This is a genomic window from Methylocaldum sp. MU1018, assembly GCF_053646775.1.
The window spans coordinates 1,872,347-1,987,689 of record NZ_CM132195.1 but is presented as its reverse complement, the minus strand read 5'-3'; the positions used below and the strand labels follow the sequence as shown (position 1 = coordinate 1,987,689).

The following is a 115,343-nucleotide window of genomic DNA, read 5'->3' as shown; positions in this document are numbered from 1 at the left end:
CAGCGGGCGGCCGTCATCCGGTTTCAGCCGCGCGCTTAGCGCCGCAAACTCATCGCCGATACCGGGCGTTTTCTCGCTCATCGGTGGCACACGTAACAATCGGTCAGTTTGCCGACCCGGATCCGGTACTCGCGCACCAGTTCCCGGCCCTGAGCCAACTGATCTTTGGGCGGCGTCCAGTCGGGATCGAACACGCGCTCCCGCGGCCGGACGTATTTCTCGGGCGCGCGGTGGCAATCGAGACACCAGGACATGAACAGCGTCGCGGCTTGCCGGGTGAGCGGCATCCGTCCGATCGGCCCGTGGCAGGTGGTGCAGCCGATGCCGTGGCTGACGTGAATGCCGTGGTTGAAATAGACGAAGTCGGGGAGATCGTAGACTCGGGTCCAGCGCAGAGGCTTGCCGGTCCGCCAGCTTTCCCGCACCGGTTCCAGCACGGCGGCGTTGGTCCATAGTCGGGAGTGGCAGGTCATGCAGGTTTCCGTGGGCGGGATGCCGGCGAAGGACGAGCGCTCCACCGCGGTATGGCAATAGCGGCAGTCGAGCCCGAGGCCGCTGACGTGATGCTCGTGGCTGAAGGGCACGGGCTGGCGCGGAATGTCGCCGACCCCGGTCGAATAGGGCGAGCGGACCAGGGCGAAACCGATGCCGAAAGGCAAAACCACGAGAAGAAGCAGCCCTGACAGAGCGATCCTTGCAAAGCTGTTGGCTCTCGGTCGGAAGATTTGACCCACAAGCGCGCAACTCCGTTTACGGCTGAGTATCCGGACGGTCGATGACGAACGAATCGGCCAAAGCTTCCCGGGAAGCCGTTCAAGAACGCCGCGACCCCATTCGAGACCGGGGCGAATGGGCAATTCGTGCCGATCCTGTCGAAGCCTGAACGGGGCAGATTTTTCGAGGTGCCCTCCAGATATTCAAATAGTGCATCATGGAAATCCGGCGCACTATAAGTAATATTCTCGATGCCGGGAGCGAAACGCCGGGACCTCGATATTTCCCTTTGCAGCAAAACTTCCCTATGCGCATTCGAAAACGCCCCGAAACCGTGCGGACCCCAGCCGATTTCCTCGGTCAATCCCTCCCGGAACTCTTTTCCCGGCTGAATGCGAGCCGGGCCGGGCTGGAACGGGCCGAAGCGGAACGGCGATTGAAGCGGCATGGGCCGAATGCGCTGAGGAACCATGCCTGTCGACGGGCGGTCGCGGCTTTCCTGAGCCGGTTCCAGAACCCCTTGGTGTTGCTGCTGATCGCCGCCGCCGCGGTTTCGGCCTTCGTTCACGAGGAAACCAGCTTCGTCATCATTTGCGTGATGGTGCTGGCCAGCGTCACCCTGGACTTCGTTCAGGAATATCGCGCCGGCCGTGCGGCGGAACGGCTTCGGGATTCGATTTCGAACACCGCCCGGGCGATCCGGGACGGCACTCCGACCGATGTTCCGGTTGCGGCCGTGGTGCCGGGCGACGTCGTGCTTTTGTCGGCCGGCGACCGGGTGCCCGCCGACGGCTGGGTTCTGGAGGCGCGCGATTTTTTCGTCGGCCAGGCGCAACTCACGGGAGAGCCCTATCCGGTCGAGAAGAGCGCCGGAGAGTCGCCGGCCGGGAGCGATCCGGAGTCGGCCGTACATGCGGTGTTCATGGGGTCTTCGGTCATCAGCGGCACGGCGCGCGTTCTGGTCTGCCGCACCGGGATGGCGACCTTTCTCGGCCGGATCGCGGAATCGCTCGACCGGAAGCCGCCGCCCACGGCTTTCGAATACGGCACGCGCCAGTTCGGGCTGCTGCTGATGCGCATCACCTTTCTGCTGGTGCTGTTCGTCCTCTTCGTCAATACGTTTTTCCATCGGCCCTGGCTCGACACCTTCCTGTTCGCCATCGCGCTGGCCGTGGGGCTGACGCCCGAGTTACTGCCCATGGTGGTGTCGGTGACTCTGTCCCGCGGCGCCCTGCGCATGGCGGACAAGAAAGTGATCGTGAAGCGGCTGGCCGCCATCCATGACCTCGGCAGCATGGACGTTCTGTGCACGGACAAGACAGGCACCTTGACCGAGGCGCGCATACGGCTCGAAAAACACCTGGATGCCGAGGGGCGCGACAGCCGCCGGGTGTTGGAGCTGGCCTATATCAACAGTCATTTCGAAACCGGCCTGAGAAGTCCCCTGGACGAGGCGATTCTGCGCCACGGGGAGATCGATGTCCGCGGCTGGATCAAGATCGACGAAGTGCCTTTCGACTTCGAGCGGCGCCGGGTCTCGGTGCTGGTCGACGACGGCGTGCGGCGGCTGATCGTGGTCAAGGGCGCACCCGAAGACATTCTGAATCTGTCTACCACCTTCCTATTCAACGATCACGGAACCGTCCAGGCTCTGGACGGGGCCGCCCGCAGTCGGGTCGCGGAGCGGTTCGCCGGACTGAGTAAGCAAGGATTTCGCGTGCTGGGCATCGCCTTTCGGGAAGTGGACAAAAGCCACCGGCACGCCATGGTGGACGACGAGAGCGAACTGGTGTTCGCCGGTTTTGCCGCGTTTCTCGATCCGCCCAAGCCCGGCGCGGGAGAAGCCCTGGCACGGCTGGTGCAAAGCGGCGTCGAGGTGAAAATCGTCAGCGGCGACAACGAGTGGGTCACCCAGCATCTCTGCCATGAACTCGGCATACCGATAAAAGGCGTGCTGATGGGAGCCGAGATCGCCATAATGGACGATCACGCCCTGGCAGCGGCGGTCGAAAAGAACAATCTGTTCTGCCGGGTGACGCCGAACCAGAAGACCCGGATCATCCTGGCCCTCAAGCAGCGCGGGCGGGTGGTGGGGTTTCTCGGCGACGGCATCAACGACGCGCCGTCGCTGCACATGGCGGACGTCAGCGTTTCCGTGGACAGCGCCGTGGACGTGGCCAAGGAAGCCGCCGACATGATCCTGCTGGAACAGGACCTCAGGGTGCTGCACGACGGCGTGCTGGAAGGGCGGCGCACCTTCGGCAACATCATGAAGTACATCATGATGGGCACCAGCTCCAACTTCGGCAATATGTTCAGCATGGCCGGCGCTTCCGTGTGGCTGCCGTTCCTGCCGATGCTGCCGACCCAGATTTTGCTTAACAACTTTCTCTACGATGCCTCGGAAGTGCCGATTCCGATGGACCAGGTGGACGAGGAGTTTCTGAAGGAACCGCGGCGCTGGGACATGGCGTTCATCCGCAATTTCATGCTGACGATCGGCCCGGTCAGCTCGCTGTTCGATTTTCTGACCTTCTATCTTCTGCTGGTCGTGTTCAAGGCCGACGAATCGCTGTTTCAAACCGGCTGGTTCGTCGAGTCGCTCGCAACCCAGGTGCTCGTCATCTTCGTTATCCGCACCCGGCGCAATCCGTTCCAAAGCCGCCCGCATCCCTGGCTGTTCATGACTTCGCTGGCGGTGGTCGCTATCGCCGCCGGGCTACCTTTCACGCCGCTGGGGCGTTATTTCGGATTCGCGGAGCCGCCTTTGGATTTGTTCGGAATTTTGGTGCTGATCGTGGCGGTTTATCTGGCGCTGGTCGAAGCGATCAAGCGATGGTTTTTCAGGCGGTACGATCGCGGGAGAAAGCCGCTGACCGGCTGACGGCAGCGGGATACTCCGCTCGGAATTCCGGTCTGAATCGTGACGGCAACACGCAGGAGGCGACGGTGGTTATAAGTTCACGCAAGACTCGTCGGGCGCGGATGATCAGCGCCATTCCGGGACGGCTGCGGATAAGAACCCGCCATGCCCGCCGTAATCCGGCGCTCCTGAGCCGGATAAAGGGCATTTTGGAAGCGAAACCGGACGTTTCCCGGATACACGTGAATCCGATCACGGGAAGTTTCACCGTCCATTACGATTCCGGCCGCTACGGCAAGGACGGAATCCTCAAGGCGCTTCAAGATCTCGACGTCATCGTGGAGGACGTGACGCACGCGCCTTCGGTCGCTCCGCCCAAGGCGACGTTGACGGTGAACGAAGCGATCGATGATTTAAATCTCCGCCTGAGCCGCTGGGCCGGGCTCCCGGTCGATCTTCGGACCGTGTTGCCGCTGGCGTTCGTCGGAGCGGGGTTCTGGTCGATATTTCGGAACGGGCTCATGCTCGAAAAAGCGCCGGGCTGGCTGCTGCTCTGGCTGGGTTTCGACCTGTTCGTCAAAACCCGGCCGCACGACGCGGCGCAACGGAAATCGGTATCGCCCGTCAAGCCGGGTCAGAGCGGGGAGCCGTCGGCTCGTTCCGCCTAGAGCATTTCCCTGGGAACTCTAGCGGTGGTTTTGAGGTGTGAGGAGAATACGAGTCGCTTGCGGAGTTGCCGCGATGAAGGCGTATTCGATGGATCTGAGAGTTCGGGTGCTGGCGGATAGCGAAGAGGGACCGAGTACGACCGAGATCGCACGGAAACAGCGGGTCAGCGCGTCCTGGGTCCGGCGGTTGAAACAGCGCCGTCCGAATCCAGGCGAACAGCGCTTCGGTCGGCGGGTCAGGCGCGCCGCAACCGTTTTCGCACATCGCTTTCCAACTGCCGCCATTGCCCGCCGTTCAGCCATTTTTCGCACCAGTGCGTCAATTGCGCCGGGTTGGAGCTCATGATCCGGTATTCCTGTTTGGCCTGTTCCGGACCTTCCGTCGGCCACCACGAAAGGGTGTCGAATTGCCGTTGGATATGGGCCCTGACCGCTTCGAACGTATCCGCGTCGATTTGAATGTGGCGTATCGTCATTATGAGTCTCCCGTAACGTGCGGCTCCGCCTGCTTTGACGTCCGATCTCAAATAAAATTTACTTCAAGCTTATCGTTTTTCGCGGCCGTCAATCGACTCGGGAGGTAATACATGAAAGCGATGCAGTACACCGGCTACGGCGATCCTTCGAAGCTGCGAATGGCCGAAGCGCCCCGGCCGAAACCGTCGCCCGATCAGTTGCTCGTCAAGGTGGCCGCCAGTTCGGTCAATCCGATCGACTGGAAGCTGCATAACGGCAGTCTGCGCTTTCTCGTGCCGGTGCGGTTTCCGTCGATACCCGGCCTGGATCTCGCCGGCGAAGTCGTGGAGGCCGGCGCGAACGTCGGCCGATTCCGGCCGGGCGATCGGGTGATGGCTTGTTTGTCCGTTCGAAATGGCGGATCGGCTGCCGAGTTCGCCGTGGTTGACGAACGATCGGCCGCGCCGATTCCCAAGGAAATGAACGAGCGTGAAGCCGCAGCCTTGCCGCTCGCCGGAATGACCGCCTTGCAGGCGCTGCGCGATCTCGGCCGTCTTCAGAGCGGCTATCGGGTGCTCATCGTCGGCGCTTCGGGCGGCGTCGGACACTATGCCGTGCAAATCGCCAAGGCGCTCGGGGCGCATGTCTCCGCGGTCTGTAGCGGCGCCAACGTTTCCCGGGTGCGCGAACTCGGCGCGGATGAGGCGATCGACTATACCCGGACCGCGGAATTTGGTCCCGCGGGCTCTTTCGATTTGATTTTCGATGCCGTGGTTTCGGAGTCGTTCGGCCGTTATTGGAACTTGCTGAAACCCGACGGCATTTATGTGTCCACTCTGCCCAAGATCGGCCTGATGATCCGATCGTTGCTGCTCGGGCTTTTCTCGAAAAAGCGGATCAAGACCGTGATGCTCAAGCCCAACGGGGAAGACTTGAGGTTCCTGGGCGCGCTGGTCGAGCAGGGGCGGTTGCGTTCCGTCATCGACAGCGTGTTCCCGCTGTCGCAGCTAAGCCTCGCGCATGCTCGAAGCCAATCGGGCCATGCCCGGGGAAAAATCGTCATCGACCATCGCGACACACCCGCCTGATCGCCGCGGGAATTCTCGGGGAGAACATCGTACAATGGTCTTTTGACCAACCCTTGCCCACAGACCTATGCGCATCGACCTAGACGGCAACATGGAATTGACTGCGGAAGAGAACCAGGAGCTCATGGATCAATTGGATATACCCGAGAGCGAATACGACGACCCGCCGGTCGAAATCGAGTGCATCGGCGTGGAGAACGAGGTCGCCACCTTCAAGGCCACCAACACCAAGACGGGGAAATCCGTTCAAATGGTGTTCGACTTGATGAACGAGGAAGATTAGGTCCGCTTCCTTTCCGCGGTTCGATCGCGGGCTAGAGCACTCGCGTTGACGGCAGTCCGTGCGGAATGTGTGTGGTCGTGGGGAGGCGACTGAAGTCGCCCCTACAAAAGTCCCTGCGTCCGGTATTGAAAACGCTCTAAAACCCGCTCCCGCAAGCCGATAACCCCATCCGGCAATCGCTCTCGGGCGGCGATGCCCGATCCGGAAATAGCCTAACGGCCCAAGCATTCCAGAATCTTTCGTTCGATCGCTTGGCGGGAGATACCGTAGCGGTCTAGCAGTTCTTCCATCGTTCCCGACCGGGGCTCCCGCGCAACGGCGAGATGATGTATCGGAACCGATGAATTCAAGGCTGCCGCGACGGCGTCGCCGAGTCCTCCGTCGCGCCAATGGTCTTCCACGACCACGACGCCGCCGGTTTCGTGCGCCGCCCGCTCCAGGGTCGCGACGTCGAGCGGCTTGACTGAATAGGCGTCGACGACCCGCACCGCGATTCCCCGTTGCTTCAGGCTGTCGTAGGCGGCGAGCGCCTCGTGTACGGTAATCCCGGCCGCCACTACCGTGAATTCGTCGTGTTCGCCCGAACGCAAGACCTTGCTGCCGCCGACCGGAAAGGCTTCGTCGCCGGAATAGATGACCGGGGTTGCCGGCCGGGTGGTGCGGAGATAGACGATGCCCGGCGTGTTTACCGCCCGTTCGGTGAGGCGTTCGGCGCTGACGGCGTCGCTTGGATAGAGCACGGTGCTGTCGGCCAGGGCCCGGAACATGGCCAAATCCTCCAGCCCCATCTGCGAAGGGCCGTCCTCGCCGACCGACACGCCGGCATGGCTGCCGCAGAAAACGAGGTGCGGCGGACGGCTGTGGCCGGCCATGCGGATGAAGTCGTAAGCTCGCGAGAGAAAACAGGCGAAAGTGGCGGCCACCGGAATCTTGCCGGAGACGGCCAGGCCGAGCGCGGTTCCGGTCATGTTCTGTTCGGCGATGTAGCCTTGGAAAAAGCGCTTGGGATAGGTCCTGGCGAAATATTCGGTGTACGTCGAGTTGTTCACGTCGCCGTCGAGCACCACGAGTCCCGGCATGAACCCGCCGAGCTTCTTGAGGGCATCGCCGAATCCCTTGCGCGTCGCGACTTTTTCGCCCGGCTCATAGCCGACCTCGAGGGGCGGCGCCGGTTCGGGCTCGGGGCGCCGGATCTCGGACAGCCGGCGCGGCTCGACGGTCATGTGAAAATCGGTTTCGCCCAGCTCCTTGAGGGCCCGCTCCGACTGCTCCCGATCCAGCGCCTTGCCGTGCCAGCCGTGGGCGCCCTCCAGGAAGGAAACGCCCCGGCCTTTTTCGGTCTGGGCGATGATCGCCGTCGGGCCGCCTTTCCGGGCGCGATAGAGCGCATCGAGAATGGCTTCCATGTCGTGGCCGTCGATTTCGATGGTCGCCCATCCAAACGACTGAAACCGGCGGGCGAACACGCTCGTGTGATGGTCGTAAGGTGCGGGCGCGGATTGTCCCAGGCCGTTGACGTCGACGATCGCGACCAGGTTCGACAGCTTGTTGAGGGAGGCGAACTGCGCGGCTTCCCATACCGAGCCTTCGGAGCATTCGCCATCCCCCAGGAGGCAGTAGACCCGAGCGGGGATGCCGTCGAGCCGGTCGGCCAGCGCGATCCCATTGGCGGCGGACAGCCCCTGTCCCAGAGAACCGGTCGCCACTTTGACCCAGGGGTTGTTCGGGGTCGGATGTCCCTCGAAGACGCTGTCGATCTTGCGCAGCGAATTGAGGTTCTCGCGACTCGCGCCGGCTTCGTGCAGGGCGGCCCACAAGACCGGCGCCGCGTGGCCTTTGGACAGAACGAACGAATCGACGTTGCGGGCTTTCGGGTCCTTGGGATCCCAGCGCATTTCGTGGAAGAAGAGGGCGGCGACGATATCGGCGCAGGACAGGCTCGACGTCGGATGTCCCGATCCCGCCTCGGTCGTCATGGTAATGATTTCCCGCCGCAGTTGGCGCGCCACTTCCCGTAATGGGGCGATGCCGCGCCGGTTCGAATATTTCTGGCACTTGTCCGCCAGGCTGTCCAGCAGGGCATCGTACGGCTCGATGAATTTCTGAACGCCTTCGTTTTCGAGCTGGGCGGCAACCAGGCCGAAATCGATTCCGAGCTTCGCCAGATCGTCCATCACTCGGCGGGACCCGTCCAGATCTTCCTCGATCGTGTCGCGCACCGCGCCGTGGTCGGCAAACGCCTTGATGGTCGCTTCCGGCATGGTGTTGACCGTGTGCGGTCCGATCAGCGGCTCCACGTACATCACGTCGGAATAATCCGGATTTTTCGTGCCGGTGCTCGCCCAGAGCATGCGCTGCATGTGCGCGCCCTTGTCTTCCAGGGCTTTCCAGCGGGCGCTCTCGACGATCCGCTTGAAGCTCCGGTAAGCCAGCTTAGCGTTGGCTACGGCCGTTTTCCCCAGCAGTCTTCTCGGGTCCGGCTGAAGGTCTTTCGCAATCTCGGAGGTGATCCGTTGGTTTAAAAGCCGGTCCACCAATACGTCGATCCGGCTCAGAAAAAAGCTGGCTACGGAAGCGACGTTTTCCAGCGGCAGGCCCGCCTCGCGCCGCCGTTCGAGCGCTCGGAGGTAGGCCTCGGCGACGGCTTCGTAGCGCTCGACGGAAAAGAGCAGGGTGATGTTGACGTTGATGCCCTCGAACAGCAGCTGTTCGATCGCCGGCAGGCCGGCGAGGGTGCCCGGAATTTTGATGAACAGATTGGGGCGGTCGACAGTTCGCGCCAAACGCCGCGCCCGTTCGATCGAAGCCTCCGTGTAATGGGCGATGTGCGGAGACACCTCGAGGCTGGCGTAGCCGTCCCGTCCGCCCGTTTCGTCGTACACCGGACGCAGGATGTCGCAGGCGTTTCGGAGGTCGGTGGTCACCAGGGCTTCGTAGATCTCGTGAACGCCGGGGCAGGCGGGATGACTTCCGACGATGTCTTCGATTTGCCGGTCGTAATCGCCGGTCCCGGCGATGGCTTTCTGAAAAGTCTGCGGGTTCGAGGTCAGCCCGCGCAATCCTTCCCGGCGGACGCGGCATTCGAGTTCGCCGCTCGAAATCATGCGCCGCGTGAGATCGTCGATCCAATAGCTTTGGCCGTGCTCGGCCAATTTGAAGAGGCTGTCCATCGCATTCTCCTGGGGAAATCCAATCGAGATCGTCCGCCGGGCTCGACCCGAAGGGTCTCTCCGGCTAAAGCCGTCCCTTGAAATCCCGGGGGTCGATCGGCCCTGGCCGGGCGATCAGTTCGCGGGCCGCGTCGACCCGTTCCCATACGTTCCATAACAGCACGCCTCTGACCCGGCCGTCACGCAGGTAATAGACGACGCCTTTCCGGTTAGGTTCCGACCAATCGGCTACCGTTTCCAGGCGGGAGTCCGTCTCTCCGACCGCTTCGTATCCCAGATCGAACAGGTCGGAGTAGAAAAACGGAAGGTGATGGTAAGGTTCGCTTTCGCCGGCCATGTTGAGACCGGCGCGCTTGCCCATGCTGTTGGCGTTGTCTTCGTGCTCGACCCGCAACCGCCTGTCCAGAGCCGGATTGTAGAAATTGGCGATGTCCCCGGCCGCATAGACGTCCGGCGAGCGCGCTTGCAGGAACTCGTTCACCACGATGCCGTTGTCCACCGCGAGCCCGGCGCTTTCGGCAAGCCCGGTGTTCGGCGCCAGGCCGATTCCGGCCACCACGGCATCCGCCGGAATCGCTCTCTCGCCGGCCGTTTTCGCATCGCGGACGGTCAGGACGAAGCCGGTTTCCGCCCGTTGAAGATCGGTGACCTGTTGTCCGGGCAATACCTCGACGCCCTGCTGCCGGTAGTAATCGTTCAAGAATAGGCTGAGATCCCGAGGGAACAGTCGCGCACCTATCCCTTCGTCGGGAAAGACCATGACTACTTCTTTGCCGTTCATCGCCAAAGCCGCGGCGATTTCGGAGCCGATGAATCCGCCGCCGATGACGGCAAAACGCTGTTTGTCCCGGCTCAGCGCGTGAAGCCGCTGATAGTCGTCCAGGGTGCGGAAATAAATGACGTCGTCTCCGCCGAACGGGAGGCGCCGCGGAGTGCCGCCCGTCGCCAGCAACAATTTATCGAAGGTGTAGGAGGCGCCTTTATCGTCATCGAGGCGTTTGGCCGCCAAATCCAGAGCGGTGGCGGTCCGGCCGAGGTGCAGATCGACATTCCGTTCCGAGGTTTTTCGCCAGATGCGGTCAACGGGTTTTCCCTTCCAGAGTCCCTTGGAGAGAGGAGGGCGGTCGTAGGGAGGGTGCGCTTCCGCGCCGATCAATCCCACCGTACCATGCGTATCGATCTCGCGAATGCCGCGGATCGCGGCGTCTGCCGTCATTCCGCCGCCGATGATGAGGTAATTGTAGTGTGGCATATCGGTTTTTCTCCCGGAGCATTGAGACAAATCGTTGTCCTGCGCCACCCTGATCCGTTTCGGACCCTGGGCTCGAACGGATTATGCCATGCCGGATGAGGGCGAACGACGGCTCTGCGCTAGACGAGTCTGGCCCGAAGCTTGATTTCAGCGCCGCCGAGAAGTTGCGAGACCGGGCAGTTGCGTTTCGCCTCGTCGGCGAAGGATTGGAACGTTGCCGGGTCTATCCCGGGAACTTCGCCTTCGGTCTCCAGCTCTATCGTGGTTATTTTGAATCCTTCGCCCACTTTTTCGAGATGCACTTTCGTCGCGGTCGAGATGCGACGGGGCGCGTGTCCCGATTGCGCCAGGCCGTGCGCCAGCGCCATGGAGAAACATCCTGCGTGAGCCGCACCGATGAGTTCTTCGGGATTTGTGCCCTGTCCCTCCTGGAACCTGGAGGCGAACGAATAATTTCCGGCGAAGGCGCCGCTGCCCAGCCGCAGGGTTCCTTTGCCTTGCGGGAGATTGCCTTCCCATTCCGCCGATGCGCTCCGTACCGACATGTGATCCTCCTGCCGGGCTTGCCTTAGGATATGAGACTGATCTCCGGAAAGAGAGTTGCACGGCGCCGGAGCCGGGCCGTTCCTTCGACAACGCGGCATTCCTGTGCCAAGATATCGAACCCGACGAAGCTGCGCTTTATCTGCCGACCCTTGCTTGTAAGACCTGCCGACTTTTCCGGCCACTTGTCGAAAATGCCTTGTTTCCTGCTGCCGTTCAGGCTTCGGCGCAGGCGTTTCCCCTGCGGGAACCGACTCGGACGGCCGGCCTGCGCGCGCGGAATGCCGCCGTTTTCAACCTATCTTCCCGTCGCGACACCATGCCGGCCGTCACTGCCTTCAACGATTTAGAGAACCTCTGCGCCTGCCACGAATGCGATCTTCTGCAACGCAAAGTCCCGCTCGCGCCGGGGCAAAGCGCGCGCTGCCGCCGCTGCGGCGCGCTGCTGTACCGTTCACCCGGCGACACGCTCGATCGGACATTGGCTTTCGGCATCGCGGCATTCATTTTGTTTTGCGTCGCCAATCTGTTTCCCATTCTCAGTCTCGCCATTCAGGGCAAGCACACCGAAGCGACTCTGCTGGGCGCGGTGCTCGAATTGCAGAAGCAGGGCATGGGCGTGATGGCCGGGCTGGTTCTGTTCACCACGATCATCGTGCCGGCCATGGAACTGTCGGGCTTGCTGTACGTGTTACTGCCGCTGAAGTTCAATAGAAAGCTGCGCGGTCAGGCCGCCGTTTTCAGGCTGATTCAGGCGCTGCGCCCGTGGGGCATGGTGGAAGTCTTCATGCTGGGGGTCCTCGTCTCCTTGGCCAAACTCGCCCATATGGCAAGCATTCACCCGGGCTGGTCGCTGTGGCTGTTCGGCACTTTTATTTTCGCCATGGCGGGAACCGTGGCCTCGCTGGACAGCGAAGAGATTTGGACGCGGCTGGGGCGCCGCCATTCCGCTGCCGCGCCGCGACGTTCCGGGGCGGGTCACTTGAGCTGTCATGCCTGCGGACTGCTCTCTTTTCGCTCGGCGGAGGGCGCGGAGCAACACTGCCCGCGGTGCGGCAGCGCGCTCCACGCCAGAAAGCCGAACAGCGTCAGCCGGTGCTGGGCCCTCCTGATCGCCGCCTTGATTTTATATGTTCCGGCCAACGTGTTGCCGGTCATGTCCACCTCGTCGATCGTCGGGGCTCAGGCCGACACGATCATGAGCGGGATCGTGTATCTGTGGCTGTCGGGATCGTGGCCGCTGGCGCTGCTGGTGTTCTTTGCCAGCGTCATGGTGCCGCTGCTGAAGCTCATGGCGCTGACTTTGCTCTTGACGACGGTGCAGGCCCGGTCGCGCTGGCGGCCGCTGGACCGTACCCGGTTGTATCGGCTGACCGAAAAGGTCGGGCGCTGGTCGATGGTGGACATTTTTGTCGTCACCATGCTGGTGGCTCTGCTGGACGTGCGCCCGCTCGCCGCGGTCGAAGCCGGCCCGGGCGCGATTGCCTTCGGCGCCGTCGTGGTGCTCACCATGATCGCCGCCATGAGTTTCGACCCGCGTCTGATATGGGATCCCATTCAAGAAAATGTCCATGCAAAACAACGATTGGAAAAATAAGCCGAATCCAGCCCCGAACGCTTCCTTGCCGGAGGCGTCCGTGGCGCCGCCGAGCCGCTTCGCTTTTTCGGTGGTCTGGGTGATACCGCTGGTTGCGGCGTTGATCGGCGCCTGGCTGGCCTGGAAAGCCATCTCGGAACGAGGCCCCGTGATCACGCTGGTTTTCAAGAGCGCCGAAGGCCTGGAGCCGGGCAAAACGCCCGTCAAGTATCGGGACGTCGAGGTCGGCAAAGTCGCCGACGTCGCGCTGAGCGAGGATAGGGCCAGCGTCATCGTCAGCGTCGAGATGCGAGACGGAACCGAGAGCTGGCTGGTCGACGATACCCGGTTCTGGATCGTGCGTCCGCGCGTGGTCGCCGGCAATATTTCGGGTTTGAGTACGTTGCTTTCCGGTTCCTACATCGGCATGGACGTGGGCGGTTCCAGCGAGCGGAAATACGAGTTTCACGGTCTGGACGTACCGCCGATCCTGACCTCCGATCTGCAAGGCCGTCGCTTCGTCCTCAAGGGCGAGGATTTGGGCTCGCTGGACGTGGGATCGCCCATCTATTTCAGGCACATCGCCGTGGGCAAGGTGTTGGGATTCGAAATGGATCCCGCGGGAACCGGCGTGACCCTGCAAGTGTTCGTGGAAACGCCCTACGACCGCTTCGTGACCGGCGGCACCCGTTTTTGGCACGCCAGCGGCGTCGATCTGACGCTCGACGCCAACGGCGTCAAGCTCGATACGGAATCGTTGATGACCATCATGCTCGGCGGGGTCGCATTTTCCTCGTCGCCCGGCAACGAAAAACCCGAGCCGGCCGCGGAGAACGCGGCATTCACGCTCTATGCCAACCGGACCGCGGCCTTTGCGCCGCCCAAAACCGAGCGACGCACGATGGTTCTTTATTTCGACGAATCGATACGCGGGCTTTCGGTTGGCGCGCCGCTCGATTTCAGAGGCTTGCCCGCCGGGGAGGTCACCGGAATCCGCGGCGAATGGGACGCGCGGGACCACCGCTTCCGCATCGCCGTCGACGTCGGCCTGAGCTGGGGCGGGATCATACGAAACCGAAATGGCGAGCGCATCGCCACCTCGCGCGAGGCCGTGGAGAAACAACTGAGCCGGATGGTAGAGAAAGGACTTCGCGCCCAATTGCGCACCGGAAATCTGATCGCGGGACAGCTCTATGTCGCGCTCGATTTTTTCCCGTCCGCATCGCCGGCGCATCTGGACTGGACCCAGAATCCGCCTGAATTTCCGACCATGCCGGGCACCTTGCAGTCGCTGTCGGATAGCGCCGAGCACATCGTGAAAAAGCTGGACAAACTGCCGCTCGACCAGATCGTCGCCGAGCTGCGGCAAACCATGAATTCTCTGAACCAGACGCTGCGCAGCATGGAGCGACTGACCTCCAATCTGAACCGCGAGCTGGTGCCGGAGATGAAAACTACGATCATCGACGCCAGGCGCACGCTGACCGAGGCGCAGAAAACGCTCGCTACGGACGGACCCCTGCATCACGGCGCGCGCGATGCGTTGAACGAGGTTTCGCGGGCGGCCCAGTCGCTGCGCGTGCTGATGGACTACCTGGAGCGCCACCCGGAATCACTCCTTATGGGTAAAGAGAAACAGCCATGATCCGTTTTCTATCGATGATCTTGTTGATCGGCCTGTGCACCGGGTGCGGAGGCTCCGCGCCGGCGCGATTCTACACGCTGATGCCGACGGACGATCCGGCTTCGGCACGCGGCACGGTCGGCGACGGCGCCGAAGTGATCGTGGTCGGGCCGGTGACGATCCCGGCCGCCCTGGATCAACCGCAGTGGGTCGTCACCAAGAGCGAGCACGAGGTCGAGGTTCTGGAGCAACACCGCTGGGCGGCGCCGTTGAAGGACGAAATCACCGGTGCATTGGCCGCTCGCCTCTCCCGCCTGCTCGGAAATGCGACGATAGCCGCTTACGCCCAATCGGCCTCGCTCGATCCGGACGTGCGGATTCAGGCGGACATTTCCCGCTTCGAACTCATCCCCGGAGACAGAGTCGTTCTCGATGCGCTGTGGACGATCAAAGCGAACGATGAAGGGGCTGCCCGCCACGGACATACCCGTCTGACGATCCCCGCGGCGGGGAAGGATTACGCCGGATTGGCGAGCGCCCAGAGCCGGGCGCTCGACGCGATGGCTCAGGATCTCGCCGCGGCTTTGCGGGTTCGGTGAGCCGGGGCGAAATCGCCGCGAGCGGAAAACACCGAAACCCCGACAAGAGCCGAGGCATTTGACGGAACATTATCGGCCGGATCCGACGATCCGGCCGGTGCCAAGAGTCCTGCGGAGCCGATCAGTTGCTGCGATTGCCATAGCCTCCGCCGCGTCTCGCGGCCGTCACGAAGGGGTTGGCGCTGCCGCTGCGCTCGCCTCTTTCTTGGGGCGGACGAGCCTCGTTCACGGTCAGACTGCGGCCGCTCACTTCCTTGCCGTTCAAGGCCGCGATCGCCGCCTGCGCTTCCTGCGCGCTGCCCATTTCCACGAATCCGAAGCCCTTGGAGCGCCCGGTTTCCCGATCCAGAATCACATGGGCCGAATATACCGTGCCATGTGCCGCGAAAATCTGGTGTAAATCTTCGTTTCCGAGACCGTAATTCAAATTGCCGACATACAATTTCCTGTTCACTAGATAACTCCTCGATACCCACTTTAATGAAGCGAAAGCGCCGAAAGTTAAAACAGACGCCTATTAATAGCGGTTTCAAATCCGCTCCTTGGCAGGATAAATAAACTATCTTTCCTGGGCTATTTCCATAAGTAATCGCCCATAGGCGACATAGTTCCGCGGATGTGGCAAGAGCCGAGCATCAAGGGGTATATCGGCAGCGCGACATATGCAAAGCCAACGTAACGCAAATACCCGGAATCGAGGGCGTGCGGGCTGCTCCGCGAATTTTTCGACCGAAACCGATAAGTCGTGCAACGGTTCGAATTCAACGGCCGTGGTCGGGCCGTGCCGATGCAGACCGTTCCGGATCGCTCCCCGCGGGCGAGCGCCGCTAGCCCATGCCGCTCCCGGCGAACCGGCGGATGAACCCCGAAGGACACCTCGAAAAACCGTGCACTTCGAGGCGCTCCGGGAGGAAAGGTTTTATTCGAGCTCGCAAAATGCGATCGTCCGTCAGGCAATATCGAGCCGGGTTTCTTGTTCCAGATGAGCGCCCCGGACGGTCTGCCCGGACAGCAGTGCCTGTTTGATTCCGTTTTTATCGACATGAACGACGCTTTCCTCGCGCTTGAATATCTCGGGAATGGCCGATTCGTCGTCGACAATCACCTTGGGCGGATTCTGCTTGATTTTGATAATGAATTGAGGACTTCTGATTTCGCGTATATCGGTACGCTCCATTTGAACCTTGAGATATTGGCGCAATCCCGCCGCGCGGTTTTCCAGGGCTTTTCGCCGCCGGCTCATCCGCTCCTCGGCTTGACGAATCAGTTCCGCCTCGCCCTCCATGTGCAGGAGGGCGGCGGCGACGTTCCATGCCTTGATGGAGATCTCGCCCGACAGCGCTTCCAATGTGTCGCTCACCACATCCGGCGGCAGATCCGGATTCGCGAGGCTCTCCAGGGCATCCTGATATTGCTCGGCTATCTCGTAAAGCTTCGTTTCCACGCCGATCACCTCTTTTCGCCCGATGCCTGCCCGGCCCACTCCTCCAGCTTTTTGACGAGCCTGTCGTAGATCTCCGGCGTCAACTCGTCGAAAGCCTTCAGTTTGTTCTTGCTCGCGGTTTTAACCCAACGCAGCACCCGGTCGCGGTCCAGTCCGAGTTCCTTGATCCGCGCCTCCAGTTGCTCGAGTTGGGTCAGCGAAAGACCGCTGAACCGATAGCCCCGGCCGGGGATTTCGGGAGACGGCGTCGGCTCGGCCGGAGCCCGCTCGCCGACTTCCTCCTTGAGATCGCCCGCCGCTTGCGGCTTCGAACTGGGCCCCAGGTGCATATCTTCCAAATCCTGGGTAAACACTTCGCTGAGCCCGGCCATGCGTAGGGTCGCATCGATGTGCGCGGACTTTCCCGCCATCTTGAGGGCCTTGTTCAGGTCGCCGTAATCCTGCTGCACGCTACGCGCGCCGATGCCTTCGGCGACCGTCCGCTCCTGGCTGTCGCGCAGTTCGCAACGCAAAATGATCGTGCCGAGGCGCTGCCCCGACAGTGCGGCCTGCTCGTACGCGGTGAGATTCGGATAATGCACCGTGACTCCGAGCATGCCGCAAATCTTCTCGGCGCCGGGTTTGAACAGGCTGGGCTTGCTCCAATGGCTGTTGATCGGACACAAGCGCGCTTCGCCGCGCTTGGCAAAGGCGCATTTTTCCCGATTGAAAAGATGGATGCGTCCATAGTCCGTGCCTTCCACCAAGGCTTCGCGTATCCAGTTGAGTATCGCCGCGCGATTGTGCTTGCGCCGCTCCAGTCCGGCCTCGAACACGTCGTTCGGCAAATCCAGGGGGGAAACGCCCGCCGCTTCGATCTTTGCGGTTTTCCGTGCGACTTTCCGCGACGGCTCGGCTTTCTCTGCCGCCGGCTTTGCGGCGCCCGCGAGAGGCTTGTCATCGTGTTCGAGATAGGCTGCGGGCGGCAGGGCGGTCGCCGGGCGCTCAGCGATGTTTTCGCGTTCTTTCACGTGGGTCATAACTAGGTCAACTCCTGGCGTACAGATAACCTTTCGTACATCGTTCTCCGCAAGCGGTCGCCTGCTTCCGAGGTGCTATGGCTTTTGTACTGCTCGTCTTAGGAATAGAAAGTAAAAGGAGCCGGAATATCCGGGCTGGAGAGATTATTTAGGGTGTTTCGGGAGGTTGACGGTACGGCACGTCGTCGGATCGTCGGGTGCGAGTTGGGTTGATGAATGGCTCCGGAAGACGCTCCCCCGATTGCGCTCAGTCGATCGCCGGCAGCGGAGCGTCGACGGACCGGGGTCTTGAAGGCCGGCGAGCGGCGGTGATGCCGTCGTAGCCGGAGACTGCGGCTTGTTTTTGGGCTAGAAATGACAAGGCGGTGATCTTCGCGTGACGTGTACGATAAACAATCAATTCTCCATGTAAGGCATTAAACAATTTTTTGCGCATTAAGTTCCCTGAAAAGCTGTAAAAAATTTTAAAATACAAAGAGTTGCCGCAATTAGACCGGTTCGGCGAGAACGTGTTCGCGCCGAACCGGAATGCCGTTTCCCGGGGGCGCGAAGACTCGCCTTGACACCCCGAAAAACGCCGGCCATGAGAGAATGGCATCCCTGATCTTCGGGCTTTGCCGCGGGAGAGCGCGAAGCCGGGCCCGGCCGATTGAGCGAGTATGAAAGGATAAAAACCGGACAGAGTATGGATCGAGAATTTTTTACATTGCAGGCAGCTTCGCGTGTTTGACGAAAAACGGTTTTTTATCGAAATTTTGCTTGATTAAAAACAGATCGATCGAATACTTACAAAAAGTATAAAAGGCGAAATAATGGATGGCGACAGATACAAAAAATCGACCCTGTTCCGGAAATGGTTAATCCTCTCATTTTGCATCGGCATGGCGCTGGCCTTACCGCTTCGAGCGCAGAACGATTCGAATGGCGGCGCGTCGGAAACTTTGACGGTCGGCGTTGCAGGTACGCCGCCTTTTGTAGCGGTTAATACCTTTGATAGGGGTATTTCAACCGAAATATGGAGGCTTCTGGCTTCGCGGTTAGGATGGGAATATCGGCTGAAACAATATGAAGACGTTCCGGAAGCTTTGCAGGCACTTCAGGCCGGCGAGATCGACGTGGTGGTGGGGCCTGTCAGCATCACATCGGATAGAGCGGAGCGGGTGAAGTTTACACAACCTTACTATCAATCTAGTTTATCTATTTTATCGCGTACCGACGGGCTGTCTTTGTGGAACCGAATCAGCCCGTTTTTCAGCAAACGTTTTTTTATTGCCCTGTTTGTTTTCTTGCTCATACTCGGCGGCGTGGGAACGCTTCTTTGGATAGCGGAACGGGAAAGGAATTCCGAGCAATTCCCGCATGACCCGATCAGAGGCATTGCCAACGGCATGTGGTGCGCTATCGTTACCATGTCCACCACCGGTTATGGAGACAAAGCGCCGGCTACTTTATGGGGCCGTATTATTGCGGGTTCTTGGATGGTGGTCTCCATTATTTTTGCGACTACCATGGTGGCCGGTATAGCCAGCACGCTTACGCTGACCGGGATGAATGCCACCGTTATTGCCACGGCCGATGCGCTAAAAGGTAAAAAGGTGGCCGTGGTATCGGGTTCGCCTGCAGAGGTATTCGTGAAGAATTACGGCGGAATCAATGTGGGTATCGATTCCCTGCAAGAAGGTTACGATCTGTTGAAAAGTAAAAAAGCGGACGCGGTTGTATACGATCGTCCGCAAATACTATTTTTTTTAAAACAGCGCTATGACGATGAAAGCGTGGCCGTCTCAACGGCGGAATATATCCGTCAAGGATACGGATTTGCGTTACCGCTGAATACTACATTGCTACACTCGCTGAATGTAACGCTGTTGTCTTTGAAAGAATCCGGCAGTGTGGAAAGAATCGCCGACGAGTGGCTAGGCGCTGGAGAATGAAATCGGGGTTTTCGATTCGTGGGGCATTGGAGTTGTAGCGGGCGACTCAAGTTGCCCGCTACGCCCGTATTGAAAACGCGCTAGAAATTCACCCTGGATTCGCCATGTCATCGTTCGGCCGGGCATGTTTTAAAAACTTCCACGATGGACGGTTCGGGGGTGCGGCAAATCGCTTTTGTTCTTGAATTTCGACGGCATTGAATGGAGGAGGAATGACGGGAGCGCTTGAAGATTACGTTAATACGCCGGATACCGCATACCGCTGGCGGCATGTGTCGGAAGCCGTAGAGTCGTGGGGAACGCTTATCCGCCTGGAGTTGATATCCCAGAAATGGCATGGCGAGACGTGGAATCACGGCCTGGTCATCGTTCGGCCCCGTGAACTCCGGAATCCCAAGACGGCTTTTTTTCTGATCACCCACGATGGCGCCATCGGCATCGATCTGTTGAAAACGGTTGCCGAACGAGCCGGCGGCGTGGCGGCGGCCATTACCGGCATTCCCAATCAGCCGCTGTACGGACGTAGCGAGGATGCGCTCGTCGCCTACACCTTCGATCGGTATGCGGCGACCAACGACAAAACCTGGCCGTTGCTGTTTCCCATGGTGAAGAGCGCGGTCCGCGGCATGGACGCGATTCAGGCATTCTCGCGCCGGACGTTGAATCTCGGCATCGAGAAATTTCTGGTTTCCGGGGCATCCAAACGGGGTTGGACGACCTGGCTGACGGCGGCCGTCGATCGGCGGGTACAAGCCATCGCGCCGATGGTGTTCGATATGTTGAACATCAAAATCCAACTGCAATGGACCGAGAGGGTCTACGGTCGGCAAAGCGAGTATATCCGCGATTACACCGATTTAGGCCTGCATCGGGCACTCGACGATAATATCTCCATGCAGCGCTTGCGCGTTTGGGTGGATCCCTACGCGTATCGGGCGCTTTACACGATGCCGAAGCTGCTGCTGCTGGGCACCAACGATCCTTACTGGACGGTCGACTCGCTACGTCATTATTGGCACGACTTGCCCGAGCCCAAATTGCTGTTCCAAGCGCCGAACGCCGGTCACGGCGCGGGCAATACCCCGGAAGCCAGGCAAACGCTCGCCGCCTTTTTCGAATTGGTCGCCGAAAATCGCCCGCTGCCCAGATTGGCATGGACGCACACACAAGGCGATAACGAAACGATACGCGTGGAAACCGACAGCGCACCCGCGGCGATACGTCTTTGGACCGCCGAATCTTCGGATCGCGATTTTCGTAACGATGTTTGGTCGAGCCGCAGCCTCGATCTCGATCCGGAGAGAAATGGCGCCACCATTTCCGTACGCGCGCCCCGCGACAGATATCGCGCGTATCTGGTCGAAATCGATTTGCGCTCTCCGAGCGGCCATCCTTATCAGCTTTCGACCGAAGCATGGGTCGTTCCGGAGCTCGCGCGGATCGAGTGATTGTCGCTCAATCCCGACGCGCGGGAGGCGAGACGGTCTTGCCGTCATACGCCGATCCGGCGCAGCGCGGCCCGCGCTTCGTCCGGCCATGTGTGGCCCGATTTTTGCTTAAAGCATGGCGCATATGGTTGCAAGGGGGAAAGGTTCAATTCATGCGTGCTTTCATTTTGAAATCGGTTTCGGCAATACTGCTCGTCGCGTTCAGCGGTTCTTCCGTAGCTTCGGGCGGGCACGGACCCAAGCGCAAACATCACAAGCATCGGCACCATCACAGCGACGTTCGTCATGCTCCGGCGGAACGGCCGCGCTTGCCCAATCTGCCGGCACCGCCTCCGTTGCCGAAGCTGCCGCTTTTGCCGGGAAGATAAATCGCTCCATCCATACCGGCGGGCGGCAGACGGAACGGCTCGACGATCGTTCGGACGACCGCCTGGCATGGAAAAACGATGACCGTGACGTCGCCCGCGCTGTCCCCGTGCTCCGTTCCGTAACGGGGAAACCTCGTCCCGGAACATTCCGCTTGTCCAAGATATGGAGACGTTATAAAGTAACATATGGAATCATATCGCTCGAGGTCCAACTGATGAATGGCAGGACACCGCCCCACCGAGACGAGCATACGGCGCCCACTCACGATCACCGTGGTTGCGTCGACAGGGCGCTACGCGTGGCGGAACAGCTATGCGCCCAGCGCGAAGTTCGGTTGACGCCGATTCGTCGCAAAGTGCTCGAACTGATCTGGGAAAGCCACCGAGCGGTCAAGGCTTACGATCTGCTCGACAGGATCAAGCCGTTCGAGCAGGCCGCAAAGCCCGCGACGGTTTACCGGGCTCTGGAATTCCTGATGGAGCAGAGTCTGATCCATCGCGTGGAAAGCCTCAATGCGTTCGTCGGTTGCAACTGTTCCGAGCGGCGGCACGAGCAATTGCTGCTGATCTGCGAGCATTGCGGGAACGTCGAGGAGAGGCCGGGAGCCGGCGTGATGGCGGCGGTGGCGAGCGAAGTAGAACTGGCGGGATTCACCCTCCACCGGAAAGCCATCGAGATTCACGGCTTGTGCGCTCATTGCGCGCGCCATAGAGCCAGCGCCTGAGTCGCGAGTCGGGCCGCACTCGATGCCCGCCGCATGCGGCGGATTTTATATCCAATATGTGACGATATAACATTTAAACAAATATCATTCATGTACAAGCGAGTGGGCGTATTGATGGTCTCGGCCGCATCCCTGGCATCGCAGGCCTCGGCCGAGGAGGAGCCCGCCAAGGAATTGGAGTCGGTCTTGATCACCGCGCCGGCCCCTGAACCGGCGGAGGCGTCGGCGCGTCCTTTCAACGCCTTGACGGGCGATGAACTGATGCGGAAAGTCGGCAATACCTTGGGCGAAACCTTGAACCAGGAACTCGGGATGACCAGTTCATCCTTCGGTGCCGGCGTCGGTCAGCCGGTCATCCGTGGGCAAAGCGGTCCCCGCGTGAGGGTCATGCAGGACAGTCTGGGCATTCAGGATTTGTCCACGCTGAGCCCCGATCACGCCAATGCCGTCGAGCCGATTCTCGCCGAGCGCATCGAAGTGCTGCGGGGACCTCAAACCCTCTTGTACGGCAGCGGGATCATCGGCGGCTTCGTCAACGTCATCGACAACCGGATTCCGGACCGGCTTCCGGAAAAGATCGTCACGGGCGCGGCGGAACAGCGCTACGACACCGTATCCGACGAAACCACGAGCGTTTTGCGGCTGGATGCGGGGCAGGGCTTCTTTGCCCTGCATCTGGACGGCTTCTACCGCGATCGGAACGATGTCGAAATTCCGGGCTTCGCCATTGACGAAAAGGCGGAAGCGGCCTCTTACGGCGAGGAAGGGCATGAGGAACCCGGCGCCAATACCAAAGGCTATATCGCCAACACCGACGCCAGGGCGCGAGGTGGCACGGTAGGTTTCTCGTTCGTCGGCGAACCGGGCTATTTCGGCTTCTCGGTCAACCGTCTTGAAAACGATTACGGCATTCCGCCCGGTGCGCATAGTCACGGACATGAACACGGCGAAGAATCCGGAGCGGACAAAATTCGGGTCGATATGGAGCAGTCGCGCTACGATTTCAAGAGCGAGCTTTACGATCCCGCGCCTTTCGCCGAGGCACTCAGGCTGCGCCTCGGTTATACCGATTACCGCCATGTCGAGCAGGAGAACGGCGTCGCCGGCACCGTGTTCAGCAACGAGGCGGTGGAAGGACGGATCGAACTGGCTCACAAGAGCATCGGCCCGTGGCGCGGAACGGTCGGCGCCCAGGTTCAGAGCAGCGAATTCTCTGCCGTGGGCGAGGAGGCCGTAGTGCCGAAATCCAATATTTCCTCCCACGGCTTTTTCGCCGTCGAGAACAGGCAATGGCGCGACGTGCTGTTCGAACTGGGATTGCGCGTCGAAGATCAGACCATCAGCCCGGACGGCATGAAGAGCCGCTCGCATACGCCGGTCAGCGCCTCGGGCTCGGCCGCATGGAACTTGCGCGAGGATACGGCGCTGACCTTTGCGGTGACTCGTTCGCAGCGGGCTCCCCAGGTTCAGGAGCTTTTCTCGAACGGCTTTCATGCGGCGACGCGGAGTTTCGAACTCGGCAATCCGGCGCTTTCGGAAGAGACGTCTTACAACCTCGATCTCGGATTCCGTTACAACCCGGGATGGGTCAGCGCCGAGGTCGATCTGTTTCACAGCTGGGTGAACGACTACATCTTTCAGCGCAATCCCGGTACGGTCTTCAACCGGGAAAACGAGCGCTTCGAGGCGGTCTGTTCCGAGCAGGACGCGTGCGTTCCGGTACTCGAGAGCACGCAACTGGACGCCACGTTCACGGGTTTCGAAGCGAGCCTGAAATTCCCGGTATTCGACCAGCCGTTCGGAAGACTCGACCTCACCCTGTTTTCCGACTACGTCCGCGGCCGGTTCGATCATGGCGGCGATGTCCCGCGATTACCGCCGCTCCGGTACGGTTTTCAGCTCGATTACGGATTCGAAAAACTTACCGCTTTTGCCCGGCTGATGAATGCCGAGGCGCAGGATAATCCGGGCGAGAACGAAACGAAGACGGGCGACTATCTGTCGTTCAATGTCGGCGCCGAATACCGGCTGGCGGCCGTCGACCGCGCGGAGATCATGGTATTCGTCAGAGGCAAGAATCTGCTCGATGAAACCATCCGCAATTCCACGTCTTACCTCCGCAATATCGCGCCCGAGCCCGGCCGCTCCGGCGAATTCGGAATACGCGTCAGTTTTTAGGGGCCGTCGCAGAAAACGGAAAAAACTGTACGCCAAGGGCAGGGGGTGTCAGGTTGAAGCCTTGACCACACGTCGGACATGTCAGAAAAGGCCGAAATCGACTCTACTCTGATACATCTAAGCGCGATCCAATCCGCGTGTGCTGCGTCGTCAGCTCAGCGTCCCACGGCTGTATCGCGTCTTGCATGGTGGTCTCCTCAGTCGATTACCATGCCTCGTTAGACCAACAACTGCGGCTGTAAGAGGGTTAATGGCCCGAACTCGACGCCAGCGCCTGTAAATCCCGTTCGAGCAATTCGGGGTCGCCCAGATTCAATTCGACCAGCCTTTTCAGCGCAGCAATGCTGTCGAGATCGATCAGGCGACACTCGAAGCCGGCTTTCCTTCCGCTACGGTGCGCCAGGGAAACGTCCATCAGGATGTGGACGGTTTCGTTCAGATTGACGTGGAGTTCGTAAATGTCTTCGGGATTGATGGTCGGGTCCGAATCGAACTCGATCAGACAGCCTTTGAGTGAAAGATCCAGAATCTTGCACGGAAAGCTTTCGTTTTCATAAGACAGCGTGGCCTGTGCGTCGTGCGCTACGCGGTGAAAATGACGTTTATCCGACGGCCTGATCCTGGGCATCGAGACGCTCCATCACTCTTCTTGAAAGAATTGCATCAGGGAATCGTTGACTTTGACGATGTCGCCGTCGTTCAGCAGAAAGGGCTGATCCGTTACCGGCCTGTCGTTGACCGTCAGCGTCGTGCCGTCCGCCAAGGGAGAAATAAAATATCCGTTCTTGCGCTTGGCGATGATGACCACGCCGGACCCTTCTTTGCCGAGACGGACCAATGCTTTCTTCAAAGGAATGACCAGCCCGATCTGGCGCCCGTTCAGCACCTGCAAGCTGCCGTTGAAAAATTTGGCGTCGGCATCCGTCCAGACGCCCCGATCCGGTTCGGAATCCGGTTCCCGCTCCGCTCGAAAGACTTCTTCCTTGGCATAGAAAATCACATGCTTGCCGATGGTGATGCGGTCGCCGTGATCGAGGACATGCTCGGCAACTTTTTTATCGTTGACGAAAACGGGGAAGCCGCTGTCGGTCTCTCGAATGAGATGTTGTTCGGAAGCGGATTCGATAACCGCGTGCTGGGGCGCAACGGCCAGGCTATCGATATGCAAGGCATTGGATGGGTCACGGCCGATGCCGGTCTCGCCCGGCCCGAGCGTGATGGCCTGGAGCGATTTGCCTTTGAACGTGAGCGTTAACTTGGCCATTGAAGAGCCCGCCTGATGACATAAAGCTTATTGTTGCTAAAAGTATACACGCTATTCCGCTGTCTCGTTTCCGCCACGGAACGATGACCGTCGGATTTTGCCTTCGAATAAAATGCCTTCGAATAAAAATAGCTCGTATTGCCGTATCCGGTTCCTGGAATTGCTGTCTTTCGTCATCGGATTGTCCTTCGGATTCAAAAAACTGCGGTTGACGACGATATTTTGACGGCTAAACTTTCCCCCCGTTCATTGTTGCATATCCACCATAACATCCGGTCGACCGACGCACCGGACAGTGCCATGCCGATAGAGAGCGAAAGTAGATGGGCTTGCGCCGAATTTTATTAGTCCAAAGCAATGGCATCTTATGTACGGAGCTGGGCGCCGTTTTGAGATTTCTGGATTGCGAGACCGTCGTGCGCGATCCGGATCATCTCGATGCGGAGTCGGAACCGGCATTCGATGTCGCCTTCGTCGGCGTGGACGGTAACGTCGAAAAGGTGTTGTTGCGGCTCGCGGAACTCTATAGGCAGGCGCCGCTCGTGTTGGTGATGGATAAAACCTCGGCCAGTCCCTTGCCGGCCGGGCTGGAAAACAGGGCCGCCGCCGTGCTGGCCTGGCCGACCAACTACGCCACGTTGAACGCCTGCCTCGAAAAGATCGGCCGGGGAGCGTCCGAGCCGGGGAGCGTCCGCCCGCCGGAACTGTTCCGCAGTTTGACGGGCGCCAGCGCGGCCGTCCAGCGTACCCGCAAGCTCATTCGGCAGGTCGCCCCGTCCGACGCGACGGTTCTGATTCTCGGCGAATCGGGCACCGGCAAAGAGGTGATCGCCCGCAATCTGCACTATTACTCGGCCCGCCGGAGCAAGCCTTTCGTGCCCATGAATTGCGGCGCCATACCCGGCGAACTCCTGGAAAGCGAGCTTTTCGGCCATGAGAAAGGCGCCTTCACCGGAGCGCTCAGCTCCCGCCAGGGGCGTTTCGAAATGGCCGAGGGCGGTACCCTGTTCTTGGATGAAATCGGCGATATGCCTTTATCGATGCAGGTGAAGCTTCTGCGAGTCTTGCAGGAGCGCTGCTTCGAGCGGGTCGGCAGCAACAAGACCATCCAGTGCGACGTGCGCATCGTCGCGGCGACCCATCGCAATCTGGAAGAGGAAATCAGCCGAAACCGGTTTCGGGAGGACCTTTACTATCGCCTCAACGTTTTTCCGATCGAGGTGCCGTCTTTGCGCGACCGACAGGAAGACGTACCGGCCCTGATCGACGATCTGACCGCCCGTCTTAAAGCCGAGAAGCGCGGAGAGTTGCGGCTGACCTCGGCAGCCCTCAGGGTATTGCAGAGATACCACTGGCCGGGCAACGTGCGGGAATTGGCCAACCTGATCGAGCGCCTGGCCATTTTGTATCCGAACGGCATCGTCGACGCGGCGGATCTGCCGGAAAAATTCCAACAATACGTCAAGCCGGAAGACGGCGTGCCGCGGCGCGACCCTTCGCCCGGAAACGCCGCCTCGGGCGAAACGCCCGGAATTCCGCGTTTACCGGGGGAAGGCCTGGACTTGCGCGAACATCTCAACAATCTGGAATGCGAATTGATCAAGCAGGCCCTGGACGAGTGCAACGGCGTCGTGGCTCATGCCGCCAATCTGCTCAGGATGCGGCGCACGACCTTGGTGGAAAAGCTGCGCAAATACGGCTTGCGCGGGGAAGAAACGACGATTATTTGACGGCCGCCCGAATCGGCGCCGTCTAAGTCGTTGTATTTTATGGCTCATAAAGTGGCACTTCGTTTGCTTGTTGCCGATCGGGTTCAACTTTACCGGATTCGGCGGTTCCTTTGGGCAATCAAGCTTTCGACAGTGCCAAGCGTTTGCAGGATGCCTTTCAGGTATTCAACGCGCTTTCCGAAAATCTCACCCGATCCTATCTCGACCTCGAGGCTCAAGTCGCCCGCCTCAACGAAGAACTCGCGGCCGCCCGCAGCGAACGGCTGAAGACGCTGGCGGAAAAGGAAATTCTGGCCAATCGTCTGCAATTGCTTTTGAAGACGCTGCCGGGCGGCGTGGTGGTGATCGACGAGCGCGGCCTGATCGCCGAACACAACCCGGTGGCCGGCCAGTTTCTCGGCGAGCCGTTGCTGGGAAGAATCTGGCGCGATGTCTTGGATTCCTTGCCGATCGTCGAGAATCCCCATCAACGGCTTCTGCCCGGCGGAAAAACGATCAGCCTGACGCTCAGCCCGCTCGGCGACGAACCAGGCCGGATCGCGCTCCTGACGGACGTCACGGAGATGCGTTCTCTTCAGGAATGGGCAGACCACCAGAGGCGTCTTTCGGCGCTGGGGGAAATGGTGGCGAGCCTCGCCCATCAGGTGCGTACGCCTCTCGCCACGGCGCTGCTGTACGCTTCCCATCTCGCGAAGCCCGATCTCGAGATCGGGCAGCGTGCCAAATTTGCGGCGAAACTGACCGAACGGCTGCATTACCTGGAACGTCAGGTCAACGACATGCTGACGTTCGCCCGGGTAGGCACTTTGGCCAAGGCGCAATTTTCGATCGGCCAGCTCCTGGCCAAGCTCGTCGAAACCTGCGAACCCTTGCTCCAGGGCAAATCGATACGTTTCACGGCGATCACCCGATGCGGCGACGACGACCTGCACGGCAACGGCGACGCGCTCCTGGGCGTATTGATCAATCTGGTCAACAACGCGGTGGACGCCCTGGCCGGAAGCGGCCGCGTGACGGTCGTCGCCGAGCAGCCCGAGCCCCGCCGCTTGGAAATCAGCGTGTCGGACGACGGTCCGGGCATTTCCGAAGATATCCGAGCGCGGATTTTCGAACCGTTTTTCACCACCCGGACCAATGGCACCGGACTCGGGCTGGCCATCGCCGAGTACGTGGTCAAGGCGCACCTCGGACGCATCTGGTGCGAGTCCTCGCCGGGCCGTGGCTCGACCTTTCGTATTCAATTGCCGTTAAGACCGGGCGGCACGCCTTTGCCGGCGGATCTTTCCGGCCGCGCCTGAGCATGGGAGAACACGATGCAGCAATCTGACATTTTGATCGTCGAAGACGACCCCGCCTTGTCGGAGGCGTTAACCGACACGTTGGAACTCGCCGGCTATCGGACGATGGCCGCCGGAGACGGCCGGGAGGCGCTCGACAGACTGGCGGAGTCGCCGGTGAGACTGGTAATCAGCGACGTGCAGATGCCCAACCTTCACGGGCTGAGCCTGCTCGAACGCATCAGGACGGATTATCCGGAAGTGCCGGTTCTTCTCATGACCGCCTACGGTACCATCGAAAATGCGGTTCAGGCCATGCAGGCCGGAGCCTGCGATTATCTGGTCAAGCCCTTCGCGGCGGAAGCGCTGGTCGAGCAGGTCTCGCGGCGGATTCTGCCGGAGCCTGGGAAGACCGACGGCCGGGTGGTGGAAAGCCCGGCCATGAAAAAGCTGTTCGGCCTGGCGGCCCGGGTCGCGAAATCCGACGCCACGGTCTTGATTCAGGGCGAGAGCGGAACCGGCAAGGAAGTTCTCGCCCGCTACATCCATCAGAGTTCCGCCCGATACAACGGTCCCTTCGTTGCCATCAACTGCGCCGCGATCCCCGAAAACATGCTCGAAGCGGAGCTGTTCGGTTACGAGAAAGGCGCTTATACCGGAGCGGCGCAGTTGATGCCCGGAAAACTGGAGATGGCGCAGGGCGGCACCGTGCTGCTCGACGAAATATCCGAGATGAATCTGGCCTTGCAGGCAAAACTGCTCAGAGTGCTTCAGGAACGCGAGGTCGAGCGCCTGGGCGGACGCAAGCCGCTCGCCCTGGATATCCGCGTGCTGGCGACGACCAACCGAAATTTGAAGGATTGGATCGGGCGCGGATTGTTCAGGGAAGACCTCTATTACCGGCTGAGCGTGTTTCCATTGACCATCCCGCCGTTGCGGGAGCGGAAAGAAGACATTCGCCCCCTGGCGGAAGCGTTTGTCCGGCGCCATTGGCGAAGCGGCAAACCATTGCCGCGCTTGAGCGAGGATGCCGCCGACCGCCTGTCGGCCTATTCGTGGCCGGGCAATGTGCGGGAATTGGACAATTTGATTCAGAGAGCCTTGATACTCCAGTCGGGCAACCGCATTGCGCCCGAAGATCTGGCATTCGAGGACGATATCCGCGGGCGTGACGGAATTCCGGCGACGGTCGATATCCCGCCGGCCGAGACCCTGGTGGACGGACTGAGGACCCTGGAGGAAAAGATCATTCTGGACACGCTCAAGGAACAAAACGGCAGCCGTAAATCGACGGCGGAACGGCTTGGGATCAGCGAACGCACGCTCCGCTACAAACTGGCCAAATTGCGCGAGGCCGGATATCCGGTTTCTGTCTGATATTGGCGCAAATCGTGCATTCATGGACGTAACGACAAAAAAACGGGCATAACCATGAGCGAGCTCGAAATCAATAAAGTTCTCGATCAGATGCGCATCATGCGGGATCAGGCCCGCAGCACCGCATTGCCGGCCGACAGCACGGTCGACTTCGGCACTTTGCTCAAGGATTCGATCGACAAGGTCAACGAAACCCAGCAACAAGCCAACAAATTGGCGGAAGCCTTCGAATCCGGCGAGACCGACGCCAGTCTGTCGGAAGTGATGATCTCGCTGCAGAAAGCCAATCTGTCGTTCCAGGCGATGGTCCAGGTCAGGAACAAGCTGGTAGAGGTTTACAAGGATGTCATGAATATGCCCATGTGATCCGGAACCGATACGGTAGCGCCCGATGGAACTCAGTCAAAGCGAAAACAAAACCCTAGTGCCGGGCGGACCGGCGCCGGCCGTCCGGGAGGACAAACTGCCGGCGGTGCTGCGGGGCTGGACGCGAATGCCGCGGGGCCGGCAAATCGGACTGATGGCCGCTCTGGCGCTCGCCGTCGCGACCGTAGTTGCCGTGCTGCTGTGGGCGCAAAAGACTGAATATGCGACCTTGTTTGCCAATCTGGAGGAGAAGGAAGGCGGCGAAATCGTCGAAGCGCTGCAAAAACTCAACATAGCGCACCAGATCCAGCCGGCTACCGGCGCCATCCTGGTGCCGGCCGACCAGGTGCACGCGGTGCGGTTGAAGCTTGCCGGCATGGGCTTGCCGCAGGAGAGCGGCACCGGTTTCGAACTGCTGGACAAGCAATCGGGTTTCGGAGCCAGCCAAATGGTGGAGGGCGCGCGCTACCAGCGCGCTTTGGAAGGGGAGATCGCGCGCTCGATCACGACCATTCGCCATGTCAAATCGGCCCGCGTCCATCTCGCCCTGCCCAAGGAATCGGTATTCGTCCGGCAGCCCAAAAAGCCGAGCGCGTCGGTCATGGTCGAATTGCATTCGGGACGCGGTCTGGAGCCGGGGCAGGTGGAGGCCATCGTCCATCTGGTTGCTTCCAGCGTGCCGCAACTGGAACCCGGACAAGTCACCGTGGTCGATCAGCGGGGACATCTGCTCAACGCCAAGGACAACGGCAACGACCTGTCTCTCAACGCCAAGCAATTCGACTACAAAAAGCAAGTCGAGGAGCATCTCATCGAGCGCATCGAAAACATCCTGAGCCCGGTGCTCGGGAGGGACGGACTGCGCACCCAGGTGACCGCGGACATCGATTTCACCGTCACCGAACGCACGCAGGAGGTGTACAACCCGGACTTGCCCGCGCTGCGCAGCGAACAGACCCGCGAGGAGCAAAACCAGGGCTCGGCGGTGCAGGGCGTGCCGGGAGCGTTGTCCAATCAGCCGCCGCCCGCCGGCGTCGCGCCGGAAACCACCGGTGCCGCGGCGCCCGGGCAACAGCTATCGGAACCGCCTCTCAACACCAGCAAGAGCGCCACGAGAAACTACGAACTGGACAAAACCGTCAGCCACTCCCGCCTCGGCACCGGAGTCGTGCGGCGCATCACTGCGGCGGTCGTGGTGGACTATCGGCACATTCCACAGGGCGATAACGGCGTGGCGCTTCAGCCCTATAGCGAAGAAGACCTGACCCGTTTCACCAATCTGGTGAAGGAAGCCGTGGGCTACGATGCCGCCCGAGGAGACCGGGTCACCGTCACCAACGCGCCGTTCCGGGCGGAGAGCGACAACCTGTCCGCCGCTCCCGTTTGGGAACAGAACTGGTTCTGGCCGGCGGTCAAGCAGACCGGGGCCGCCCTGGTCGTGCTCGCACTGATCCTGGGCGTGCTCAGACCGGCGGTGAAAGGTCTCGTCGGGCGCGGCGAATCGGCGAAAAGCGATATGGACGCCGCGGAATCGGGCGCGGCGAGCGAAGGCGTCCTGGCCGAATCCGGCGTTTCTCAGGAGGCGCCTCAAGTGGCCCAGGACGACGACATGTTGATGCTCGATGCGCCGGAAAGCCACGAAAAGCGCGTGGCGTTCGCACAGCGGGCCGTGGATCAAGATCCCAAGCGCGTCGCGCAGGTCATCAAGAACTGGATGAGCGGAAATGGCTGAAATAGGGGCGACGAAACTGGACGGGCCGCAGAGAGCCGCATTGTTCTTTCTGACGGTGGGCCAGGATCGGGCGGCGGAAGTGCTCAAGCACATGTCTCCCAAAGAGGTCCAGCAAATCGGCTCCGCCATGGCGGAGCTTCGGAACATCACGATGGATATGGTCGAGGACGTCCTCGGAAAATTTGTCGAAGACATCCGGAATCAGACCGCGCTGGGCGTCAATTCGGAAGAATATATCCGCAATCTGCTGACGCAGGCCCTGGGCGCCGACAAGGCCAGCAGCGTCTGCGACCGTATTCTGCTGGGCCGCAACAGCAAGGGCCTGGAACAGCTCAAGTGGATGGACCCTCGCGCCATCGCCGACTTGATCCGGCTCGAACATCCTCAAATCGTCGCGATCATCTTATCGCTGCTGGACAGCGACCAGGCCGCGGAAACCCTCAATTATCTCCCGGAACGGGTGCGGCCCGATCTCATCATGCGCATCGCCACGCTCACAGGAGTGCAACCGTCGGCGCTTCGGGAGCTCGACGACATCATGGAGAAGCAGTTGAGCGGCAACTCCAACGTAAAATCGTCGACGCTCGGCGGCATCGAGGCGGCGGCCAATATTCTCAACTTCATCGACAGCGGCGTCGAAAGCGCCATCATGGAGCAGATCGGCGAAGTCAATCCGGATCTCGGCCAGAAGATCCAGGACAAGATGTTCGTGTTCGACGATCTGGTCGACATCGATGACCGCGGTATCCAGACCTTGCTTCGCGAGGTGTCGACGGATTCGTTATTGCTGGCCCTGCGCGGCGCCGACGATACGCTGAAAGAAAAGATTTTCAGCAATATGTCGCGGCGGGCGGCGGAGATATTGCGCGACGATTTGGAAGCGGCCGCCCCGGCCCGTTTAAGCGATGTCGAGGCGGCGCAAAAAGACATCCTCGCCATCGCACGCCGCATGGCGGAGGCTGGCGAACTCTCGCTCGGCGGCAGCGATGAGCTCATTTAAAGGATTTTCCGCGGAGGAACTCGCTGCGCTTGCGCCGTGGACGCTGCCGGTCATGGGCGAGGCGGAGCCGGAGCCGCCCGCCGCTGCGGTCGAGGAGGAAACGGAATATCCCGCGATGCCCACGGCCGAAGAGATCGAGGCCATGCAGAAGCAAGCGTACGAAGAAGCTCGCGCCGCCGGCTATAAGGAAGGCCATAAGGAAGGCTCGGAGCAGGGATACCGGGATGGACGCGAAGAAGGTTACCGTCGGGGATATGAGGAGGGGCGCGCAAGCGCCGCGGTCTTGGCCGAACGCCTGCAGGCCTTGATCGACTGTCTGAGCGAGCCGCTCGCCCAAGTGGACGCTCGGGTCGAACAGGAACTGGTCGCTTTGTCGATTGCCATCGCGAAGCAACTCATTCGGCGAGAGCTGAAAACCGAACCGGGAGAGATCGTCGCCGTGGTGCGCCAGGCTACGGCGATCTTGCCCTCCGGCGCGCGCAAGATCAGTCTCCATCTTCACCCGGACGATGCGGAGCTGGTCCGGTCGACGCTCGCGCTGGACGAAGCGGGGCCGCGCTGGAGGATCGTTGAAGATCCGCTATTGACCCGAGGCGGTTGCCGGGTAACCACCGACACCTCGCACATCGACGCCACGGTCGAAAAGCGGCTCGCATCGGTGATCGCGCATCTGCTCGGCGGTGAGCGCGATGAGGATCGGACGTGATCGATTTCGCTCCGGCATCTAGGCTCAACGAATCCTGGGCAGCGAAATTGGCGGGTTACCGCGAGCGCCTGATCGAGCCCCCGGAACTGGTGGTGGAAGGCAAGCTGAGCCGGATGGTCGGTCTCACGCTCGAAGCCATCGGCTGCCGAGCCGCCGTCGGGGCCCGCTGCATCGTCAAGACGGCCCACGGAAAACAGGTGGAAGCCGAAGTGGTCGGCTTTGCCGGGGAGCGGATTTATTTGATGCCGACCGGCGATATTCAAGGTTTGGAGCCGGATTGCCGAGTCATACCGCTGACCCCAACGTCTTCCGTCCGAGTCGGATTCGGTTTGCTCGGGCGGGTGCTGGACGGAGCCGGCAAGCCCCTGGACGGGAGAGGGCTGCTCCAGACCGATTGTTCGATGCCGCTGACCGGCAGCGCGATCAATCCTTTGGCGCGGAAACCGATCCGCGAACCCTTGGATGTCGGGGTGCGCGCAATCAACGCCTTGCTCACCGTCGGACGAGGGCAGCGCCTCGGGCTGTTTGCGGGAACCGGCGTGGGCAAGAGCAATCTGCTCGGCATGATGACCAAATACACCAACGCCGACGTGGTGGTGGTAGGGCTGATCGGCGAACGCGGCCGGGAAGTCAACGAGTTCGTGCAAAAAATCTTGGGGGAAGAAGGGCGCGCCAAAGCCGTCGTCGTGGCGACGCCGGCGGATTACCCGCCTTTGATGCGACTTCACGGCGCCTTGCTGGCGACGAGCATCGCGGAGTTTTTCCGGAACCGCGGCCTCGATGTCCTGCTGCTGATGGATTCGCTGACCCGCTTCGCGCAAGCTCAACGCGAAATCGCCCTGGCCATCGACGAGCCGCCCGCCACCAAAGGCTATCCGCCCTCGGTATTCGCAAAACTGCCGCAACTCGTGGAGCGGGCGGGAAACGGGGACGACGGCGAAGGATCGATCACCGCCTTCTATACCGTGCTCGCCGAGGGCGACGATGCCAACGATCCCATCGCGGATGCGGCGCGCGGAATACTGGACGGCCATATCGTGCTGTCCCGAGCGTTGGCGGATTCGGGGCATTATCCCGCCATCGACATCGAGGCGTCGGTCAGCCGGGTCATGACGGACATCGCCGACGAGCGGCACGTGCAGCTTGCCAGGCGATTTAAACGCCTATACTCGATGTATCAGCAAAATCGTGATCTGATCAGTGTCGGCGCCTATCATAGAGGATCGGACCCGCGCATCGACGAGGCCATCGCCATGAATCCGGGCATCATGAATTTTCTGCAACAGGATCTGCATGAGGCGGTCGGGTTTGAACAAAGCCTCGATGATTTGGCAAAACTGATGGATGCGTCCTCGCCATGAGGTCCGGCATGCCGAAACGAGCGAACAGGACTTAAAGCATGAAACGATCGAAGCGCCTGGGCCCGGTTCTGGAACGCGTGGAATCCCAGGAAAAGGAAATGGCTCGCGTTCTGGGCGAAAGCCGGCGAAAGCTGGAGGGCGCGCAGCGGGGTCTCAACAGTCTCATGACGTTTCGAGACAATTATTCGGCCCAGTTCCAAAGGTCCGGCACCGAGGGATTCGGGACGCGCCGATTGATCGAGTACCGGATGTTTCTGGCTAAGATCAATACCGCCATCGCCGATCAGGAAAAGGCCGTGACGGCGGCGCAAGCCGAGTTGCAAAGCCGCCAGGCGGAATGGGAAGCGACGCGCAAGCGCAGTCTGGGCATCAGAAAAGCTTTCGAGAACATGCTTGCCGAAGAGAAGCGCCTGGAGGAAAAAAAAGAGCAAGCGGAACAGGACGAAAGGGCCGGCCGGCGCTCGAACGGCGCCAATGGCATCCTGACCGTATTCAGATGAGTACGCTTTGGCCGTTTTGGCATTCAGCTTGCTAAAAATGGTCGTGCGATTTCGGAATTCATACCATGAGTATTCGCAACTCGATGACCGCGGTATCGGCCGCCCCCGCTTCCATTCTCGAATTGGCGCAGCTTGCCCGCGGCGCCGCGCCGGACCAAGCGGATCCGGCCGCCTTTCTCGCCGCGCTGGTCAGGCAGTTTGAATCGATGAAAGACGCCGGCGGAGAGATTCCCGCCGCTTCGGCGGAGGAGGGCGCCCCACCCGAGGATGCGTTCCAGACGCTTCTTCATTATTCATCCAGCCTCGACGCGCTTTCCGGCACGGAAGCGCCGAACGGCAACGGCTTGCCGGAGGAGGACGCTTCATTGCCGGAAACCGCCCTGCCGAGCCGGGATGATTCGGAGTCGGAAAAGCTTGCGACGGATCCAGAACTGGCCGCACTCGCCGCCTATCTGGTTCCGCCGCCCCTAGCGCCGTCCGAATCGCCCGCTACGAGCGGCGAAGAGACGCCGATGCCGCAAATGTCCGCGGGAAACGCCTCGGCGTTCCTGCTTCGCCAGACGCCCGGACAAGACATGACGGGCGCGCCCGGCGATGTGGGTGTGGCGCGCGGAGAGCGGATGACATTTCCGCCCGATGCAGAAAGCGCTCCGTCCGGTGCAATATCTTCGGCAGTGGATGATTCGGACATGGCGTTGCCCCATGAGCTTGCCGCGGATCCGGTCGGCAAAGACTCGATCGAGCGCGGAGCCGGCGAAGAGCGGATCGGGCCGTTCGACGAAAAACTTGCGGTTGTGGCCAACGCGGGTTTTGCCGTGCCGGCGGCGCCGTCCGCGCCCGTGCCGCCGGGTTCCGCGATGGCCGTCCACGAATCGGTGCCGGATCTCAATCGGCCTTTAAATCAACCCGAATGGCAGGACGGTTTGGGCGACCGCATCATATGGATGGCCGATAAGAGCGTGCAGGCGGCCGAAATCCGGCTCAATCCGGCACACTTGGGGCCATTGGGTATTCGCATCCAAATGGATCAGGATCAGGCAGCCATTCATTTCTCGGCCCATCACGCTGCGGTGCGGGAAGCCATCGAGGCGGCGGTTCCCCGGCTGCGGGAAATGCTCGGCGCCCAGCAGATCACCCTGGTCGACATCCATGTGACGGCGCCGCCGGGGATGTCGAATGAATCCGGCGCATCGCCCGATTTCAGCCGGCAATCGCGTTTTGACGATCGGAGTCAGCCGTTTTCGAATCGGGCTTCGGAGAAAGCGGAAAGCGCTCTGACGGACTCGGGCCGATCCGCGGCGGCTAACGGATTGCTCAATGTGTATGTTTGAATGGGCTGGAGCCGTGCACCGACCGAGTTCATCCGGTTCGTAAAGCGGATTCGCCGCTCGCGCCAATCCGTTGACTTGTAAGGTAACGGGCAACCCATTACAATCCGCGGTTCCGGTTGGCGGCCGAGGCCGCCACTCCTTGCCTTACCGCATGTGCGGAAGGCTATTCAATCCATAAGGAGCAAATATGCGACATTATGAAATCGTTTTTATGGTCCATCCGGACCAAAGCGCGCAGGTTCCCGCCATGGTGGATCGTTACCGCACCATGATCGAATCCAGCGCCGGAAAAATCCACCGTCTGGAAGATTGGGGCCGCCGGCAATTGGCCTATCCGATCAATAAGATTCATAAAGCACACTATGTGCTGATGAACATCGAATGCGACCAACAGACTCTTGACGAACTGGAAAGTGGGTTCCGCTTCAACGATGCCGTGCTGCGCAGCTTGACGGTCCGTCGCGAAAAGGCGGTCACCGAGCCGTCGCCCATGGCGAAATCCGGCCAAATCGAATCCGAAGCGGAACGAAACGAAGAAACCGCGGCGAGCGCTTCCGAAGGAAGCAGCGACGAAGCGCCGTCGGATACCTAAGGCGGCGGGCGGCATAAAGCCGGATTCGTCTCCTACGGTTTCGATCCACATATTTAACCTCAGTCAAGAAACAGGTCTTTTATGGTTCGCCAATTCAAGCGTAAAAAATATTGCAGATTCACTGCCGAAGGCGTTAAAGAGATCGATTACAAAGATCTCGACGTGCTTAGAGAATATATCTCGGAAACCGGCAAGATCGTTCCGAGCCGCATTACCGGAACGAAAGGAAAATATCAAAGACAGCTCGCCACCGCGATCAAGCGGGCTCGTTTTCTGGCGCTGTTGCCGTATACCGACGCCCACAAATAAGCGGGCTGGGCGCCATCAGGGCGCGGTTGACGATGCGCGCATTGGCCACTTTTATCATGAGAGGAAGAGGGCAGGCCGTATTCGCGGTCTGCACGCTGACTCTCATGTCTTGGCTGATTCCGTTTCTTAGCCTTCTGGCGGCGGCAGCCGTGGGTCTCCCCACGCTGCGGAAAGGCGCCTACGAGGGCGGAGTGATAATGGCCGGATCTGCTGCGGTGCTGGGCGTCTTGGGCGGCCTCCTCGTCGGCGACGCGACCGATACGGTCGGCTACGGGCTCCTCCTTTGGGTTCCCGTATGGCTCACCGCGGTGATCCTCCGCGAATCGGGCCGGTTATCGACGGCGCTCGGTTTTGCATCGGCCATGGGCGTCCTCATGGTCGCGGGAGTCTACTGGCTTCACCCCGATCCGTCTTCCATTTGGATCGAGGGCCTGGAACGGTTCATCGAGCCTTTGGCGGACCGCGCTCCTCCGAACCTCAATACGGATCAGTTCTGGAGCGGCTTGTCGAAGACGGCCGCGCATTATATGACAGGAATCGTGTCGGCCAGTCTGATGCTCAGCCTGGTACTGAGCCTGTTGATTGCGCGCTGGTGGCAAGCCGCATTATTCAACCCGGGCGGATTCCGCCCGGAATTCGTGAGAGTTCGCATGCATGCGGCATTTCCCTATATGGGAATGCTGGCGCTGATTGTAGCCGTAGCGGCGAGCGGGGAGTTGGCGGAGTTCGCCTGGAATCTGAGTTTTCCGCTGTTCGCCTTATTCCTGTTGATCGGCTTTTCGGTGCTTCATGCGTTGCTGTCCAGGGATAAAGGGCGCAGTTTCTGGTTGATCGGAATTTATGTGGCGCTGTTATTCATTCCTTACGTGATCGTGCCGATTGCGTTAGTCGGGTTAAGTGACGTCTGGTTTGATTGGCGAGAACGGTTATCGCCTGGTTGAATCCGGATTGATGTTGTCATCATTTAGAAGAACGCTAAAACTATCGAGGCATTCGACGATGGATATTATCCTTTTAGAAAAGATTGTAGGTCTCGGGAATCTCGGCGACAAAGTCGCCGTCAGACCCGGTTACGGACGGAATTATTTGATTCCTCAGGGCAAAGCGGTCGCAGCCACTGCCGAAAAATTGGCTGAATTCGAGAAGAGGCGCGCCGAACTCGAAAAGAAGGCCGCCGAAGATTTGGCCGCAGCCCAGGCTCGAGCCGAGGCCATCGGCAAGCTTGCCGTAACGATCGCTCAGAAAGCGGGCGAAGAAGGGCGGTTGTACGGTTCCGTCGGCACCAAGGACATCGCCGAGGCAGTGACGGCTGCCGGCGTTAGCCTTCAGAAACACGAAGTCCGCTTGCCGTCTGGTCCTATCCGCCAAGCCGGCGATTACGAGATAGCCGTGCAATTGCACAGCGACGTGGTCGCCACGGTGACTCTCTCGGTCGTCCCCGAGTAATAACGCCGGGCCCGAGTCCACATGGTTGTCGAAACCATGTGGACAACCGCCTTCCGTCAGCCCAGTGAGGCTAATCTACTCAGCGCTGTTTTATTTCCTTACGCCGGCCATTCTCGGGCGCCTCTTCTGGCGGGGGCGCAAGCTGCCCGGTTATTCTCGACGCTGGCTCGAACGTCTGGCCATATACGATTCGGAGTCGGAACCCGGCGTCATCTGGTTTCATGCGGTTTCCGTCGGAGAAGCGGAAGCCGCGTTTCCTCTGGTTCGCGCCATCAAAGAGCGTTTTCCCGAACGGCCCGTACTCGTTACGGCAACGACGCCGACGGGTTCCGCTCGCATTCGGGACGTTTTGGGTAATACGGTAAAGCACGTCTATTTGCCTTACGACTTGCCCGATTGCGTGGACCGGTTCATCCGGCATTACCGTCCGGTACTCGCGGTAGTGCTGGAGACGGAAATCTGGCCGAATCTCTATCGCGGCTGCGGTAAGCGCGGCATACCCCTGGCTATCGTTAACGGCCGCCTTTCCGAAAAATCGGCGCGAGGCTATCTCAGGCTTCGTTCCCTGACGCGCGAAAGCCTCTCTCACATACGTCTGATCGCCGCCCAGACCTCGGAAGACGCGAAACGGTACGTGGCCATAGGCGCCAATCCAAAATCCGTCATCGTGGCCGGCAATATCAAATTCGACATAGAACTGCCGGCAGAAATGCAAGAGCGCGCCAGCGCTTTGCGCCGTGCGCTTTTCGGCACTCGTCCGATCCTTATCGCGGGCAGCACTCATCCCGGCGAGGAGAGCCAAATTCTCGCGGCTTTCGGCGCTCTTCAAAAACGGTTTCCGAAGTTGCTGTTGATACTGGCGCCACGCCATCCTCATCGCATCGGCGACATCATATCGGAATGCAAAACAGCGGGGTTGACTGTTCGGCTCAGAAGCGAAGAAAAGCCGTGCGAAAAGTCTATCGACGTTTTCTTGCTCGATACTTTGGGTGAATTGCGGTGTTTTTATGCCGCTTCGGACGTCGCTTTCGTCGGCGGCAGTCTGGTGCCGATCGGAGGCCATAATGTGCTGGAGCCGGCGGTCGCCGGATTGCCCGTTTTGTTTGGGCCGCACCACTTCAATTTTGTCGAGATCGGCTCCAAGCTCAAAGCGAGCGGTGGCGGAATCGAAGTGCAAAATGCCGAGGAGTTGGCCTTTTGGGTGGAGCGGCTACTCAACGACCGAGCGCTTCGTAACGAGATGGGCCGTAACGGGAAACGCTTCGTCTCGTCGAATCAGGGCGCCGTACGGCGGGCGCTCGAATTGCTCGGCTCGGTGATGGGCGGGCCATGAGTTTTATTCAGTCGACCTCAAGCGAGGTTGGGTGCCCGATGAAATAACCCTGCGCCATATCCACTCCCAATTCATCAAGGGCGATAAGGGTGGCTTCATTCTCCACACCCTCCGCGATGACCTCGATATCGTTCCCGTGAGCGAGAGTCGTGATGGCCGAGATGAAAGCCCGGTCCTGAGGATTATCGATTAAATTGGTGACATAACTCTTATCGATCTTGACGAATTTCACGGGCAAGTGCCTCAGATAGGAGAACGAGGCAAAACCCGCACCGAAATCGTCGATGGCGAAACGAAAGCCTAATGCCGCCAGTTCTTCCATGATTTCCTTTGCGGTTCCGAAATCGGCAATGGCAGCCGTTTCAGTGATCTCGAAGATCAATTGATCCGGTTTTAGCGTATTGTTTTTTAACGCCGTTTTCAGAGCAGCGGTCCAGTCGCGGTTGGTCAGGGCGGAGCCGGAGAGATTTACGTGAATGGCTCCCGACGGGGCCTGTTCAACGAATTCCGTCAATAAGCGTATGTTGGTTTCAACCGCATAGCGGTCGATTTCGTTAATCAGGCCGGTGAGTTGGGCGAATTCGAGAAACTCTTCCGGCGAAATCAGCGAACCGTCGGCCCGCTTGAGACGTATCAAAGATTCGAAAAAGCAGATTTTGCGCCCCTTGATGATGGCAATGGGCTGGTAATGAAATACCAGCCGGCGAGCCGCGAGCGCCTCCTGGATGGCCTGTTTCCACAGCGTCCGTTCGCTAATGCGTTGTTTGGATTGATCATCGTAAGAAAATAAATGAGCTCGGCCGCGGCCGCGATCTTTCGCCTGATACATGGCGAGATCGGCATTCGCCATCACCTCATCCATGACGGTTCCATGCTCGGGGATCATGGCGATACCGATGCTTGCCGAAATTCGGAAGATTTTTTGCTGAATTTTGAGCGGTTGCTCGGTGAGCCGCTGATTAAGCAGACTGGCGAACGCCAATGCGCCTTCCGCGGTTTGATTCGGCATTAGAATGGCGAATTCGTCGCCGCCCAATCTCGCGGCGATATCGGTTTTGCGCACGCGGTTTTTCAATTCCTGCGCTATTTTGCGGAGTAGCGCATCACCGGCAAGATGACCGCTGGTATCGTTGATATCCTTGAAGTGATCCAGATCGAACAGAAGAATGGCGGCTCCGGTATTGTTCTTGTCCGCTTCGCTAAATTGCCGCTCCAATTCCTGCTGAAAGCGGTGGCGATTGTACAATCCGGTCAGCGGATCGTGGTTTGCGAGCCAGATCATGCGGTTTTCCGCCTCGACTCTCTCCGTGACGTCGAGACCGACAGACAGGATGGAGATGCCTTCCGCGTTGTTTTCGTGGAGACGGGTATGTACCCAGACTACGAAACGGCGAGTCCCGTCCTTGCACAATAATTCCGCCTCGTGTTGTAGGCGCTTGTGCTGTCCTTTCCATAAGCCAAGCAGCGCGTTCTCCAGGTCGTCGCCGATTTTGCGCTCCAAGATCAAGGAGAGAAAATCCTTGCCGCTAAGATCGCTTTCGCTGTAACCCGTAATCTGAATGACGAATTCATTGGCGGTGAGTATTCGTCCCTGATTGGTTTGGGTCAAAATAATGACCTGTGCGGTATCCAAGAGACCTTGAACGAAATCGCGCTCGGCGGCGAGTTCGGTAGTCTTGTGCGTTATGGCCTGCGTTTGTTTCTCGAGCTGGAGGGACAAGGTCACGGCGGTTGCGCTGAGAATGGTGATTTCGTCGTTGAGTCCCGACGGCCGATGGGCGAGTCGTTGCCGAGCCTCCGTGTAGGCGCCTTTGGCCAACATCGGCAAAGTGTCCGCCAACCGGCGAAGTTGGCGGATAGGCAGGCGCATTAACAGAAGCAAAACCAATTCGGCGGTCAAAAGGCTTAGGCCGCTCAGCAGGATGCCGTCCCGGGTGGCTCTCCTAATGTGATTCACCTGGGTGGTGACGTCGCTGATCATCAAGACGAGACCTTCCGCCTGAAGCAAATCCTTCAGCGGCATGACATCGACTGCATAATACCGGCCTTTCCAGAGATGGATATCTTCGGTCGCGGTAATGGGGTTAGGAAAACGTTCGGACAAATACTGTAAAAATGGCGCCAAGAGATCCGAGTGAGTGAGGGCGGCAATCCGCATCGACCATTCAGGAATTGAGTGGACACTGCTTTCGGCGCCATTCGCGATCAGGATTCCCAAGTCCGAACCGGTCAATGAGCGATGTTCTACAACGAGTTGTGCGATGGATTGAGTGAGGCTGAACACGCCGACTACCCGTCCCTGGGATAAAACAGGCTGGTACGCGCTGAGATTGCAAAGCTGCTCGCACGACAATAAAGATAAGGGTTTCTCTTCCTTGAACACCTGCAAAACCGTAGCTTCCTCTTCCGGCCGCGGTATTTGAGACGGCGCGCTGACGCCCCATCGCCAGAATCGCTGCGCGTCATGCGAGAACAGTTCGAGGCGCTCAATATCCAGATCGTATTGAAAATTGTTGAAAACGTTGGCGGCTTGCTGCAAGCCCGCCGAATTTTCTCCGGTCAGGGCCGAGGCGAAATCGCCGACCGAAGCCAATAAGGAGCCGATTTGCTGCAAGCGAGACGTCGAGCGGTCCAGCAAGTCATGCACTTGCCTGCTCAGCAATCCTCTGTCGACCTGGCGCTGCTCCTGAAATTGGTACTCCAGATAGAAGTAATTCAAAATGGCAAAAGAGCTGCCAATGCCCACGATCATGATGCTGATAAACAGAAAACCTTTCCAGAAAAGGCTCAAGAAAGGCGCCCGCGGCTCCGAGTCAATACGGTTCATCCGCGGCGAACGAAGGGCACGATGCGATTTTTGCTTGGCGGTCAAATCGATGTTCGATCCGCCGAAAATTTTTCTGAGCGCCAAGATTTTGAACTGGATGTAAGGGCGGGCTTGTTTATTCTGAGGGCCATTTCAGTATAACGCATGTCGCGACAACCGATAGGCGCTGCGCTCAGTCGCAGACAGCGGACGCACACGAGGAGCGCAACCGGGGATGGCTAGGACTGAGCGGCCTCGGCTATACTCTCATCCAGCTAAGTGGTTTTTGTAGGGAAAGCGCATGAAGATTTCTGTTCAGGCTGTAGTGTTGTCCGGAGGGGCCGGCACGCGATTGTGGCCGTTTTCGCGGGAAGCTTATCCGAAGCAGTTTCTCTCGTTTATCGGGGACAAGAGTCTGTTTCAGGACACGGTTCATCGAATCCTCGGCATGGAGACGCCGGAGAGCCGCCTGGAGTTGTTGTCGCCTCTGGTAGTCTGCAACGAAATGCATCGTTTCATCGTGGCGGAACAGCTTAGGCAAATGGGAGTGGACGGGAGCGCCATTCTCCTGGAACCGATCGGGAAAAACACCGCCCCGGCAGTAACGCTTGCGGCTTTGCGTGCATTGGAGGAAGAGCACGATCCCGTCTTGGTGGTTTTGCCCTCGGATCACCACATCGGGAATATATCCGAATTCCGGGCGCGCATGTCGAAAGCGGTGGAATTGGCCGCGCAAGGCGCGATAGTGACCTTTGGCATAGTGGCTCGAAAGCCGGAAACGGGCTTCGGTTACATCCGCCGCGGATCGGAAACCGACGATGGCGTATTCGTTCTCGAAGGTTTCACCGAAAAACCCGACGCCCAAAACGGCCGCCGATTATCTGGCATCCGGCCGTTATTTCTGGAACAGCGGAATATTTGTCATGCGGGCCGGAATTTGGCTGGAACAAATCGGCCGGCATCGGCCCGCCATCCTCGATGCCTGCAGGGCGGCGCTATCCGCCAGCCAACACGACGGCGATTTCGTTCGCGTCGATAAAGACGCCTTTGCGCAATGTCCCAGCGACTCGATCGATTACGCCGTTATGGAAAAGCTGACCGCGGAAACGGAAAAAGGGCCTCGAGCCGCCGTATTGTCGCTGGACGTGGACTGGTCCGATCTTGGGTCGTGGCCTGCGCTAAGCGAAGTGAAACCGCGTGACGATTACGGTAACGTCTTGATTGGCGACGTTTTTCTCAAAGATACCAGGAATTCGTTGCTGTACTCGCAGAGTCGTTTTTTGGCGGCCGTGGGCATAGAGGACGTCGTAGTGATCGAAACCACGGATGCCGTTCTGGTGGCTCACAAAGATAGAGCTCAGGACGTCAAAGCGATCACGGAACATCTCAAGAAAGTCAACAGATCGGAGCACATGCTTCATGCGAAAGTTCATCGTCCCTGGGGCGACTATGAGTCGATCGATAACGGCTCACGCTACCAGGTCAAGCGCCTCACGATCAAACCGGGAGCGACGCTCTCGCTGCAAATGCACCACCACCGTGCGGAACATTGGATCGTGGTCAAAGGCACGGCGCGGGTGACCCGCGGCGAAGAGACCTTCCTTCTCACGGAAAACGAGTCCACTTATATCCCGCTGGGCATCCGGCATCGCCTTGAAAACCCAGGCACGATTCCTTTGGAAATTATCGAAGTACAATCCGGAAGTTATCTCGGCGAGGACGATATCGTTCGGTTCGAAGACCGATACCATCGCCTCGAATCCCAATAACTCACAGACTCTTAAAATTATTCACGTATGACGCTTCACTGCGGAATCGTGGGTTTGCCCAACGTAGGCAAATCCACCTTGTTTAATGCGCTGACAAAAGCCGCCATCGCGGCCGAAAACTATCCTTTTTGCACCATAGATCCGAATGTCGGAGTGGTTCCCGTACCGGACCCCCGTTTGGAGGCGCTGGCGGAGATTGTTAAGCCGGAGCGGGTCGTGCCGACGACGATCGAATTCGTCGATATCGCTGGCTTGGTGGCCGGCGCTTCCAAAGGGGAGGGGCTTGGAAATCAGTTTCTCGCGCATATCCGGGAAACCGATGCAATTGCCCATGTCGTCCGCTGCTTCGAAGACGAAGATGTCGTGCATGTAGCGGGGAAGGTCGATCCGATATCGGATATCGAAGTCATCAATACCGAACTCACTCTGGCCGATCTGGCTACGGTTGACAAGGCTTTGCAGCGTGTAGCGAAATCGGCGAAATCCGGAAATAAGGACGATTTGGCCAAAAAGCAGGTGATCGAAAAATTGCTGGAGCATCTCGATTCCGGCTATCCGGCCCGTTCTTTGCCGATCGACGGCGAAACCAAAGCATTAGTCAGAGATTTGCACCTTCTTACCATGAAGCCGACGATGTACATCGCCAACGTACGCGAGGACGGGTTCGACAATAATCCTTTCTTGGATCGGGTGCGCGCGTTTGCGGAAAAGGAGAGGGCAGTGGTCGTGCCGGTTTGTGCGGCTTTCGAAGCCGAAATTGCACAACTGGAAGATGATGAAAAAGAAGACTTTTTAATGGAAATGGGCTTGAAAGAACCCGGTCTGAACCGGGTTATCAGAGCCGGTTACCGATTGCTAAACCTGGCGACTTATTTTACCGCCGGAGTCAAGGAAGTGCGGGCTTGGACCATTCCGGTCGGAGCGACGGCCCCCCAGGCAGCAGGAGTCATTCACACGGATTTCGAACGTGGCTTCATTCGCGCCGAAGTGATCGCGTACGCTGATTTCATTGCATATCGAGGCGAACAAGGCGCCAAAGATGCCGGGAAATGGCGTCTCGAAGGAAAAGACTACGTCATGCAAGATGGTGATGTGGTTCACTTCCGTTTCAATGTTTGATACGGACGATCACCTCGCGGAAGTATGTCTCCTGATCGAGGCCATTGAGTCTGACCGTGCCGACCAGTCTGTAAATCGCGGCGGTTAGCTCACCTCGGCATCGGAACCAGCAAACGGTCAGTTCTCGCCGCCGAACGCAATAACATGCGCTCGGCGGCGTTGTCGTTTTCCAGACGGCCATCGTCTCAGTAGCGGATCAGCACCGTCCAAGTGGCCCCGGACATAGCGACCTGCATCAGCCTGATTAACGGCGAAATCTGAAGCAACTCGAGGCGCATTTCGTTGAGCGCACACCTCGCGCATCCACCAGCGCAAGTCTCGCCTGATCGCTTCGATTCGTCGAAACGGCCATAGACGGATGCTTGCAATGGCTCGTTCGGCGACCTCGAACTGCGACATCGGTAGAACTCGGATTTTCGTTTTCTTGTCATGGATGCACGCTCCTGAGTTGTCGAGCGTGCGAGATATGACGGTTTACGGTGGGTTTCGCCGTGAGTTAGATCACGGCGTTGCGTGGCGGGTTTTGGTATTTGAGCGCTTGCCATGTGGCCATGCCCAGAACCAAGCCAATAATCAAATAGCGCATAATGTATATTATGTTAAATTGAAAAAATGGGTGCGAATTATTCTTCATGGTTTGCTTAACCCAGGAAGATGAAATCATGCGGCGACAGCTTACCCCGTTCTTCATCCTGCGGTTTAACGCCGGTTACGGCGACGACCAAGAAGCACACGAACTGTGGATGGTCCAACAGTTCCGCGCGATCTGCACCGCATTCAAGGCATGCTATGTATCGAAACACGGAAAGCCATGAAAAAGTAAGTATCCCTCGGCAGCATCACAGGCTCAGTCGGTCCGAGCGCCTATCCTCCTGTTCCTGGTTGCTCGAAGCGGCGTCTCGCCCGCCCCACCGTCGATGCGAAATAACCTCGCGCCAAAAGTGCCGGTCCACGAAGTTTCTTTTTTGCTCATCGTATACTCGCCGAAAGGCAACTCAGCCGCGTGAATAAGCAGACGGGATTGAGCTTGTTTCACCGCTTCAGAGTGGTGTAGCTGGTGATCAGGTTGCGATAGTCGGGGATATGGCTCGAGAACAGCGCGCCTAGACCTTCGATGTCATTGCGCCAATCGCGTTGCAATTCGCAGGCGACCCCGAACCAAGTCATCAGTTGGGCCCCTGCCGCCGACATGCGATTCCACGCGGCATGCCGCGTGATTTCGTTGAAAGTGCCGGAGGCGTCTGTCACCACGAACACGTCATAACCTTCCTCCAGGGCCGACAAGGCCGGAAAAGCGACGCAGACCTCGGTGACCACGCCGGCGATGACGAGTTGCTTCTTGCCCGCGGCCTTGACTGCCTTGACGAAATTCTCGTTGTCCCAGGCGTTGATCTGCCCCGGTCGGGCGATGTACGGCGCATCCGGGAAGATTTCCTTCAATTCGGGCACGAGGGGACCATTGGGGCCATCCTCGAAGCTGGTGGTGAGAATGGTCGGCAGCTTGAAATATCTGGCCAGATTGGCTAAAGCCAGGACGTTGTTCTTGAACTTGTCGGGCTCGATGTCTCGAACGAGGGACAACAGTCCGGACTGGTGATCGACCAGCAGCACGGCGGCGTTGTTCTTGTCGAGACGAACGTAGGATTTGCTCATGATGAAGACTCCTTCTCTGGGGTTAAGCGGTGCCTAAGCACCGGCTGATGAATGTCTGGCCGCCGAAGGCAGCCGGACGGAAACTAGCTCGTTATTTGACCGAAGCGTCCGTTGTTGAAATCGGCGACAGCCTGTGCAACCTCCTGTCTGTTGTTCATCACGAACGGACCATAACCGACAATCGGCTCGTCGATGGGTTCACCGCTCAAGAGCAATACCACGGCGTCACTGTTAGCTTCGATGGAGAGGCTTCGGCCGGCCTGATCCAGCGCGGCCATCTGTGCATCGCGGACAACCGTGCTGCCGTTTACCGAGACGGTACCGCGCAGGACGATCAGTGCCGTACTCCATTTATCGGGTAATCGCAACTCGCTGATACTGTCTTGTGTCAGACGCACGTCCCAGACATGCATGGGCGAGAAGGTCCGGGCCGGGCCGACGCGGCCGTCATAGTCGCCCGCGATCACGCGCACCGTTCCGGCGCCGCCCGGCAGGACTGCGGACGGTATGTTCCGGTTGCGGATGGCTTGGTAGCCCGGCTCGGTCATCTTGTCCTTGGCCAGCAGATTCACCCATAACTGGACCATTTCCAGAACGCCGCCGGATTGCGTGAACGCCGGAGAATGGAACTCCTCATGCAGGATGCCGGCACCTGAGGTCATCCATTGAACGTCGCCGGGACCGATGATGCCACCTTGTCCCGCCGAGTCGCGGTGTGCCACCTCGCCTTTATAAACGATGGTGACGGTCTCGAAACCACGATGCGGATGCTGGCCTACGCCCCGCGGCTTGTCGGTGGGCGTGAAGTCGGCGGGTCCTGCATAGTCGAGCAGCAGAAAGGGACTGAGCTGCTTGCCGTGGCTCTGGTAGGAAAACAGAGAGCGCACCGGAAAGCCATTGCCCACCCAGTGGGGGCGTGGCGCGGTATAGACGCCGAGGATTCTTTTCATCTCGATCTCCTGATGTGTGATTGCGACGTGACGTTAAAAAGATACTTTCGAGACGATGATTCGTATAGTTTGCTAAATTGATCTTCATAGTTCTATTTTAAGAACGATAAAAGCCTACCCATGCAAGACCTGAATGACCTTTACTACTATGTCCAGGCAGTGGATCACGGCGGCTTCGCCCCGGCAGGCCGGGCGCTTGGCATGCCGAAGTCGAAACTCAGTCGCCGTATCGCCCTGCTGGAAGAACGGCTGGGCGTACGCCTGATCCAGCGATCGACACGCCACTTTGTCGTGACCGAAATCGGGCGCACCTATTACGAGCACTGCAAGGCCATGCTGGTGGAGGCCGAAGCGGCCCAGGAAGCGATCGAGGTGACGCGAGCGGAACCTCGTGGCATCGTCCGCATGACCTGCCCGGTCGCATTGCTGCATGCCCACGTCGGTGCGATGTTGGCTGAATTCATGGCCAACCATCCTCATGTGACGGTACACTTGGAAGCGACCAATCGCCGTGTCGATCTGCTTGGCGAGGCAGTCGATGCCGCCATTCGGGTTCGGCCGTCGCCGCTCCAGGACAGCGATCTCGTCATGCGCGTGCTTGCGGAGAGAAACCAATGTTTGGTTGCCAGCCCCGCTCTGATCGGGCGCCACTCTGTTCCGCAGACTCCAGCCGATTTGACGAACTGGCCCAGCCTGGGGTTGGGCGGTCCGCAGCAAGATCATGTCTGGAATCTGTTCGGACCCGGCGGGGCACGGGCCGCAGTCCACCATCGGCCGCGCTATGTCACCGGCGACATGATCGCCTTACGTAGCGCCGCTCTCGCTGGCGTAGGCGTCGTGCAATTGCCCGTGATGATGGTGCGCGATCAGTTGGTGGAGCATTCGCTGGTTCGGATAGTGCCCGATTGGGCGCCGCGTCGGGAGATCATCCATGCTGTGTTTCCATCCAGACGAGGCTTGCTGCCTGCCATACGGGCGCTGATCGATTTTCTGGCCGAGTGCTTTTCAGCACTCGATGAAGACTAGAAGGTCGATTCCGATGAATGAACGAAACGGCCCCGACAGACGCTCAATCAGAGTCGGGGCGTGGCGATGACAACTGAAGTGAAGGGCGTCCCGCCGAAGAGTCGATCCGGATAGTATCGGGGACGTTACGCTAGCTCGCCCCAATGATTCCGCGCTTGGCCAGAGCTTTCAGAATCACAGTACCGTGCTCGAATAAAGCTTGGGAGTCCCGATATCCGATTTCTCTCGCCACTCTCGACAGGCAGTCGACCGCGGGCATGGCGCTCTCTTCTTGAAGTATTTGGAGCAGTCGGTAGGTTACCGGATTGGTTTCCAAAAACTTCACGGCATCTTCGCGGTCCCGATATACGACCAGACAGGTCGGTTCTCCTGGCGGCTCGGTCGGTTGCTGTCCTGGACCGATCTTGTGCACCGGAAACCGGTAAGCCAAGGGCCAAGCAACCGCCGACAGGTAAATTGTTTGGTCCAGGGGATTCTCGAGCAAGCTTGCATTTTCCTGCGGCACTCCGCCTTCGGCGATGGCCAAGGCCAATTCGGTCCATTCGTAATGTGCGAGTTCCAGCAAATACGGAGGATCGTCAGAATGGCCGCCGCGTTCGTTTTGAAGATAATCGATAAATTCTTGAGTTATTTCGGCGAAGTATGGCGTTTTGCTTTGATGCTCGGCGTAGAAATCCTGCACTAATGCAAGCCATTGAGCCCGGCTGGAGATACTCTTGAGTACCGGAAAACCGCTGGCCAGAAAGTTCTCGATATTATTGAAAAACAGCTCGCGATAAATGCTCATCCGCCCGGCGTCGAGGCCAGGCGGCGGCGGGTTGTGATCGGGATTCCGAATGTATGCGGCAAACGCATATTGCACGCGCTGAAACAGCGGGATTTTTTCAGCCATAACGCCGGGCGGGTTGCGATGCAACCGCCTGAATAGCTTGAATTTGCCGAACTTCACGCAGAAGCTCGGACAAAGGGGGAATATTGAAGTCTCTTTCCAGAAGGGTTGGAAAAATCCCAAATTTTTTATAAGCCGTACTCAGTAGCTGCCAAACTGGGTCGATAACCGGCGCGCCGTGCGTGTCGACCAGAAAATCAGCCGCTTCGACGTAATGTCCCGCGACATGGGCATAAGCGATACGATGTGCTGGAATCGCACTCAAAAATGCTCCGGCATCGTAGCGATGATTGATGCTGTTGACGTAAATGTTGTTGATGTCCAGCAACAGATCGCAATCGGCTTCTTCCAATACCGCATTGAGGAAATCGATCTCATCCAGTTCCTTGCCGGGCGCGGCGTAATAGGAAATGTTTTCGACAGCTATCCGCCGTTCCAGAATCTCCTGAGTCCTAAGGATGCGGCCGGCTGTATATTTGATCGCTTCCTCGGTAAACGGGATTGGCATGAGGTCGTACAAATGACCGTCATCGCCGCAATAACTCAGATGTTCGCTATACAGGCGAATATGGTGTCGGTCGAGGAAAATTTTGAGCTCGCCAAGAAATTCTTCGTCAAGCGGCGCGGGTCCGCCCAGTGACAAGGATAATCCGTGACAGACGAAGGAAAATCGCTCGGTCAAGTCACGCAGCTGTTTTCCGAGTTTTCCGCCGATCCTCATCCAATTTTCCGGCGCGATTTCGTAAAAATCGACCGATTCCGGCGGATGCTCGGCGAGCGGGCCGATGAAAGCCCGCCTAAGACCGAGCCCGGCACCCCGAACGGCGTGATTTCTCATGGCCGGATTCAGGCAGCAAGAACGGATTTACGGTGTTTTCTGTTCCGTATCGGCGGGCGCGGCTTGGTCCGTTTTCATGCCTGCGCATTTGCCTTCCATAGCCTTTTTCTGCTGATCCGATTGTTGCTGCTTCATGGCGCCGCAATTCATTTCCGAAGACTTCGTCGTTTGTCCGCCGCATTTCCCTTCGCCGCACACCATTTCTTTTTGTTCTTTACCGGCCTCCGCCACTTGCACGTAGCCGTTCGCCAAATCTTTGATCGCGAAAGGATTTTCATCCGCATTGGCGACGGCGGATAAGGACGTTACAACGGCAGCCCCCATGACGGTCTTTATGACTTTTTTACTCATCATCTCTTAATTCCTCTCAATCGATTAATGCTATCGTGCGCCATGAGCGCCGAACAATTGGACCTAAGGATTCAACAAAGTTGCAGACTGCTCTCCAATGGCGGCAAGTGCTCACACGTTATTTCCATGACACATAGAACTTTGTTAACGCTGCTATTCTCACACAACAACCGAAAATTGTGCACTATCCGGTTCCGGGCACCACCTCTACATTCTGAAGCCCGGAGCGAAGAAAGCCGCGAAATCATGCCGGTTCTATCCCGGGTTCGGCTGATATGGCCAGCAACCGAGCATTGAGCTATTCTCTTGCTCCCGTAGGGGGTGAGCCGAAGCGGTCAGGCTCAAGACTTTCCCTGCCGATAGATATAGAACAAAGAATTCTGGGGTTCTTTATGATGTATTGCCGATATTGCGGAAAAGAGGTTAAAGATAAAGCAGTCGTTTGTACGGGATGCGGCCATCCCGTCGAAGGTATCGAAGGCAGGATGGCGGAAGGCGAATCGTGGAGTCTGCTGGTGATGGCCGGTTTGGTCGCGGGCACTTTATTCGTGCCTCCGGTGGGTCTCATTTTCGGAGTCATGGGCTTAATGGATGACGCGAAGAAGGTTCAAGGCGCGATTCTCACGACCACGGGATTTTTTATGACTCTCCTCATGACGGCCATCGTTCTCGGTTTGTAGCCGTCCTCCGAGACCGGTTGCGAAAACAGGCTGAAGCAGCCATTGCAGGGCTTCGGATCGAACAATTCTCCTTGTCACGAGCACACGCTGCTGATGCCGTTCTTATATTCAGGCTCAATCCTCCTGTCATAAATTCATCTAAAAAGGCCTGTGAATGTTCCGCTGCAAGAGATTCCTGGTTGTCGATGACAATGAAATCAATCGGATTCTTTTGAAGACGCAACTTTCCTGCTTGGGCGGACAAGTCATCGAGGCCGGAAATGGAGCTGAGGCCGTCGGGAATATCCGGGCGCAACATTTCAACATGATATTTCTCGATCTTCGCATGCCCGGCATGACGGGGTTCGACGTCATGCACACTATCCGCCGGGACGTCCCGGCGCTCAATCGCGATACGCCGGTGATCGCGGTGACGGCTCATGCGCTTCCTCGGCAGCGGAAAGAGATTCTCGACGCCGGGTTTTGCGGTTTTCTCTTGAAACCGGTCCTCGAAAAACAGCTTTTGAGCGTGACCGAAACCTGGCTGAGGGTTGACGCGGGCTCGCCGCATCCAGCCGCCCTGCCCGCTTCCGATTCGGTCGATGCGTATCTTGAACCGATCATCGAGAAAACCGGCGGCAATCGAACCCTGGCCAGAATGCTTATGATTAAGTTATCTCAAGAACTGCCGGAACAACTGGCCGATGTGGAGAAGGCGCTGGGTCGCGATGATTACCGCCAGGCCAGGGAAATTACGCACAAGATCAATGGCTCGGCAAGTTTTTGCGGTTTGCTCGGAATCAGAAATGCGGCCAGCGAATTAGAAACGGCTCTGATGGCATCATCCCCGAAGGATGCCCTGTGCCGCTGTTTTCGAGCGATGGGGAACGAGATTCGGACATTTCTTTCTAAGAAAACAGATTTCGTAGCCGCATTGATCGATTCGTGAAGGCCTCCTGGTAGTGCGGGCATGGGACATTCCGGGAACAACAGGCGAGTTTTAAAGCTTAAACAGGTGGTTTCGGTAATAGCGGAGCTCGCCGATGGATTCCAGGATATCGTCGAGCGCTCGGTGGGAGTTCTTTTTTCTAAAGCCGTCCTTGACGTGCGGCGCCCAGCGCCCCGCCAGCTCTTTCAAGGTCGATACGTCGAGGTTGCGGTAGTGGAAATAAGCTTCTAATTCAGGCATCCACCGGGCCAAGAACCGTCGATCCTGACAGATGCTGTTGCCGCACATGGGCGAGGCCCCGGCGGGCACCCACTGTTGCAGAAATGAAATCGTCAGTTTTTCGGCATCCGGTTCGGCCACGCGGCTCGCCCGGACCCTATCGATCAACCCGGATTCCCCATGATGCTTTTTGTTCCAATCATCCATGCGAGCAAGCGTTTCATCGTTTTGAAAGACGGCTAGCACCGGCCCTTCCGCCAAAACGTTCAGGTCTTTATCGGTCACTACCGTGGCGATCTCGATAATGTGGTCATTCTGGGTATCGAGGCCAGTCATTTCCAAGTCTATCCAGATGAGGTTCTGTGAATCACGCGCCATGATTGCCCTTTGTTGAGGAATGATGATGGTGGCGGAGGCTTGAGGCTCCGAATTTAAACGAGCGGTTAAAGGAAGCCATTAACCGAGAAATCTTGTCAGGGATTTTACCAAAGGCTAAGCTGTAAAACTGATCGAAACCAGATCCCGAATCCGATGAATACGTTTACCCTCCTGTTCCTCGTCATCCTCGCTCTTTCTTTCGCTGTCGAGTGGTGGCTGTCACGCCGGCAATTGGCTCATGTCCGTGCCCATCGGGATGCCGTACCCGATGCGTTCAAAGACACCATTTCTTTGGACGCGCATCAAAAAGCGGCGGATTACACGACGGACAAGGGACGTTTGGGCAATATCGATCGGATACTCGGACTGCTGATCCTGTTGCTGTTTACGCTGGGCGGCGGCATCGATGCCGTGAATCGGTTTTGGGCGGACTTCGAATTGTCGCCGCTCGTTACGGGCATCGGCGTCATACTCTCGACGATACTGTTGATCAATTTGCTGGAACTTCCCATAAGCATCTATCAGACCTTCGTAATCGAGGAGCGCTACGGATTCAATCGCAACACCCCCAGGCAGTTCATGACCGATCTGGTGCTCCAAACCGCATTGAGTTTGGCTATCGGCGCTCCGTTGCTGGCCGTCATACTGTGGATCATGCAAAGCGTGGGGAGCTACTGGTGGCTCTTGGCGTGGTCGATTGTGATAGGGTTTTCCATCCTCATGAGTTGGGCCTTCCCTACTTTCATCGCCCCCTTGTTCAACAAATTCACGCCGCTCCAGGATGAAACGCTGAAAAAGCGCATCGAGACTCTGCTGAGTCGGTGCGGCTTTAGCAGCAAGGGGATCTTTGTGATGGACGGTTCGCGTCGATCCGGGCATGGAAACGCTTATTTCACCGGCATCGGCGACAGTAAGCGCATCGTTTTTTTCGATACTCTGATCAACGCTTTGAGTCACGAGGAACTGGAAGCGGTGCTGGCTCACGAACTGGGCCATTTTCGGCGCAGGCATGTGTTGAAGATGCTTGTGGCCAGCGCCCTGATGACGCTGATCGGTTTCGCTCTGCTTGGCTGGCTGAGCGGGCAAGACTGGTTTTATGGCGGACTCGGGGTAAGCGACCGATCGAATTCCCTTGCGCTTCTCCTATTTATGCTTGTCACGCCGGCATTCACCACATTTTTGCAGCCGGTTATCGCTTATTTTCAGCGTCGTCATGAATTCGAAGCAGACGATTTCGCGGCGTATTACACCAAGCCGGCGCACCTCATCAGTGCGCTCGTCAAGCTTTATCGCGACAACGCCAGCACGCTGACGCCGGACCCGTTGTATTCCGCCTTCCATTACAGCCATCCGCCTGCTTCGATTCGTATTGCCAATTTGTCGGCCAAGCCTTCATAAGGCCGCAATATGAAAAAAGGGAGAAATCCCGGAACCAGAGCTTCAAAATCCGCTGCTTCGAGTTTCTTGCCGCAAGAGGGCCTGGTGATCGCTCACTTGGGACAAGGCTTGGCCGTGGAAGGGGTGTCGGGCGAAATAATCCTGTGCCACACGCGGAGGCGGCTGGGCTTGGCTGCGGTGGGCGATCGCGTATCGTGGGAACCGTGCGAAGGAAATCTGGGGCGGGTTGTGGAGATTTTGCCCCGCCGGACCGTGCTGACCCGCCCCGGCCATAACGAAACAATACGTCCGGTAGCCGCCAATCTGGATCGGATCTTCGTGGTCGTAGCCCCCGAACCCGAACCCGACTGGCTGTTGGTCGATCAATACCTCGCCGCTTGCGAACACCGCGGTCTAGGCGCCGAAATTATTTTCAATAAAGCGGATATGCTCGAGAACCGAGAACTGGCGGAAGGCTTATTGGCCGACTATCGGCGTATCGGTTATGCCTGCCTTCTGATCAGCGCCCGTACCGGCGAGGGGCTCTTGAAATTACGAAAGGAATTGGCCGGGCGGTGCAGCATGCTGGCTGGGCAATCGGGCGTAGGAAAATCGTCGCTCACGAATACTTTATTGCCGGATAAGCAACTTCTTACGCGAACCCTTTCCGAAAAAACGAGCTTGGGACGGCATACGACCACCACGGCCACTCTTTATCATCTTCCGGATGGTGGAGATCTCATCGACAGCCCAGGGGTTGCCGTTTTCGGCTTGGCTGAAATGAGCGTCCATGACTTGGCGGCCGGTTTTCGGGAGTTTCATCCATGGATGCCTCGATGCCGTTTCAACGATTGCAGACACGTCAACGACAAGGGCTGCGCCGTTCGGGAAGCCGTGGAAACGGGCGCCCTGCCCCGCTCTCGTTATGAGCGCTACCTGAAGCTGATCGAAAAGCTTCCGCCATCGCAAAGACCGTAGCGTATTAGGGCAGGTCTGGCCCCATGTGCTTTCAAGAAGGAAAGCTTGCATCGGCGGCTTTCCAATTCAGACCGCCGCCATGCCAAAAACCGGTTCGTCCAATGCCTTCGACTTGATCTGCGCCGAAACGCGACCCAAGTCGGAAAGAAGGCCCCGTTACCCCTGCTGCAGGAGACTGCGCAAGTCGATGGTCGCGGCGTTGGCTCTGGCAATATAGTTGGCTAAAGTCAGCGAATAATTCGCGAACAAGCCGAAGCCGCCGCCGTTGAGAATGACCGGACTCAAAAATGTCGCTTGGCCGTCCTCGAGCTCATGGGTGATTTGCTGCAATGTTACCGAGGCGGTTTTGTTGCCGAGGATGTCCCGGAAATCGAATTCGATGGCTTTGAGAATATGCATCGCAGCCCAAGTATAGCCGCGTGCCTCGAAGAACACGTCGTCGACAAGCAGCCAGGGCGTTCGGGTGACCACTGCGTGGTGATTTTCCCCTGCTTCGGGCGGCGCCGTATCCCCCGCGCTGGCGCTCAATCTGTTGGAAAAGCTTCCGAGCCGTTTTTCCAAAACCTCCAAGTATTGGCGCAAATTGTCTGCGCGAGAGTAGAAGTTGGCTTCCCGTTTCATCAGGCGCAAACGGTAGCTTTCGAGAGCTTCTATTCCCTTTTCGTATTCCGATTCCGACGACGGCAGCTGCCAGGATTTGTGGTCGAAATAGAAAAAAGGCTCGGCTTTTGCCAAGTCCGGATCTTCCCTGGACTGGGTCTGGGCGCGCGCAATGTTGTTGCGAAGCGCTGTGGTGGCATCTCGCAGAGCCGTCAGGGCGCCGTACTCCCACGAAGGAATGTTGTCCAGCAAGATCCCCGGAGGGAAAACGTCATTCACCAGAAAGCCGCCCGGCTTCTTCAGCAGCGTTTCGCCGATCTGGATCAGAGCGGATGTATACGTATATCCCAGAGGCAATTCCTTTGGGTTTTTGACGTTGGCGTGCGTCGCGGCTTCTTCGATAACGTCGAACTTACTTGGTTCCGTGCTCCAATACCATGTAATTCCGGCAAAAACCACTACTACAACGGCGACTAGAGCTCCGATTAGCCCAATGAGCCCCTTTTCCGCAGTCGTCTTGGGAGTGAACATTCCCTTAATCCGGGAAGCGAGTGATTCCGGACGACTTTCGGTTTGTTCTGGCACTAACATGAATAAAGCCCTTCAGCGGTTCTCCGAATTAAAGGATTATAGCGTAAAGGGTTTACCTAAGTCACAGACGAACCAAGACGCCGCTTTTTGGCGCGAGGATGCGACCGGTCGTATACCGTCGCCAGATATTGAAAATCGAGATGGGTATAAATCTGGGTCGTACTGAGATTGGCGTGCCCAAGCAGCTCTTGTACCGCTCGCAGATCTCCGCTCGATTCCAGTACGTGACTGGCAAACGAATGTCTGAGCATGTGCGGATGCACGTGTTCCGGCAAGCCCAGTTTGCGTTGCCAGCGCTCGAGGCGCAGTTGAATTGTCCGGCCGGCGATCCGGCTGCCTCGGCTGCTGACGAAGAGGGCCTTTTCTCCGGAGTGCGCGTAGCGCGACCGCAAGACCAGCCAGCGCTCGATGGCCTGGCGGGCATAACGGCCTACCGGCAGGATGCGAGACTTCTGCCCTTTACCGTGCCGAACCAATACGGTTCCGGCAGCCAAATCCAGATCCTGGAGTTCGAGCGAAACCAGCTCGCTCAAGCGTAGCCCCGAGGAATAGAAGAGCTCCCACATGGCCACGTCGCGAATTTCCAGTTCATTGTCCGGGGCGCCTTCCAAAAGCCCTGTCATCTGGTCGGCATCCAATAGCGCCGGGAGTTTTCGGGGTGACTTGGGCGGACGCACGCCGCGCGCCGGGTTGTCCGGAACCTGGCGTCGCTTTACCAGGAAATCGAAAAAACTGCGGATTGCCGATAGCTCTCGCTGAAGGCTGCGGCTGCCAAGCCCCTCTCGATGACGGGACGCGATATGCTCGCGAACGTGCCGGGAGAGCAGATCTTCCCAACGGGAGATGCCGTGAGCATCGCAATGGTGCATCAATTGCGCGAGATCACGGGAATAATTGGTGTGGGTGTGCGGAGAGACCCGCTGCTGAAATCGCAGGACATCGAGAAAATCGACGATCTGCTGTTCCGCGTCTCGATGCATGACGATCAAGCTAAGCCGGCCAGCAAGGATGCCAGCCGAGCGGAGACGATTTCGCCCAATTGTCCGAGAAAGTGTAGCCCCATATCGGTGTGGAAGCGGTTCGTGTTACGGCTGCCGATAGCCAGCAATCCCTTGAATCCGGCGTGCTGCAAGGGTATCAGCGCGAATGAAAGCGCTGCCGAGGCGTTGTCGCCGAACATGTACCGAGCCTGGTCCGGGTGCGGTTTTCCGCAATACGGTTTTCCAATCTCCAAAACCGGAGCGAAAAGAGCAAGCCCGGCATCGTCCGATGGCATGTAAAGGTCGGCTATCGGGCTCGCGATAGCCGGCTGCATGATTTTTGCCGTGACGAAATCGGCTTGAAAATATTCGTGCAGACTCCATGTCAGGCTTCCCAGTGCGTCCTCCAGCGTCGCGGCATCCAGCAAGGTCAGCGTCAATTGGTGGATGCGCTGGTGCAGCGCGTCGTTGTCGCGGGCAATTTGCAGAATATCGTTCAACTGCGATTTCAGTTGGCGGTTACTTTCCCGCAGAAGAGAAATTTGGCGCGATACCAGGGAAACGGCCTTCCCGCAAGGATGAGGCACATTCAGTATTTCCAGCAGTTCCAATTGATCGTGGAAGAAATCGGGGTGCTCGCGCAAATAGGCCTCTACCTCGCCGACCGACACGATCTTTTCTTCACGATGCTTTCTTGGATTAATCAAGCTCATAATTCGATTTCGCCCTCGAATACGCCAATGGCCGGCCCGGTCATAAACACCGGCCTTCCCCGTCCTTCCCAATCGATGTCAAGTGTGCCGCCGGGGAGATCGACCCGTACCGGACTGCTCAAATCACCCCGCTCTATGCCGATTACCGATGCGGCGCAGGCGCCGCTGCCGCAGGCCAAGGTCTCTCCCGAACCGCGCTCGAAAACGCGGAGCTTTATATGGTGCCTGCCGATGACTTGCGAAAAGCCGATGTTCGCGCGTTGCGGGAAGACTGGATGGTTTTCCAGCAGCGGTCCCAGAATATCGACCGGAGCGCGGCCGATATCGTCGACCACGAGCACGGCGTGCGGATTACCCATCGACACGGCGCCAAAAGACCAGCGCTTTCCGTCCGTTTCCGCTTCATAGAGAGCGGCTTCTTCTGTAATGTTCAGCGGGATTTCGGCGGGCGCGTGCCTGGGAACGCCCATATCGACGGTAATCAAGCCGTCGTTCCGGTGGATCAGGCGCAACTGGCCGGCATCGGTATCGACCACGATTTCATCCTTGTCGCACAAGCCGTGATCGCGAACGAATCGGGCAAAGCAACGGGCGCCGTTCCCGCATTGCGCCACCTCGCCGCCGTCCGCATTGAAGATCCGATAGCGAAAGTCGGCGTTTGCGCTGATCGGCGCTTCGACGACCAAGACCTGGTCGCAACCGATGCCGAAATGTCGATCTGCCATATGCCGGATCTTTTCCGGCGTCAGCGAAACATTTTGACGCACGCTGTCGATCACGACGAAGTCGTTGCCGAGCCCGTGCATTTTGGTGAATTTCAGTGTCATCGTTCCAATACGCGTTCGCCCTGGAAAAGCTGCGCAGCCGTCTCCCGCTCGCGGATCAGGTAGGCTCGGTCGCCATCCACCATGATCTCGGCCGGACGGGGGCGGGAATTGTAATTGGAACTCATGCTGAATCCGTAGGCTCCGGAGGAACGGACTGACAGCAAATCGCCCTCCGTAAGCGAAAACTCGCGCGCCTTGCCGAGAAAATCGCCGGTTTCACAAACCGGGCCGACGATATCGTAGATTTTCCTGGCCGCGCCGTCAGCCTGCCGGACCGGCACGATCTCTTGCCAGGAGTCATAGAGCGCCGGCCGGATGAGGTCGTTCATGGCGGCGTCGACTATCGCAAAGTTCTTCTCCCGGTTGGATTTGAGATATTCCACGCGGGTCAGCAGCACGCCCGCATTGCCGATGACGGCGCGGCCGGGCTCGACGAGAATCTCGTAATCCGTTCGAGTCAGCCGTTGCAATAGCGCGGACGCATATTCGCGGGGTTCCGGCGGCTGTTCGTCACGGTAGCGTATGCCCAGACCGCCGCCCAGATCCAGGTGATGGATGTCGATTCCCTGCTCTTTCAGTGTGTCGGCAAGCCGCAAGACTCTGTCGAGCGCGTCCAGAAAAGGTCTGACGGAGGTCAACTGGGAGCCGATATGGCAATCGATGCCCACGACGCGGAGATGCGGCATATCGACGGCGCGGCGATACTGATTCGGCGCCTCGTCGATATCGATGCCGAATTTGTTTTCTCGAAGTCCGGTGGATATGTACGGATGGGTGAGAGCGTCCACGTCCGGATTCACCCTCAGCGAGACCGGCGCCGTCGTGCCAAGTTCTCCGGCTATCCGGTTCAACCGGTCCAGTTCGCCCGGGACTTCAACGTTAAAGCAACGGATGCCGACTTCGAGCGCCCGGCGCAATTCGTCTTCGCGCTTGCCCACTCCGGAAAAAACGATCTTCGCCGGATCGCCGCCCGCGGCCAAAACCCGCTCCAGTTCACCGACGGATACGATATCGAATCCTGATCCAAGGCGCGCCAGGAGGTTGAGTACGGCCAGATTGGAATTGGCCTTCACCGCATAGCAGACGAGATGCGGCTTGCCTGCGAAAGCGTCGTCGAAAGCCCGCCAGTGGCGCTCGATCGTGGCGCGCGAATAGACATAGCAGGGCGTGCCGTAGCGCTCGGCGATGGCCGACAGCGGCACATCTTCGGCGTACAGCGCGCCGTCGCGATAATTGAAATGATCCATCAGCGGCGTTCTTTCTTCAAAGACGGATCTTCGCTGGGAAGGTAAAGCGGCCCTTTTTGTCCGCAGGCGGAAAGGACGAGACCGAGTACAATCAGAGAAAGCAGCGTTCGAAGCAAAAGAGGCATGATATTCGGTGTGTCGTATCGTATCGATGGGTGGTCCATTTTAATGGAAAAACCGCTTTGGCCCAATGCGCGACCGATGCCGAGACCGAAATTCCGTTCCGCGCGCCGTAAAGCATACGGATGCCCGATATTCGAAACCAACCGATCGATCACTCATTCGTTTTGATTTTGTATGCAAAATGAAGATTTCCAAGCGGCCGTTTTGACCTGGTTCGACCGATACGGGCGCAAGCAATTGCCGTGGCAAATCGACCGGACGCCGTATCGGGTTTGGGTCTCGGAAATCATGCTTCAACAGACCCAGGTCGCAACGGTTATCCCCTACTTCGAGCGTTTTATGGCGCGATTCGGAGATGTCGCCGCGCTGGCCGGGGCGTCTTCGGATGAAGTGATCGCGCTTTGGGCCGGACTCGGCTACTATGCGCGCGCCCGCAATTTGCACCGCGCGGCTCGGATAATCGTGGATCGGCATGAAGGCCGGTTGCCTCGCACCCTCGAGGAACTGAGCGCTCTGCCCGGCATCGGCCGTTCTACGGCCGGAGCGATTCTGAGTCTCGCATCGGGAGTGCGCGCGCCGATACTGGACGGCAACGTCAAGCGCGTCCTGTGCCGATACCGAGGCATCGAAGGCTGGCCCGGCGACGCCCGGATTCTCGCTACGTTATGGCAGATCAGCGAAGAATTGACTCCGGCGACCCGCGCGGCAGACTACAACCAAGCCATGATGGACCTTGGCGCAACCGTATGCACCAAGCGAACGCCGGCCTGTTCCGCCTGTCCGATCGGCTTGGATTGCGCGGCATTTCGGGCCGGGCGAGTCGATGCCATCCCGGCGCCGAGACCGAGACAGGTGCTGCCCGTCCGTCAGTGCTTCATGCTGGTGTTAAAAAACGCCTGCGGCGCGTTTTATCTGGAAAAGCGCCCGCCCGCGGGAATCTGGGGCGGTCTTTGGAGCGTGCCGGAGTTCGATCGCGAGGCTGAGGTGTTCGCGTGGCGCGCCAGGCGGGGTATCGATTTTTCCGAGCTTGAGCGCCTCCCGCGGCGCCGGCATACTTTTTCCCATTATCATCTGGATTTCGTTCCGCTGGCGGCTCGCACGAATTCCGAGTATTGCGGGATTGGCGAATCGTCGCCCTGGCGATGGTTCACGCCGGATCAAGCGGTCGGTCTTCCGGCGCCGGTGCTGAAGCTGTTGGAAGATATCGCCGCGCAACGAACGGCGAGCGCGAATTCAGAGTGAGCGCTCGCCGCGGTAACGAATCGAATCGGGTTCCATGATACTCATCAACGAGAGGTAGCTAATGACGCATCGGGTTAAATGCGCACGTTTGGGAATCGAAGCCGAAGGCTTGGAAAAACCGCCCTTCCCGGGGCCGGAAGGGCAGCGAATTTTCGACAACATCTCATCTCAGGCATGGCAGGAGTGGCTCAAACTCCAAACCATGCTGATCAATGAGTACAGGCTCACGCCTTTCGAGCCCGAAGCGCGAAAATTTCTGGCGAAAGAGCGTGAGAAATTTCTTTTCGGCGGCGGAGCCCAGATGCCGGAAGGTTACGTCCCGCCCAAGTCTTGAGCCGGCTCGGGAATTTGAGCCGGTTCGTCGGAAATCGGTTCGAGAGATTTCGAGATCACGACCGGAATGCCGGTCGGCTGCTGCAGGGCCTGTTTCAGTGCCGCGCCGTCGAGCACGATCCGCCGCCCGGCCGTTTTTTTCTGAATCATGTCCATAGCCGAATCGAGAAGCTGCTCGTAAGTCATGCGATCCTCGTCCAAAGGCTGATGGACTTCCATATATAAAGCCCCTCCCGACCAGCCCAGCTTGACCGGCTGATTGACCAGATGAACCGCGGTGCCCACGTTGACGAGCGGGTAAAGCCGCTCGATATCCTCCGGATACATCCGGATACACCCGTGGGTGACGCGCATTCCGATGCCATAGGCCTTGTCGATGCCCGTGCCGTGGATCAGATAACCGGGAACCCCGAGTCTCATGGCGAAGCGGCCGAGCGGGTTCATCGGCCCCGCCGGGACCACGTCGGGCAAAATATCCCCGTTCTGGGCGTGTTCTTTCTTGATGGATTCCGGCGGTGTCCAGGTCGGGTCTTTCACTTTCTGCGCGATCTTGGTGCCGCCCAAGGGAGTGCGCCAATCCATGCGTCCGATACTGACCGGATAAGTAATGACCTGCGTCGCCTTGGCTTTCGGTTGAGTCGGATAATAGTAGAGGCGCATCTCCGGAATATTGACGACGACGCCGGAACGCGGCGCGTCGGGAAGAATGAATTGGCGCGGAATCAATACTTCCTTGCCCTCGCCCGGCATCCACCGGTCGACCGTCGGATTGGCCATCACGATTTCGTCCTGGCCGACGCTGAATTCCCGGGCGATATCGATGAGCGTGTCTTCATGCTTCGCCTTGGTATATCGAATTTCGCCGACGAGGTCGCTGCCGTCCGGCGGAAGCGCTATGACTTCGGCCGTGGACGCCAGCGGAATAGTCAGCATGAGAGCGGCCGCCAGCCAGCCCAGTATGTGTTTTTCGATACTCGCCAGTTCGATCGTATTTCGCAGCATCGCGTTATTCCTATACCACAGGTTGTTTCGTTTGAAGATCTTCGCCGCCGAAGAGTTCCAGCAAGCGCGGCAGGAATGCCGCCAGCTCGAGGCTCATGACCGCAAAATCGGCGTCGAAGCGTTCTGCCGGATCGGAGGTTTCGACATCCGCGGCCTCTTCCTGAACCAAGTCCAGGAAACGGAGTTTCTTGATGCCCAGCGCCTCGTCGAGAACGAAGCTCAGGCGGTCATTCCAGGTAATGGCCAATTTGATGACCTCTTTGCCGGCCTCGACGTGATTTTGTATTTCCGGTGCGCCGAGGTCGTGGCGGCGGCAGCGCACGATGCCCCCGTCTTCTTCCGGAGACCGCAATTCGCACTCGCTTTCCAAGATGATATCGGACGGTAAATCGCTGTCCGTGAGCCAATGGGTCATGACGGCACTGGGCCGCTCGCGGGTCGCAGGAGGGACTACCGGCAAAGACCCGAGACACTGACGCAGCAGCGAAGCGATTTCCTCGGTTTTCTTGGCGCTGGCGCTGTCCGCAACGAGCCAGCCGCCCTTGGTATCGATGTAGGCATAGGTGCGCCGGCTATGGCTGAAGGCCCGCGGCAGCAGGTCTTGCATCACCTCGTCGCGCAGTGCGTCCCGCTCTTTCCGGCGCAGTGGTCGGCCTTGTCGGTCCTCGATTTCCGTCGCCCGCTCCGACAGGATTTCGTTGACTACCGAGGCGGGAACGATTTTCTCTTCCTTTTGAACGCAAACCATCAGAAAGCCATTGGCGGCGTGCACCAAGGGAAAGGTATCCTTGCCGAGCGGCGCGCACCAGCCATGACTGACGGGTTCCAGGCTGCCGCAGGGACGAAAGCGGCGCTGCTCGAGCTGTTGCCCGAACTCGGCGACATCCGGGGTGAACGGTTCGGTAAAGCGCAATAGGGACAGGTTCTTAAACCACATATTCGCAGACGATACTTAAAAGGCGCGAATTATCGCGACTAACGCTTTTTTTGTCATCAATCGTATCCGATTCAGAGCCGGACCATAACCGGAAAAACCGGGGTTACGGCATGGTCGCCAGCGCACGAGAGTGAGTATGGACAGGCTTTTTGCCGCGATTGCGAATGCCATGTCCCATACCCGCGTCCGGAGGACAGCCGAAGGAAAGGTCGTGTAGTATCGGCTTGTCGGGATCGGAGAATCGATCGACATGAGTCCGGCTCTTGATACCGTAAACGTCATGGAGTCTTCGAAATCTCCGATGAAACGGCTCGCAGGGCGGCAAAGGTGAAATTGTCGCCCTTGTCGAAATGTCCGATTATTTTTGACAATCCTTCCGAAGAATCGAGTAATTCTATGGACAATCACCGACAACCGCTCCCTACGAGCGTTCTCTACAAAGCGTGCAATCCGCGGGAATTCGACTTCTCCACCACCGACGAACTGGCGGATATCGGCGTGCTGATCGGCCAGGAGCGTGCGCTGGATGCGATTCGGTTCGGTATCTCCATTGCTCAGAAGGGATACAACATATTCGCACTAGGGCCGAGCGGTTCCGGAAAACTGGCTGCAGTCAAGGAAATCGTCGGCCGGGAAGCCGAGAACCAGCCAGTACCCGACGACTGGTGTTACGTGAACAATTTCGTCGAAGCTTCGAAACCCAAGGCGCTGAGATTGCCCGCAGGTCAGGGTCGCCGCTTCGCCCGCGACATGGAGCAGGTCATCGAGGAACTCAGCACGGTCATTCCGGCCGCGTTCGAGGGCGAGGAGTATCGCAGCCGCTCGGAGGAAATCGAGGAGGAAGCGAAGGATCGCGAGATCAATGCCATCAACGAGCTGCGCCGGAAATCCTTGCAGCACGGCATCGCTCTGATCGAAACGCCTACCGGATTCGCGTTCGCTCCGGTGGATGCCAAAGGCGAGGTGCTCGGCCCCGAACAATTCCAAAAACTCTCGGAGAATCGACAGCAGCAGATTCAGGAAGCGGTTGCGGATTTGCGCCAGCAGTTGCAGAAACTTTTGAAGCAATTTCCCGCATGGCGCAAGGAAGCAAAAGAAAAGCTGAAAACGCTGAATCGGGAAATTGCCGAGTTTGCCGTCAATCATTTGATGGACGATCTGAAGGTCCGCTATCAAGCCATTCCCGGCGTCGTTCAGTATTTGAACGAGGCTCAAAGGGAGATCATCGATCATGCGGAAGATTTTTTTCCGAAACAGGATGGCGGTATGGCGGCCTTGATCGGGCAGGTTCCCCGATCGAGCCCGTTTCTGCGCTACAAGGTCAACCTGTTGGTCGATAACGGCGAGCGCCGATACGCGCCCGTCGTCTTCGAGAGTCTGCCGAGCCACAACAATCTCGTCGGGCGCGTCGAATATCAAGCCTATATGGGAGCTCTGCTCACCGATTTCACGATGATCAAACCCGGCGCGCTGCATCTCGCCAACGGCGGCTATTTGATCCTGGACGCCCGCAAGGTGCTGATGCAGCCGTTCGCCTGGGACAGCCTGAAACGTATCATCGAGTCGCGCGAAATCCGTATCGAATCCCTGGAGCGGGCGCTGAGCGTGATAAGCACTTCGAGCCTCGAGCCCGAGCCGATTCCGCTGGATATCAAGATCGTTCTAATCGGAGACCGTATCCTTTATTACCTGCTCAACGTTTACGATCCGGAATTCCGCGAGCTTTTCAAGGTTTCGGCGGATTTCGAGGAAACGATCGATCGCGACGCCGACGGCAATGCGCTATACGCCCGCCTGATCGCCAGCCTGTCGCGGCGGAATCAATTGCGTCCTCTGGACAAGGCGGCGGTCATCCGTGTGGTGGAGCACGCCGCGCGTTTGGTGGAGGATTCGGAAAAGCTGTCCACCCATTTGCGCAGCCTGGACGATCTTCTCAAGGAAGCCGATCACTGGGCGGCGCAAGCGGAGCGCTCCATCGTCACGCGGGATGACGTGCAGACCGCCATCGACCGCCAGATCCGCAGGGCGGACCGGCTCCGCGAGCGGATCTACGACAACATCCGGCGCGGGACGATCTTCATCGACACCGAAGGCGCGGTAGTCGGCCAAGTCAACGGCCTGTCGGTCATCAGCCTGGGCGACTTTGCATTCGGCCAGCCTTCCCGCATCACCGCCACGACCCGGCTAGGCGCCGGCAAAATTCTGGATATCGAGCGGGAAAGCGAACTGGGAGGCGCGATTCACAGCAAAGGCGTCATGATTCTGTCCGGCTTCCTGGCGCAACGCTATGCGAAAACCCAGCCGTTCTCGGTGGCCGCCAGCCTCGTGTTCGAGCAGTCCTACGGTCAGGTCGAAGGCGACAGCGCGTCGGTGGCGGAGCTCGGCGCGATTTTGTCGTCATTGGCCGATTTGCCGATCCGTCAGTCGCTCGCGATCACCGGCTCGGTCAATCAGCACGGACAGATTCAGCCCATCGGCGGGGTCAACGAAAAGATCGAAGGCTTTTTCGACATCTGCTCGGCGACGGGGCTTAGCGGAAAACAGGGAGTCATCATTCCCAGCGCCAACGTCAAGCATCTCATGCTGAGACAGGACGTGGTCGAAGCCGCGGAGTCCGGAAAATTCCATGTTTATGCGGTCGACACGGTGGACCAGGCGCTGGAACTGCTGATGGACAACCCGGCGGGCGAACGCGACGCCGCGGGCGCTTTCCCGCCGGACAGCATCAACGGCCGCATCGAGAGACGGCTCAAGGAATGGACCGCTATTCAAAGGGAGTTCAGAAGCCCGGAAAAGACCGGAGAGAACGATAAACATGACTGAAGACACTCCCCTTTCCGAGCGTGTCGTCGTTGCGCTGAACGTGCTGCGCCACGATATCGGCATTCTCGAACTGGCGGCGCACCTGGCTGCGCGCAAGAAAGCCCAGCTCATGGCGCTTTATGTGGAAGAGACGGATCTCATCAACCTGGCTGAGCTTTCCTTCGCGATGGAAGTGGATCGCATTTGCGCCGCCGAGCGCAAAGTGGATCAGTTGCGCCTGATGCGCACCCTGCGATCGAGCAGCGAGCAAGTTCAGCAAGCGCTATATCGCCTGAACGAGCGACTGCAAATCGATGTCAGTTTCAGAACCGTGCGCGGACATTTCGTTTCCGCGGTGATGTCGGAGATCGAACGGGTCGACGTCGTTTTCCTTTCCAGGCGACGCGGGGCGTTTGGAAGCGGTACCCGCCAAAAGTCCTCGGCGAGCCCCATCTGGGTCGTATTCGACGGCTCCAAGGAATCCGAACGCGCCTTACAGATGGCCGCCGAATTGGCCGAGCTGGAATCCGGCCACCTGTATATCGCGCTTCCGGCAAAGACGGATGCCGAGTCGGAGGCGCTGAAACGGCAGACTTTGAAATGCTGCGTCCAAAGCACGTCCGTGCGGTTTGTCACCGTCCATCCGTTCGACGCTTCGAACCTGTTGCATTCGATGCGGCGTACCGGTTGCCGTTTGCTGGTCGTGAAGCGGCAAGACGGCGATTTCAGTAAAGCCGTCTCGGAGGCGGCAGCGTGCCCGGTCGTCCTGGTTTGACCGGCCGAGTCCGGACAAAAGACCGCGGAACGGCACATTTCGCAACCTTCGCTCGATGATCGCCGTCGGGCCCTGCGTATGCCGGGCGTGTACCCGGGCCGCGCCGGCAAACCCGAAATAAGCCGCTATTGCGGCGCTCAACAAGTGCAGCCATGCGGCGATGCCGTATATAGGAGCCAGTCCGAACAGCGTATGGGTCGCCGGAATGATTCCCAACAGAAACAGCAGGGCGAAAATCACCGTATTGGCTCGCGCAAAGGTCACGGCTCCCAGTGCACTCCGCGCGGCAAGAATGCCCCAGATACCGATGCCGATATGGATCAAGTTATGGACGAGATTGACGGGAAAAATGCCGAACAATATGCCGTAGCCGGCTTCGATAGCCAACTCCGGGGCGCCTCCTGCCGGCTGCATCAATCCCGGAATGAAACCCGAAATTCCCGCTATCAGATACACGATGCCGAACGCTTTTGTGAAAGTCCGAACCATGACGCATCTCCTTAAAGCGTCAAATATCTTTTACCTGCCCATCCCCGGACCGAAGATGCCGCCGCGGTGAACGGCTTCCCGACGCGCTGCGGGTTCGGCGGGCAGGCTGGTATTGTCGGTTAGAGTTCCCGTAATACTTCCAGTTCAAGCTTTAAGACATCTTCCCGCAAACCGGTTGAGTACTCTTACCTATTCAAAAGCGCATGTGCCGCCCGCATCCTATTTCGAACGACTCCGTCAACTCGAAGTTTGAGAGGTACCGTCATGTTGACTCAAGGAGCATCTTCAACGGGTTCCATGCAATCGTGTATCGAACAATGCCTGGATTGCCATTCCATCTGTTTGGAGACGGTAAGCCATTGTCTGGAAAAAGGAGGACCGCACGCGGAAGCCGACCATATCCGACTCCTTCTGGATTGCGCCGAAATTTGTCAAACCAGTGCGAACTTCATGTTGCGCGGTTCGGATTTGCACACGCTCACTTGCGAAGTCTGCGCGGAAACGTGCGAACAGTGCGGAGATAGTTGCGAGCAGTTCGAGAATGACCCGCAAATGCAGGCGTGCGCGCAAACCTGCCGAAGCTGCGCCGACGCCTGCCAGTCCATGTCCGAGGAGGCGGGCGTCGAATGACGGTAGAAACGGCGGAGCGCCCGACGCCGAGATTCGCGCATTGGGATGTTCTGTGATGCCGGGCGGCGGGGGCATCGTCGTTTTACGACCGATGCCCCCGCCGCTCTCGCTCGACCGACGGGAAAACCCGAGGTATGCCGACCGTCCGGCGCGTGCCGTAGAACGCCGATAAAAAAGAATCGACTACAAAAACCGGCCGATAATGAAGCAAGCCGCTCCAGGAAACAGCAAGGCGGCTCCCCACCAGGCGCCGGCCATCGTCGCCAGGATGCCGACGGCGACCAGAATGGTGCCTATCGCTTTGAACTTGCCGCTAAGTCGATGAATTTGAGTCATATTCCTTGAGCGGCTGCAATGAGGACAAGCATCGGCTCGATCGGGAATCTCGGCTGCGCAATCGGGACATTTCATAAAGACCGTACTCCATCACTCGGTAACGGGTCGAGCTTAGCGGAGATTCGGGTTACCGACAACGGGCGAAACCTCCGACCGGAAATCGCGATACGCGGCAGCGCTCCGAACCCGAGCATCCAACCGTATTTGTATCCGATATGCAACAGTACTTATTACGGAATGCGGCAAGTTAGTCTAGAGTTTTGCACCACTAACGGGGATAGACGTCGAATGTCAGGCATCGCATGCATGCGCTGATCCTTCGAAACCACTGGACTCGGCCGCGGGATGAACCGTTCCTACGGGCCCACAGGACTGTAACGAGCTACCACATGAATACCCAAAACATCGCACCGATCATTCGCCTGCTGCTGATCGGCACAGACCCGGCTTACCGACAAAACTGTAAGCAAGTGCTCGAGCGGCATCCGGCCCATCGATTCGAAGTCACCGAAGCCGGAACCGGCCGCCAAGGGTTGAAGCTCATTCGGAGCGAGACGCCGGACTGCGTCGTGATCGACCAGCAACTGCCGGATCTCGATGCGAGCGAATGGCTTGCCGATTTAACGGCGGAAACGGGCGCATTGCCCGCTCCGGCGATAGTGATGACCGCTGAAGACGGCACCGCCGCGGCGATCAATACGCTCGAAAACGGAGCCTCGGGCTATCTCGTGAGAAACGATCGGAACGAACTCGCGCAATGCCTTCCGGATCTGGTCGTTCGCACGGTGCGTGAAAGCCGGATTTTGCGGGAAAAGGACGAAGCCCTGGAACGGCTGCGCCAGACCGAGGCCAAGTACCGCGCCCTGGTGGAGCGGATTCCCGCAATTACCTACATCGCCTCGATAGAGGCTCCGGGCAAGCTGTTGTACGTGAGCCCGCAGACACGGCAATTGGGCTACAACCCGGAAACCTGGCTGGACGACCCGCTGGGCATCGGATTGATCAAATGGGTTCACCCCGAGGACCGGGAAACGGTAATCGAGCAATTTGCGAAGACCTATGAGCACCACATGCCGCTCCGTTGCGAATACCGCGTGATCACGCACGACGGCAAGGCGCGCTGGGTCTTGGACGAAGCTCACGTGGTTCACGATGACGCCGGTCGACCGCTGTTCCTTCAGGGCATGCTCACGGACATGACCGACGGCAAGGAAACCGAGCAAGAGCTGGGGTACTTCCGCCGGCGGCTCGATGAGCGGGTGGCGCAACGCACCGAGCAACTGGAAAAACAAACCGATCTGCTCAAGGCTGCCAATGCCAACATGGACGAAGAACTATGCGAGCGCAAGCAAGCCGAAGCCGCACTGCGAGCCAGCGAAGCACGGCTTTGCTCGTTGGTCGACTCGTTGGGAGACGGCGTTCTCGGTCTCGATACGGAAAACCGCTGCACCTTCGTCAACAAGGCGGCACTCGACATGCTGGGCTACGACCGCTCGGAGCTGTTGGGCCGCGATGCGTGCGGCAAACTTCGCGCCGGCCCGCCGGACGGCTCGGCTCATCCGGCGGAGGAATCGCTAGCCCGCCACACTTTGCGCGAAGGTATTCCCTGCCATTCCATAGCCACTTTCTGGCGCAAGAATGGCACATCGTTCCCGGCGGGATATTCGTCCTATCCGGTTCGATCGTCCGACGAGGCGATAGACGGCGCCGTCATCGTCTTCCGCGACGCAAGCGAAATCCCGGTCTTGACTCGACATCGCTCCGATGAAACCAGCCACGATCCTCTGACCGGCCTGCTCAGCCGCATCGAGTTCGAACGGTGCGTGGAAAATGTACTGGCCGCGGCGCGCCTGAACCGGTCCGAGTATGCGCTGTGCTATCTCGATCTCGATCAGTTCAGGATCGTCAACGACACCTATGGACGCGCTGCCGGAGATCATCTGTTGCAGTCTTTGGGACAGGCTTTGGAAAAGCGGTTGCGGCAGAGCGATATTCTCGGGAGACTCGGCGGCGACGAATTCGGATTGCTACTGGAGCATTGTCCGCTCGAGCAAGCCTGGATCGTCGCCAACAATCTCTGCGATGCCGTCAAGAACTGCCGCCTGTCATGGGTGGGGAAGGAATTGAGGGTAGGCGTAAGCATCGGCATCACGACCTTGACGGCGGCGGGCGGCGATGCGGCTTCGGTGCTCCGCACCGCCGGTACGGCCTGCGGCATCGCCAAGAAAAGAGGCCGCGATCGGATACACATCTTCGACGGCCAGGGAGCCGATTACCCCGGCAAGTCGGTCGCCGCAGGGCATCCGGTCAAAGGCAGGAAGGCGGGCTGGCCAGCGCTGGTCGGCGCCAACGCCGTTCCGTTAAGGAAGAAAGCGTGAGGCGCGCGGGAAACTTCCAAAGATCGCGAAGCCGGAGCCTTTCGATTCCGGCTTCGCGTCGGATCGGCCCGAGGGGCAGGGCCGGTACGCGCCCGCCCTGGCTGACGTGGCATGCTGTCGCACCGGAACATCCCCGCCCCGAATCAACCCGCCTATATTTAGGAAGCTCTGGTTAGATCCTTCGACAGGCCTGTCCTGAGCCTGCCGAAGGGGCATGAACGGAATCAACTCGTTCAAAGACGCCTTAACGCGGTACGGACGGGCCCCGCTCTTTCAACGGCACATAATCGCGGGCGGCGGGGCCGGTATAAAGCTGCCTCGGCCGGCCGATCCGCTGCTCTGGATCGGCCATCATCTCCATCCAGTGGGCCATCCAGCCGGCCGTACGGGCAACCGCAAACATCGCGGTAAACATGCTCATCGGAATGTTCAAGGCGCGGTAGATGATGCCCGAATAAAAATCGACGTTCGGGTATAGCTTGCGCTCGATGAAGTAGTCGTCCTTCAATGCGATCTCTTCCAGCCGTAGCGCCAGTTCGAAGAGCGGATCTTTCGCATCGGCCAGCTTTCCGAGCACCTCATGGCAAGTCTTGCGGATAATCGTGGCGCGCGGATCGAAATTCTTGTACACGCGGTGACCAAAGCCCATGAGCCGAAACGGGTCGTTCTTGTCCTTGGCTCGCTCGATGAACTGGGGTATGCGCTTGGCATCCCCGATTTCTTCAAGCATCTTGATGACCGCCTCGTTAGCTCCGCCGTGCGCCGGACCCCACAGTGCGGCGATTCCCGCGGCAATGCAGGCGAACGGGTTGGCACCCGAGCTTCCCGCCAGCCGGACCGTCGAGGTGCTCGCGTTTTGCTCGTGATCGGCGTGCAACACCAGCAGCAAATCCAAGGCGCGCTCGGCCACCGGATCGAGTTCGTAGGCGTGGGTCGGCATGGCGAACATCATGCGCAACAGATTGCCCGCATAGCCCAGCGAATTGTCCGGGTAAGTGAACGGTTGCCCTATGCTGTATTTATAAGCGGCCGCGGTTATGGTGGACATCTTGGCGATCAGTCGAAGCGCCGCCAATTCCCTGGAGCCTGGATCGTGGATATCCAGATAATCGTGATAAAACGCGGAAAGCGATCCCACCACGCCGACCAAGACCGCCATCGGATGAGCGTCGTAGTGGAATCCCTGATAGAAGAGCCTCAGGGATTCGTTGATCATGGTGTGATGAACGACTTCCTGGGTAAATTGCCGCAACTGGGTTTCAGTCGGCAACTCGCCGTACCACAGCAGATAAGTCACTTCCAGGAAGTTACTGCTGGCCGCCAACTGTTCTATGGGATATCCGCGATACAGCAGGATGCCCCGTTCGCCGTCGATAAAGGTTATGCCGCTCGCGCAACTCGCCGTCGTCGTAAAACCAGGATCCAGGGAGAAATAGCCCGTGTCTCGGTAGAGCTTGGAAATGTCCAGGACGGACGGCCCTATCGTTCCTCCGATGACCGGCAAGGATGCCAGGCGCCCGCCTTCCGGATCGGTCAAATTGACGTATTCGTTGGTCATAGTGGTTCCCGTTTCGATTTGATCTGACTAGAAATACCGACTTTCCGTAGATCTGAGATCCCATTCGCCCTCTTAGGATACGGCTAAAAGAGGGTTTTAACGAATGCAAAAACTCTTCGAGTATTCGCCGGCTATTCGGTATACGCTTTCAATAGCCCGATTACGAAGGGATTCGCACCGAATCGGCTTCATGGCCGAACCAAAAACCTCACGGCGCCGGACGCAATTCGCTTTATTTGATTCCGCCCGCCGCGGGTAAGTTCGCGGACCGGCGGGGCCTTCTTCCGGAGCCGGCGGCGGCCCCGTTTTTGTCGACCGGTTTCTTGTCGATCTAAAAGGGACCGTCGCATAAAATGGAACGAAAAGTACGCTAAGCCGACGTCATGGCAACGCAGGCCGCGCCGCGTCCTGCCCATCGCATAGGCGTCCGGTTGGAGTACAACTTCAACGTGACGTCAGGCCAACCGGCTTAGATGTATAGAGTAGAGTCGATTTCGGCCTTTTCTGACATGTCCGACGTGTGGTCGAGGCCTCAACCTGACACCTCCTGCCCTTGGCGTACAATTTTTCCCGTTTTCTGCGACGGCCCCTTCATTCTCTGCATCCGGGTAATGGATGAAACCGCCAAAATCTGTATCAACGAGAATTCCTTTCTTCAAGTAATCCCACTGCTCGGCAGGAAAGCCATCGGCATATCGGCTCTTTTCAATTACCCCCATCACGACACCGCGATATTTGACGTCAATCGCCACCGTGTCGCCGAACATCGCTTCGTTGCCATCGGTGTACCGCATCTTCTCTAGCTCTAACTTTGTATTAGACACCTACCCCAGGTGTATAGCACCGGCCAGTGATGTGTATAGCTCGGAGTTTGTTATTCTAAGTATTTGTAATTGATAAATTATTATCATATAGATGGGGCTTATGGCCGAAGCAAACACACCGCCCCGGTGCCGGCACTTTCGGCCGGGATCAATGGTTTTTTGCTTAGGGGACGGGCTTTTCAGGTCTTTTTTTCGGAAAGCTCACGGTAAGGGACTTAGTACGACAGCGGCGGGCGAAAGACTTTCCAGCGTGGCTGGAACAGGCCCAATGGATGCCCTTCGGGTGATCTCAAAGCCTTTGCCCGGAGCTTGGAGAGCGATTATGACGACGTCCTGGCCGCCTCCGGCTCCCCTGGCGTCAAGGTCAGGCCAAGAGCCAGGTCAACCGCTTTAAACTGATGAAGCGCGCCATGTTCGGCCGCGCCCGCTTTGATCTTGTGCGGCAACGTGTGCTGGCGGCTGCCTGAGCCGTCGGGCCGCCCCGGGGCCTGTAAGAGTTAGGCCGGGCTTAGGGGCTTTGGGTATCCCTCGGATCGTCACCGGCCGGATCCGCTCGCTGCGCTCAAGACCGCGATTACCGCATTCTCCGCTGAACACGATACACCCAGAACAATGCACTACGACTTCGTCCATTTTTTACGGAAAGTGCGGGAGAGCCCAAAAGTGCCCCGACTCCCGACTCAAAACGCGCCATCCGTCCGGATTTCGCTCATGTGCCCTGCGCCTCCAGTTCAAGCCGGGACGGAACCTTTCCGTCAAAGGTATCCGACGTGGATTCGACCGCTCCGGCGCCGATACGCGTACGATCGATGTTCGGCTGACCGGACAATTCTTGCAAGATCGCTTTGCCGCGGCGGTCGGCCAAGTCTTCGAGCTCGGTCGTCGACAAGGGCGCGATGCTCACCAAATACTCGAACAGTTTTTCGTAGAAAAACTGGTCTTCGCTCGCCCGTCCCAGCAGAGACCACAGCCGGCTGACCCGCTGAGGCTTTCTTCCGGTCTTTTTCTCGTAGTCGGCCTGAATTTTGTCGAGTGCGCCGGGACCTTCGCGCTCGGTGGCCAGGTCTTCCAAGGCGCGCTGGGTCTTGGCGTTGGTGAACGCCAGCGGGCCTGGATCTTCTCCGGGTTTGAGATCGATACCCTGTTTTTGCACGACGGCTTGCCGAACATGCAGCGATCGCAATGCCTCCCCGTCGCGCTTGGAATCGAACCGCCCGTGTACTATCAACTTGAGCATGGGGCGTTTTTCCAGTGCCTCGGCGACTTTTTCGAGTTTCTCCCGCTCCGGTGGCGGCAAGACATCGCTGCCCGGTTCGAACAGCACCGAATCGATATGTTTCTCGCCGCCGCCGAATACCGAACCGATCATTCGGAAGGGCGCCGTTACGGCCTTTTGCACCACGGTCACGAGTGCCTCCCGGATCAGTTTTCCGTAGCTGAATTTGGGGTTGTTGACATCTCCCGCAATAGGCACCGAGACGTTGATTCGGCCTTGGCTGTCGGTGAGCACCGCGACCGCGAGGTCCAGAGGCAAGGATACGGCTTTGGGGCTTTCCACGTGCTCTCCCAGCGTGAAATGGTTCAAGACGATCTTGTTGTCGCTTTTCAGCTCGCCGTTGTCGATCTTGTACTCCAAGTCCAGATCGAGCTTGCCGGACTGGATTTTGCGGCCTGCGAACGTCGCGCTGTAGGGTGAGAGCGATGTCATCGAGACATTGCGGAAGGCTACCGTAATATCGCTGTACTTTTTTTGGTGCATCGGGTTCAGCGAACCGTCGACCTTGACCGAGCCGTACTCGTTGACGCGCCCGTCGAGCTTCAAACGGGGTCGACTGGTGGCTGCGGTCGTAATATCGGTTATCGCGCCTTCCAAGTCATGAATGTGGGTAGAAAAGGGAATAATCAGGCTCAGGTCGCTGAAATCGACGATACCCTTGTCGATTCGGACGCGCTCCACCGTGATCGGAAACGGCTGTTTTGAATCTTGCTTCGATGTTTTTTTAGTTGTGGCCGTTTTCTTGGCGGGAGACGCCGGGTTCTTTTCTTTGAAGACGGCGACAAGATTCGTCGAGCGATCTTCGAATATCGTGATCTCGGATTCCGGCTTAATGATTCGCACTTCCTTGATGACCAGGCGATTGGGGGCGAATGAAAAATCGATGTCGTTAGCCGATACCTTCTTCCAGGACAGAAACCGCTTGCCGCTCTCGGTTCCGTTCAGCAGCAAATCGGACACGCTCAGATCGCCTTTGCTTTTGACCGACGGGCCTTTCTGGGTTCGAAGGAATTCCACGTCCAGGGCGCTGGACAGCTTGCCGCTTTCGAGCTTGAGTTTGGCGAATTCGGCGATCAGTGGGTGCAGTGCGGCCAGATCGAATTGATCGACCTGAATTTTGGCTTCCGCCCGGTCGCCTTTTGGCGATGCGGTGCCCGTTCCTTTCAAGGCGCCGCCTTGCTTGACCTTGAGGTCTGCGTCGAAGGCAACCGGCGTTTCGCCGTCGTTGGTGATGTGCTTGAGCCCGATGTCGATGTCTTCGAAATCATAGGCGATCTCGGACGACAAGCGGCGGTCGGCGATCCCGAGGCGAAAGCCCTCGAGTGTAAATGCGTCGAGCGCAAAGCGCCAGGGCTGGCCCGCCGGTTCGGCATGCGACCCGGCAGGAGAGGCAGGTTGCGGGTTTCCCTTGGCGGCGAAGAGTTCGGTCAAATGGATGGTTCCGGTCTTGTCGCGAACGATTTGGGCATTGCCGCCTTTCAATGCGGCCAGGCCGATGACCGCCTCCCGCTTTTCGAGATTCAGCCGACCCTCGGCAATCTCGAATGCATCCCAAGCGGCCAGCGCTTCGGAGGCGCCGGGTTCGGTCAGCGCGATCCGGTTCAGGGCGGCCGTTAGTCCGTCTATATGGGCCTTTGTCGTATCCGCGCCGGTCTCCGCATCGGCTTTGAGATCGAGACCGATCCGGTCGACCGAAACGACATAAGGCGAACGGCGGCTAGCATCGGCGTAAGTGGCGCCGACATCGGCGATTTTGAAATTTTCGACCGCCAGCTTCCACGGTATCTCGGGCGTAGCGTTCGCGGGCGGATCGGTCGGGTGATTCGACTGGCCGGCTTTCGCTTCCCTTTTCACCAGATTTTGCCAGTTCAACGAACCGGTTCCATCGACGGATGCGTTCACGTGGCCGTTTTGGATGAGAAACGACGGTACGGTAATCGTCCGGTTGGCCAGATCGAAGCTGACGTTGCCGGCCTCGATCTTTTCCAAGACCAATATCGGCTCGGCGGCATCGGGCATGGCGAAGTGAAGTCCCGACAGCGTCAACCCCAGCCCGCTCACGGAGAGATCGGTTTTATCGCGATCCCGGCTGTACCGATACTGCCCCGACAATGCGGCTTGGCCGGACGGTTCGGCCACGTTGAGACGGTCTCGGAAGAACTTCCACGGAATGGCCAAATTGAAGGCATCGAGCCGTAGATCGCCGTCCGAAAGGATCGGCTCCAGCGACAGGTTTCCGCGCCATTCGAGCGTTCCGCCGTCAGGGAGTTTGGCAATCAGCTCATATGTGCCCGCCTTTTCCGGCAGAGTGGTGAGCGCATTAAGCTTCAAATCGATCGGGCTCACCGTTTCCAGTATTTCCGGATTTTTGGAGTAATCCGCGTATTGCGCCGAGCCGTTCGTCAGCGCCAGGTGTTTGACGAGAAGCCGGGGCAAGGGTTTCTCGGTCTGTTCGGGTGTCTCGGATTTCGGCACCGTCTCGGCTATTTTGGCAAGATTAAGCTTTCCGTCATGGCCGATCACCGCTTTCAACGAAGGGGTTTCAAGGCGGAGATCGGCAAAAGTCCACGCGCGCCGGAAAATGCTTTCCAGCTCGAAATCGATGAGCAATCGGCCAAATTCGAAAACCGCCTGGTCATCCGTATCCTTCAGCTTGAAGTCATGGGCTTCGAAAGTGAACGAAAATGGGTTGAATTCGACCTTGCCGACGGAAGCATCTCGCTTGAGTTGCTCGGCTGCGATTTTCGGGACGTAATGCCGTACCAAAAAAGGGACCAAAGAAAACCCGGCCAGCGCGTAAAGCATGAGCGCAGCCGTAATGGTTAATGTCCACGGGTTTCTGGCAATTCGGACCAGCCGATTCATGCGGAATGGAACTCCTCTCGAAGGTTGGCGGAGCGCGACGACTAAAATCTAAAATGTAGTATCACGAGTATGGGCAGTTGATCCATGCCGGTTCCGACAATCTGTTTCCCTCGGCTACTGATACCGAGAGTCTGCCTCGAACGGCATTCTTATCTAGGACCACGATAAACCACAAGCTTCTTCCGGCTTTGACGAAAAGTTCGAAGTATTTTCAAGCCTCGCAATCAATCGAAACGTCCTGAAACCAGGCTGCCCCGGCTTGCATTTCCGCTCCGGCAGACCTCGTTCGCCGACCGCTTTATAGACGGTATAAACGGCGGCTCCACAATTATGAACGGGCCTTGTACTATATTGCCGGATCACTTACCGGGCATCTGCTGGAATCAGTTGCTAGCTATATAAGCGTTGCTGGATATGGTTGGACGTATCGGCCACGTAAAACAGTCGAAGAATAAGACCCATGTTTAAAGCTGATCGTGTTTTTTTGGAGCGTAACAATACAACAGGACAGATGGAATGGTTCTTTCTGACGCGGGAAGGCGTAATGGGACCTTACGAATCCGAATCATTTGCAAGAAAGTCACTTGATGACTTTAAAGAGCGCTGCTTACTTATCGTAAACAATAACGATAGACCCGCCGACTCGAAGAACAATTTCGAATTCATTCGCGATGGATCGGGTTTGACGGTAATGAAAATGGGGCCGGTAAAGTCAAAGTGAGGTTTCTTCGAAGGAACTCGGCGAGGGCGTCGAAAGACGCTCGAATCATCGATGAGCGCTTCCGAGAGATGTGCAGCGGGCCGAAACCGGCCCTCTCGGCCGACATCCTTCCCGATCTGGCCGCGGACATGAATTCCATCAAAAAACAAAGGTACGGTTTCGAAAATCGCGGGAGATGAATCGTTCCCGCCGCCAAAACACTGGACCACGCTGTTCAAAACGCCATCATCCAGTGCTTGCCTGTCGACATCGGCCAAGAAACGGATTTCGGCCAGAACCGAACGCTCTAAACCCGGAGCATCGATCAAACGATAAAAGCCCGGCGCCGATCATGCGCCTGGTGGCTAGTACTACAGCCGCGCCAAGTGGCGAAATACGCTTTTTTGCCTGTAATCCGGGCAACCCCGGAAAAAGCGACCGATCGCTATTGCCGCCTCACCCTCGAGAAGGGCGAGGCGCGAAAAGCCGGTTAACGCAACAGATCAATCGCCTGCTCGGCTGCTTCTCGTTTAGCTTTGTTTTTTGCGGCTTTAGCGGCTTCTTTGGCCGCTTTGGGCGCGTTTTTGACTTGGCCTTTGATGGCTTTGGCCTGGCTCGCGCCGTCCTCGACGGCCTTCACCCCCTGCTTGACTTCCTCCGGAACCGCATTCTTCAACTGCTGCTCGGCAGATATCTTAGCGGCATCCACGGCCTGCTCTTTCAATGCGTCAGGCACTCTATCGATGCTCTCCTTCAGATTCTTGGCTTTTTCTATGCTCTCCGCAGCCACGTGCACTCGATCGCGCGTCTCGCGCTGAATCGCCGTCTTGGCGGTATCTTTCAGGAACTGCTTGGTCGCACTGTCGATATTCGCCTCCGTGGCCGTCGTCGCTCCGCTTTCTCCCAAAAGCATGACCAGCAAACCCAGGGTTATTGTTTTCATAGGATCTCTCCTCATGTCTGAACATAGCACGGACATCCAAGGTCATCCGCCGGCTAATAGTATGCAGACCGGGCAGGTCTGTATAGTGTGGATCGACCTGACACGCGCATTCGCGAACTTCATCCGGCATGAAAACGGAATCTCGCAATGACAGCGAACGCAAAAAGAACCGTGTAACGAGCCGTTTTTTTGACGTCCCCGAAGAGATCGCCATGATCGAAGACTAAACCCGGCATGATGCCCTGCACCTGCGGGGGCGAATTGTTCGAGAACGGCGGCGATCCCCGGGAAGCGCGGCTTGCTCAAAGCAATCGACGCAGCCGGCGTTGGTCATCCGGGCGCTCCCGGAGATGCCGTTTGCGATTGGACGCGACGGGATGTTCGCCCGTTCGTCGACCGCACCCCGCCGCCCCTTCGCTTCACCGCCCGGGCATGGACTTCCGGCCAGCGCCGCGGGAGCCGATCGTTGCCGCAAACTCCGTCGCCCCGAGCGGACAACGGAGTTGCCGGCGATTCCAGGCCTCCTCTCCTTGGGCATTATTCCAAATTGGCGTGCCGGGTCCGCATCTGCTCTTCGGGGATTTTCTTGGCGTGTATGATGTGAGATACGGTCGCTTCCAAAAGGAGCAGCGTGGACAGCTCGAACGTCGTTCCCATCGGCATGCCGATCACTTTGCGATACTGCTCCGGACTGCCGATCCGGAAAACGACGTTCGCCAAATCGCCGATCGTCGAACTGTCTTTCGTGGTAATCAAGGCGATGTTGGCGCCCATTTCCTTGGCGCGTTTGGTGTACGCCAACATCGTCTCGGTTTCGCCCGAGCCGGAAATCACGATGAACAAATCGCCTTTTCGAATGCTCGGGGTGACGACCTCGCCGACGATGTAAGCGTCGTAACCGCCGTGCATCAGGCGCATGCCGAAGAACTTCGCGACCAATCCCGAACGTCCCGCACCCGCGATAAAGACTCGGGACGCCCGGTCCAACATCGAGGTCAGCCTCGTCTCGTAGCGGGCGTCGGTGGATCCGAGCACGCCCGCAAGCTTCGACATGATGAACTTGTGATGCTTGCCTTCGACCAGTTCGCGGATCTCCCGCGCGGCATCGGCCGGCGAAGGAGCGCCATAGATCGCGGCGCCGACGACGATGATGTCCGCGCCGGTTTTCGCGACCTGGCGAACCGTCGATTGGTTTATGCCTCCCGCGACCGATATTCTGACCGGCAAGCCCAATTTGGCAATCGCTTGCAAATCGGCGAACGGCGTTTGCCCAGCCGCCTGCGCATCGAGTCCCGTGTGCACGCCGATGATGTGGGCGCCCAGCTTGGCGGCCTCGCGGGCGCATGCCAGCTTATCCGGAACGTTGATGAGATCGACCTGAACCTCTGCGTTGTGCGCCTTGGCCGCCTTGATCACGCCGGCGATGGTCGGAAGGCCGGACACGCCGAGAACCGTGCAAATGTCGGCACCGGCCGCATAGAACGGCGCGGCTTCGTACTCGCCGGCGTCCATGGTCTTGAGATCGACAAGAATCAGCTTGTTGGGGAACCGCTTCTTCAGCTCGCTAACCAGAGCGATTCCGTTATGTTTGATACACGGCGTTCCAATTTCGAAAATGTCGACATAGGGCGCCGCAAGACTGGCCAGCCTCAGGGTTTGATCGACGTCCAAGGAGTCCAATGCCAGTTGTATTAAGGGTCTTGCCATGAAGATGTGCTCCGACTGCTTATCGTTGATTATCGTGTCTGCCGCACGGATCATCGACCTGTCGAGGTCCGCGGAAAGCGCCCCGGCCTGAACGACAGGCTTTCGCCGGCCGATCTCCCGACGCAGGATTGCTTATGCTAGCAGAGTGCTTTCCATCGGCAAGGGTATTGCCGATACCGGACGATGCCGCTTGCTCTCGACGTCCGGCTAGCGTTTGTCCTGCATCGTTCCGCGCATGTAACAGCGATCTTCCGATACGCCGTCGTAATCGCCGCGCAAAAAGGCTTCGCAATCGGCCAGAGTCCGTTCCAGAGGCACGGAGACGCCCGGAATGCCGGTGTGCTCGGCAACCGTGTGGAACGGCTGGCTGAGATAGCGCTGAAGCCTCCGCGCCCGCAGCACCATGAGCCGGTCTTTTTCGGAAAGCTCCTCGATACCCAGCATCGTGATGATGTCTTCCAATTCCTGATAGCGGGCGAGATGCTCGCGCACGCCCTCGGCGACGGCATAATGGCGGTCTCCGAGAAAATAGCGATCCATCATATTGCTGCCGGACAGCAGCGGGTCGACGGCCGGATAAATCCCTTTGGCCGCCTGAGCGCGCGACAGGATCACGCTGGTGTCGAGATGGCCGAGAATGGCGTTTACCGCAGGATCGGTCATGTCGTCGGCCGGAACGTAAATCGCCTGAACCGACGTGATATTGCCCCGCTGCGTCGACACGATACGGTCCTGCAATTCCGCAACCTCGCTCAACAGGGTCGGCTGATAACCGACCGTGGCCGGCATCCGTCCGAGCAATCCGGAAACCTCGCTCCCCGCCTGCACGAAACGGAAGGCATTGTCCATCAGGAACAAAACCTCCTTACCCAAGGAATCGCGCAGATATTCCGCATAGGTCAGCGCCGTCAGCCCGACCCGGAACCGCACGCCGGGCGACTCGTCCATCTGCCCGAACACCAGTACCGCGTTAGCCATGACGCCGGCATCGCGCATTTCATGCCACAGCTCGTGCCCCTCGCGGATGCGCTCCCCTACCCCGGCAAACACCGACACGCCTCGGTGCAAAGCGACGATCGCGTGCATGAATTCCATGATCAATACGGTCTTGCCGACGCCTGCGCCGCCGAACAATCCCGTCTTGCCGCCCCGCACGAACGGACACAACAGATCGATCACCTTGATGCCGGTTTCCAGGATGCGGCTGGCGGGGACCGCCTCGTGCAAAGCGGCGGGAGGCGCCAGAACTTCCCGAAATTCGTCGCGCGGCAGCGGCCCGCCGCCGTCCAGCGGATCGCCGAAGACATTCAGGAGTCGCCCCATACATTGCGGCGAAACCGGCACCCGCAAGGCCGCCTCGCTATCGTAAACCGCCATGCCGCGCTTCAATCCCGCCGTCCGGTGCAAGGTAATCGCCCTGACCCGCGCCGGATCGAGATGCTGATGAACCTCGAACACATAGCACTCATCGTCGACCGCGGCATATAAAGCCCGATGCAAAGGCGGCAACGACCGGCAGGCGATATCCACCACCGGACCGTAGACTTCGGCGATATGGCCGATCGGTATAGGCGTAACTTCTGTTTCGCGGTGGCCCATCATGGTTTTTACGGCAAGATTCCGATGAACGTTCAATCGTAACCGCCTGCCCGGAAAGCGGCCAAGCCGGATCGACGCGCCGAGTTCATTCCTTGATGCCGCAGTAGATTTTTTCCACCAATGTCTTGAACCAGCGCGGCCGTCTAATAACCACATACAGACCGATCGAACCCGCCACGGGAATCGGGGCGATGTCCAGGACCAGCAGAACGATCAGGCTCAGAAAACATTTGACTCTGACGGCCATTGATCCCGGCCGATATCCTTGCCGCTGCGCCGGGCAATCCATCGGCGCCCGCAGCAGGTCCCGATAAAGATTCTCCACGACCTCGTAAAACCACCTTGGCCTTGCGATCACGATAAACATGCCGGTCAAGCAGGTCAGCGATAACGGCCCGAAACCGATGATCGCGAACGCCGCTAGAACCAAGAAACATTTTATCCGTGTACCGTTCATCGATGCCTGAAATATGCCGTTGAAATCCAGCGTACCGGCTCAGGTATGACATCGCCAAAAACAAAAAACCCGGCTTTGCGGACTGTGTAAAAAGCCTGTCTCCGCCCCCCTATTACCGCTTTATCTGGCATCGATCCGTGCGACGCTGAGAATCAAATTACGCGACGCCTTGCACCGGGCAAGGAATGATTTTTTTCGGACTATTCTTGGAAATCGGAAAACAAAAGGCCTGCACCGCTGCAAGCCTTTGATTTGATTGGTGGGCCATGTAGGGATCGAACCTACGACAAACGGATTAAGAGTCCGCTGCTCTACCAGCTGAGCTAATGGCCCGATTATGGAATGTTTAACGAGCTGAAATTGGGGTGACCGATGGGGCTCGAACCCACGACAACCGGAATCACAATCCGGGGCTCTACCAACTGAGCTACGGCCACCGTCGAAAACAAAAAATAGATGGCGCGCTTGGCAGGACTCGAACCTGCGACCCTCGGCTTAGAAGGCCGATGCTCTATCCGGCTGAGCTACAAGCGCGTGGTCGGGGTAGAGGGATTCGAACCCCCGACATTCTGCTCCCAAAGCAGACGCGCTACCAGACTGCGCTATACCCCGGACGACCTTCATGAACGAGAAGCCGTTCGGCTAACCATCAAGACCGACAATATTACCCAGGTTAAAATCAATCGTCAATCGATGTGCTGAATTCGCGAGCCGATGGAAACGGAAACCGTCTTACAACTTGCTTTTAGCCGTTTGAAAGATCTCTTCGCTCAGATTATCCATTCCGTCCAAAATTCCCTTCAATTCATCCAAACGAGAAGACACGAACCCTTCATCCTTTATCGCGCCGGCATTGACGTAAACATTCAGCGCGGCGCTTTTCAGCGCGGCTTGAGCTGCGACGACGGCAACGCCGGCATCGCTCACTACGTTTCGGTTTCCTTTTTCCGCCGCGGCCTTGCTCAATCGGATCACTTCGGCGCAGGCTTTTGCGCATTCGAGCGGCACATCGGTCGCCTCGCGCAAAGTCGATTGTATCTGCTGGCTTCTCGCGTTTTTTTGCTCGTCCGTTTCTTTCGGCAATCCGTAAGCGGCCATGACTTTACCGAACACTTCGACATCGGCTCTGACCATATCCATCAGCCGTGCCCTTAAATTTTCCGCTTCCGCCAACAGTTCCTTCATCTCGGGCTCGACCGCCTCATAGTTTTTTTTCCCTATGGTGAGATTGCAAACCATGCTCACCAATGCGGCACCCATGGCGCCCATGATGGCCGCTGCGCTGCCGCCTCCCGGGGTCGCCGACTTGCTGGCCAAGTCGTCCAAAAATTGGTGGATTGTTTTGTCTTTGATCATGCCGATTCGCTCCATGAGTGTCATAGTATGAAAAATGGCCGGAGAGTATAAAACACCCGACATTACGGGTTAAAATTTTCCGTTTTTTTCAGATTGTTCGGCCATAAATACGAGAAAAGCCGCCAAATCCGGTCAAGATTAACGCCATCCCAAGGAAAAAGAATGAAGAAGCTGTTATTTCAGTTTGATACCGATTTTCATCCGTCCGTGTTCGACACCGTGGTAGCGTATGACGGCGGTGCGGATCACGTTATCGGTCATGGCGGTTTGACGCCGGAGACTGTCGGCGCGCTAGTGGACGGTACGATTTTCACGCGAGCGCCGAAGGATAAAAAAAACACGGCGATCTTCATCGGAGGCAGCGATTTGGTCGCCGGGCAGGAGCTTCTTAAAGCAGTCAAAAAGAAATTTTTTGCCGGTTTCCGGGTATCCGTGATGCTCGACAGCAACGGCAGCAATACGACCGCCGCGGCCGGCGTCGCCAAACTCGCCGCCAGCGGGACGATCGCCGGAAAACGAGCGGTCGTTCTTGCCGGTACCGGGCCTGTCGGCCAGAGAGCGGCGGTCATGTTGGCCAAAGAAGGCGCTAATGTCTCGATTACCTCCCGGCAGATGGCGCGGGCCGAAAAAGCATGCCAAGACATGATGCGGCGTTTCGGCGTGGAACTGACGCCCGTGGAAGCTCGCGATAGCGATGCTCGCGGCAAGGCCGTAGAGCAAGCGCAGATCGTGTTTGCGGCCGGCGCAGCCGGGGTAGAACTGTTGGAAGCCCGCCACTGGCAGGACAATCCGTCGATCGAACTGATGGCGGATGCGAACGCAACGCCCCCGATCGGAATCGGCGGGACCGATATGATGGACCGCGGGGCGGACCGGAACGGAACGATCGTATGGGGCGCCATCGGCTTCGGTACTCTGAAGTTAGCCTTGCACCGCGCCTGCATCGCGAAACTGTTCGAGAGTAACGATCAAATCCTGGATGCCGAGCAAATTTTCGAAATTGCGAAGGCAATGGCCTGAAGCGCCCGGCCGGCGACCGGCGATTCGGCCGGAACATCGGGGAATGGTTAAAGCTCCAGTATCTTTCCCGGGTCGAATTCGCTAACGAGTTGATTGGGGAAATAGCCCCGGGGGTTACAGAGAATCCGCGTGCCCGAACAGCGATAGTCCGAAACGGCATGGGTGTGGCCATGAAACCAGGCCGCGATCTCGAAGCAGTGGAGAACCTCTCTCAAGTCGTTGCAGTAGGCATGGCGTTTGATCTGGTTGGGGTTATCCCGCCAACTCCAGGGCGTCGGGGCATGGTGGGTAACCACCACGGTTTTTCCGGAAAACGGCTTCGCCAGTTCGGCAAAAAGCCAACGGCGGGATTCCCGGTGCAACCGAAGATAATTATTCGCACTCAGGAGTTCCGTGCGGTATCGAATCTTGCGGAAATCATTGACGATGGAAACCAGTTCATCCAGTCGGTCGTTGTCGTCGCTTCCAAGGCCGCTCCACAGAGTACACCCCAAGAACCTCACACCGTCATATTCCCAGGAGCGTTGCTCCAGGAACCGGACATTGCTTCCGCTGGCGCCGTCCGTCAGAGCCGCCAGAGTGGACAGGTACTCTCGACCGTAAAATTCATGATTACCGGCGACATAGACGACCGGCTTCCGAAACGATTTAAGCCAATCCAGACCTTCGCGGCCGACGCCGATGTCTCCGGCTGCGACGATGATATCGGCATCGGTCGTCGCGATTTTCAAAGGTCCGAATTCGAGATGTATGTCTGAGAAATATTGAATGCGCACGAATTTATCTGATCATCGGCCGGAGCTTCTTCAGGTGTTTACGATTCCGGCAAGAGCTGCAAATTAAATTATAGAATTATAACTTGACACCCAAGTAAAGAACTCGGAAATTACCGAAGGCGCACACGATAGGCTTGAGCCGTGTCGTTGATAAAATAGCGGACTTGCGAAGTATTCCAGTAGGTTTTTGAGCATGATGAAGAGAAGAAATTCGGTCGGTGTAAAAGTCGGTGAAGTCCAGATCGGCGGCAATGCGCCGGTTGTCGTTCAGTCCATGACCAACACCGATACCGCTGATGTGAAAAATACCGTCAAACAGGTGATGGATCTGGCAAAAGCCGGCTCCGAATTGGTCCGCATTACCGTCAACAACGAGGAATCCGCGCAGGCCGTCCCCGAGATACGCGAGCAGTTGGACAAAAGCGGCTGCCGGGTTCCCCTCATCGGCGATTTTCACTTCAACGGCCACAAACTTCTAGACAAGTTCCCCGGTTGCGCCGAAGCGCTGGGCAAATACCGCATCAACCCCGGCAATGTGGGCCGCGGTTCGAAGCGCGACCCGCAGTTCGCCCAGATGATCGAATTCGCCTGCCGATACGAAAAGCCGGTGCGGATCGGGGTCAACTGGGGCAGTCTCGACCAGTCTGTGCTGGCCCGGCTGCTGGACGAGAACGCGCAGCTCAGCGAACCCAAACCGCTCGCCGAAGTGATGCGCGAGGCGGTCATCACCTCGGCGCTGGAGAGCGCCGAGCGAGCCGTGTCGCTTGGGCTGCCTAAGGATCGCATCGTGTTGTCGTGCAAGATGAGCGGCGTTCAGGAACTGATTGCCGTTTACCAGGCCCTCGCCGAGCGCTGCGATTACGCTTTGCACCTGGGGCTCACCGAAGCCGGCATGGGTTCCAAGGGTATCGTGGCGTCCACGGCGGCCTTGTCGGTACTGCTGCAACAGGGCATCGGCGACACGATCCGTATTTCCTTGACGCCCGAACCGGGCGCCGATCGCATTCAAGAGGTCATCGTCGCCCAGGAAATCCTTCAGACCATGGGCATCCGCTCGTTCACGCCGATGGTCATCTCCTGCCCCGGTTGCGGCCGCACCACCAGCGACTATTTTCAAAAACTGGCCCAGCAGATTCAAAGCCATCTCCGCCACAAAATGCCGGAATGGCGCAAAAGATATACGGGCGTCGAGGACATGCACGTCGCCGTGATGGGCTGCGTGGTCAACGGTCCCGGCGAAAGCAAGAACGCCAATATCGGGATCAGCTTGCCGGGCACGGGCGAGCAGCCGGTCGCCCCGGTATTCGAGGACGGCGTAAAGACCGTGACGCTCAAGGGAGACCGTATCGCCGAGGATTTCCAGGAATTGGTCGAGCGTTACGTCATGTCCCACTACGGCGCGAAGCAGGAGCAGCAAGCCGTCGCCGAATGAGGGCAGAGAACTCCCGGCCCGCGGCGGCTCAGCCGATTTGGGCCGGGGTCGCCGCAGCCATCGTCTCCAGACGTTCCAGCTCCAGGGTGCTGAATCCTGCCGCCCGGCGCAATTCGGCATTGAACGGCCCGCGGACGGCTCCCCGAAGATAGCGCTCGACAAGGCTGAAATACTCCGCCACGGGGTCGACGCCCCGTTCGTTGCACACGTACCGGAACCAGCGGCTGCCGCGCGCCACATGACCCACCTCATCCCTCAGGATGATCCTGAGGATATCCGCGGTGGAATCGTCGCCGATGGCCACCAGCTTGGCGATCATGGCCGGGGTCACATCCAGCCCTCTCGCCTCCATCACCCGCGGAACCAGCGCCAAACGGGCTTCGACATCGTGCGCCGTTTCCTCGGCCAGTTCCCATAATCCTCTATGTGCCGGGAATTGGCCGTAGTCGGCATCGAAATCCTGGAGCCGTCCGCGAACCAGCGAAAAGTGAAAAGTCTCTTCGATCGCCACTTCCAGCCAGTCGTCGTAGAACGTCGGCGGCATCCCGCGAAATCGATAAACGATGTCCCAGGCCAACTGAATCGCGGTGAACTCGATGTGGGCGATGGCGTGAAGAAATGCGATTCGTCCGGCCTCGGTCGTCAATTTCCGTCGCGGCAAATGCCTGGGATCCACCAGCTTCGGATGCTCGGGGAAGCAAACCTCCGATGCCGGCCTGGGCGGCGGCGCACGATCGTCCAGCGAAAAGCCTTCTTGCCGAAATATCCGAGCCGCCTGCTCGGTCGCTTTAAGCTTGCCTTCGACGGACGACGTATAAAGGCATGATTCCGCGATCTCGAACAGATTGGTCGCCATGAATTTCTCAACCGTTTCAGGAGATAGAACTATTGGCCGTCGCCGGCCATAGTCCTGCGGGATACGGCCGGCGGCGCTTCGCGGTTCAAGCGGCTCCGTCCAGGGCGATCCGGTCCGCCTTTCTGACATAGTCGGGAATCTGATCGAAATTCAGGTAGCGATACGTATCCGGGGCATCCTTTTCCAGCGCCTTCGCGAAAGCCATGTATTCGTCTCGAGACGGAATCCGGCTCAAGATCGAGCAGACCGCGGCCAGTTCCGCCGAAGCCAGAAACACGTTGGCGCCCGCCCCCATGCGGTTGGGAAAATTCCGCGTCGAGGTCGACACCACGGTGGCGTTATCGGCCACTCGCGCCTGATTGCCCATGCACAGCGAACATCCGGGCACTTCGGTACGAGCGCCTACTTTGCCGTAGGTGCCGTAATACCCCTCTTCGGTCAATTCCAACTGGTCCATCCGGGTCGGCGGGACGATCCACAACCGCCCCGGAACCTGCTTGCCGAAATTTTCCAGGATTTTTCCGGCCGCCCGGAAATGGCCGATGTTGGTCATGCAGGAGCCGAGAAAAACCTCGTCGACCCGGGTTCCCGCGACGGCCGACAACGGCTTTACGTCGTCCGGATCGTTCGGGCAGCAGAGCAGCGGCTCCGTGATCCGGTTGAGGTCGATCTCGATCACTTCGTGATACTCGGCGTCGGAATCGGGCTCCAGGAGCACGGGATCGGCCAGCCAGTCCTGCATGGCCTTGATTCGGCGGGTCAGCGTTCGGATATCGCCATAGCCTTGATCGATCATCCATTTGAGCAGGACGATATTGGAGCGCAAATATTCCTCGATCGGCTCCTTGTTCAGACGCACGGTGCAGGCGGCGGCGGAGCGTTCGGCCGAAGCGTCGGCCAGCTCGAAAGCTTGTTCTATCTTGAGATTCGGCAAGCCTTCGATTTCCAGAATGCGTCCCGAAAAAACGTTCTTCTTGCCCTTTTTCTCGAGCGTCAAAAGTCCCCGCTGCATGGCCGCATAAGGAATGGCATGCACCAGGTCTCGCAACGTGATGCCCGGCTGCATTTCGCCCTTGAATCGGACCAGAACCGACTCCGGCATGTCCAAAGGCATCACGCCGGTGGCGGCGGCAAAAGCGACCAGCCCGGAACCGGCCGGAAACGATATGCCGATAGGAAAGCGGGTATGGGAATCGCCGCCGGTCCCCACGGTGTCCGGAATCAGCATGCGGTTGAGCCACGAATGAATGATGCCGTCGCCGGGGCGGAGCGACACGCCGCCGCGGTTCATGATGAAGTCGGGCAGCGTGTGGTGAACGTCGACATCCACCGGTTTGGGATAAGCCGCCGTGTGACAGAAGGACTGCATCACCAGATCCGCGGAAAATCCCAGGCAAGCCAAGTCCTTGAGCTCGTCGCGGGTCATAGGTCCGGTGGTATCCTGAGAACCCACCGTGGTCATATGAGGTTCGCAATAGGTGCCGGGGCGCATGCCCTTTACTCCGCAGGCCTTTCCGACCATCTTTTGCGCCAGGGTATAGCCTTTGCCGCTGTCGGCCTCGGCTTTCGGACGCCGGAATACCGGAGAAATATCCAGCCCCAGAGCCTTGCGGGCGCGATCGGTGAGACCCCGTCCGATGATGAGCGAAATCCGCCCTCCCGCTTGCGCTTCGTCCAGCAGAATATCGTTCTTCAAAACGAACGTGCAGAGCGGCTCGCCGGTGCCGTGGCGCCTGATCTCGCCCTGATAGGGATAAATATCGATGACATCGCCGGTATTCAAATTCGTGACGTCGCACTCGATCGGCAAGGCCCCGGAATCTTCCATGGTGTTGAAGAAAATCGGGGCGATCTTGCCGCCGATGCAGACGCCTCCGGCCCGCTTGTTCGGTACGTACGGAATATCCTCGCCGATAGACCACAACACCGAATTGGTGGCGGATTTCCGAGAAGAGCCCGTACCCACGACATCGCCCACGAAAGCGACCGGCCAGCCTTTTTTCTTGAGTTCGGCAATCTGCTCTTCGGCATGGGTAACGCCTTCGCGCGGCACTTTCAGCATGGCTTTGGCGTGCAGCGGAATATCGGGCCGGGACCAGGCATCCTGGGCAGGAGACAAATCATCGGTATTGATCTCTCCCGGCACCTTGAATACCGTCACCGTAATCACTTCGGGCACTTTCGCTCGGCTGGCAAACCATTCGGCCTCGGCCCAGGAGCGCATGACCGCCTGCGCATTCGCATTGCCGGCTTCGGCCTTTTCGCAAACATCGTGGAACGCATCGAACATCAGCAAGGTGTGCGACAAGCCTTTGGCGGCCAGCGCTCCCAAGACCGGATGGTCGAGCAATTCGATCAGCGGGGCGACATTGTATCCGCCCAGCATGGTGCCGAGGAGTTCGGTCGCGCGGCGCGGATCGAGTATCGGCGAGGCGGTTTCGCCCTTCGCAACGGCCGCCAGAAAGCCTGCCTTGACATAGGCCGCTTCGTCCACGCCGGCCGGCACCCGGTGGGTCAGCAGGTCGAGCAAGACGGCTTCCTCGCCTCGAGGCGGATTTTTGATGAGCGATACCAGCGCGGTGGTCATTTCCGCGCTCAGCGGTTTCGGCACGAGCCCTTGTGCCGCACGCTCGGCAACGTGTCTGCGATATTCTTCCAGCATGACTTCCCCTAAAGTTTACAATTCTGCCCGAATCGAGCCCCAAGCACCATTCGAGCCGGTTTCATCCGTCGGTTAAAACGATCGCCACTTCACGCTCTCGGGATAGAGCCGTTGATCTCCTGTCCAAATATCAGGGAACACGCCGTATCAAATGGTATCGATTCTATTCCAACGCCTATACTCGGGTATTATATGGATCGCCTATACGTTTATCACGCCGGATGCTCGTCATGACTTCGATTTACTTCAGCCATCGGAGTTTCCTGGAACACGACACCGGGCTCGGCCATCCGGAAAGCGCGGAGCGCTTGCGCGCGATCGAACGCGCGCTCGGCCGGGCGAATTTTGACGGCCTCGATCGGCGTCAAGCGCCGCGCGGCACCCGCGAGCAGATCCGCTTAATCCACACCGACCGGCACATCGATTATGTGCTCGGCGCCGTGCCCCGCCAGGGTTTTGCCTATCTCGACGCCGATACCGTCGTCTCGCCCGGCTCGGGCGAAGCGGCTTTGCACGCCGTGGGCGCCGCATGCGCCGCCGTGGACGCCGTTTTCGCCAAAGAGGCCGCGAATGCTTTCTGCGCCGTCCGTCCGCCTGGACATCACGCCGAACCCGGGGCGGCCATGGGATTCTGTTTATTCAACAATGTCGCCATCGCGGCGGAATATGCCCGCGAGCGCCACGGAATCAAGCGCGTCGCCATCGTGGATTTAGACGTGCATCACGGCAACGGCACCCAGCGGGTGTTCGAGACGAACCGGGAGGTCCTGTACGCATCCACGCATCAGTTTCCCTGGTATCCCGGCACCGGAAGCTCCGAAGAAACGGGAGTCGGCAACGTGATCAACGCGCCCCTTCCGGCCGGGAGCGGGTCCAAGGCGTTTCGTTCGGCCTTGACGGAAAGGATTCTGCCGGCCGTAGGCCGTTTTTCGCCGGAGCTGCTTTTGATTTCCGCCGGCTTCGATGCCCATAGGGACGATCCCCTGGCCGGTTTGAATCTGGTCGAGGACGATTATGCCTGGGCGACCTCGGAATTGGCGGCGTTGGCGAAAAAACACGCGGAAGGCAGGCTGGTATCCGTCCTGGAAGGCGGATACAACCTGGAAGCTTTAGGCACGAGCGTGGCCGCGCATGTGCGTGCGCTAATGGAAAGTTAGAGCGTTTTCGATACGGGGCCGGGCGTAGGGGCGACTCAAGTCGCCCCTACATTACGGCAGACCCGTCGCACGGAATCGAGATGAAAACGCTCTAGCGGCGAAAACGAGGGGGCGCCCGAAGCGCACCCTCGCGCATGATCTCAGGCCAGGGGCGATGCCACTCGGCCGATGCCAAAGTAATCAAATCCCAAGGTTTTCATTCTGGCCGGATCGTAAAGATTACGACCGTCGAAAATGACCGGATGCGACAGTTCGGCCTTGATCGTGTCGAAATCGGGGCTGCGGAACACGTTCCACTCGGTGACGATGATCAGGCCGTCCGCGCCCTTCAGCGTGGCTTCGGGGCTGTCGCAGAGCGCGAGGTCGGACCGGTCTCCGTACAGCCGGCCGGCTTCGTGCGTTGCAACCGGATCGAACGCTTGTATCCTGGCGCCGGCTTCCCATAAGGCTTCGATGATCACCCGGCTGGAAGCTTCGCGCATGTCGTCGGTATTGGGCTTGAACGCCAGCCCCCAGAGCGCGAACGTCTTTCCTTTCAGATCGCCCTTGAAATAGTCGTTGACTTTCTCGTAAAGGCGCCGCTTCTGCCGGTCGTTGACGTCCTCGACCGCCTGCAGTAGCTGAGCCTGATAGCCGACATCGCGCGCGGTGCGCTCGAGGGCTTTCACGTCTTTGGGGAAGCAGGAGCCGCCGTATCCGCAGCCGGGGTAAATGAAATGGTAGCCGATTCTGGGATCGGAGCCGATCCCGACTCTCACCTTTTCGATATCCGCGCCGAGACGTTCGGCCAGATTCGCCAATTCGTTCATGAAGCTGATTTTCGTCGCCAACATGGCATTGGCCGCGTATTTGGTCAGTTCGGCCGAGCGGATGTCCATGCAGACCAAGCGGTCGTGGTTGCGGTTGAACGGCGCGTACAACGCCCGTAGAAGTTCGGCGGTGCGCGGATTATCGGTACCCACCACGATGCGGTCCGGTTTCATGAAATCTTCGATCGCCGCCCCTTCCTTCAAGAATTCCGGGTTTGAAACCACATCGAACTCGCACGGTCTCTGCCGGTCGTTAAGCACCGTGTTGATCGCCTGGCGCACCTTGTCCGCGGTACCGACGGGGACCGTCGATTTGTTGATGACGATGCGATAATCCTCCATGCGTTCGCCGATGCTGCGGGCGACTGCGAGCACATATTGCAGATCGGCCGATCCGTCCTCGTCCGGAGGCGTGCCGACGGCGATGAACTGAAACAAGCCATGCCGAACCGCCAGATCCACATCGGTGGTGAAATGCAGACGCTTCGCGGCCATGTTGCGTTCGATAACGGCATCCAGGCCCGGCTCGTAAATCGGAATCTCCCCTTGGTTGAGGCGGGCGATTTTGCCCTCGTCGATGTCTACGCATACGACCTCATTGCCGACCTCGGCCAGACAGGCGCCGGTAACGAGACCGACGTAACCCGAACCAAATACGGTTACTTTCATGGCTATTCCTTTTTTGTTAAGAAAACGTGTTCCCGAACGCCGACATCAGGGAGCGGCGTCTTACTCAAAGGCGCGAAGCAAGTCGCGCCGGATGTCTTCGATATTCTCCAGACCCACCGAGATACGGATCAAGCCGTCGCCGATGCCGGCCGCGGCCCGCTCGCTCTCGCTCAATCTGCCGTGGGTCGTGGTTGCGGGATGGGTAATCGTCGTCTTCACGTCACCGAGGTTCGCGGTGATGGAGAGCAGGCGGGTCGAGTCGATCAGTTTCCAGGCTCCCACCCGGCCGCCCTCGACTTCGAAGCTCACGATTCCGCCGCCCGCAGATTGTTGCCGCACGGCCAATTCGTGCTGGGGATGGGATGGCAGCCCCGGATAATACACTCGCTTTACCCACGACCGGGTTTCCAGCCATTCGGCAAGATTCAACGCGTTTTCGCTGTGGGCGCGCATGCGGATCGACAAGGTCTCCAGCCCCTTGAGAAACACCCAGGCATTGAAAGGACTCATGGAAGATCCGCCCGTCCTCAAAAACGGATAAATCTCCTTGTCCAACAACTCCTGCCGGCCGATGATCGCGCCTCCGACGCAGCGCCCCTGCCCGTCCAGGAACTTGGTCGCCGAATGAATGACGATATCCGCTCCCAGATCCAAAGGCTTCTGCAGCGCGGGCGTACAGAAAACGTTGTCGACCACCAGCAAACTGCCATTTTGCCTGGCTATCGTTGCAATGCGATGAATATCCGCAATTTCCGTCAGCGGATTGGAGGGCGTCTCGAGAAAAAGAAAGCGCGTTTCGGGTCGGATCGCCGCCTCCCAGGCGGCATAATCGGTCATGTCCACGAAAGTGGTCGCAACGCCGAATTTGCCCAGATAATTCTGGAACAGCAAAACCGTGTTGCCGAATACGCTCCGCGAGCAAACGACATGGTCGCCGGCCTTCAACAGTCCGAAAGCGGTCGTGGCGATGGCGGCCATTCCCGATGCGACCGCGATGCAGCGCTCCCCGTTTTCCAGGGCGGCAAGCCTTTCCTCGAAGGCTCGAACGGTCGGATTGGTGAAGCGCGAGTAGATATTGCCGGGAACTTTGCCGGAGAACCTGGCGGCGGCATCTTCGGCGCTGCTGAAAACATAGCTGGACGTCGCAAAGATCGGATCGGAATGCTCCCGCTCGGGCGTCCGTCGCTGCCCTGCGCGTATCGCTTGAGTTTCGATGGCGTACTGCTGCCAATCCCATTCGGTCATGATCGATCTACCTCGCAAAAAGCATCCTGGAAACTAACCCGCATTGTGCAACTCTATGATCGAACCGTCGGTCGAGCGCCTGGTCTTGGCCTGATCGTTACGGTGCTTGCTGAGGCGATCGAGATATTCCTGATTGACGTCTCCGGTGACGTAGTCGTTGTTGAAACAGGAGGTGTCAAACCGCACAATCGAAGGATTTCCCTTCTGCACGGCTTCGATCAAATCGCTCAACTCCTGATAAATCAGCCAATCCGCGCCAAGCTCGTCCTGCACGTCCAGTTCGCTGCGCCCGTGGGCGATCAACTCGTGCGCCGCGGGCATGTCGATACCGTACACATTAGGATAGCGCACCGGCGGAGATGCGGAAGCGAAATAGACTTTGCGCGCTCCGGCATCCCGCGCCATCTGGATGATTTGCATGGAGGTCGTGCCCCGGACGATGGAGTCGTCGACCAGCAGAACGTTCTTGTCTTTGAATTCGAGGTCGATGGCGTTCAGTTTCTGCCTGACCGACTTCTTGCGAAGCTGCTGACCCGGCATGATGAACGTGCGCCCGATATAGCGATTCTTGATGAATCCCTCCCGGTATTTCACGCCCAGCCTGTTGGCGAGCTGCAAAGCCGCGGTCCGGCTCGTATCCGGAATGGGAATCACGACATCGATGTCGTGGTCCGGGCGCAAGCGCAGAATCTTTTCGGCCAGTTTATCGCCCATGCGAAGCCGGGCCTTGTAGACCGAAATGTCGTCGATGATGGAGTCGGGGCGCGCAAAATAAACGAACTCGAAGATGCACGGCGAATAAAGCACTTTTTCGGCGCATCGGCGCGTGTGCAGCCTGCCGTTCTTTTCGATGATCACCGCTTCGCCCGGCTGCACGTCCCGGATCAGCTTGAATCCCAAAACGTCCAGGGCGACGCTTTCCGATGCGATCATGTAATCGGTGCCCCTGGCGGTTTTGCGTTCGCCGAACACCAGGGGACGAATGCCGTAAGGATCCCGGAAACCGATGATGCCGAAACCGGTGATCATCGCAACGACCGAGTAAGCGCCCCGGCAGCGCTCGTGTACGCCCGCCACGGCACGGAACACGTCGTCGGCGCCGACCCGGAGCTTTCCCAACTCCTGAAGCTCGTGGGCGAAGACGTTGAGAAGAACTTCCGAGTCGGAATCGGTGTTGATGTGCCGCTGATCCTGGGCGAACAGCTCTTCCTTCAGCGCCTCGGCATTGGTCAGGTTACCGTTATGGGCAAGGCTTATGCCGTAAGGCGAATTGACGTAAAACGGCTGAGCTTCGGCCGAACTCGTGCACCCGGCGGTGGGATAGCGGACATGGGCGATACCCATATTTCCCCTGAGATTCACCATGTGCCGGGTATGAAATACATCCCGTACCAGACCGCTATCCTTGCGTAAATTGAAGCGGTCGCTTTCGCAGGTGACGATACCTGCGGCATCCTGCCCCCGATGTTGCAATACGGTCAGGGCCTCATAAAGCTCCTGATTGACTTCGTCACTGGAAACGATGCCGGCAATACCACACATAAATCAACAACTCACTTAACAGTGGAAAATCATCGAAACTTGACGTAGCTGCCGAAGTCCGACGGAAGCTGGTCACGAAGCCACAGAGCCAAAGACTGAAACGGTGGAATCAATGCGGACTCTTTCCACCAAGAATCTTCCGGAAGCGGCGTCGCTCCCGCGAGAAGAACCAGCACTGCGACGACAATCATCCCGCGGCCGACTCCGAACACCATTCCGGCGAGACGATCCGTACCCGTCAACCCGGTACTTTGCACCAGCTTGTGCAGCACGAAGCCGATCAAGCTGGCCAATATCAGGCTGGCGAAAAAAAGCGCCGCAAACGACGCCGCCATCCGGGCGGAGGGAACTGGAATCAGCGAGTCGAAGTAAACCGAAAAATCGCGGCTGAAGCGCATGCCGATCCAGGCGGCCGTGATCCAGGCGCACAGCGAAAACACTTCGCGAATCAAGCCGCGCAAGAGGCCGATGAGGGCCGACAGGCCAATAATTCCGACAATGCAGTAATCGACCCAAACCAAATTAGGCATGTGGTACCAGCGCCGACCGTAGAATGGAGGTTCGTCTTATCCGAAAACAGGTCTTCGGGCAGACCCATCAAGGATGAGGAATCACGATACCCTTGATACCGACCGCATTTTCGATCTGCTTCTGCACCTGTTCTGCCCGCGCCCGGTTGAGTTCGGGACCGACTTGAACTCGGTAGACGGAGGTTCCGGCATTGGTAACGACCTCAACGAATGCGGGAAAGTTCGATTTCCGCAGCTTGTCGGCCAGCGATCGCGCATTGCCCTCGGCGGTGAAGCTGCCGGTTTGAACGACCCATGCGGCCAGATCGTCGGATTCCGCCGATGCGGAAGCCGACGGCTCCGGAAGCTTGGCGCCGCCACCCGTTGCCGGCCTGGCCGAAGCTTCGGCGGTTTTTGTAGCCGATTCGGATGGCGCGGGCTTGGTCGGCGCCGGTTTTTGGGCTGCAGCCGGGGAAGACGAGGCGGATTTGCCGCTGCTCGAGGGTTCGGCCGCTTTCGCCGCCTCGGATTTCTTCGCCGCGGTTTCCGCCGATCTCGCAGGCACCGCTTTCGTTTTGGCTTTGGGCGGTGAAACCGGCTTCTCCGTCCCCGCGCGCGTTTCGGGTGGCGCCGTATCCGCGGTGCCCGGCCTGTCCGTCGGCGGCACCGGTTCGGGTTTGCTTTTTTTGACGGAGGCTTGTTTTGATTTGGCGGCGACATCGGCCCTTTCCGAATCGGCGGATTTGGGCGCAGGGGGAATTTGCTCATAGCCGATGCCCTCTCCACCGTCCTCATCGGCGATCGCCAATTCGCCATTTGCAGCGGAGTCCGCGCCGGAATCCGTCGCGGGTGGCTGTTCGGACTCGGCCGTCCTGGAATCCACATCGGTCAGAGGGATGATCCGATAACCCGTATCGGGGCTTTCGTCTCCCGCCGACGGGGCAACGTCAGCCGCCGATTTCGGCAACTCGATGGACCTCTCCTCGACCTCCTTGGGCAGCGCCGGAATATCGCCCGCGCCGCCGGCGCCCTGATCGCCAGACTGGTCCTCGAACAGCATGGGCACGAAAATGACCACCAGAGAAGCGATGATGGTGGCGCCGATAAGACGTTGTTTCAGTTGCTGATCCATGTACACCTCGGAGTCAGCTCGTGTGAGCCAAATACTCGGAAACCAAAAAGAAGGAGCCAAATACCAGCAGCAGGTGATCGCTCTCCGCGTTTTGTCGAGCGGCGCGAAATGCCGACGCGGCATCGGAAAAACCCGAGTGAACGGCCGATACGCCGAGATCATCAAAAACAGCCAAAAGCTGATCCGCGGACGCTGCCCGGGAGATTTTGAGTGGGGCCAGATACCAATCTTCGATCAACTCCTTGATACTGTCGATCACCCCTGGAATATCCTTGTCCCGCATAACGGCAAAGACCGCGTGTATGGTTTTCCGGCTGAACCGGCGGCGCAAGTGATTCGCTAATACCCTTACGGCTTGCGGATTATGCGCCACGTCCAATAACACGGGAACGCTTCCGGGAATATATTGAAACCGTCCGGCCAAAACGACGCCGGCCAAGCCCTCCCGAATGGCTGTCGGCGGCACGGGCAAACGGCTTTCGACTCTATGCAAGGTTTCCAGCACGGCCGACGCATTGACGAATTGATGATCGCCTTCGAGCGCCGGAAACGGCAAATCGGTCAACTGAGCATCCCGCCCCAGCCAGCGCCAACCGTCGCCGAGCACTTCATGCCCAAAATCCCGCCCCTGACAGGAAAGCGGTACGCCATGCTCCTCGGCGTACCGGACTACGGCCGCAGGCACGTCGGCATCTCCGGCGACCGCCGGTCTTCCGGCTCTGAAAATGCCCGCTTTCTCCAATCCTATGGCCGTGCGGGTATTGCCCAGCCAATCCTGGTGATCAAGATCGATACTGGCGATCAAAGCCGCATCCGCGTCGATGATATTGACGGCGTCCAGTCGCCCGCCCAAACCGACTTCGAGCACCCGCACGTCCAGATCGGCCGAGGCGAATATATCCAGCGCCGCCAGCGTGCCGAACTCGAAAAAACTCAGCGTGGTTTCCTCGCGCACGCGCTCTATGCGCTCGAATGCGTCGCAAATCCGGTCGTCGCTGACGGGCTGTCCGTCGATACGGATTCGCTCGTTATAGCGAAGCAGATGCGGCGACGTGTACGTGCCGACCCGATAGCCTGCACGGCGCAGGATGGCATCGAGCATGGCCACACAGGAGCCTTTTCCGTTGGTGCCGCCGACGGTGATGGTGAAGGGCGGCTTTTCGCATTTTCCGAGCCGTTCGTAGACTTCTTTGACGCGGGACAGCCCGAGATCGATCGACTTAGGATGCAGGGTTTCCTGCCAGGCCAGCCACTCGGCCAGCGTGTTGAAATGCATGAAACTATTCGCCGCCCGTGAGTTCTTCGGCAGAAAGAGGCGTATAGGCCGCGGCGAGCACTTCGGTTCTTTCGGCGCGCTTTTCTATGAGAGACTGCCCGGCGCCGACGGCTGCCGGCTTTTCGAGGATCAGCATAGAAAGCAGCGATGCGATCTTTTCGCGCATTTCCCGGCGATCCACGATCATATCCAGGGCGCCGTGTTTCAGCAAAAATTCGCTGCGCTGAAATCCTTCCGGCAGTTTCTCGCGAACGGTCTGCTCGATGACGCGCGGCCCCGCAAAACCGATCAGAGCGCCCGGCTCGCCGATATTGATATCGCCCAGCATGGCCAGGCTGGCGGATACGCCGCCCATCGTCGGATCGGTCATCACGGAAATGAACGGGATGCCCTTGTCGGCCAACCGCGCCAAGGCCGCACTGGTTTTCGCCATTTGGAACAGCGACAGCAGCGACTCCTGCATGCGGGCGCCTCCGCTGGCGCTAAAGACGACCAATGGGACGCCCTGCTCCAGGCAGTGATTGACCCCCCGCACGAAGCGCTCTCCCACGACCGAGCCCATCGAGCCGCCCATGAATTCGAAATTGAATGCGGCAGCCACCAGGGGACGCCCCTGAAGCTGGCCCGCCACAACGATCAGCGCATCCTTCTCCCCGGTGGCTTTCTGCGCCTGGCTCAAGCGATCCTTATATTTCTTGCTGTCCTTGAATTTGAGCGGATCGACCGGCGCAAGGTTTTCGCCGATTTCCAGGCGATTGCCCGGATCGAGGAACAGATGCAGGCGCTTGCGCCCGCTGATGCGCATGTGATGGCTGCACTTCGGGCATACTTCCAGATTCCTTTCGACCTCCGACCTGTACAGTATCGCGTTGCAGGCCGGACATTTGCTCCACAAGCCCTCGGGTATCGCGCTTTTGGTAGAGGCTTCGGTGCGGATTTTCGAAGGGACCAATTTGTGAAACCAGCTCAAGGTCGTGACTCTCGCTAAGAAGATGCGTCCATCGCGGCACGCATGGATTTCAATAGATCGACGATTTCACCGAGCGCCTGCTCGGGGCTGTTCTGCGCGACTTCGATTTTCTCGACCAGCGCGCTGCCCACCACGACCGCATCGGCGAACTTCGAGATCGTGGCGGCGATTTCCGCGTTCTTGACCCCGAACCCGACGCCCAGCGGCAAATCCGTGAAAGCGCGGATTTCGGAAAGCTTACGCTCGACGTCGCTCAAGTCCAGATGCGAGGCGCCGGTAACGCCTTTCAGCGACACATAGTATAAATAGCCGCGCCCCAACCGGCCCATCTTGCGTATCCGCTCGTCGGTGCTGTTGGGCGCGAGCAGAAAGATCGGATCGATGCCGGCCTGCTCCAGCAGCGGCAACAGTTCGGACGATTCTTCGGGCGGCATGTCCACGGTGAGAACGCCGTCCACGCCCGCGCTCTTGGCCCTGTCGGTGAAAGCGCGATAGCCCATGCACTCGATCGGGTTGAGATAGCCCATGAGTACGACCGGGGTTTCGGAATCGGCGGAACGGAACTGCTCCACCATGTCCAGCACCCGGCGCAGGCTCATCTTGTGCAGCAGCGCGCGCTCGCTGGCCTTCTGGATGACCGGGCCGTCCGCCATCGGATCGGAAAAAGGCACGCCCAATTCGATGATGTCGACGCCGGCTTTCACCATGGCGTGCATCGCCGGAACCGTGAAATCCGGATGAGGATCGCCCGCCGTGATGAAAGGAATAAGAGCTTTCCGGTTGGCTTGCTTTAAGGTTTGGAACTTGGCGGTCAAACGGCTCACAGGGTAATTCCTTCGCGCCTTGCGACGGTGTTGATGTCTTTGTCTCCGCGTCCCGACAAATTGACCAGGATTTTTTGATCCTTGCTCATGGTGGGTGCGAGCTTCATGGCGTAAGCCACGGCGTGGCTGGATTCCAGTGCGGGAATGATTCCTTCGATCCGGGTCAGGGCGTGAAAGGCTTCCATCGCCTCGTCATCGGTGATGGCGACGTAATCCGCCCGTCCGCTGTCTTTTAGCCAGGAATGTTCCGGGCCCACGCCGGGATAATCGAGGCCGGCGGAAATCGAATGGGTTTCGATGATCTCGCCATCCTCGTCCTCCATGAGATAAGTGCGATTGCCGTGCAGAACGCCCGGCCTGCCGGCGTTGAGAGGGGCCGAATGACGACCGGTCGCGATGCCCTCGCCGGCGGCTTCGACGCCGTACATCGCAACGCCCTGTTCGTCGAGGAAGGGATAAAACAAGCCTATCGCGTTCGAACCGCCGCCGACGCAAGCCACCAGCGCATCCGGCAGGCTTCCGGTCAACTCCTTCATCTGCTGCTTGGCTTCGCGGCCGATGACCGCCTGAAAATCGCGCACCATGGCCGGGTAAGGGTGAGGGCCCGCCACGGTGCCGATGATATAAAAAGTATCGTCGACGTTCGTGACCCAGTCGCGCATGGCCTCGTTCAGCGCATCCTTGAGCGTTTTCGAACCGGATTCCACCGGCACCACGGTTGCGCCGAGCAGCTTCATCCGGAACACATTGAGGGCCTGGCGCTCGACATCGACCGCGCCCATGTAGACCACGCACTCCAGCCCCAAGCGGGCCGCGACGGTGGCGGTGGCCACGCCGTGCTGCCCGGCGCCGGTTTCGGCGATGACGCGCCGCTTGCCCATGCGCTTGGCCAGAAGCGCCTGCCCGACGGTGTTGTTGACCTTATGGGCACCGGTATGATTGAGGTCTTCGCGCTTGAAGAAGACTTGCGCGCCGCCGAGCGTCGAACTGAGGCGTTCCGCGTAATAGATCGGCGAAGGGCGGCCCACGTAATGCTTGAGATCGTAATCCAGTTCGGCGAGGAATTCGGGATCTTTCATGTAGCGGTAATACGCGTCCCTCAGTTCCTGAATGGGGTGCATCAAGGTTTCGGCAACGAATACGCCGCCGTAGGGCCCGAAGTGTCCTCGCTCGTCGGGCAAGTTGTACGGTTCAGTCGATGTGTGCTCTATGGTCATATTCGTGTACCTGTTTTAGAAACGCCGCCATTTTATCGGCATCCTTGACGCCCTTGCCCGCCTCCACGCCGCTGGAAACGTCGACGGCATAAGGCCGCACCGCCCGCAAGGCTTCCCCGACGTTATCGGGCGCAAGCCCTCCGGCCAAAGTCACCGACTGGCGGAGTTCCTCGGGGATCCACTCCCAATCGAAGCGATGCCCGGTGCCCCCTTTCGTCTCCGCATGCCACGCGTCCAGCAGGAATCCCGCGGCGTCCGGGTAGGCGTTCACGATCCCCGCCAGGTCGGTTCCGGGCCGCATCCTGACGGCCTTGACGTAGGGCTTGCCGAAACGGCCGCAGTAGCCCGGACCTTCCTCGCCGTGGAACTGAATCAGGTCGATGCGCACCCGTTCCAAGATGCCGCGGACGACGGTTTCGTCTTCATCGACGAACAACCCGACCACCGTGGCGAACGGCGGCAAAGTGGACACGATTTTCTGCGCCGTCTCGATATCGAGATTTCGCGGGCTTGGCGGATAAAAAACCAGGCCTACGGCATCCGCGCCCAGGCGGACGGCGGTCAACGCATCGTCGGGCCGCGTGAAACCGCAAATTTTAACGCGAGTTCTACGGAAGGGATATGGAAATTTCACGCACTTTCCGAAGGAATATGCCGGCTGGCGTTTTCCGGCAGGTAATCGAATATCGGATGACGGGGCAAACCGAAACGTTCCGGATAACAAACGCCGCCCAAGTATAACCCGTCGGCCGGCGCCGTGACACCGGCGCACTTGCGGTCGCGGGCCTCGAGAACTTCCGCGGCCCAACCGGGGCGCTGCTTGCCCGATCCGACCTCCATCAAGACTCCGACGATATTGCGTACCATGTGGTGCAGGAAGGCATTCGCGCACAATTCGATGACGACCCTGTCGTTCTCCCGGCGCACGTGGATGAAGTGCATCCGGCGCATGGGACTCCTGGACTGGCAATCCTGGGCTCGGAACGAGGAAAAATCGTGTTCGCCGATGAGATGATTCGCCGCCTCCTGCATGGATTTCTCGTCGAGCGGATGAAAATGCCAGGTGACTTGCCGCCTCGAGAGCGCCGATTTCATCGGGCGGTTCAGGATGACGTACCGATAGAATCGGGCTATGGCGCTGTAGCGCGCATGGAAATCCTCGGACGTCTCCAGAACCCAGAGAACGCGAACTTCTTCGGGAAGCGCCGTATTCGTCCCCATCAGCCAGGAATAGGGCTTCCGGTATACGCCGGTATCGAAATGGACGACTTGCTCCAAGGCATGCACGCCGGCATCCGTTCGGCCCGCGCATGTCACGCGAATCGGCTCCGCCGCAACGCGGCTCAGCGCGTCTTCGACGGCCGACTGAACCGTGAGCCTCCCTTTCTGCCACTGCCAGCCGGCAAAGGCCTGACCGTCATACTCGATACCTAAGGCGATACGCATTAAGGATGTTTTTGGAAATTGTTTATTCAACAAGACGACAGAAAAGAACGTTCTGCCATCGCGCCAATGTTACCATTTTGCGACATGGCGACCGAAGCGGAACCGAAGAAAAGCCGTAAAGAACGACCGGGCATCCCCTTGTGCAGGGTAGCGTTAAGCGGCCGGTTATCGTTACACTGAAACACAAACGCGAATACAGACGGTTATTTAAGGTTTTTTTAGCATTATGGCAGAAACAGCAAAGCTCGAACTGGATGGACAGCGGTTCGAGATCCCCGTCGTTACCGGCACGGAGAACGAAAAAGGACTGGATATCACCCGGCTCCAGGCATCGACCGGTTACATCACCCTCGATCCCGGCTACGCCAATACAGGCTCCTGCACATCCGCCATCACCTACATCGACGGCGACCAGGGAATTCTCCGCTATCGCGGAATCGACATCGCCGAGCTCTGCGAGAAGTCGACGTTCATGGAAGTCTGCTACCTGCTCATTTACGGCGAACTGCCGACGGCCGAGCAATATACGAGATTCAAGGACAAGGTCCTCTTCCACTCGCTGATTCACGAGGACATGAAGAGCTTCTTCACCTCGTACCCCGGTCATGCCCACCCCATGGCCATTCTTTCGGCCATGGTGTGCTCCCTCTCGGTCTACCATCCGGAACTGTTGAAACCGGATCAATCGCCGCACGAGCGGGACCAGACCATTACCCGCCTCCTGTCCAAGGTGCGGGTGCTGGCCGCCTTCGCCTACAAGCGATCGGTGGGCGAGGCTTTCGTCTACAGCCGTCCGGAGCTGGACTACCTCTCCAACTTCCTGCACATGATGTTCACGACGCCGGTCAAGCGCTACGAGCCCGACGAGGTGACGCGCAAGGCGCTGGACGTGTTGTTCATTCTGCACGCCGATCACGAGCAGAACTGCTCCACCTCGACGGTCCGGATGGTCGGATCGTCCAAGGCCAATCTTTTCGCATCCATCTCGGCCGGCATCTGCGCCTTGTGGGGACCGCTGCACGGCGGCGCCAACCAGGCGGTGATCGAAATGCTGGAGGCGATCGCCGCCGACGGCGGAAATTACAAGAAATTCATCGACAAGGCCAAGGACAAAAACGATCCTTTCAGGCTGATGGGATTCGGGCACCGGGTTTACAAGAATTACGATCCCAGAGCGCAGATCATCAAAAAACACTGCGACGAAGTGCTCGGAAAACTGGGCATTCACGACCCGATCCTCGAGATCGCCAAAGGTCTCGAGGAAACCGCGCTCACCGACCCCTATTTCATCGAGCGAAAGCTTTATCCCAACGTCGATTTCTATTCGGGAATCCTGTACCGCGCGATGAAAATCCCGACGAATATGTTTACCGTCATGTTCGCGCTGGGAAGACTGCCGGGCTGGATCGCCCACTGGAAGGAAATGATCGAGGAACCCGGCATGAGAATCGCGCGGCCTCGTCAGATTTATATCGGCGCGCGGCAGCGGCCCTACAAACCCATGCAGAATCGATAAAAGCCTTGTTCGAGAATCGCTCTGCGCCCGGTCCGCGGCATCGTCCGGACCGGGCGCTGACGTTTCCGGCGGTTTTCGTCTTCCTTGCGTCCGGCAAAGAAACCCGGCGCCGTTTGCCGAGTCCAATTCGGAGCAAGGATTACCGCATTTGCCGCCTTGAATCGAACACAAATCCTCGCGTTTTTTCTACTGTTTCCGCTCTTTCTTCCGGCGCCGGTTGCCGGAGAAACCCGGTGCCAATCCGAATCGGTCCGCGTTCGCCCGCCGGCCCGCGTGCTGATCATTCCCCTGTTGAGAGAAGATCCCGAATCGGCGGAGAACGAGCGATGGCCGGAAAGGCCGGCGGCGCAAATCGACGCTTTCTACCGTGCGCGCTTCTCGGCGCGGGTGACCTGGATGCGGGATATCCGGACATGGGAGGACTACTACCGCCAGGCCGCCCTGCTGATGCGCCGCTCACCGCCTTTCGACCGAGTCGTTTTCATAGGACACGGCGGATTCGATGGCCCCATTCTGAGCAACCGCATCGTGCAAAACACCCTGATCCGCGAAGGACGCGAAGCCAAGGCGAGCCGGGTGGCGGAGACGCAGCCCGGAATCGAGGAGACGTTTAGCGTGACCTACGACATCGATCAGAACCGGGAATTCAGCCGCTTCATGAATCAACGGTGGAAGGAACTTTCCCGAAAAGATCCGTCGGAAGCGCGGAATATCCTGACAAGCCTGGAGCGCAAGCTCGCGCCTTTGGATGCCGCCTGCCTAGAGCGCCAATGCTCGGCCGCGAATTTAGCCTCCGCCCCGAGCAATGCCGACCGCGAGATCCAGCGGGCGGCCTGCGAATCGGTGTGCAGGAGCCCGCTGTTCGTTTCGCGGATATCCGAGGACCTCGCCCCGGAGCGATTCCGGAACTTCGCTCAAAGCCTGCGTTCGCTGGTCGAGCCGAACGGCCTGATCATGCTCGGCATGTGCAATCCGGGCAGCCGCGTACCGGAGCCGGAGCAGGAATCGCCCTGGGATGTGGGCGGCGCCCTGGTTCACTCGGCCCTGGCCTCCGGCCCTCATCAAACCTACGTACACTTGCTCGCCGCCGCGACCGGACGGACCGTCGCCGGCCCCATCGGCAAAACCAGCGCCGAGGATGTGGTGAGCCGGATAACGCTGTTCGAAGAACGGCGGCCGCAGCGCTACTTGCGCATCGTCGCTTCGGCCGCAAGCTGTGCTCCCTGAACTTTCCGCGCGGCCGTCTCCCGACGACCCGACCGCTCGGGATGCGGTGCGACGACCCTCGTCTGCGCGTAAAATCCCGATTTTTCCTATTCTGAATTTTCGATGGCTCTAATCACCTTCCGCAATATACACGTCAGTTTCGGCCAGCCTCTGCTGGACGGCATCGGCTTTTCGCTCGACAAGGGCGAGCGGGTGTGCCTCGTCGGCCGCAACGGAGCGGGGAAATCCACGCTGCTCAAACTCTTGGCCGGCGATTTGATCCCGGATGACGGAGAAATCATCGTTCAAGACGACTTGCGCATCGCCCGGCTCGACCAGGAGGTTCCGCTGGACGCCGGCGGCCGCGTGTTCGACCTCGTGGCGGGCGGGCTCGGCGATACCGGCGAACTGATCCGGCACTTCCACGATCTATCCCATCGCGTCGCGACGCACGCGGACCCCGCGGCCTTGGCGGAGCTGGAGCGATGCCAGCAGGCGATCGACGCCATCGGCGGCTGGGATCTCCATCGCAAGGTGGAAACCCTGCTCGACAAGCTCAATCTGCCGGCGGACGCCGAGGTCGGGGCGCTGTCGGGAGGATTGAAACGCCGAGTTTTGCTGGCGAAAGCCTTGATCGGCGAGCCGGACGTACTGTTGCTCGACGAGCCCACCAACCACCTCGATCTCGCCGCCATCCTGTGGCTGGAGGAATTTCTGCTCGGCTGGCCGGGAACCCTGATCTTCATCACCCACGACCGGGCGTTCCTTCAGAAACTCGCGACCCGGATCATCGAACTGGACCGGGGCAAGCTGTTCGACTGGCCCGGCGACTACGCCACCTATCTCAAGCGCAAGGAAGAGCAACTGGACGCCGAGGCCAAGGCGCAATCCGAATTCGACAAAAAGCTGGCGCAGGAAGAGGCCTGGATTCGCGAGGGCATCAAGGCGCGCCGCACCCGCAACATGGGTCGGGTGCGGCGTTTGCTCGACATGCGCCGGGAGCGCGCCGAACGACGCGGACGTACCGGCCAGGTCAACCTGCTGGTCCAGCAGGCGGAAAAATCGGGACGGCTCGTGGCGGAAGCCGAGAACGTCCGCTTCGACTACGGCGGCCGGCCCATCGTGCGTGATTTTTCCACCACCATTCTGCGCGGCGACAAGGTCGGCATCATCGGACCCAACGGCTGCGGCAAAACCACCCTGCTCCGCCTGTTGCTGGGCGAACTGCAACCGACTTCAGGCCGCATCCGCCTGGGAACTAACCTGCAAATCGCCTATTTCGACCAGTACCGGTCGCAACTCGACGAAGAAAAGTCGGTGATCGACAACGTCGCCTTCGGCAGCGACCGGGTCACCATCAACGGCCGCAACGTTCACGTCATCGGCTATCTCAAGGACTTTCTCTTCAGCCCCGAGCGGGCACGCCAGCCGGTGAAATCGCTGTCCGGCGGCGAGCGCAACCGCCTCCTGCTCGCCCGGCTGTTCACCCAGCCCGCGAATCTCCTGGTGCTCGACGAGCCGACCAACGATCTGGACGCGGACACGCTGGAATTGCTGGAAGAACTGCTGACCGATTACGACGGCACCGTATGGGTGGTGAGCCACGACCGCGCGTTCCTGAACAATCTCGTCACCAGCGTGCTGGCATTCGAGGGCGACGGCGTGGTCAACGATTACGTGGGGGGCTACGACGATTGGGTGCGGCAGCGCCAAACGCCGTCCGCCGCCGCGAAGCCGCCCGCCGAAAAGCCGATTCCGCCCAAACCGGCCAGAGAAAAGCCGAGAAAACTGAGCTTTAAAGAACAGCGCGAACTCGAAACCCTACCGCAGCACATCGAGACGCTCGAAGCCGAAATCGCGTCCTTGAACGAAAACATGGGCCGTCCCGAGTTCTACCAGCAAGCGAAGGATGCGATCACGCAAACCCAGGCGAAGCTGGCCGAATTGCAGCAGGCGCTCGATGCCGCCTATGCCCGCTGGGAAGACCTGGAGGCGCTGAAGGAAAAACTGGGGGTTTGAAACGAGCCTTCGCCGGCTCATCGCCACGCCTGCTCGACGGTGCCGACCAGCAAGCCGGAAGCTTTCAAAGCATCGAGTTCGGCTGCTGTTTCGGCCTCGAGCAGATCCAAATGGTCGATCCGAATCTGTGTGCGCGACCGGGACGCATCGAGAAGCTCCAGCAGCGTTCCCTTGCCGAGCCGATAGGCGCTTTCGCCCATCTGTTTCAAACCGGGCAGCTTATCGACGACTTCGCGCTCGAATTTCATGCGCGAATCGCGGCGCCGAGCCCAAAGTTCCAGCGCACGTTCCAACTCGGCGCGCGTTCTCGACACGATGAGTTGCTGCTCCAGCGAAGCCGCCTGCTTCTCCGCCGAAGCGCGCGCCATGCCGCCCTGACCGCGGTCGAACAGCGGCAGCTCGACCGACACGCCGGCAAAGGACGCCATGCCGTAGGGCCGTTCGGTGAAAGCCGATCCCACCAGCAACGAGGGCGTCGGCCAACGCTCCCGGCGCGCGCGCTCGAGCTCGGCGTCGGCGGCGAGCTGCTGGCGCCGCGCCGATTCGAGTTCCGGATTGCGGCGCTCTGCCTCGTCCCACAGGCTGGCGAGATCGGTGGGCACGCCAAGCGGCGCGAGCTTGCCCACGGCTTCCGGCCGCCAGCCGGGCAGCCCCAGCAAACTCCCCATGTCGCGCGCCGTTGCGACCAGCTCGTTTTGCGCACTCTCGAGCCGGGCATCCAGGCTTTTGCCTTCGATTCCGATCCGGAGAACGTCATAGGGACTCGCGCTGCCCGCCTGCTCTCGACCGGCGACGATCGCCCGCAGGCGTTCGATGTCGTCCGCCGCGTCCCGAAGGACGGATACTCGTTCCTGATCGGCCAGAAGCTTGACGAACAACCGCCACACCTCGTACGTCAGTCCGGCGAAATCCGCTTCGACCCCGGCTTCCGTGGCCTCGACCCGCCGCTCGGCGGCCGTCCGCCGCGCCGAGCGCTGGCCGGCGATCAGCACGGGAATCTCCAGCGTGACTTCCTGCTGCACGTTGCCGTCATACATGGTGTTGCGGCGGCTGACCAGATCGTAGCGCCCGTAGGTCACCCGGGGGTTGGGCAGAATGCCGGCGCCGACGACCTCGGCCTTGGCGGCTTCGATCGGCGCCTGGAGAGCGGCGAAACGCGGGCTTTTTTCCCGAACGATCTCCAGCAACTGGGCTATAGTGACCGCTTGCGGCAGATCCACGGAGTCGGCCGCCGCGGTCGAATCGATCGTCGGCAAGAACACGAGGCACGCCATCAAAATCAGAAGCGCAAGCTCCTGACGGCGTAGTCGAAAGTTCGCGGATTTCATAGTTCGTCCAGCATTTCGTCGGCTTCTTCGGGCGTGAGCAGCCGCTTCGGCGTGATATAGGAATAAATGACCGGCAACACGAACATTGCCACGAAGAACGTGGTGAACATGCCGCCCACGATCACGACCGCGAACGGCTGCTGGGTTTCGCTGCCGATCCCGGTCGATACCGCCATCGGCAGTAGACCGAGCAGCGCCAGCGTCGACGCCATCAACACCGGCCTGAGACGGTCCGCCGCGCCACTCAAGACCGCATCGGTCAGCGGCTGACCGGCGCGCCGGCGTTCTTCCGTGGCGCTCAGCACCAGGAGTCCCATCAGCGACATCTGTCCCAAAAGCGCGATGAAGCCGATCGCCGCGCTGACCGAAAGCGGAATGCCGGATAACAGCAGAACGAAGACGCCGCCGGTCATGGCAAAGGGCACCGACAGCAGAATGGCCACGGCGCTCAGGGCCGACTGCAGCGCGCTGTACAGAAGCCCGAGCACGATCAGCACCGCCACCGGCACGATCACGCCGAGCCGCGCCATCGCCCGCTGCTGGTTCTCGAATTCGCCGCCCCAGGCCAGGAAATGGCCTTCCGGCACCGCGATCTTGTCCTCGACCGCCCTCATGGCGTCATGCACCACGGAGCCGAGATCGCGCCCCTCGACGTTAAACTTGAGCGCCAGAAACCGGCGGTTGGCCTCCCGCTCGATGGAGGTTCGGCCCCGCTCGACGCGAATGTCGGCGATTTCGCGCAGCGGAACGCGGGCCCCCGAGGGCGCCGGCACCGCGAGATTGCCGATCTGTTCCATTTCGCTGCGCTCCGCGTCCGGCAGGATCACCCGGACGGGCACCGGCCGTTCGGCCTGCCAGAGTTCGGTAACCACCTTGCCGGCCAGCGCCGTTTCGATGGTGTCCTGAGCGGCGTCGACGGTAATACCTTCGCGGGCCAGGGTCGAGCGGTCCAGTTCGATTTGCAGCTGCGGCACCCGCGATTCCCGGTACAAATCCAGATCGATGATGCCGGGCACGTCTTTCAGGGCCGACTTGGCTTCTTCCAGGGTGGCGCGCATCCTCCCGAGATCGGCACCGTAAATCTTGAGGACCACCTTGCCTCTGACGCCGCTCACCGCCTCTTCCACGTTGTCCTTGATCGGCTGGGAAAAATTGAAGCGGACGCCGGGAATGGCGGACAGGGATTCGCGCATGGCTTCCACCAGGTGCTCTTTGTCCACGCCGTCGCGCCATCGATCGCGCGGCTCGAGGTGGACGAAGGTTTCGCTCATGTTGACGCCCTCGTTGTCGGTGCCGTCCTCCGACCGCCCCTGCTGGCTGAGAATGCCCTTGACCTCGGGGAATTGCAGCAGCCGCCGGCGCATGTCCAGCAGGATATCCTGGCCTTTGGCGAGGGCGATGCTCGCCGGCATTTCGACGAACACGTGCACGTCGCCTTCGTCCAGTTCCGGCAGGAATTCGGTGCCGAGCCGCGCAAGCCCTATTCCGCCTGCGGCGAGCAGCAGCGCCGCCGCCGCGAGCGCGGCCGGGCGGCGCTTCAGGGCGAGTTCCAGGAGCCGCCGATATCGGTCGCGAATCCGGACCAGGAAACGCGGCTCCGCGATCATCGCGTGCCTGGGGTGGATCAGCGCGGCGCAAAGCGCCGGCACCAGCGTCAGGGCGAACGCCAGACCGCCGGCCAGGGCGAAGCTGTAAGTCAAGGCCAGGGGGCGGAAAATGCGGCCCTCGACCTGTTCCAGGGTAAATACCGGGATCAGGGCCGCGATGATGATGAGCATGGCGTAAAACGTGGGCTTGGCCACGTCGAAAGCCGCCCCGACGATCAGCTTCAGCATCTCCCGTCCGGATTTCGGGCGGTGATGGGTGGCCTGATGAATCACGTTCTCCACCAGCACCACGGCGCCGTCGAGAATGATGCCGAAGTCGATGGCGCCCATGGAAATCAGATTGGCGGGCAGGCCGAGACGGTATAGTCCGAAAAAGGCCACCAGCAGCGACAGCGGAATCACCGCCGCGACGATCAGCGATCCGCGAATGCTGCGCAGGAACAGCCAGACCACGCCCACCACCAGCAGGAAGCCGTGCAAGAGGTTGTGGAATACCGTATCCAGCGTGTTATGGACCAGCTCGGCGCGGTCCAGGAACGGGACGATTTTCATCCCGGCCGGCAGGATGCGGGCGTTCAGCTCGTCCACCTTGTCGTGCACGGCCGCCAGCACGCGGGACGGATTCTGCCCGCGCCGCAGCAGCACGATGCCTTCCACCGCCTCTTTGCGATCGTCCAGGCCCACGGAGCCCTGCCGCGGCGTGTAGGCTTGCACCAGCCGAGCCACGTCGCCCACCGTGACCGGCGTGCCGCCTTCGCTTTTCAGCACGATTTTCTTGACGTCTTCGGCGGAACTCAGGTAGCCGACTCCGCGCACCACCATTTGCTGGTCGCCGTGGCGGAGAAACCCCGCCCCGACGTTCCGGTTGGAGCTTTCGATCGCCCGGTTGACCTCGTCCAGGGTCAGGCCGAAGGATTCGAGCCGGACCGGGTCGATCTCGATGTGAATTTCCTTGTAGTAGCCGCCGAAGGTGAGCACGTCGGCGACGCCCTGCACCTGGCGCAGCACACGGGAAATATTCCACTCCATTTCGGAGCGCAGTTCGTAGAGCGAATGGCGGTCGCTCTCCACCATGAACTTGTAGATCTCGCCGAGCGGCGTGTAATCCGGCGCCAGGACCGGCTTGACGCCGTCCGGGAGGTCCGCCCCGATCATCCGCTCGGAAATCAGGGTGCGGGAATGAAAGCTGTCGACGTCGTCCTCGAAGGCGATGGTCACCAGAGACAGTCCGAACAGGCTTTGGCTGCGCATTTGCAGCATGCCCGGCGTGCCGTTCAGCACCCGCTCCAGGGGAACGGTGACCTGGCGCTCCACTTCCTCGGGAGCATAGCCTGGCATCAGCGTGATCACCGTCACCTGGGTGTTGGTGACGTCGGGGTAGGCTTCGATCGGCGTTTCGAGATAGGCGTGAACGCCGAACAGGGCGATCACCAGCGTGACGGCGATCGTCGCCAGGCGCCGGTGGACGCAATATTCGATCAGGGCTCGCAGCATGCGCGTCTCCCCTACAGCAGCATCGCGGCTTCGCCGTCGATCAGCAGCGCCCCGGAAACCACCACGCGCTCGCCCCCGGAGAGGCCGTCCAGAACCGGCGTCATGCCGTCCCGCGCCGGTCCCACCAGGACGTTGCGGGGCTCGAAAACGCCCTCGTCCGTTTCCACGTAGACGATGGTCTGCTTACCGTCCTTGATCAGCACGGCCTCGGTGGGAAGAACGATGCTGTCAGGGCCGGCGACCTTGATCGCCACCCGCGCGTACATGCCCGGCCGCAGCGGCATGGTCGGGTCGTCCGGCTCGATGAACACCGAGGCCCGCCGCAATTCGGTCTGAAGGGCGGTGCTCTCGGCAACGACATGGCCCTTGATCGGCTGATGCGCCGAGGCAATCTCAACATCGGCCTCCGCCCCTTTTTCGACCAGAAGCAGATCCCGCTCGAACACGTCCGCGATGATCCAAAGGGCGGACGGCTCGCCCAGATCGAACAGCGCGCTGCCGGGTTGGACCGCCGCGCCGACCGGGGTATGCGCGCGCAAAACCGTGCTGTCCATGGGCGCGCGCACGACGACCTCTTCCGCCACGCCATCGCCCAATAGCCTCAAGGCATCGCGGCTGCGCTCGAAATCCGAGCGGGCCTCTTCCAACTGGGTTTCGGCCTCCATCCGTTCGACTTCGAGCCCGACGCCGGTCCGCTGCATTTCGAGCTGGCGTTTGTAGCGATCCTCGTCCCGCGCGAGTTCGGCTTTGGCGCGATTGAAATCGGACCGCATCTGCGCGGCTTCGACGCTGATCAAGGTCGCCAGCGGCTGGCCCGCCTTGACCCGGTCGCCGATCTGGACGTGAACCTTGCTGATCCGCCCCGCGACCACCGTGGCCGCCGTGGAGATCGCCTTGGCCCGGAAATCCACCCGGCCGGGAGCCGAGATGATGCCGGAGTACGCTTTCGGCGCGATGACCTGCACCGTGACGTAAGGCCGGGATTCGGGGCGAATCCGGACGGTTCGGTTAGCTTCCGGCTTAGGGCCATCGCCGGCTCGATCCGCCTCCGCGCCGGACGGTGCGCGCCCCGGATTGCCTCCCGGCTTTCCGCAGGCACTCAGA

General features: G+C 59.1%; 99 protein-coding genes, 4 tRNA genes and 3 pseudogenes (2 of these 106 running past the window's edge). 48 read left to right on the top strand and 58 right to left on the bottom strand.

The window, feature by feature from the left end:
* On the bottom strand, positions 1-81 hold the start of the coding sequence (locus ACWJKU_RS09195) for a TAT-variant-translocated molybdopterin oxidoreductase (RefSeq protein WP_454147922.1). The gene continues 2,931 nt to the left of window position 1, outside the view; 81 of the gene's 3,012 nt are visible here — the first part of the coding sequence; the start codon lies at positions 79-81; its stop codon lies off the left edge, out of view.
* Positions 78-734, bottom strand: coding sequence for a cytochrome c3 family protein (locus ACWJKU_RS09190; protein WP_454147920.1), 657 nt, complete (start codon positions 732-734; stop codon positions 78-80). The genes ACWJKU_RS09195 and ACWJKU_RS09190 overlap by 4 nt, the downstream gene beginning before the upstream one ends.
* Positions 735-1,021: 287 nt before the next feature.
* Between ACWJKU_RS09190 and mgtA the strand changes: the two genes are divergently transcribed.
* Positions 1,022-3,598 (top strand): magnesium-translocating P-type ATPase, encoded by a 2,577-nt coding sequence (mgtA, locus tag ACWJKU_RS09185; RefSeq protein ID WP_454147918.1) that lies wholly within the window; start codon positions 1,022-1,024, stop codon positions 3,596-3,598.
* Between the two features lie 65 nt (positions 3,599-3,663).
* Complete coding sequence (locus ACWJKU_RS09180) at positions 3,664-4,245, top strand: HMA2 domain-containing protein (RefSeq protein ID WP_454147916.1); 582 nt, start codon at positions 3,664-3,666, stop codon at positions 4,243-4,245.
* 236 nt (positions 4,246-4,481) lie between these two features.
* Here the strand turns inward: ACWJKU_RS09180 and ACWJKU_RS09175 are convergent, their stop codons facing one another.
* Positions 4,482-4,721: a hypothetical protein gene (locus ACWJKU_RS09175; protein ID WP_454147914.1), complete on the bottom strand. Its 240-nt coding sequence runs from the start codon at positions 4,719-4,721 to the stop codon at positions 4,482-4,484.
* Between the two features lie 111 nt (positions 4,722-4,832).
* On the opposite strand from ACWJKU_RS09175, the gene ACWJKU_RS09170 reads away from it, so the two are divergent.
* Both ACWJKU_RS09170 and ACWJKU_RS09165 read left to right on the top strand, forming a co-directional pair.
* Positions 4,833-5,789: an NAD(P)-dependent alcohol dehydrogenase gene (locus tag ACWJKU_RS09170; protein WP_454147912.1), complete on the top strand. Its 957-nt coding sequence runs from the start codon at positions 4,833-4,835 to the stop codon at positions 5,787-5,789.
* A gap of 67 nt (positions 5,790-5,856) precedes the next feature.
* Positions 5,857-6,072: a hypothetical protein gene (locus tag ACWJKU_RS09165; RefSeq protein WP_454147910.1), complete on the top strand. Its 216-nt coding sequence runs from the start codon at positions 5,857-5,859 to the stop codon at positions 6,070-6,072.
* Between the two features lie 212 nt (positions 6,073-6,284).
* Here ACWJKU_RS09165 and ACWJKU_RS09160 read toward each other — a convergent pair whose 3' ends face one another.
* The 3 genes from ACWJKU_RS09160 to ACWJKU_RS09150 all read right to left on the bottom strand — a co-directional run bounded on the left by ACWJKU_RS09160 (position 6,285) and on the right by ACWJKU_RS09150 (position 11,039).
* Positions 6,285-9,242: a transketolase gene (locus ACWJKU_RS09160; protein WP_454147908.1), complete on the bottom strand. Its 2,958-nt coding sequence runs from the start codon at positions 9,240-9,242 to the stop codon at positions 6,285-6,287.
* A 64-nt stretch (positions 9,243-9,306) separates the two neighbouring features.
* Positions 9,307-10,494 carry an NAD(P)/FAD-dependent oxidoreductase gene (locus ACWJKU_RS09155; protein WP_454147906.1) on the bottom strand — a complete coding sequence of 396 codons (1,188 nt, stop codon included), beginning with the start codon at positions 10,492-10,494 and terminating at the stop codon, positions 9,307-9,309.
* A 119-nt stretch (positions 10,495-10,613) separates the two neighbouring features.
* The gene (locus ACWJKU_RS09150) at positions 10,614-11,039 is read right to left on the bottom strand and encodes an OsmC family protein (RefSeq protein WP_454147902.1); all 426 of its coding nucleotides are present in this window, start codon (positions 11,037-11,039) and stop codon (positions 10,614-10,616) included.
* A 197-nt stretch (positions 11,040-11,236) separates the two neighbouring features.
* On the opposite strand from ACWJKU_RS09150, the gene ACWJKU_RS09145 reads away from it, so the two are divergent.
* The 3 genes from ACWJKU_RS09145 to ACWJKU_RS09135 are packed head-to-tail and all read left to right on the top strand — an operon-like array spanning position 11,237 to position 14,836.
* Entirely contained in the window at positions 11,237-12,634 is a 1,398-nt protein-coding gene (locus ACWJKU_RS09145) for a paraquat-inducible protein A (protein ID WP_454147900.1), read from the top strand.
* Positions 12,609-14,258, top strand: coding sequence for a PqiB family protein (locus ACWJKU_RS09140; protein ID WP_454147898.1), 1,650 nt, complete (start codon positions 12,609-12,611; stop codon positions 14,256-14,258). Before ACWJKU_RS09145 ends, ACWJKU_RS09140 begins: the two co-directional genes overlap by 26 nt.
* On the top strand, positions 14,255-14,836 hold the full coding sequence (locus tag ACWJKU_RS09135; protein WP_454147896.1) for a PqiC family protein: 582 nt from the start codon (positions 14,255-14,257) through the stop codon (positions 14,834-14,836). The genes ACWJKU_RS09140 and ACWJKU_RS09135 overlap by 4 nt, the downstream gene beginning before the upstream one ends.
* Before the next feature lie 121 nt (positions 14,837-14,957).
* Here ACWJKU_RS09135 and ACWJKU_RS09130 read toward each other — a convergent pair whose 3' ends face one another.
* From ACWJKU_RS09130 to ACWJKU_RS09115, 4 genes are all read right to left on the bottom strand, one after another.
* On the bottom strand, positions 14,958-15,290 hold the full coding sequence (locus ACWJKU_RS09130) for an RNA recognition motif domain-containing protein (protein ID WP_454147894.1): 333 nt from the start codon (positions 15,288-15,290) through the stop codon (positions 14,958-14,960).
* Positions 15,291-15,785: 495 nt separating this feature from the next.
* A complete protein-coding gene (locus tag ACWJKU_RS09125; RefSeq protein WP_454147892.1) occupies positions 15,786-16,280 on the bottom strand; it encodes a siphovirus Gp157 family protein in 495 nt (164 codons plus the stop codon).
* Positions 16,281-16,285: 5 nt separating this feature from the next.
* Complete coding sequence (locus ACWJKU_RS09120; protein ID WP_454147890.1) at positions 16,286-17,299, bottom strand: hypothetical protein; 1,014 nt, start codon at positions 17,297-17,299, stop codon at positions 16,286-16,288.
* Between the two features lie 247 nt (positions 17,300-17,546).
* Positions 17,547-17,735, bottom strand: coding sequence for a hypothetical protein (locus ACWJKU_RS09115; RefSeq protein WP_454147888.1), 189 nt, complete (start codon positions 17,733-17,735; stop codon positions 17,547-17,549).
* A gap of 376 nt (positions 17,736-18,111) precedes the next feature.
* Between ACWJKU_RS09115 and ACWJKU_RS09110 the strand changes: the two genes are divergently transcribed.
* The 4 genes from ACWJKU_RS09110 to ACWJKU_RS09095 all read left to right on the top strand — a co-directional run bounded on the left by ACWJKU_RS09110 (position 18,112) and on the right by ACWJKU_RS09095 (position 23,952).
* Positions 18,112-19,233 carry a transporter substrate-binding domain-containing protein gene (locus tag ACWJKU_RS09110; RefSeq protein WP_454147886.1) on the top strand — a complete coding sequence of 374 codons (1,122 nt, stop codon included), beginning with the start codon at positions 18,112-18,114 and terminating at the stop codon, positions 19,231-19,233.
* Positions 19,234-19,445: 212 nt separating this feature from the next.
* Positions 19,446-20,681 (top strand): PhoPQ-activated pathogenicity-related family protein, encoded by a 1,236-nt coding sequence (locus tag ACWJKU_RS09105; protein ID WP_454147884.1) that lies wholly within the window; start codon positions 19,446-19,448, stop codon positions 20,679-20,681.
* Between the two features lie 583 nt (positions 20,682-21,264).
* Positions 21,265-21,774 (top strand): transcriptional repressor, encoded by a 510-nt coding sequence (locus ACWJKU_RS09100; protein WP_454147882.1) that lies wholly within the window; start codon positions 21,265-21,267, stop codon positions 21,772-21,774.
* 90 nt (positions 21,775-21,864) lie between these two features.
* Entirely contained in the window at positions 21,865-23,952 is a 2,088-nt protein-coding gene (locus ACWJKU_RS09095; RefSeq protein ID WP_454147880.1) for a TonB-dependent receptor, read from the top strand.
* A gap of 247 nt (positions 23,953-24,199) precedes the next feature.
* Here ACWJKU_RS09095 and ACWJKU_RS09090 read toward each other — a convergent pair whose 3' ends face one another.
* Both ACWJKU_RS09090 and ACWJKU_RS09085 read right to left on the bottom strand, forming a co-directional pair.
* Positions 24,200-24,580, bottom strand: coding sequence for a PilZ domain-containing protein (locus ACWJKU_RS09090; RefSeq protein WP_454147878.1), 381 nt, complete (start codon positions 24,578-24,580; stop codon positions 24,200-24,202).
* 12 nt (positions 24,581-24,592) lie between these two features.
* Positions 24,593-25,216: an FHA domain-containing protein gene (locus tag ACWJKU_RS09085; RefSeq protein WP_454147876.1), complete on the bottom strand. Its 624-nt coding sequence runs from the start codon at positions 25,214-25,216 to the stop codon at positions 24,593-24,595.
* Positions 25,217-25,539: 323 nt separating this feature from the next.
* On the opposite strand from ACWJKU_RS09085, the gene ACWJKU_RS09080 reads away from it, so the two are divergent.
* The 15 genes from ACWJKU_RS09080 to waaA all read left to right on the top strand — a co-directional run bounded on the left by ACWJKU_RS09080 (position 25,540) and on the right by waaA (position 40,276).
* The gene (locus ACWJKU_RS09080; protein ID WP_454147874.1) at positions 25,540-26,946 is read left to right on the top strand and encodes a sigma-54 dependent transcriptional regulator; all 1,407 of its coding nucleotides are present in this window, start codon (positions 25,540-25,542) and stop codon (positions 26,944-26,946) included.
* A gap of 110 nt (positions 26,947-27,056) precedes the next feature.
* Positions 27,057-28,244 carry a sensor histidine kinase gene (locus tag ACWJKU_RS09075; RefSeq protein WP_454147872.1) on the top strand — a complete coding sequence of 396 codons (1,188 nt, stop codon included), beginning with the start codon at positions 27,057-27,059 and terminating at the stop codon, positions 28,242-28,244.
* 15 nt (positions 28,245-28,259) lie between these two features.
* The gene (locus ACWJKU_RS09070) at positions 28,260-29,600 is read left to right on the top strand and encodes a sigma-54-dependent transcriptional regulator (RefSeq protein ID WP_454147870.1); all 1,341 of its coding nucleotides are present in this window, start codon (positions 28,260-28,262) and stop codon (positions 29,598-29,600) included.
* 54 nt (positions 29,601-29,654) lie between these two features.
* Positions 29,655-29,966, top strand: a complete 312-nt coding sequence (gene fliE / locus ACWJKU_RS09065; protein ID WP_454147868.1) for a flagellar hook-basal body complex protein FliE — start codon at positions 29,655-29,657, stop codon at positions 29,964-29,966.
* A gap of 25 nt (positions 29,967-29,991) precedes the next feature.
* A complete protein-coding gene (fliF, locus tag ACWJKU_RS09060; protein WP_454147866.1) occupies positions 29,992-31,698 on the top strand; it encodes a flagellar basal-body MS-ring/collar protein FliF in 1,707 nt (568 codons plus the stop codon).
* The gene (gene fliG / locus ACWJKU_RS09055; RefSeq protein WP_454147864.1) at positions 31,691-32,698 is read left to right on the top strand and encodes a flagellar motor switch protein FliG; all 1,008 of its coding nucleotides are present in this window, start codon (positions 31,691-31,693) and stop codon (positions 32,696-32,698) included. The genes fliF and fliG overlap by 8 nt, the downstream gene beginning before the upstream one ends.
* A complete protein-coding gene (gene fliH, locus ACWJKU_RS09050) occupies positions 32,685-33,404 on the top strand; it encodes a flagellar assembly protein FliH (protein ID WP_454147862.1) in 720 nt (239 codons plus the stop codon). Before fliG ends, fliH begins: the two co-directional genes overlap by 14 nt.
* Positions 33,401-34,765, top strand: coding sequence for a flagellar protein export ATPase FliI (gene fliI / locus ACWJKU_RS09045; RefSeq protein WP_454147860.1), 1,365 nt, complete (start codon positions 33,401-33,403; stop codon positions 34,763-34,765). The genes fliH and fliI overlap by 4 nt, the downstream gene beginning before the upstream one ends.
* A 38-nt stretch (positions 34,766-34,803) precedes the next feature.
* Entirely contained in the window at positions 34,804-35,265 is a 462-nt protein-coding gene (gene fliJ / locus ACWJKU_RS09040) for a flagellar export protein FliJ (RefSeq protein WP_454147858.1), read from the top strand.
* Between the two features lie 65 nt (positions 35,266-35,330).
* Positions 35,331-36,596, top strand: coding sequence for a flagellar hook-length control protein FliK (locus tag ACWJKU_RS09035; protein ID WP_454147856.1), 1,266 nt, complete (start codon positions 35,331-35,333; stop codon positions 36,594-36,596).
* 187 nt (positions 36,597-36,783) lie between these two features.
* Positions 36,784-37,188: a 30S ribosomal protein S6 gene (rpsF, locus tag ACWJKU_RS09030; protein WP_454147854.1), complete on the top strand. Its 405-nt coding sequence runs from the start codon at positions 36,784-36,786 to the stop codon at positions 37,186-37,188.
* A gap of 81 nt (positions 37,189-37,269) precedes the next feature.
* Positions 37,270-37,497, top strand: a complete 228-nt coding sequence (gene rpsR, locus ACWJKU_RS09025) for a 30S ribosomal protein S18 (RefSeq protein ID WP_077732549.1) — start codon at positions 37,270-37,272, stop codon at positions 37,495-37,497.
* A gap of 56 nt (positions 37,498-37,553) precedes the next feature.
* Positions 37,554-38,438 (top strand): hypothetical protein, encoded by an 885-nt coding sequence (locus ACWJKU_RS09020; RefSeq protein WP_454147852.1) that lies wholly within the window; start codon positions 37,554-37,556, stop codon positions 38,436-38,438.
* A gap of 58 nt (positions 38,439-38,496) precedes the next feature.
* Positions 38,497-38,943, top strand: a complete 447-nt coding sequence (gene rplI / locus ACWJKU_RS09015; RefSeq protein WP_454147850.1) for a 50S ribosomal protein L9 — start codon at positions 38,497-38,499, stop codon at positions 38,941-38,943.
* Between the two features lie 64 nt (positions 38,944-39,007).
* The gene (gene waaA / locus ACWJKU_RS09010) at positions 39,008-40,276 is read left to right on the top strand and encodes a lipid IV(A) 3-deoxy-D-manno-octulosonic acid transferase (protein ID WP_454147848.1); all 1,269 of its coding nucleotides are present in this window, start codon (positions 39,008-39,010) and stop codon (positions 40,274-40,276) included.
* 7 nt (positions 40,277-40,283) lie between these two features.
* Here waaA and ACWJKU_RS09005 read toward each other — a convergent pair whose 3' ends face one another.
* Positions 40,284-43,067: an EAL domain-containing protein gene (locus ACWJKU_RS09005; RefSeq protein ID WP_454147846.1), complete on the bottom strand. Its 2,784-nt coding sequence runs from the start codon at positions 43,065-43,067 to the stop codon at positions 40,284-40,286.
* A gap of 316 nt (positions 43,068-43,383) precedes the next feature.
* Between ACWJKU_RS09005 and ACWJKU_RS09000 the strand changes: the two are divergent.
* The 3 genes and pseudogenes from ACWJKU_RS09000 to ychF all read left to right on the top strand — a co-directional run.
* Positions 43,384-43,890, top strand: a pseudogene (locus ACWJKU_RS09000) (sugar phosphate nucleotidyltransferase); the annotation flags it as partial.
* A gap of 10 nt (positions 43,891-43,900) precedes the next feature.
* The gene (locus ACWJKU_RS08995; protein WP_454147844.1) at positions 43,901-44,851 is read left to right on the top strand and encodes a mannose-1-phosphate guanylyltransferase/mannose-6-phosphate isomerase; all 951 of its coding nucleotides are present in this window, start codon (positions 43,901-43,903) and stop codon (positions 44,849-44,851) included.
* Positions 44,852-44,878: 27 nt separating this feature from the next.
* Positions 44,879-45,970 (top strand): redox-regulated ATPase YchF, encoded by a 1,092-nt coding sequence (ychF, locus tag ACWJKU_RS08990; protein WP_454147842.1) that lies wholly within the window; start codon positions 44,879-44,881, stop codon positions 45,968-45,970.
* Between the two features lie 1,032 nt (positions 45,971-47,002).
* Here the strand turns inward: ychF and ycaC are convergent.
* Positions 47,003-47,623, bottom strand: a complete 621-nt coding sequence (gene ycaC, locus ACWJKU_RS08985; RefSeq protein WP_454147840.1) for an isochorismate family cysteine hydrolase YcaC — start codon at positions 47,621-47,623, stop codon at positions 47,003-47,005.
* Positions 47,624-47,706: 83 nt separating this feature from the next.
* Positions 47,707-48,573, bottom strand: a complete 867-nt coding sequence (locus ACWJKU_RS08980) for a pirin family protein (RefSeq protein ID WP_454147838.1) — start codon at positions 48,571-48,573, stop codon at positions 47,707-47,709.
* Positions 48,574-48,693: 120 nt separating this feature from the next.
* On the opposite strand from ACWJKU_RS08980, the gene ACWJKU_RS08975 reads away from it, so the two are divergent.
* Complete coding sequence (locus tag ACWJKU_RS08975) at positions 48,694-49,599, top strand: LysR family transcriptional regulator (protein WP_454147836.1); 906 nt, start codon at positions 48,694-48,696, stop codon at positions 49,597-49,599.
* Between the two features lie 130 nt (positions 49,600-49,729).
* Here ACWJKU_RS08975 and ACWJKU_RS08970 read toward each other — a convergent pair whose 3' ends face one another.
* The 3 genes from ACWJKU_RS08970 to ACWJKU_RS08960 are packed head-to-tail and all read right to left on the bottom strand — an operon-like array spanning position 49,730 to position 51,680.
* The gene (locus ACWJKU_RS08970) at positions 49,730-50,491 is read right to left on the bottom strand and encodes an HvfC family RiPP maturation protein (protein ID WP_454147834.1); all 762 of its coding nucleotides are present in this window, start codon (positions 50,489-50,491) and stop codon (positions 49,730-49,732) included.
* On the bottom strand, positions 50,484-51,326 hold the full coding sequence (locus tag ACWJKU_RS08965; protein ID WP_454147832.1) for an HvfB family MNIO-type RiPP peptide maturase: 843 nt from the start codon (positions 51,324-51,326) through the stop codon (positions 50,484-50,486). Before ACWJKU_RS08965 ends, ACWJKU_RS08970 begins: the two co-directional genes overlap by 8 nt.
* Positions 51,327-51,353: 27 nt before the next feature.
* Positions 51,354-51,680 (bottom strand): HvfA family oxazolone/thioamide-modified RiPP metallophore, encoded by a 327-nt coding sequence (locus tag ACWJKU_RS08960; RefSeq protein WP_454147830.1) that lies wholly within the window; start codon positions 51,678-51,680, stop codon positions 51,354-51,356.
* A 272-nt stretch (positions 51,681-51,952) separates the two neighbouring features.
* Here ACWJKU_RS08960 and ACWJKU_RS08955 point away from each other — a divergent pair, with 272 nt between their 5' ends.
* The 3 genes and pseudogenes from ACWJKU_RS08955 to ACWJKU_RS08945 all read left to right on the top strand — a co-directional run bounded on the left by ACWJKU_RS08955 (position 51,953) and on the right by ACWJKU_RS08945 (position 53,285).
* Positions 51,953-52,357, top strand: a complete 405-nt coding sequence (locus ACWJKU_RS08955) for a zinc-ribbon domain-containing protein (protein ID WP_454147828.1) — start codon at positions 51,953-51,955, stop codon at positions 52,355-52,357.
* A gap of 154 nt (positions 52,358-52,511) precedes the next feature.
* Positions 52,512-52,805, top strand: a pseudogene (locus ACWJKU_RS08950) (response regulator); the annotation flags it as partial.
* Between the two features lie 27 nt (positions 52,806-52,832).
* Complete coding sequence (locus ACWJKU_RS08945; protein ID WP_454148084.1) at positions 52,833-53,285, top strand: Hpt domain-containing protein; 453 nt, start codon at positions 52,833-52,835, stop codon at positions 53,283-53,285.
* Between the two features lie 51 nt (positions 53,286-53,336).
* Here the strand turns inward: ACWJKU_RS08945 and orn are convergent, their stop codons facing one another.
* The gene (orn, locus tag ACWJKU_RS08940) at positions 53,337-53,882 is read right to left on the bottom strand and encodes an oligoribonuclease (RefSeq protein ID WP_454147826.1); all 546 of its coding nucleotides are present in this window, start codon (positions 53,880-53,882) and stop codon (positions 53,337-53,339) included.
* A gap of 153 nt (positions 53,883-54,035) precedes the next feature.
* On the opposite strand from orn, the gene ACWJKU_RS08935 reads away from it, so the two are divergent.
* Both ACWJKU_RS08935 and rsgA read left to right on the top strand, forming a co-directional pair.
* Complete coding sequence (locus ACWJKU_RS08935; protein ID WP_454147824.1) at positions 54,036-55,280, top strand: M48 family metallopeptidase; 1,245 nt, start codon at positions 54,036-54,038, stop codon at positions 55,278-55,280.
* A gap of 84 nt (positions 55,281-55,364) precedes the next feature.
* On the top strand, positions 55,365-56,237 hold the full coding sequence (rsgA, locus tag ACWJKU_RS08930) for a ribosome small subunit-dependent GTPase A (protein ID WP_454147822.1): 873 nt from the start codon (positions 55,365-55,367) through the stop codon (positions 56,235-56,237).
* Between the two features lie 156 nt (positions 56,238-56,393).
* Here the strand turns inward: rsgA and ACWJKU_RS08925 are convergent, their stop codons facing one another.
* Genes ACWJKU_RS08925 through lptM form a run of 6 tightly spaced genes read right to left on the bottom strand, consistent with a single transcriptional unit; the run spans position 56,394 to position 61,320 of the window.
* The gene (locus tag ACWJKU_RS08925; RefSeq protein WP_454147820.1) at positions 56,394-57,428 is read right to left on the bottom strand and encodes a DUF2333 family protein; all 1,035 of its coding nucleotides are present in this window, start codon (positions 57,426-57,428) and stop codon (positions 56,394-56,396) included.
* Between the two features lie 56 nt (positions 57,429-57,484).
* Positions 57,485-58,408 (bottom strand): tyrosine recombinase XerC, encoded by a 924-nt coding sequence (gene xerC / locus ACWJKU_RS08920; protein WP_454147818.1) that lies wholly within the window; start codon positions 58,406-58,408, stop codon positions 57,485-57,487.
* 5 nt (positions 58,409-58,413) lie between these two features.
* On the bottom strand, positions 58,414-59,121 hold the full coding sequence (locus tag ACWJKU_RS08915) for a DUF484 family protein (RefSeq protein WP_454147816.1): 708 nt from the start codon (positions 59,119-59,121) through the stop codon (positions 58,414-58,416).
* Complete coding sequence (gene dapF, locus ACWJKU_RS08910; RefSeq protein WP_454147814.1) at positions 59,118-59,948, bottom strand: diaminopimelate epimerase; 831 nt, start codon at positions 59,946-59,948, stop codon at positions 59,118-59,120. The genes ACWJKU_RS08915 and dapF overlap by 4 nt, the downstream gene beginning before the upstream one ends.
* Positions 59,945-61,195: a diaminopimelate decarboxylase gene (gene lysA / locus ACWJKU_RS08905; protein WP_454147812.1), complete on the bottom strand. Its 1,251-nt coding sequence runs from the start codon at positions 61,193-61,195 to the stop codon at positions 59,945-59,947. Before lysA ends, dapF begins: the two co-directional genes overlap by 4 nt.
* Positions 61,195-61,320 carry an LPS translocon maturation chaperone LptM gene (lptM, locus tag ACWJKU_RS08900; protein ID WP_454148082.1) on the bottom strand — a complete coding sequence of 42 codons (126 nt, stop codon included), beginning with the start codon at positions 61,318-61,320 and terminating at the stop codon, positions 61,195-61,197. Before lptM ends, lysA begins: the two co-directional genes overlap by 1 nt.
* Positions 61,321-61,492: 172 nt before the next feature.
* On the opposite strand from lptM, the gene mutY reads away from it, so the two are divergent.
* Entirely contained in the window at positions 61,493-62,560 is a 1,068-nt protein-coding gene (mutY, locus tag ACWJKU_RS08895) for an A/G-specific adenine glycosylase (RefSeq protein WP_454147810.1), read from the top strand.
* A gap of 61 nt (positions 62,561-62,621) precedes the next feature.
* Positions 62,622-62,894, top strand: coding sequence for an oxidative damage protection protein (locus tag ACWJKU_RS08890; protein ID WP_454147808.1), 273 nt, complete (start codon positions 62,622-62,624; stop codon positions 62,892-62,894).
* Here ACWJKU_RS08890 and ACWJKU_RS08885 read toward each other — a convergent pair.
* Positions 62,873-63,895, bottom strand: coding sequence for a L,D-transpeptidase family protein (locus ACWJKU_RS08885; RefSeq protein ID WP_454147806.1), 1,023 nt, complete (start codon positions 63,893-63,895; stop codon positions 62,873-62,875). The genes ACWJKU_RS08890 and ACWJKU_RS08885 overlap by 22 nt on opposite strands.
* A 10-nt stretch (positions 63,896-63,905) precedes the next feature.
* Entirely contained in the window at positions 63,906-64,832 is a 927-nt protein-coding gene (rdgC, locus tag ACWJKU_RS08880; protein ID WP_454147804.1) for a recombination-associated protein RdgC, read from the bottom strand.
* A 396-nt stretch (positions 64,833-65,228) separates the two neighbouring features.
* On the opposite strand from rdgC, the gene ACWJKU_RS08875 reads away from it, so the two are divergent.
* Positions 65,229-67,655 (top strand): Lon protease family protein, encoded by a 2,427-nt coding sequence (locus ACWJKU_RS08875; protein ID WP_454147802.1) that lies wholly within the window; start codon positions 65,229-65,231, stop codon positions 67,653-67,655.
* Positions 67,648-68,409 (top strand): hypothetical protein, encoded by a 762-nt coding sequence (locus tag ACWJKU_RS08870; RefSeq protein ID WP_454148214.1) that lies wholly within the window; start codon positions 67,648-67,650, stop codon positions 68,407-68,409. The genes ACWJKU_RS08875 and ACWJKU_RS08870 overlap by 8 nt, the downstream gene beginning before the upstream one ends.
* 120 nt (positions 68,410-68,529) lie before the next feature.
* On the opposite strand, the pseudogene ACWJKU_RS08865 reads toward ACWJKU_RS08870, so the two are convergent.
* Positions 68,530-68,898 (bottom strand): annotated as a pseudogene (locus ACWJKU_RS08865) (DUF4383 domain-containing protein); the annotation flags it as partial.
* Between the two features lie 297 nt (positions 68,899-69,195).
* Between ACWJKU_RS08865 and ACWJKU_RS08860 the strand changes: the two are divergent.
* A complete protein-coding gene (locus tag ACWJKU_RS08860) occupies positions 69,196-69,528 on the top strand; it encodes a four-helix bundle copper-binding protein (RefSeq protein ID WP_454147800.1) in 333 nt (110 codons plus the stop codon).
* 183 nt (positions 69,529-69,711) lie between these two features.
* On the opposite strand, the gene ACWJKU_RS08855 is transcribed toward ACWJKU_RS08860, so the two are convergent.
* Positions 69,712-69,864 carry a hypothetical protein gene (locus ACWJKU_RS08855; RefSeq protein WP_454147798.1) on the bottom strand — a complete coding sequence of 51 codons (153 nt, stop codon included), beginning with the start codon at positions 69,862-69,864 and terminating at the stop codon, positions 69,712-69,714.
* 389 nt (positions 69,865-70,253) lie between these two features.
* On the opposite strand from ACWJKU_RS08855, the gene ACWJKU_RS08850 reads away from it, so the two are divergent.
* On the top strand, positions 70,254-72,242 hold the full coding sequence (locus ACWJKU_RS08850; protein ID WP_454147796.1) for a diguanylate cyclase domain-containing protein: 1,989 nt from the start codon (positions 70,254-70,256) through the stop codon (positions 72,240-72,242).
* 244 nt (positions 72,243-72,486) lie between these two features.
* On the opposite strand, the gene ACWJKU_RS08845 is transcribed toward ACWJKU_RS08850, so the two are convergent.
* From ACWJKU_RS08845 to ACWJKU_RS08835, 3 genes are all read right to left on the bottom strand, one after another.
* Positions 72,487-73,800, bottom strand: a complete 1,314-nt coding sequence (locus ACWJKU_RS08845) for a citrate synthase (protein WP_454147794.1) — start codon at positions 73,798-73,800, stop codon at positions 72,487-72,489.
* A 455-nt stretch (positions 73,801-74,255) separates the two neighbouring features.
* Positions 74,256-74,594: a hypothetical protein gene (locus ACWJKU_RS08840; protein ID WP_454147792.1), complete on the bottom strand. Its 339-nt coding sequence runs from the start codon at positions 74,592-74,594 to the stop codon at positions 74,256-74,258.
* 739 nt (positions 74,595-75,333) lie between these two features.
* Positions 75,334-78,765: a DUF748 domain-containing protein gene (locus tag ACWJKU_RS08835; protein WP_454147790.1), complete on the bottom strand. Its 3,432-nt coding sequence runs from the start codon at positions 78,763-78,765 to the stop codon at positions 75,334-75,336.
* Between the two features lie 460 nt (positions 78,766-79,225).
* On the opposite strand from ACWJKU_RS08835, the gene ACWJKU_RS08830 reads away from it, so the two are divergent.
* Entirely contained in the window at positions 79,226-79,486 is a 261-nt protein-coding gene (locus tag ACWJKU_RS08830) for a hypothetical protein (protein ID WP_454147788.1), read from the top strand.
* Positions 79,487-79,955: 469 nt separating this feature from the next.
* On the opposite strand, the gene ACWJKU_RS08825 is transcribed toward ACWJKU_RS08830, so the two are convergent.
* The 9 genes from ACWJKU_RS08825 to fchA form a co-directional block, all read right to left on the bottom strand.
* Positions 79,956-80,408: a hypothetical protein gene (locus tag ACWJKU_RS08825; protein ID WP_454147786.1), complete on the bottom strand. Its 453-nt coding sequence runs from the start codon at positions 80,406-80,408 to the stop codon at positions 79,956-79,958.
* Between the two features lie 537 nt (positions 80,409-80,945).
* Positions 80,946-82,115 (bottom strand): bifunctional 3-hexulose-6-phosphate synthase/6-phospho-3-hexuloisomerase, encoded by a 1,170-nt coding sequence (gene hxlAB / locus ACWJKU_RS08820; RefSeq protein WP_454147784.1) that lies wholly within the window; start codon positions 82,113-82,115, stop codon positions 80,946-80,948.
* A 207-nt stretch (positions 82,116-82,322) separates the two neighbouring features.
* Positions 82,323-83,717 carry a F0F1 ATP synthase subunit beta gene (gene atpD, locus ACWJKU_RS08815; protein WP_454147782.1) on the bottom strand — a complete coding sequence of 465 codons (1,395 nt, stop codon included), beginning with the start codon at positions 83,715-83,717 and terminating at the stop codon, positions 82,323-82,325.
* 82 nt (positions 83,718-83,799) lie between these two features.
* Complete coding sequence (locus ACWJKU_RS08810; RefSeq protein WP_454147780.1) at positions 83,800-84,144, bottom strand: hypothetical protein; 345 nt, start codon at positions 84,142-84,144, stop codon at positions 83,800-83,802.
* 284 nt (positions 84,145-84,428) lie between these two features.
* Positions 84,429-84,504 (bottom strand) — tRNA-Lys (locus ACWJKU_RS08805).
* Positions 84,505-84,532: 28 nt separating this feature from the next.
* Positions 84,533-84,608 (bottom strand) — tRNA-His (locus tag ACWJKU_RS08800).
* A gap of 20 nt (positions 84,609-84,628) precedes the next feature.
* Positions 84,629-84,705: transfer RNA gene (locus ACWJKU_RS08795), tRNA-Arg, on the bottom strand.
* A gap of 1 nt (position 84,706) precedes the next feature.
* Positions 84,707-84,783: transfer RNA gene (locus tag ACWJKU_RS08790), tRNA-Pro, on the bottom strand.
* Between the two features lie 120 nt (positions 84,784-84,903).
* A complete protein-coding gene (gene fchA / locus ACWJKU_RS08785) occupies positions 84,904-85,533 on the bottom strand; it encodes a methenyltetrahydrofolate cyclohydrolase (RefSeq protein WP_454148080.1) in 630 nt (209 codons plus the stop codon).
* 156 nt (positions 85,534-85,689) lie between these two features.
* On the opposite strand from fchA, the gene ACWJKU_RS08780 reads away from it, so the two are divergent.
* Positions 85,690-86,547, top strand: a complete 858-nt coding sequence (locus tag ACWJKU_RS08780) for an NADP-dependent methylenetetrahydromethanopterin/methylenetetrahydrofolate dehydrogenase (protein ID WP_454147778.1) — start codon at positions 85,690-85,692, stop codon at positions 86,545-86,547.
* Positions 86,548-86,594: 47 nt separating this feature from the next.
* Here the strand turns inward: ACWJKU_RS08780 and ACWJKU_RS08775 are convergent, their stop codons facing one another.
* Positions 86,595-87,323: a metallophosphoesterase gene (locus tag ACWJKU_RS08775; protein ID WP_454147776.1), complete on the bottom strand. Its 729-nt coding sequence runs from the start codon at positions 87,321-87,323 to the stop codon at positions 86,595-86,597.
* Between the two features lie 193 nt (positions 87,324-87,516).
* Between ACWJKU_RS08775 and ispG the strand changes: the two genes are divergently transcribed.
* Positions 87,517-88,755, top strand: a complete 1,239-nt coding sequence (gene ispG, locus ACWJKU_RS08770; RefSeq protein WP_454147774.1) for a flavodoxin-dependent (E)-4-hydroxy-3-methylbut-2-enyl-diphosphate synthase — start codon at positions 87,517-87,519, stop codon at positions 88,753-88,755.
* Positions 88,756-88,783: 28 nt separating this feature from the next.
* Here ispG and ACWJKU_RS08765 read toward each other — a convergent pair whose 3' ends face one another.
* The gene (locus tag ACWJKU_RS08765) at positions 88,784-89,611 is read right to left on the bottom strand and encodes a ferritin-like domain-containing protein (protein ID WP_454147772.1); all 828 of its coding nucleotides are present in this window, start codon (positions 89,609-89,611) and stop codon (positions 88,784-88,786) included.
* Positions 89,612-89,696: 85 nt separating this feature from the next.
* Positions 89,697-92,273, bottom strand: a complete 2,577-nt coding sequence (gene acnB, locus ACWJKU_RS08760) for a bifunctional aconitate hydratase 2/2-methylisocitrate dehydratase (protein ID WP_454147770.1) — start codon at positions 92,271-92,273, stop codon at positions 89,697-89,699.
* A gap of 230 nt (positions 92,274-92,503) precedes the next feature.
* On the opposite strand from acnB, the gene ACWJKU_RS08755 reads away from it, so the two are divergent.
* Positions 92,504-93,430, top strand: a complete 927-nt coding sequence (locus tag ACWJKU_RS08755) for a histone deacetylase family protein (protein WP_454147768.1) — start codon at positions 92,504-92,506, stop codon at positions 93,428-93,430.
* A 140-nt stretch (positions 93,431-93,570) separates the two neighbouring features.
* On the opposite strand, the gene ACWJKU_RS08750 is transcribed toward ACWJKU_RS08755, so the two are convergent.
* From ACWJKU_RS08750 to truA, 11 genes are all read right to left on the bottom strand, one after another.
* Positions 93,571-94,908, bottom strand: a complete 1,338-nt coding sequence (locus tag ACWJKU_RS08750; RefSeq protein ID WP_454147766.1) for a UDP-glucose dehydrogenase family protein — start codon at positions 94,906-94,908, stop codon at positions 93,571-93,573.
* A 60-nt stretch (positions 94,909-94,968) separates the two neighbouring features.
* Complete coding sequence (locus ACWJKU_RS08745) at positions 94,969-96,153, bottom strand: O-succinylhomoserine sulfhydrylase (RefSeq protein WP_454147764.1); 1,185 nt, start codon at positions 96,151-96,153, stop codon at positions 94,969-94,971.
* A 33-nt stretch (positions 96,154-96,186) separates the two neighbouring features.
* Positions 96,187-97,695 (bottom strand): amidophosphoribosyltransferase, encoded by a 1,509-nt coding sequence (purF, locus tag ACWJKU_RS08740; protein ID WP_454147762.1) that lies wholly within the window; start codon positions 97,693-97,695, stop codon positions 96,187-96,189.
* Positions 97,696-97,724: 29 nt separating this feature from the next.
* Positions 97,725-98,225, bottom strand: a complete 501-nt coding sequence (locus ACWJKU_RS08735; RefSeq protein ID WP_454147760.1) for a CvpA family protein — start codon at positions 98,223-98,225, stop codon at positions 97,725-97,727.
* Between the two features lie 67 nt (positions 98,226-98,292).
* Entirely contained in the window at positions 98,293-99,336 is a 1,044-nt protein-coding gene (locus ACWJKU_RS08730) for an SPOR domain-containing protein (RefSeq protein WP_454147758.1), read from the bottom strand.
* Between the two features lie 13 nt (positions 99,337-99,349).
* Positions 99,350-100,612: a bifunctional tetrahydrofolate synthase/dihydrofolate synthase gene (gene folC, locus ACWJKU_RS08725; protein WP_454147756.1), complete on the bottom strand. Its 1,263-nt coding sequence runs from the start codon at positions 100,610-100,612 to the stop codon at positions 99,350-99,352.
* A gap of 4 nt (positions 100,613-100,616) precedes the next feature.
* The gene (gene accD / locus ACWJKU_RS08720) at positions 100,617-101,606 is read right to left on the bottom strand and encodes an acetyl-CoA carboxylase, carboxyltransferase subunit beta (RefSeq protein WP_454148078.1); all 990 of its coding nucleotides are present in this window, start codon (positions 101,604-101,606) and stop codon (positions 100,617-100,619) included.
* The gene (trpA, locus tag ACWJKU_RS08715; protein ID WP_454147754.1) at positions 101,597-102,406 is read right to left on the bottom strand and encodes a tryptophan synthase subunit alpha; all 810 of its coding nucleotides are present in this window, start codon (positions 102,404-102,406) and stop codon (positions 101,597-101,599) included. Before trpA ends, accD begins: the two co-directional genes overlap by 10 nt.
* Positions 102,403-103,623, bottom strand: coding sequence for a tryptophan synthase subunit beta (trpB, locus tag ACWJKU_RS08710; protein ID WP_454147752.1), 1,221 nt, complete (start codon positions 103,621-103,623; stop codon positions 102,403-102,405). The genes trpA and trpB overlap by 4 nt, the downstream gene beginning before the upstream one ends.
* The gene (locus ACWJKU_RS08705; RefSeq protein WP_454147750.1) at positions 103,598-104,257 is read right to left on the bottom strand and encodes a phosphoribosylanthranilate isomerase; all 660 of its coding nucleotides are present in this window, start codon (positions 104,255-104,257) and stop codon (positions 103,598-103,600) included. Before ACWJKU_RS08705 ends, trpB begins: the two co-directional genes overlap by 26 nt.
* Positions 104,254-105,069, bottom strand: coding sequence for a tRNA pseudouridine(38-40) synthase TruA (gene truA / locus ACWJKU_RS08700; RefSeq protein WP_454147748.1), 816 nt, complete (start codon positions 105,067-105,069; stop codon positions 104,254-104,256). The genes ACWJKU_RS08705 and truA overlap by 4 nt, the downstream gene beginning before the upstream one ends.
* A gap of 226 nt (positions 105,070-105,295) precedes the next feature.
* On the opposite strand from truA, the gene ACWJKU_RS08695 reads away from it, so the two are divergent.
* From ACWJKU_RS08695 to ACWJKU_RS08685, 3 genes are all read left to right on the top strand, one after another.
* Entirely contained in the window at positions 105,296-106,585 is a 1,290-nt protein-coding gene (locus tag ACWJKU_RS08695) for a citrate synthase (RefSeq protein ID WP_454147746.1), read from the top strand.
* 156 nt (positions 106,586-106,741) lie between these two features.
* Complete coding sequence (locus tag ACWJKU_RS08690) at positions 106,742-107,812, top strand: hypothetical protein (RefSeq protein WP_454147744.1); 1,071 nt, start codon at positions 106,742-106,744, stop codon at positions 107,810-107,812.
* Positions 107,813-107,914: 102 nt separating this feature from the next.
* Positions 107,915-109,810, top strand: coding sequence for an ATP-binding cassette domain-containing protein (locus ACWJKU_RS08685; protein WP_454147742.1), 1,896 nt, complete (start codon positions 107,915-107,917; stop codon positions 109,808-109,810).
* A 17-nt stretch (positions 109,811-109,827) separates the two neighbouring features.
* On the opposite strand, the gene ACWJKU_RS08680 is transcribed toward ACWJKU_RS08685, so the two are convergent.
* The 3 genes in view from ACWJKU_RS08680 to ACWJKU_RS08670 are tightly spaced (at most 11 nt apart) and all read right to left on the bottom strand, a layout consistent with a single transcriptional unit that may run on beyond the window.
* Positions 109,828-111,138, bottom strand: coding sequence for a TolC family protein (locus tag ACWJKU_RS08680; protein ID WP_454147740.1), 1,311 nt, complete (start codon positions 111,136-111,138; stop codon positions 109,828-109,830).
* On the bottom strand, positions 111,135-114,239 hold the full coding sequence (locus ACWJKU_RS08675; RefSeq protein WP_454147738.1) for an efflux RND transporter permease subunit: 3,105 nt from the start codon (positions 114,237-114,239) through the stop codon (positions 111,135-111,137). The genes ACWJKU_RS08680 and ACWJKU_RS08675 overlap by 4 nt, the downstream gene beginning before the upstream one ends.
* An 11-nt stretch (positions 114,240-114,250) precedes the next feature.
* Positions 114,251-115,343, bottom strand: partial view of an efflux RND transporter periplasmic adaptor subunit gene (locus ACWJKU_RS08670; RefSeq protein WP_454147736.1) — the 3' portion only. 41 nt of this gene lie beyond the right edge of the window; the window shows 1,093 of its 1,134 coding nt (coding positions 42-1,134); its start codon lies beyond the right edge, outside the window; its stop codon occupies positions 114,251-114,253.

Excerpts from the sequence above, each read along its gene's own strand:
- mgtA (WP_454147918.1), top strand. The coding sequence starts at position 1,022 with ATGCGCATTCGAAAACGCCCCGAAACCGTGCGGACCCCAGCCGATTTC.
- ACWJKU_RS09175 (WP_454147914.1), bottom strand. The coding sequence starts at position 4,721 with ATGACGATACGCCACATTCAAATCGACGCGGATACGTTCGAAGCGGTC.
- ACWJKU_RS09170 (WP_454147912.1), top strand. The coding sequence starts at position 4,833 with ATGAAAGCGATGCAGTACACCGGCTACGGCGATCCTTCGAAGCTGCGA.
- ACWJKU_RS09165 (WP_454147910.1), top strand. The coding sequence starts at position 5,857 with ATGCGCATCGACCTAGACGGCAACATGGAATTGACTGCGGAAGAGAAC.
- ACWJKU_RS09160 (WP_454147908.1), bottom strand. The coding sequence starts at position 9,242 with ATGGACAGCCTCTTCAAATTGGCCGAGCACGGCCAAAGCTATTGGATC.
- ACWJKU_RS09155 (WP_454147906.1), bottom strand. The coding sequence starts at position 10,494 with ATGCCACACTACAATTACCTCATCATCGGCGGCGGAATGACGGCAGAC.
- ACWJKU_RS09150 (WP_454147902.1), bottom strand. The coding sequence starts at position 11,039 with ATGTCGGTACGGAGCGCATCGGCGGAATGGGAAGGCAATCTCCCGCAA.
- ACWJKU_RS09140 (WP_454147898.1), top strand. The coding sequence starts at position 12,609 with ATGCAAAACAACGATTGGAAAAATAAGCCGAATCCAGCCCCGAACGCT.
- ACWJKU_RS09135 (WP_454147896.1), top strand. The coding sequence starts at position 14,255 with ATGATCCGTTTTCTATCGATGATCTTGTTGATCGGCCTGTGCACCGGG.
- ACWJKU_RS09120 (WP_454147890.1), bottom strand. The coding sequence starts at position 17,299 with ATGACCCACGTGAAAGAACGCGAAAACATCGCTGAGCGCCCGGCGACC.
- ACWJKU_RS09115 (WP_454147888.1), bottom strand. The coding sequence starts at position 17,735 with ATGCGCAAAAAATTGTTTAATGCCTTACATGGAGAATTGATTGTTTAT.
- ACWJKU_RS09110 (WP_454147886.1), top strand. The coding sequence starts at position 18,112 with ATGGATGGCGACAGATACAAAAAATCGACCCTGTTCCGGAAATGGTTA.
- ACWJKU_RS09105 (WP_454147884.1), top strand. The coding sequence starts at position 19,446 with ATGACGGGAGCGCTTGAAGATTACGTTAATACGCCGGATACCGCATAC.
- ACWJKU_RS09100 (WP_454147882.1), top strand. The coding sequence starts at position 21,265 with ATGAATGGCAGGACACCGCCCCACCGAGACGAGCATACGGCGCCCACT.
- ACWJKU_RS09095 (WP_454147880.1), top strand. The coding sequence starts at position 21,865 with ATGTACAAGCGAGTGGGCGTATTGATGGTCTCGGCCGCATCCCTGGCA.
- ACWJKU_RS09090 (WP_454147878.1), bottom strand. The coding sequence starts at position 24,580 with ATGCCCAGGATCAGGCCGTCGGATAAACGTCATTTTCACCGCGTAGCG.
- ACWJKU_RS09085 (WP_454147876.1), bottom strand. The coding sequence starts at position 25,216 with ATGGCCAAGTTAACGCTCACGTTCAAAGGCAAATCGCTCCAGGCCATC.
- ACWJKU_RS09080 (WP_454147874.1), top strand. The coding sequence starts at position 25,540 with ATGGGCTTGCGCCGAATTTTATTAGTCCAAAGCAATGGCATCTTATGT.
- ACWJKU_RS09070 (WP_454147870.1), top strand. The coding sequence starts at position 28,260 with ATGCAGCAATCTGACATTTTGATCGTCGAAGACGACCCCGCCTTGTCG.
- fliE (WP_454147868.1), top strand. The coding sequence starts at position 29,655 with ATGAGCGAGCTCGAAATCAATAAAGTTCTCGATCAGATGCGCATCATG.
- fliF (WP_454147866.1), top strand. The coding sequence starts at position 29,992 with ATGGAACTCAGTCAAAGCGAAAACAAAACCCTAGTGCCGGGCGGACCG.
- fliG (WP_454147864.1), top strand. The coding sequence starts at position 31,691 with ATGGCTGAAATAGGGGCGACGAAACTGGACGGGCCGCAGAGAGCCGCA.
- fliH (WP_454147862.1), top strand. The coding sequence starts at position 32,685 with ATGAGCTCATTTAAAGGATTTTCCGCGGAGGAACTCGCTGCGCTTGCG.
- fliJ (WP_454147858.1), top strand. The coding sequence starts at position 34,804 with ATGAAACGATCGAAGCGCCTGGGCCCGGTTCTGGAACGCGTGGAATCC.
- ACWJKU_RS09035 (WP_454147856.1), top strand. The coding sequence starts at position 35,331 with ATGAGTATTCGCAACTCGATGACCGCGGTATCGGCCGCCCCCGCTTCC.
- rpsF (WP_454147854.1), top strand. The coding sequence starts at position 36,784 with ATGCGACATTATGAAATCGTTTTTATGGTCCATCCGGACCAAAGCGCG.
- rpsR (WP_077732549.1), top strand. The coding sequence starts at position 37,270 with ATGGTTCGCCAATTCAAGCGTAAAAAATATTGCAGATTCACTGCCGAA.
- ACWJKU_RS09020 (WP_454147852.1), top strand. The coding sequence starts at position 37,554 with ATGAGAGGAAGAGGGCAGGCCGTATTCGCGGTCTGCACGCTGACTCTC.
- rplI (WP_454147850.1), top strand. The coding sequence starts at position 38,497 with ATGGATATTATCCTTTTAGAAAAGATTGTAGGTCTCGGGAATCTCGGC.
- ACWJKU_RS08995 (WP_454147844.1), top strand. The coding sequence starts at position 43,901 with ATGGCGTATTCGTTCTCGAAGGTTTCACCGAAAAACCCGACGCCCAAA.
- ychF (WP_454147842.1), top strand. The coding sequence starts at position 44,879 with ATGACGCTTCACTGCGGAATCGTGGGTTTGCCCAACGTAGGCAAATCC.
- ycaC (WP_454147840.1), bottom strand. The coding sequence starts at position 47,623 with ATGAGCAAATCCTACGTTCGTCTCGACAAGAACAACGCCGCCGTGCTG.
- ACWJKU_RS08980 (WP_454147838.1), bottom strand. The coding sequence starts at position 48,573 with ATGAAAAGAATCCTCGGCGTCTATACCGCGCCACGCCCCCACTGGGTG.
- ACWJKU_RS08975 (WP_454147836.1), top strand. The coding sequence starts at position 48,694 with ATGCAAGACCTGAATGACCTTTACTACTATGTCCAGGCAGTGGATCAC.
- ACWJKU_RS08970 (WP_454147834.1), bottom strand. The coding sequence starts at position 50,491 with ATGGCTGAAAAAATCCCGCTGTTTCAGCGCGTGCAATATGCGTTTGCC.
- ACWJKU_RS08965 (WP_454147832.1), bottom strand. The coding sequence starts at position 51,326 with ATGAGAAATCACGCCGTTCGGGGTGCCGGGCTCGGTCTTAGGCGGGCT.
- ACWJKU_RS08960 (WP_454147830.1), bottom strand. The coding sequence starts at position 51,680 with ATGATGAGTAAAAAAGTCATAAAGACCGTCATGGGGGCTGCCGTTGTA.
- ACWJKU_RS08955 (WP_454147828.1), top strand. The coding sequence starts at position 51,953 with ATGGCCAGCAACCGAGCATTGAGCTATTCTCTTGCTCCCGTAGGGGGT.
- orn (WP_454147826.1), bottom strand. The coding sequence starts at position 53,882 with ATGGCGCGTGATTCACAGAACCTCATCTGGATAGACTTGGAAATGACT.
- ACWJKU_RS08935 (WP_454147824.1), top strand. The coding sequence starts at position 54,036 with ATGAATACGTTTACCCTCCTGTTCCTCGTCATCCTCGCTCTTTCTTTC.
- ACWJKU_RS08925 (WP_454147820.1), bottom strand. The coding sequence starts at position 57,428 with ATGTTAGTGCCAGAACAAACCGAAAGTCGTCCGGAATCACTCGCTTCC.
- xerC (WP_454147818.1), bottom strand. The coding sequence starts at position 58,408 with ATGCATCGAGACGCGGAACAGCAGATCGTCGATTTTCTCGATGTCCTG.
- ACWJKU_RS08915 (WP_454147816.1), bottom strand. The coding sequence starts at position 59,121 with ATGAGCTTGATTAATCCAAGAAAGCATCGTGAAGAAAAGATCGTGTCG.
- dapF (WP_454147814.1), bottom strand. The coding sequence starts at position 59,948 with ATGACACTGAAATTCACCAAAATGCACGGGCTCGGCAACGACTTCGTC.
- lysA (WP_454147812.1), bottom strand. The coding sequence starts at position 61,195 with ATGGATCATTTCAATTATCGCGACGGCGCGCTGTACGCCGAAGATGTG.
- lptM (WP_454148082.1), bottom strand. The coding sequence starts at position 61,320 with ATGCCTCTTTTGCTTCGAACGCTGCTTTCTCTGATTGTACTCGGTCTC.
- mutY (WP_454147810.1), top strand. The coding sequence starts at position 61,493 with ATGCAAAATGAAGATTTCCAAGCGGCCGTTTTGACCTGGTTCGACCGA.
- ACWJKU_RS08890 (WP_454147808.1), top strand. The coding sequence starts at position 62,622 with ATGACGCATCGGGTTAAATGCGCACGTTTGGGAATCGAAGCCGAAGGC.
- ACWJKU_RS08885 (WP_454147806.1), bottom strand. The coding sequence starts at position 63,895 with ATGCTGCGAAATACGATCGAACTGGCGAGTATCGAAAAACACATACTG.
- rdgC (WP_454147804.1), bottom strand. The coding sequence starts at position 64,832 with ATGTGGTTTAAGAACCTGTCCCTATTGCGCTTTACCGAACCGTTCACC.
- ACWJKU_RS08875 (WP_454147802.1), top strand. The coding sequence starts at position 65,229 with ATGGACAATCACCGACAACCGCTCCCTACGAGCGTTCTCTACAAAGCG.
- ACWJKU_RS08870 (WP_454148214.1), top strand. The coding sequence starts at position 67,648 with ATGACTGAAGACACTCCCCTTTCCGAGCGTGTCGTCGTTGCGCTGAAC.
- ACWJKU_RS08860 (WP_454147800.1), top strand. The coding sequence starts at position 69,196 with ATGCAATCGTGTATCGAACAATGCCTGGATTGCCATTCCATCTGTTTG.
- ACWJKU_RS08855 (WP_454147798.1), bottom strand. The coding sequence starts at position 69,864 with ATGACTCAAATTCATCGACTTAGCGGCAAGTTCAAAGCGATAGGCACC.
- ACWJKU_RS08850 (WP_454147796.1), top strand. The coding sequence starts at position 70,254 with ATGAATACCCAAAACATCGCACCGATCATTCGCCTGCTGCTGATCGGC.
- ACWJKU_RS08845 (WP_454147794.1), bottom strand. The coding sequence starts at position 73,800 with ATGACCAACGAATACGTCAATTTGACCGATCCGGAAGGCGGGCGCCTG.
- ACWJKU_RS08840 (WP_454147792.1), bottom strand. The coding sequence starts at position 74,594 with ATGCGGTACACCGATGGCAACGAAGCGATGTTCGGCGACACGGTGGCG.
- ACWJKU_RS08835 (WP_454147790.1), bottom strand. The coding sequence starts at position 78,765 with ATGAATCGGCTGGTCCGAATTGCCAGAAACCCGTGGACATTAACCATT.
- ACWJKU_RS08830 (WP_454147788.1), top strand. The coding sequence starts at position 79,226 with ATGTTTAAAGCTGATCGTGTTTTTTTGGAGCGTAACAATACAACAGGA.
- ACWJKU_RS08825 (WP_454147786.1), bottom strand. The coding sequence starts at position 80,408 with ATGAAAACAATAACCCTGGGTTTGCTGGTCATGCTTTTGGGAGAAAGC.
- hxlAB (WP_454147784.1), bottom strand. The coding sequence starts at position 82,115 with ATGGCAAGACCCTTAATACAACTGGCATTGGACTCCTTGGACGTCGAT.
- atpD (WP_454147782.1), bottom strand. The coding sequence starts at position 83,717 with ATGATGGGCCACCGCGAAACAGAAGTTACGCCTATACCGATCGGCCAT.
- ACWJKU_RS08780 (WP_454147778.1), top strand. The coding sequence starts at position 85,690 with ATGAAGAAGCTGTTATTTCAGTTTGATACCGATTTTCATCCGTCCGTG.
- ispG (WP_454147774.1), top strand. The coding sequence starts at position 87,517 with ATGATGAAGAGAAGAAATTCGGTCGGTGTAAAAGTCGGTGAAGTCCAG.
- ACWJKU_RS08765 (WP_454147772.1), bottom strand. The coding sequence starts at position 89,611 with ATGGCGACCAATCTGTTCGAGATCGCGGAATCATGCCTTTATACGTCG.
- acnB (WP_454147770.1), bottom strand. The coding sequence starts at position 92,273 with ATGCTGGAAGAATATCGCAGACACGTTGCCGAGCGTGCGGCACAAGGG.
- ACWJKU_RS08755 (WP_454147768.1), top strand. The coding sequence starts at position 92,504 with ATGACTTCGATTTACTTCAGCCATCGGAGTTTCCTGGAACACGACACC.
- ACWJKU_RS08750 (WP_454147766.1), bottom strand. The coding sequence starts at position 94,908 with ATGAAAGTAACCGTATTTGGTTCGGGTTACGTCGGTCTCGTTACCGGC.
- ACWJKU_RS08745 (WP_454147764.1), bottom strand. The coding sequence starts at position 96,153 with ATGACCGAATGGGATTGGCAGCAGTACGCCATCGAAACTCAAGCGATA.
- purF (WP_454147762.1), bottom strand. The coding sequence starts at position 97,695 with ATGTGTGGTATTGCCGGCATCGTTTCCAGTGACGAAGTCAATCAGGAG.
- ACWJKU_RS08735 (WP_454147760.1), bottom strand. The coding sequence starts at position 98,225 with ATGCCTAATTTGGTTTGGGTCGATTACTGCATTGTCGGAATTATTGGC.
- ACWJKU_RS08730 (WP_454147758.1), bottom strand. The coding sequence starts at position 99,336 with ATGGATCAGCAACTGAAACAACGTCTTATCGGCGCCACCATCATCGCT.
- folC (WP_454147756.1), bottom strand. The coding sequence starts at position 100,612 with ATGCATTTCAACACGCTGGCCGAGTGGCTGGCCTGGCAGGAAACCCTG.
- trpB (WP_454147752.1), bottom strand. The coding sequence starts at position 103,623 with ATGACCATAGAGCACACATCGACTGAACCGTACAACTTGCCCGACGAG.
- truA (WP_454147748.1), bottom strand. The coding sequence starts at position 105,069 with ATGCGTATCGCCTTAGGTATCGAGTATGACGGTCAGGCCTTTGCCGGC.
- ACWJKU_RS08695 (WP_454147746.1), top strand. The coding sequence starts at position 105,296 with ATGGCAGAAACAGCAAAGCTCGAACTGGATGGACAGCGGTTCGAGATC.
- ACWJKU_RS08685 (WP_454147742.1), top strand. The coding sequence starts at position 107,915 with ATGGCTCTAATCACCTTCCGCAATATACACGTCAGTTTCGGCCAGCCT.
- ACWJKU_RS08680 (WP_454147740.1), bottom strand. The coding sequence starts at position 111,138 with ATGAAATCCGCGAACTTTCGACTACGCCGTCAGGAGCTTGCGCTTCTG.
- ACWJKU_RS08675 (WP_454147738.1), bottom strand. The coding sequence starts at position 114,239 with ATGCTGCGAGCCCTGATCGAATATTGCGTCCACCGGCGCCTGGCGACG.